This is a genomic window from Streptomyces sp. NPDC031497 (assembly GCF_055580905.1).
The window spans coordinates 1-114,136 of record NZ_JBVIKO010000011.1 but is presented as its reverse complement, the minus strand read 5'-3'; the positions used below and the strand labels follow the sequence as shown (position 1 = coordinate 114,136).

Here is a 114,136-nt window from a genome sequence, read left to right as displayed (position 1 = left end):
TATGGCTCGGCAGGGCTGAGGCCAAGTAGCTGAGCATCTCCCGCACCTGAATCTGGTCGCCCGGCCCACGGAGGCGTCGTTTGCGGCGGCGTGAGGACCTGTTCGGCGACGCCATGGCCTCGCGCAGGAAGGTTTCCGGAACCACGGCGGCTTGTGTCGTCGCCGAGGCGCAGGCTGTACACGCATCGGCAAGTCGCCAGAGTCGTCCGCCCCGCTCGCGGGCGAGAAGCAGGCGGATAGGGCCCGCGCAGCCGCGGTGACGGGGATGCCAGCCGCAGCCTCGCTCGTGGCACTGGCAGGTGCGCATGTACGGCGGCAGGGCGTCACGCCGGGCATGTCCGGCCAGATGTTCGAGCGCCGCGGACCGTGCGGATGCGGCAGCGATCAGCACGCCTCGGTGGTCGCACTGCCGGCACACAAGCTGCGGCCCTCCAGGACCGGGCCGCAGCTCCACAGTCCAGGCATGCCGAGTTGTCGGGCGTGTTGTGCAAGGCCTCATAGGGCGCGCTCCTCCCAATCCCGTCCCGCGCCGTTTGTCAGCTCAAGAGAGTGACGGCCGCACACGGTAGTGCAGACCTCTGCCCTCTCGCCCGCGCTGCCACCTGGGGAAATAGGGCAGAGGTCTGCACTGACAGGGCAGGGGTCTGCCCCGTCGGATGGTCGGGTGACGATCTTTCCGCCCGATCCGGACTTCGAGGCACTCCGCCAGGAGCTCGCGCGCCTGAGGGCGGCCAAGGCGTGGAGCTACGACGAGCTCGCCGCCCGTAGCGGCCTCGCCAGACGGACCCTCATCGAGATCGAGCAGGGCCGCACGATCGGAACTCTGAAAACCTGGCACGCCCTCGCACACGCACTGAGCACCCCGCTCGACGAGCTCTTCGCCACCTTGTGCAGGGGACACGAACCCCCTGCAAAGACTGACGGATGACGGCCTCCGGGACGGCAACGCCAACCACCCCAACCGGTGACTCGGCGCGAACGCGTGATCGCACATCCGAAAGCCAGTCTCACTGGATGCGGCAGTCTGGGGGACACCTGCGGCAGTGACGCCGATGGAACGGCGTGTTGGCTGGCAGGTTCGCCCGCATGCGCTCCACACCCCCTTCTCCACGTCGTTGGGACGGCATCCTCGCCCGCGACCGCGCAAGGCGTTCCCTCCGCGTAAGCAGCGACAGCTCCAGCCGCCTGTTGCGATGCGGCCAGTGTGACCGCTGCCGGGATTGCGGCAACCGAATCGAGTGGTACCACCGCACCAACGAGCGGCCCATTCCTCTGCATCCTCACGAGCTGCCGGCCAAGACCGTGCCCGCCGCCTGGCACTGGCACGTCAGCTCGGGTGTCGCCCATCCTGCGGGCGACGGCAGCGGCTGGTGCCGCCTGCCGCACGCCATGCTGTGTCCTGCCCGCGACAACCTTCCGCCCGTACCCGAATTGACCGGACTGCGCCGTGCGCTGGCGGTCAACACCCGCCGCCTGATCGACAGCGGCGGATTCGTTCTCCCTTCCGCCGTGCCGAACACCGAAGTCTCACAGATGACTGCCTGTCGGCCGCCTCGTCCTGTTGTGCAGCTCCTGTACGTCCGTTACCTCGCCAACCGACCGGTGGACGCGATCCAGTGTGTCGCCCAGACCCGACGCCGCCACCGCTGCGGAAGTCCACTGCTCACATCTGGGTCCAGGCCAGGGGTCTGGACTCTCGTGCCCACCACCTCAGCGCACGGCCAACTTCCTTTGCCTGGAGCGGTCATGGCCGTCTACGCGCTCACTGGCCTGCCTTATGCCGAGCAACTGCGCTGGAGGGCTCAACGCTGCCCTGAGCACGCCGCCGCTCCCACAGCTGCCGACTTGGCGGTTGCCGAGTGGGAGCCCTTCGACCCCCTCATCCACCACGAGCACATCCACACGAGGCTCCCGACACTCAGCCGAGGTCAAGGGTCGGCCGGACGGATCCGGAGGGGGCCACAGCCGTGACCGCGCACCATGCGATTGAGATCACCCTGGCCAGGCCGGCTACCAACGGTGAGCTGCGTCGTGCGCGTCGTGTCGTGGCTCTGGCCAGCAACAACGACCACACCCAGCTGCTGACTCTGCAGCGTGCCAAGAATCCTGGGCGCGCGCTGCGAGTACTCCGGCATCGACTCGATGCTGTGTTGCCCATCGCGGTCCTGACCACCCACTACCCGGACCGACAGGGCTGTGTCCTGGTGAACTTCGCTCTCAGCCGCACCGCCCGCACTGCCATCCGCCAGGCTGCGGCAACCCATGGTCAACGGCCCCAGGACTTCCTACGCCAGAGCGTGACCGACGCCGTTGCCCGCCACCAAGAAGAGCGCGCCCGTCATCTGACAACCCAGCTGGAAGGGCTACTGGCTCAGCACACCCCGGAAGAACTGCTGTTCTGCGCAGCGAGCACTCTTCTCAGCCACCAGAACCGCCTGTCAAGCGGTAAGTCCTCCACCACTTCTCCCTAAGGAACCTTTGTGCCCACCCCGACCGACGAACAGGTCCAAGCCACCGACACCTTCCGAACAGGACACCACCTCGTCTTGCAGGCGGGAGCCGGTACTGGCAAGACGACCACCCTCGCGATGCTCGCCGCCAGCACCAAACGACGCGGACGCTACATCGCGTTCAACAAGGACATCGCCCGCGATGCTGCCACGAGCTTCCCCCGGACGGTGATGTGCAAGACGGCCCATGCGACCGCGTACGCAGCACTCGGTCACCGTTATGCCGACCGACTGAACGGCCCCCGACAGCCCGCCTGGAGGACCGGCCAAGCCCTCGGCATCAACCAGCCCATCCGCATCGGCGATGACGAGATCAGCCACAAGACGCTCTCCCACACAGTGCTACGCACCGTGACCCGCTTCTGCTACTCAGCCGACCGCGTTCTGGCCCGCCACCACGTGCCGCATCTTCGCCGCCTAGCATCGCCCGCCGAGCACGCCCAACTCGCAGACGTGACCCTGCCATTCGCAACCAAGGCCTGGGCCGACCTGCAAAACCCCGCCCATGGTGCGGTCCGATTCGAACACGACCACTACCTGAAGATGTGGGCTCTGACCGAACCAAAGATCGAAGCGGACTTCCTCTTCCTCGACGAAGCCCAGGACACCAACCCCGTCCTGGAACAAGTCTTCAACGCCCAGCGCGACCACGCCCAGCTCGTCATGGTCGGCGACTCTGCCCAGGCCATCTACGGCTGGCGCGGTGCGCGCGACGTGATGACCGACTTCGACGCCACCGCCCTCACTTTGACCCGCTCCTTCCGCTTCGGCCCCCTCCTCGCCGAGCAGGCCAACCGCTGGCTCGAACTTGCCGAGGCACCCATCCGCCTGACCGGAAGCGAGAACATTCCCACCGAGGTCGGGGACATCGCCAACCCGGACGCAGTGTTGTGCCGCACCAACATCGGTGCCATGGCCGAAGTCATGCGCCTCCTCTCCGAGGGCCGCCGCGTCGCCCTGGCCCGCGGCGGACACACCCTCGCCGCACTGGCGCTGGCGGCTCGCGACCTCAAAGAAGGCCGCCGCACCAGCCACCCGGAACTCGTTCTCTTCGCCTCTTGGGGCGACGTGCAGGACTACGCGACGTATGACCCGGCCGGCGGCGACCTCCAGCCCTTCGTCGACCTCGTCGACACGCATGGCCCCGACGCCATCCTCGCCGCGGTCGACGAACTCACCGACGAGGACCATGCCGACGTAACCGTGTCCACCGCTCACAAGGCCAAGGGCCGCGAATGGCTCACCGTCCGCATCGGTGAGGACTTTCCCCCTCCCAAAGACACCGACCAACTCGACGCCAAGGGCCACCCAATCCCGGAACCCGTCAACGACACCGACGCCCGCCTCGCGTATGTCGCGGTCACGCGGGCACGCCAGCAGCTCGACCTGGGTGGGCTGTCGTGGATCGACACTCTTCCTGTCGCACGCTCCGGCCAGGTTCCCGTGGCACAGTGAGCCTTTTCAGCGGTGCCGCTCCAGGGTGAGGACGGTCGTGGCGATTGACGTCATGCGGTTCGGGCTGCCCCGGGCATGACGGAAGATTCGCCAGCACTTCAGGCGGGCGATGCCTCGTTCGACGGGTACGCGAGCGGCGGCAAGGGTCGGTTGACCGTCTGCTCGGTTGGGGTGAGTTCGCCGTGGGGCGTCCGGCGCTTGGGGGTGGTGACCCACTCGCCCGCGCCGAACTCTGTCCGGGTGGCGAGGACTCTACGGCCCCAAGGCCCTCTTTCGAGTTCGCGCTTTGTGCCCTGAATTCGCCGTTTCTTGGTTTCCCCAGGATGCGGGTTGTGCACTCGCGAGGTATGCTGTAATTCGCTCCGTAGACGGGGGTGAGTGTCGTGGCTGTACCTCTCATAACACTCTACCGCGGGCAGAAAGAATGGACATCGGGCATGGCCATCACTGCGCCCTCGTTGCGCAGCGATTTCGGAGGGAATCCGCGGATCCGGACTAAGGATTATTTGGAGTTCCTGTACGGCCTCATAGGTGCGACAGAGGCAGGCGACCCTGCGGCCCGCGGTTATCTGGAGAATGAACTACTCCAGATACAGATCTTCAAGTATAGGAATCCATTCGTGTCGTGTAGTCGTGCGAAGTGGGTCGCCGAGGGGTTCGCGAAAAAAGGGGACACTCGCGGCTTCATTCTAACCATCCTCGGTGAATATGATGCCGGTGTTGACATCTCCGCGATCAGGCAAAAATTTCGACTTGCCGGTGATGCCGTTGACCATCTGGACGAATTCGGAATCCCGATGTACTTGAGGCTACCTTTTGAAGTGAAGAGAGTTCAGGAAGTTTATAGCGATGAGGCTGCGAAGGATGTTTTCCCGTGAAGGTTCAAACTGTTGATCAGCCTGATGAATTTTTTTACTTCGTCTGGGCCCTAGAGAACCTGTACAGCACGCAAGGATTGGTGCGATTCCTGGATTTCGCGTCTTACTCGCTAGAGGACCATGTAGATCACGCAAGACTGATGATTGGAAAGGCTCTGGAAGCTGAGACTGTGCCCGCACCTCGTTTGGCTGAGAAGGTGGGCGAACCGGTCGACAGCGCCCCGTGGTGGCTACCTCAAGTCGACAGCGGCGTGCTGCCGTTCGCCCACATGCGCTACGTCGACCTCGTAAATGCCACTCCAGAATCTATTTTGAGTCACTCCGATGAGCAATATGCAGCCGACGAATTGAACTACACCCCTCAGCTGGACTATGCGGCATTCCGATTGATGCTGACTAGCTTCTTGGGTGCATTGAGTGGTGAAAAGAATTCAATCCCCTGTCTAGGTGTCCTCTTGTTGCGGGGGCCTATCAACAGGCAACTCTGTATAGCGCATTTCATGCCCTTGGTTACGCAAGGAAGGATAGGTTCGAAAGATCGAGTCATTCATTCTGCCTCCGATATTACACATTGGGCACGTGAAACGCTGGAGTTTCATGAACCGGTAGGGTCTAGATTTCCCTTCTCTGAGATTATCGGGCGCTACTTGGAGTTGTCCCGAATGGGCGACTAGTGGCGGATTTAGGTAGGCTCTTGTGAATGAACGTCAAGCTTTGGATCACATAGAGGAGGGGCTGGAGAATCATATAGGGAACTTCAAGTCCTCGAAAAAATTCTTTCGCCGTATCTCAATGATTGAGGCGCTATCGGCTGCAGCGCTAGGGTCATTGACTACGTTGTTCGTTGCTCTCAGTCAACTCTACAACCCGACCTGGCTGAAGGTACTTTCACTTATATTGGCTGCACTTACTACGATCGCGGCAGCATTGGCTGGATGGTTTTCCGGCCTTCAGTCATGGTTGAGTAAGCAGAAGGCTTTGAATGAACTCTATTCTCTGCGGCAGCGCATAGCCTTCGATAAGGTTGCTGAAACGGTCACCGCTGAAAAGATTGAGGAATATAGAGGCGACCTTCAGGGGGTGCTGGATGAAGCTAACCGAGAATGGAAGAAGATTCGCGAGAAGTAGCTAGATATTTCGTTCCTACGCAAGTACGAGCCTCTCGCGCAGATCGCTGCCGGGTTCGGCATCTCGGTCGGCACCTCGCACGCCTACACCACAGCGGTCATCAATCTCCTCACTGCCCGCGCCCTCGGCCTGCTGTGCGCCCTGCGTGAGGCAGACCCCGAGCTCGTCCTCCTCGACGGCACCCTGGCCGAGTGCGACCGCCTCGGCGACAGCCGCGCCCTACTATTCGGCCAAGCGCCGTCGGCACGGGGTGAGGTCTTTCAGCGTTGCCACTCCAGGGTGAGGACTGCTGCTGCGATTGACGTCATTCGATTCGGGCTGCACCGCGCTCTGCGGAAGATCCCGCTAGGTCTTCAGTCGGGCGACTCCACTCTCGACCGAGGCCCGCGCCCTAGACAGCGCCCGCTTGACGGTCTGCTGAGTGAGAGACAGCTCGCCTCCCGCAGGCCGGTGTGGTCACCCCACGCCCGTCACCGATGCAAGCGCGATCGACCAGGATCGGGACCCCTGGCGTTCGCAGATCTGGATGATCCTGGGCGCGGGCGACAATCCGAGTCATGGCAGCGCCCCTGTAGGGCCGGCGACAGCCACAGCGCCGCGCGGCGCGGGTCGGTGACCGCCTGCACGTTCACGCTGGGGAGCTCCGTGGTCTGCAGCCTGGGACGATTGGGGGCATCGCATCGATGCCCCCAATCGTCCCAGCGCTCACCTGATTTCCACCGAATCGCTCACAGTCTCGTCAGCGGTCGTTAAGGTCGTCGGTACTCGCGCGGTCGATGTTGCGTTGCGCGCTGTCCGCGAGTGCTTTGTAGAAGAGATCGACGGCAGATCCGCGCGGCAGGCCGGCGCGGATGCGCTGGGCACGTTCGCTGATGTCGAGGTCTTCCGGGTATGGCTGGCCAGGAGTTCCGAACCGGAAGCCGGAGAGGACTGCGGAGTGCAGGCTTCCCCCGGTACGACGAAACAAGTCTTCCGACAGTCGGGACGCTGTCTTCAACAACACCGTCACGAAGTCCACCTCGTCCCACACGATGTTCTTGGGCATTTTGCCCAGGAGCGGGGCGGCGGCATACGCGAGATCGCTGTCCCCTTCCTGGTAAGGCTCAAGGAGGAGGCTGAGGACCAATTCGTCTGCAGGGCCGGCGATGGTCCAGAAAAGTTCCGGCGCGTGGAGTTCACGGCGCCATGCGTTCTCGCGGGGCTGTGCCAGCCAGTTTCGCACCGATCGCATCAGGTCAAGCCGTGCAGGACTGTCAGACAACGGGAGCGGGACACTCCACTGGTAAGGCAGGGGATCGAAGAGCTTTCTGGAGGGGTCCTCCTCCCAGCGCTCGATCCGGGCGATCAGGAGCCCGACTGCGGCTTGCGAGTCGGCCTTGGCGAGGTGAGCCACGAACTGCTGCACCGTGTGATCACTCAGCGTCGGAAGAGCGGTCAACTGGGCCAGGAAAAACCTGCTTTGGGGGTCCGTAAGCTGTTCCCAGGACAAGAGGCCGTCCATCGTGAATGCCCACCAGAGGCGGTAGGGTACCGCCCCCGTCTCGCCGAACGGCACAGAGGTGAGCAGTTCCAGAGCCGTGTCCTTCGAGGTGCGCAGCATGGAAACGGCCATGCCGAGGACTCCAGCGCGCACTGCGGGGTCGGTGTGGTTGCTCAGAGCGCGGGCGAGTGCCAGTGCACCGGCCTCCTGCACCGAGGGGTCCGGGATGTACTTTTGGAGAGCCTGGGCGACGGCCCAGACCTCCACGGCCCCACGGTCGGCAACGAGGCGCCGACACGTGTCCAATGCGCGGGGCACGTTCTGTTCGAACGATGCGTGCAGCACTGAGGGCAGCATGACACGGACAGCTTCATTCTCCGCGCGGGCCAGCCGGTCGAGAAGAGCGGGGATGAGGTCAGAGAATCCCTTAAGAGTGTCTTCGAGTACTGCGGGAACTCCCTCTGAGTGACGGGCCAGGACTTTTTGGCCTGCTTCCACCAGCGATACGAGTAGCTCGGCCACTTGGTCGGTGGGCTGCTTCCTCAACTCGTCGGCGGTCTCGTGGCGTAGTGCCGCCCAGTGGTTTTGGACGTTCTCCAGCCATTCGGTGTCTTCGGAGCGGGGGACCAAGGATTCGTCGTAGGTCCCTGTGTGGAGGAGGAGCGCCAGATGGTGTTCCGTGTTGTCCGGCAATGCGTCGAGCACTGTCTGCGCCGTTTCACGCATCTGAGCGGTGCCGTGCTTTGCGGCCCAGCTCAGCGAGCGCCGGGTCGCGAGCGACACCAGAGGACGTGGCTGCGTCGCGGCAACCCGGGTGGCCAGTTCACGGAGGAACTCGATGGCGTGCGGCTCGAATTCTTCGCTTTGGTGGCGAAGGACTTCTTCGAGGGATGCGGCGGCCACGGCTGCCCGCTCTTCATGCCCGGACGTGTATTGGCCGAGTAGGATCTCAGCCGCGCGTTGCCTGATCGGCGCCACTATCTCCGCTGGGACCGGGTAACGGCTCAGGGTGAGGGTCCAGCCTTCCATCATTCGGCCCTCCGCCGTGTTGGAAAACAGCGGATCGAGCAGTGCGAGGGGCATGCGGTTCGCGGGATTCGGCGTGGCTTCTTCCGTCCAGTCCGACAACGCGTCGAGCAGGATCTCCTGATACGCCAGCGGCTTGCCCGGGGCGTACGAAGCCAGGTCGAGGAGAACACGGAGTGGTGCGTCGGGATTCTGGTTGAGCGGCCGTTCGTCGTCCCGGCCCATGGACCACAGGAGGTCGTACACGCTGCGCAGCTGGTCAAGATCGACGGCCACTGCCTCCAGGACACGCGGTGCTTCGCAGAGGACATCGGCCTGGCTGTACTTACCGGGCATCCACTCGATGCCGCTCGGCCGGTCGTCCTCGGCCGTCGGGTTGTCCAGGGCCCACCGGGTCAAGGCGAGTACGCGCTGGGGCTGGAAGGGAGCGATCTTCAACAGGAGACGCAGAAGTGCCCTACGGGTGTAAGCGCCACCTCGTTTGAACTCGTCTTCGACGACCACCCACAGGGGGTCGAGCAGACCCGCATGACGGGAGCCCCGGCCGTTCCACTGCCAGTCGACGCGGCCGGCGTTGAGAAGAGCATTCGCCAGCGCGTCACCGTCGGCATGCTCGCGGACCTCCCTCAGGTATGGCGTGGGGGAGCCGTCGTGCGGATTGACAGCCGCTTCGGCAAGAAGGACGTCGCCGAGCAGGTCGGGGGAAATGCGTACGGAGGCGCCGCGCCGTACCACGATGCCTGTGCCTTCCAGGCCCATGAGACGAGGGCTGATCCGGGAGAACGGCATCTGCAGGATGCCGGACAGCGCGTTCTGAAATTGAGGGACGTCTGTGGCAACGGGTTGCAGGGCTGCTACGGCGTGCAGCAGTGCCCGATCGTCATCGGGCTGCTGGGACTGAGACAAGGCGGACTGGACGAACACGTCGAGAAGCAGCCGGTGCACGTCGGTACTGCTCTGCAAGGCACTGATGTCCAAGCTTCCTCGCCGTACGGCGGTTGCGGCATTCACGAGGAGCAACGGCGAGTCGGCGGCCACATGTGCCACCACACGGGCGGCATGTTCCTGCCTTTCTCCGAGGATCTCGGAGGCCAGCAGGAGGGCCTCTTCGCTCCGCAGGACGGACAGTTCCCACCTCGGAATCTCGCTCTCGTCCAACCTGGCGGCCCGAAGTGCCTGCTGGACCACATGCCGGCCGTACGGCCGGGTTGCAATCACCAGGCGGGCGTGGGGGCGTGCACGAAGCACTCCGGTCACTACCATGGCGAGATCGTCCGACCGCTCATGCGCGTCCTCGATCAGTACGAGCAGCCGATCGCTCGTCGGCAGATGCTCGAACTCGTCCGGAGTGAACGGACCGGGCTGCAGTACGCGGATGGTCTTTCCGTGGCCGACACCGTGTTCACGGGCGAGCTGGCACAGCAGACGGCTCTTTCCCTGTCCCGCGACACCGGTCAGGACGCCGATCCGTGGCCCCTCGCTGCCAGCAGCGAACGCGGTCATGGCCTCCAGCATGGAGTTCCGGCCCACGAGCCGGAACTCATGGGAGTAGACGGGACTGGGCAGAGAGACCGGGAACGCCTCTTCCGCGGTTTGCCAGACGCTGGGACTTCGTACCCCCAAAAACTCCTCCCGCATATCCGGGAAGAAGCGGTCAATCAGCGTGAGTGCCTGATCACGAGGAAGCTTGCTGACCTCTCGGGACAGGACGCGCGAGTCCCAGATCGTCCACTCGGCCAGCTCGTCGCAGGCTGTCACCACCGCGGCGGTCGCGCGTGTGGACAGGAAGAGGACACAGCGGTCGACGCGGGCTCGGGCACGGTCGAGTTCCGCCACTGCCTTCGCGAACGAAGCAGGCTGGAACTTCTCGTACTTCTTGCACTGGATGCCGATGCGTTCCCCATCGGCCGTGACCACGCGGATGTCAATGCCGTGCTGCTTGTCTCCGGGGACCCCGTATCGCAGGACCTCCTGGGCGTCCGGGTACAGCCACGAGGCCAACGCGTCGCAGAAAGCCTCGAACTGGTAGGCGTCGAGGCGGTTGAAGGGCAATTCCTCCAGAAGGGGGCGGCGTGGAGGTGTGGTGGCAACGTCGATGCCCAGCGTCACGCGCAGACGCTGGAGTCGTTCACCTCTTGGTGAGGTCTCTCCGCGTTCCCAGCGGCTCACCGTCTGCTGCCTCATGTCGAGTCGACGGGCCAGTTCTGCCTGGTCCCACCCTCGTGCCTCGCGTGCGGCTCGGATCTCGGCAGCCGGAATGTCACTCATGAAGGAATCATACGCACCTGTCGCATGTACCTGCGTTAAATTCCTCTGCTACCGTGGTGCAGTGCCCACTGGATCAGCTACGAGGAGAGGAGTCGGACGTAAACATCACCTTCGCCTCCATGGAGATCGCGGCGTTGCCGACGGTCGACACCATGCTCCTCGTCAGCGCGGACAGCGACCTGTGCCCAGTTGTTGGCATTCAAGCCCGAACGGCATGAGTGCCTCGATATCGAAGGCGACTCAGAGCACGATCCTCCGGGGAAGTGGAGCGGGAGCGATGGCATCAGTAGAACAGCAAGTGAAGAGCGCCGACAGGGTAATCTGCGAAAACATCGCCAACTTGGCCGGTGATCGAGGTTTCCTCTCGCAGAACGTGCTGGGACAGCTCCGGAATCTCGTCGAGGGGCTAATAGTCTGGGCACACCTCAACGACGGCTCGACCGAGTTCCATTACAACCAAGTTGGGCCGGCTCTGGATGCTGTTAAGGCGCTCGCCAAGTTCAGATTCCTGAGCAGATTCCATGGCCTGCTCCAGGCTAGCGTCTCGCACTACACGCTGGATCGCGATCCATCCGAGCGATTGATGCTGAAGTACTACGAGTACCTACTTCGCACCCGCGACCTGGCACAGCAACAGCTCGGGGTCACGATCCTGAACAACATCGAACGCTTCCCGATCGACCTGGACCCCTCGTTGCGTGAATACTACGAGAAGATTGCGAAGCGTATCGAGCAAGTAAGAGCGACTCCGTCCTCCAGCCCGCGTCGCGAGCGGTACTACATTCATAGCTCGCGACCGTTCTTTATCCGCGGCCGCATCTACTATGAAGTGACGTTCTATCGCGCCCACAACCGGACGAGCAAGTTCGATCGCATCATTGGCTTTACCGACATCGACGTCACCGACAAATATGCGGCCAACCTGGATCTGGTGAACGACACGATCGAAGTGCTTGGCCAGAGGATGCCGATCATGTTGATCCGCTCGTGGGAAGTGTCGATCCGGCCGTGTGAGTTCGATAACTTCGCACGCTTCTTCGCTATCTCGCCCGACCGAGTCAGCACGTCACTCTCCGAGTACCGCAACCTGATGAGTTACCTCACGACAGAGCGATCAAGTCTGCTTGATCTAATAGACATGCCCGACGTGACTTACGGCCAGGTTCGCTCCTGGGTGCTCGACGGCGCGCAACGTAGTCCGCTGATTTTCCCTGTGCTTGACCGCGCGCGTGCACTCATCCGCGAGGACCGATCAGGCGCTCGTCTAATGCGGTACCTAATGCTTCGAATGAACAATCGTGTGATCAAGGAGCAGTTTGATGCCGACGAGTGTGCTGGACTTTCCGGCTTGCGCGTTTCCTGGAGTTCTAAGCCCTTCGATACGATGCCGTTCTGCACGTCGCCACGCGGACACACCCCGCGCTTTGCGGATCTCGCCGAGAGCCTGGACGCTAGGAGCCGACCTCACGAGCTACTGGCAAGGCGAGTCAGGAACAATGTAGAGCAGCACGGCGTGATCTATACGTCGGCATCCGACCTGGAGGACCTCGGTGATGTCGACAAGCTGATCGCGCGCCACAACCAGTTGCTGCCAACCAATCCCCGACACGCGCCGCGGAAGCTGGCGCATGAAAACGGGCATGTGTTCATCGTCGGGTATGAGGACGACACTGTCGCGATAATCAATAAGCTCCAGACAATTGCTGTCAGCGGCGTCCCCAACCACAGCAGGGACGTGCAGGCTTGGATAAATGCGAACCCAGGGGCCATCGATGACCCGCTGAAAGCTCAGTCTCTGACGGAGCTGTTTGAGCACTCGAAGGTCGCCCTCGTATACGGTGCGGCTGGCACGGGAAAGTCGACGATGGTAAATCACATCGCGAACTACTTCTCGAGCAAACGGAAGCTGTTCCTGGCGCACACCAACCCGGCCGTTGATAACCTGAAGCGGCGAGTGCAGGCTCCGAACACTGAGTTCAGTACGATCAGTAAGCACGTGTACGGCAGCACGTCGTTTGGCGTAACGTACGACGTCCTTGTAATTGACGAGTGCAGCACTGTGGGCAACGCAAGCCTACTCAAAGTGCTCGAGAAGACATCCTTCGACCTACTCGTACTCGTTGGCGACGTGTACCAGATTGAGTCCATCGACTTCGGCAACTGGTTCAGCATCATCCGTTCGTACATTCCGGGCAAGTCTGTCTTCGAACTCACAGAGCCCTTCAGGACGACCGATCAGGCGCTTCTCGCACTGTGGGACAGGGTGCGGAACCTGGACGACCGCATCGAAGAGTCGCTCTCCAAGAATGGCTACTCGACAGTGCTGGGAAACTCGCTTTTCCAGCATCGGAGCGACGATGAGATCGTGCTCTGCCTAAATTATGACGGCCTTTATGGCATCAACAACGTTAACCGATTCCTGCAGGCGAGCAATCCGAATCCAGCTGTAACCTGGAGCGAGTCTACATACAAGGTCGGCGATCCCGTGCTCTTCAACGAATCTGATCGATTCCGTCCGGTCATCTTCAATAATCTGAAGGGAAAAATCGTCAAAATCGATCGCATGCGTGGCCGCATCACATTCGACGTGAATCTCGAACGGGATGTTACTGAGGCCGACGTTTTCGGCACAGATCTACGTTGGGTAGAAGGATCGACCGTCCAGTTTGACGTCTTTGAGCGCGGCAACAGCGATGATGATGACGATACGCTCACCACCATGGTGCCGTTCCAGATCGCGTACGCCGTATCGATCCACAAGGCGCAGGGTCTTGAGTACAAATCGGTGAAGGTGGTCATCACGGATGCTAACGAGGAAAACATCTCCCACAGCATCTTCTACACCGCGATTACACGCGCTCGGGAACGTCTCGAAGTGTTCTGGACTCCGGAAACGCAGCAACGAATCCTGAGCCGTCTCGCAGTGCGTGAGAACACGAAAGACGAGATTCTGATGAAGGTCCGCCGAGGCGTGATCCCTGTTGCGAAGCGACCGAAGCTTCAGAAGGCGCGTCAGCGGCCGTAGATGCTGGATCTGAAAGTGTGGTTCGTGAGCGGATGCTGTTTCTGGCCGAGGCTGGGGCCCGTCTCGTTGACCAGCGACCGGCCGAACGCACACTGCGGATGGCGGCCGTAGGGTGCTGCCATGGCTTACACGTCACTTCACCGTTCACTCGGAGCCCAACCCGGTCGCGTGACCGCCGGGATGCTCGACCAGGCCGCTTCGATCGGCCTCGGTGAAGCCGAGGATCTCGATTGGAAGCGGGACGCCGACGAGGTGAAGGACAACCGCGAGCACGCCAAGGACTTCGCAGCCCTGGCCAACGCCAACGGCGGCCTCATCATCACCGGGGTCGCGGAGGACGGCAACGGCGGCGCGGCCACGGTCGACGGAATCGACGACGCTCGCGCGCAGGCCCTGGCCGACCGGTTCCGCGGGATCGCCAACTCCATGGTGCGGCCCTTCGTCCCTGCCTTCAATGTCTACACCGTGCCGTTGTCCTCGGTCGTGGGCCGCTCGGCGGTCGTCGTCCAGGTACCCCGCAGCCCGGAAGCCCCGCACCTGGTGCCCTGGGACAAGGACAGCTGGCGCTACCCGAAGCGGGTCGGCACCGACACGGTCTGGTTGGGCGAGTCCGAGATGGAGACGGCGTACCGGCGGCGGTTCGCCGCCCGGCAGGACGCCGAGGTGCACCTGACGGGGCTTGCCGAGTGCCTCGATCACCATCTAGTGGGCGCAGCCCGGCGCGTGTGGCTCGTCGTGACGGCCGTCTGTTCGGTACCGGCTCTGTACGACACCACGCCGGCCGTGCACACCGGGGCCATCGACCCGGTTATGGCCGAGATCTACCACACCCTGCCCACGAGTGGGGGTGACAGCCTTTTGCGGTCCCGGCTGACGCAGCTCATCCCGCGCGTCGGTCTGCGGCGCGTGGTCTTCAGCGCGACACGCCCCTACACCGGAAAGTGTGACCGCACCTACATCGAGCTGCACCATGATGCCTCCTTCGCTGGCGCGCTCTCGGTCACTTCGCCACTCCAGCACGGGCCAACCCTGCTGCCTCGGCTTGACTTCGAACAAGCGATACGTGACCTGGTGACCGCGGCCGCCATCCACGCCCACCGGCGGGGAGGCGACGGCATGCTGCAGCTCCGTGCTGCCACCGTCACCGAAGGCGGCGAGCTGGCGCTGGCCAACCGGGGCGGCCAGTACGACAGACAGGTCGACGACAGCCTCGTCGTATGCCCGGAGCCCGTGGTCACCGAGGCGTCGCTCCAGGATCTCGCCGCCTCACCGGTCAGCCGCGGTACGGCCGCGAATCGTCTGCTGCAGGACCTCACGCACCAGTTCGCCGTCGACGACCTGCTCAACCGCTGACGAGTGACGGATAGATCGTCGCCTTCGGAGGGCAGCGTGACCTGCCTTCTTCGGGACGCCGATGACTTTCTCGGCTGCGTCGCCGAAAGACGGACGGTCGCCTCTCAACCGTTGCTTCGCGCTCCGACCCGCCCAAGCCCGGAGAGCGAGGAGTGGAGATCCCCCGTGCAACTGCGCGCGCCTGAACGCCTGTACTCGCTGTTCGACGAATCGACTGCGCGGTGGGTTGAAAAGCTCACCCGCCGCGCGTCTGCTGTGCTAACTAGGCCACCAGCCGTAGCCACTCATCCGCTCGGGGCCAGACCCGTGGGTTCATGGCGCCACGGAGGTTGAGCCGGTCTGCGGACCTTCCCTCGATGGCGTTGAGCGCGTCGCCCGGGGTGTGATCTTCGAGGTGGAGTACCCGCACGTGGGCGAAGACGGCCCGCTTGTCAGGATTCCGCTGATGTTCACCCAGGCGGGCGCTGAGGTCGTCGTCGCGACTGGCCTGTCCGAGCCACCTGATGTGATTCTCGGTATCGGTGACCAGGTAGATACCTGTCACGACCCCCAGGTCGGTGAAGACCTCGTAGTCGTGGAAGGGGACCGGCGTCGCATAGGCAGCCACCAGAAAGCGGCCAGCTGCCAGGGGGAGCGTCCCCAGGGCCCGGCGCGTGAGCACGGGGCCCACCGGAAGAACCGTCCGCTGGGTCACCGACCGGCCTCCGCGTCGAAGAACACCGCGCACTCTGAGACGAAGTCCGCGGGGTCGCCCCCGCCGTGCTGGAGGACCTGCAGAACTGTTCCTACCCCCCGAAGGTCCTTCCGGGCGGCGGCCAGGGCGTCGCCCAGGACCTTGGTGACGGTGTCGCTGAGGTTGTCCGGCAGTGCGACAGCGTTGGCGTCGGTCGCGGCGTCGTCGAGTTCCTTGGCCGTGCTGAAGACGTCCGCGAAGGCCTTCACGAGTCCGTACGTGACCGCCGCCTCGAAGGTGTCACGCGCTACGAGGAGCTTCTGCTGGGGCGTGGGCTCCGGCTGGCCCGGGTCATCCGAGGGGCCCGGACGCGGCGCGCGACGGCGAGCGGGCTTCTTCGGGAAGGCCTCGTCGAACCAGGCACGTGACGCGCGAGTGCCGTCCAGAGGCCGGCCCTCCACATCGACCTGCCGGGGCTCGCTTCGGGTGTTTGCCGCATGGGCGAGTTCCCGCATGAGACCGATGGTGCGCGTCGGCTGGACCTTCAGGGCGTCCCGCACGCTGTTCATCGTCCGGCGGATGCGCCGAGTTTCGGCCTCGTCGTCGACCTCGTGGGTCTGCGCTCCGACGGAGCCGCGGTCGGCCTCGACGATCTTGTGTTCGGCGAGCCAGTGCATGCCGCGCGTGATGATGAAGGTCTCCAGAGCCTTCTCGTCTCCGCGGCCGGCATCGGCGAGGAGGTCAGCCCAGGTCGCGTCGGGCGCGAAGGTCGTGCCGTCCTTGATGCTGCTGGGGCGGAGCAGCCCGTCGAGTACACGGGGGTTCCACCGGTGGCTGTAACCGTCGCTGACCACTGCCGAGATCATGCGCATGCGGTTGTCCACATGCCGGCGCCCAGTCTGGCTGGGGGCAGGTTCTCCCAGGACCCTCCGGATGAGCCTGCGCCGCTCCGGCGAGGTCGGGAAGACGATGTCGTAGAGCGTTCGGTCCCGGCGGTCCCGAGTAGCGACGAGATCTTCGCCGGCCTCCGGCACCGGATCCGGGGCCTCACCCGCGAGCCACGCCCTTTCCGGCTCCTGCAGTTCGCCGTAGTTCACGGCCTCTCGGAGGATTGCCCGGAGGTCAGAGGCCGCCTTCTCGGACAGCTTGTAATCCAGGGGTGGGCGCCGGTGATCGACCCGGTTGGGGTCGAACACCGAGTTGTGGAATCCTTCGAGGTTCGTGGCCCCCACGATGATCTGGATCGGGACGGTGGCTACGTTCTGGGCGCGCATGGCGATGGTGTGACCGGGGTGGTCCGGGTCGTCGAACGCGTCCTTCAGGATGGTCGCGAGGATCGGGATCCAGTAGGTGGGATCCGCGGACCGGGGGTCGTCCGTCCGCGAGATGCCCATGTGCGCGTAGGGGCGCAGTCCGAAGACGATGTCCCGGACCGAGAGCCCGAACAGCGCCAGGCGGGCCCTGGACCGGTTGGCACCCTTGATGGCCGTCAGGTCGGGGACGGCTCGAATGCGGCTGCCGGTGTCCGTCTGTTCGCTGATCTGCCGCACGAACGGGGCGTGCAGCGTGACTTCCTTCTGCCCGTAGATCTCGATGTCTTCGACGAGGCGATAGCCCCGGTCACCGTCGGCCGTGTTGAGGGACGTGTCCATCAGGTCCAGCAGACGCGCCTGCCGGTTGAGATCCACGGGATCGGCGGTGGTGAGGAACGCGGCCGGCCTTCCGGCCGTACGGCCGGTCGTCAGGGCTGGCAGAACGTAGTCCGGCCGTGCGTCCGGACGGAGAGGAGAGTGGAAGTCGCCGCGGATGCGTTCGTTGTACTCGCCCGGGCTGCCAGCGAACCCGTGGGCTCGGACACTGAGGATCGTGAGCCCACTGTCCTCCTGCAGCGTCTGCGGCTTCAGACGGTAAACGCCGTCCTGACGTTGCAGGTACTGCTTGGGCTGAGGTACGTACGCGGTGATGGCGTCGATCAGGGACCGGGGCAGGCTCGTGGCGGCCTCAAGCGCGTCAGCGAAGCGGTCGGTCCACTCCTTCTTGTCGGCGCCCGGGTAGGGATTGTCCCTCCCGGTGGACGAAGGGGTGATGTCCTCGTCGTCGAAGTCAGCCGAGGGCGGGGCGGTGCTAATCACGAAGACCTCCGAAATGGCGATGTCAACACCCTGGTTGACACGGTCCGGCTGCCCAGCCGGTTCGCCCGGGCAGAACAGGCCCGGACTCCGCAAGATCTCGGAGACCTTCAGTTCCCGCTCGTCGCTCCGCGTCTGCGGCATGCGCGTCGGTTCCCGTCCGCGTTTTCGCCCTTCGCCGCCCCGCCCCTCGGCCGCGCTGCGGCTTTGGAGACGGTATGCGGGCTCTCCCGGCCTGAGGCCATTGGGAGTCGGGGCTGAACCCGGCATTGAGCCTGAATGTATCCATTCATGGTAGCGGTCCGAAGCGGCGTGCCGGAAGGTCTGCGGACGAGCCTTACCGGAACAGGGGCGTCACCGCCTTTACCACCAGCGCGAGCGCTGTGTCCTGGTGGCCAGCACCGCACCGTAGACAATCGCGGTGTGCTCGATGCCCTTCATCGCGGCGCACATGACGCGGCTGGTACGCGAGGGCGATCGTCGCGAGAGGTGACGCGTCGCCGTGTAGAGGGTTGAAGCCGATCAGCGACACAGGGCGATGCAACCGACGCATCGCAATACGCCGATACTGCTCTCCCGCCTGTGGTCCTCAGAAAACCCGACACTACAAAACCCGACACCTCACTTGACCAATGAACTGGTCAGCAGGACCTGCTGTCCCGGCTGCAGCCCCGCGACGTCCAGGACGTCATCGCCGACATCAGCCTCTTCCGTCCGGGCCCGGTCGCCGGCGGCATGCCCGAGCGGTACATCGCCGCCCGGCACGGGGGCGCACCCGCGTACGCGCACCCGGACCTGGAACCGGTGCTCGCCGACACCTACGGCGTGACCATCTGGCACGAGCAGATCATCGAGACGCTCTCGGTGCTGACCGGCTGCGACCGGGCCTTCGCGGAGATCACCCGGCGGGCGCTCGGCGACAAGGAGCAACTGCCCAGGATCAGGGACTGGTTCCACGAGCGGACCCGCGCGCGCGGCTACGGCGCGGCCGTCCGGGACGAGGTCTGGAAGACCGTCGAGGCCTTCGGGGCGTACGGCTTCTGCCGCGCCCACGCGGTCGCCTTCGCCGTACCCGCCCTCCAGAGCGCCTGGCTCAAGGCGCACCACCCGGCGTTCCTGCTGGCCGGCCTGCTCGAACACGACCCCGGTATGTGGCCCAAGCGGGTCCTCGTCTCCGACGCCCGTCGGCGTGGGGTGCCGGTTCTGTCCGTCGACATCAACCACTCCAAGGCGAAGCACACCGTGGAGATGACCGAGAAGGAGGAGTGGGGCGTACGACTCGCTCTCTCCGCGGTGCACGGCATCAGCGAGGACGAGTGCGCCCGGATCGAGGCGGGACAGCCGTACGGATCACTGTCGGACTTCTGGCAGCGGGCACACCCCAGCAGACCCGTCGCCGAACGCCTCGCCGAGATCGGCGCCCTGAACGGTCTCCACGACGGCCGCCTCACACGCCGTGATCTGCTGCTCCAGATCGCCGAACTCCACCGCCAGTCCCGCACTCGGTCCGCGCACGAGGGACAACTGCCCATCGACGCGGGCGCGGTGGGCGGAGCCGAGCCGAGCGGGCTGCCGGAGATGACCGGACGCGAGGCCCTGAGCGCCGAGCTGAGCACCCTCGGCATCGACATCTCCAGGCACCTGATGGAGCACCACCACCGGCTGCTGCGCGAGATCGGCGCGACCGACGCGGCGCATCTGGCCGCCATGCGAGCAGGTCAGCAGGTGCTGGTCGCGGGTGTGCGGGCCTCGACCCAGACCCCGCCGATCGCGAGCGGCAAGCGGATCATCTTCGTCACCCTGGAGGACGGTTCCGGCCTGGTCGACCTGGCGTTCTTCGAGGACTCCCACCCGGCCTGCGCGCACACCGTCTTCCACAGCGGGCTGCTCCTCGTCCGTGGCACGGTCCAGGTGCGCGGCACCCGTCGTACCGTCGTCGGCACCATGGCCTGGGACCTGGACGAGATCGCGGCCGCCCGCCGCGACAACGGCCCCGAGGCCGCGCTCGCCCTTCTGGGCAAGACCCGTCCGCACCCGACCCCCGCCCAGCCGCACCGCACCCTGGCCGACGGCACCGCGGGCGCCCGCCTGCACCCGTACGCCGACCTCCAGCCGGCCGGCACTCGCTCGGCCGACCTGAAGAAGTTCGGCCACCGAAGCCCCGGGAGCGCGGGATGAGCGGGATGAGTACCCGTCAGCGGCACATCGCCCACCTCCACCTGCACACCTCGCTGACCGAGGATCAGTACGCCGATATAATCGAACTGATGTCTGGTATCACGCCTCATGTCCAGGCCCTGCCGCCCAACGCCGTGCAACTGGACCTGACGTCGGCGCTCAGATACTTCGATCTGTCTCCCTATGACGTCGTCCAGTTGGCGAAGCTCCGGTTGAAGGCTCTGTACGGCATCGACTGCAGCGCGGGGCTCGCGGGCAACCGGATGCTCGCGGCCATGGCGGCCGACGCCTCCGCACCGGGAGACACCACCTGGGTCCCCACCGGCCATGTGACCGACTGGCTGTATCCGCGGCCGGTCACCGTGCTGCCCGGCGTCGGCCGCGCCATGGCGGAAACGCTCACCCGGTACGGCCTGCACACCATCGGCCAGATCACCGACCTGCCCCCAGCGACCCTGCAACGACTCCTCGGTGCGGGGCCCGCCCGGCTGCTGGCCGAACGCGCCCGCGGCCACGACCCTCGCCCGGTCGCCCCCGCGGAACCGGCAGAACACCTGATCGCCGACCTTGTGCTGGAGCGGGACTGCCTCGACCCGGCCCAACACCACCGCGCCGTGCTGGAACTTGCCGACCAGATCGGCCAACGTCTGCGCGGGGAACAGCAGTCCGCGGGCCGGCTCACCCTCACGGTGCGGTACGCCGACCGCACCTCCACCACCCGTACGCGCGCGCTGCCGGAACCCACCGACCACTCGCCCGCTCTCGCCGCCACCGCCCTGGGCCTGTTGACCTCCCTCGGACTGCAACGCGCCCGCGTCCGCGCCTTCGCGCTCCGCGCCGAGGCCCTACTGCCGGCCGCCGACGCCTACCGCCAGCTCTCCCTCGACCCCGCCGCCGACCGTGCCCGCGCCGCCGAAGCCGCCGCGGACCGTGCCCGTCGACGTTTCGGGCCGGGGGCTGTACGGCCGGCAGCTCTGGCGAACTGACCGCTGGTGCCGGGAACCCCCCTGATTCCCGGCACAAGCGGACGCTGTCGATCCCGTGCCAGTGAGGTGCTCGGGGAGCGGGTATCGGCCCGGAAAAGGCATTCGGCGTGCTCTTCTCCACAAGATGTCCGCACGCACCGAAGGCACCCCGGTCGGCGACGAAAGATGCCCGGACCGCCGGAGTGCGCCACGCATACGGGTCCGCACCAGAGCTCCTCCCGCCCCGGAGGGGGACGATATGCGGGCCTTCCTGACAAAACAGCCTATATTTCAGGGCTCGTCGGTGATTGATCGCATAGCCGAGGCGAGGACGGCGTCGAGTACGGCTTGGGCGTGGTCGCCGGAGGGGAGGGCCCGTGCGAGGGTGACCGCGCCCACGATCGAGGCGAGCAGGGTCCAGGCCTGCTGCTCCCGTTCCTCCTGTGTGCCGTGCATGGCGGGGGCCAGGAGGGCGATCACCTCGACCATCCGGCGCCGGTAGGCCTCGCGGACCGGGTCGCCCGCTCGTGCCACGTCGGTACTCAGCGACGGCATCACACAGCCGTGTCCGGGGTCCTCGCGGTGCAGGTCGCTGAGGTAGAGGCGGAGTATCTCGCCGAGCATGCGTCGTCGCTCGGCCGGCTCCTGGTCGGCGAGGCCGGCGAATTCGATGCCGAGTTGCGCGGCCACCACCTCTTCGAGGACCGCTTCCTTGTTGGCGAAATTGGAGTAGAGGGCTCCTGAGGTGACCTGGGCCGAGGCGGCAAGTGCGTCCACGCCGACGGCGTGGAAACCGCTCTCCTTGAGTGTGCGGCCCGCTTCGCGCACGATCGCGGCTTTGGCCTGGGCTTTGTGCTCCTTGGAGTACCTCACCCTGGTCCCCTCCTTCGGCGTCTCCGGCTCTCTCCGACAACTTAGGGTAGCGCTCGTTATATAACGAGCGTTACGCTATGAGGGTCAGGCGCCGTCACCGGCACGAAGCGACAGAAAGAGCACAGTCATGCCTGTAACCAGCAAGGACGCCGTCACCAAGACCGTGGACGTGGGCGGGACCCCCTTCGCCTACCGCGAGCTGGGTCCGACCACGGGCGTTCCGGTGGTGTTCCTGCACCACTTCACCGCGGTCCTGGACGACTGGGACCCCGCGGTGGTCGACGGGATCGCGGTCGAGCGGCGCGTCATCCTGGTCGACCTGCGCGGCGTCGGCGGCTCCGGCGGCACCACCCCCGACAGCATCGAGGCCATGGCCGACGATGCGGTGGCCTTCATCGAAGCGCTCGGGCTGGGCACGGTCGACCTGCTGGGCTTCTCCCTCGGCGGAGCGGTCGCCCAGGTCATCGTCCAGCAGCGACCCGACCTGGTCCGCCGCGTGGTCCTGGCCGGCACCACACCCGCCGGCGACCAAGGCCCCGCAGGCACAGGGGCCGTTCTGCAGGCCGCCGTGGACAAGGCGAGCGCCCAGGGAAAGCACCCCAAGCACTTCCTGTTCTTCTCACCGACCGCCGCCAGCCAGGCAGCCGCAGACGGCTTCCTCGCCCGCCTGGACGAACGCTCAGCAGACCGCGACGCACCGGTGTCCAACGAGACGATCGGCGCCCAGCTGACCGCCCTGGCCAAGTGGGAAGAGGGCAGCTCGCCCGCAGCCCTGGCCGCCGTGAACAAGCCCGTCCTGGTCGTCAACGGCGACGACGACACGATGCTGCCCACCATCAGCTCGTTCCGACTTGCCCAGATCCTGCCCGACGTCCAACTGAGCATCTACCCCGATTCGGGACACGGCGCCATCTTCCAGCACCACGAACTGTTCGTCGGGCAAACCCTGGGCTTCCTCCGTAACTGACACCCACCCCTTTATCGCCGCACGATCACCCGGAGAGAAACCGCCCCGACATCCTTCGATTCCGAACCTGTCCGCGTCCCGTCGGACGGGGGGCTGGCACTCCGCGGTGTTTCGCTGTCCGGCCCGGTCAGAGGCATCGTCGGCGGTAGTGGCAGTGCCGGGCGACGGCCTGGCGCCCGCGCCGCCACTGCGGCCCGCTCAGGGTGTGGATGCGAAGCGGTGGGCCGGGCCGGTGCGTGGGGCGAGTCGCCAGGAGCCGGCGGACTTCCGCCACGGGGTCGACCCCCGGCCCGTCCCCGGCGTCGCACCGCTGTCGACAGCCGGGGACGTTGTCGCCGAGCCCCGACGAACACCGTGCTCCGTCACATACCGATGCGCAGGACGATGCGTCCCTTCCCATGCCGTGTCGCGGCCAAGCCGGTGCGCGTCGGCGGCCGCCTCCAGGGGAAGCACCACTCCGACGTGTGGGAGAAGACGGCCGGCGGCAGCGAGTTCGGTCACCGCGTGCAGGTCTGCGGACACCGGACGCGCGAACACCGGGCGGGTACCGGGACCCGCGATGTCGACCGTCGACGCATAACGCGTGGCGTCGTGCCCGGCCGCGGCTGCACGTTCGAGTGTGCCGCGGCCGATGGTGTCGAAGACCGCGTCGACGCCGTCCGGGACCAGTGCCCGGACCCACTCGGTGACCTGGTCGTCGTCGCCGACCGGCGTCGCGCCGAGGCCGCGCAGGTAATCGTCGCGCCGGGTTGCGTCGGCGCCCAGCACGGTTGCGCCACGGGCCACCGCGATCTGGACTGCCATCGAGCCCACGCCGCCGGCGGCGCCGTACACCAGAAAGGCGCTTGCCGAACCTCAGCCGCCTGCGAAGAAGTCGAGGTAGGCCTGGGCCAGGACCGTCGGGTTCTCCAGCGCGATGTTGTGACCGGAGGCGGGGATGACGACGCCGCGGACGTCGCGGGCCACTTGCGCGAGCTGCCTGGATACCTCGTCCCCGAGATAGGCCTCTGCGCCGACGGCCAGGACCGGGCAGCCGATCGGGTCGGCGTAATGCGGGCGGTTCTGTTCGGCGTCGGTCTGGCGGGCGCGGTACATCTCCAGGATGGCCCTGGTGCCGCCCGGCTGCTCGGCCGAGTGCACGATGTCGTCGATGTCCTCCTCGGTCAGCGCGCTGGGGTCCCACATCTGGCGTCTGGCGTAGTACGTCCAGAAGGGCCGTTCCCGTCCGGCCAGCAGCAGTTCGGGCAGGTGCGGCAGGCTGAAGAAGCTGAAGTGCCATCCGGTGCGGCCGTCGTCGGCGGCGAGTGAGGGGTCTTGCTCGCCGCCCGGCAGTCCAGGGCCGGCCGGCAATCCCGGCAGAAGCGTTTCCTGGAAGACCAGTTGCCGCACCCGGGGCCGGTGGAAGGCGGCGACGGCGTAGGCGATGGCCGCGCCCCAGTCCTCGCCGGCGACGCGGAACCGGTCGAAGCCCAGGTAGGTGGCGAGTTCGGCGACGTCGCCGGCCATCGTGGCGGTGTCGTAGCCGGTCAGGGGGCGCTGGGAGCCGCCGAAGCCCCGGTTGTCGACCGCGATGACGGTGTAGTGCGGGGTCAGCAGCGGCACGACGTGGCGCCAGTACGACATGGTCTTCGGTACGCCGTGCAGCAGGAACACCGGCTCGCCGGCGCCGCCGATCGCGTAGTGGATCTCCACCCCGTTGACCTTGGGCTTGCCGTGTGTGAGCCGGACTCCGGCGTGGTCGGTGAGGTTCATCTCGGCGAACTCCTTCTTCGCTTCGGCCGTGCAGGCGCCGACCGAGTGGCGGACCTTCCGGGGCGGCATCTCTGTTCTGCCGTTGGCCCGGCGTCCACGGTCGGCATGGCAGTTTCGCCCGGTACAACCGCGCCTCCGTTGCCGCCGATGTCGCCTGCGTCGCACCTGTCTCAGATGGAGTCCATCTGACGATCAGATGGTCGCGGCGTGAGCGCACCGGCAGCCGCGCCACTTCCGAGTCGACAGGGCTGCGTTGGCCAGAGGCGCCGGGTCAGCTGCCCGCGGGGTGGATACGCAGCAGCTGATCGGCGAACCGCCGTGCTGCCGGGCTGGTCTCGCCCGCCGAGGGCAGCATCAGGTAGATGTGCCTTTCCAGACGCACGCCCTCGACCGCGATGAGCCGCAGAACGCTGTCCGGTGCGGTCAGCACCGGGTACCGCAGGCCGACGGGAGCGAAGCCGATACCGACGCCTGCGCTGACCAGCTCGAGGAACAGTTCCCAGTCGCCGACCTCACAGACGACGCGGCGCTGTATTCCTTCGCCGGCGAACGCGGCGTCACTCAACAGGCGGGCCGTCCACCCGGGGGGTACCTCGACGAACCGCTCGTCGGCGAGTTGTCCGATGTCGACCTCGGCCCGCTCCGCCAGGCGGTGATCAGAACGGCAGACGAGGTGCAGCGGCTCTCGCGCCAGGCGAGTCATCCGGATGCCCGGGACCTGGCTGACCGCGGGTCCGATCACGCAATCCAGTTCTCCCGTCTCGAGCATCGAGATCATCGTCAGCGCGGGCGCGTACCGCAGGCGCAGGTCGATGCCGGGATGATCGCGAGTGAACTCGCCGAGGTAGGAAGCGAACGGCACCAGATGCTGAGCGGAGAGCGAGACGCCGAGACGCAGTGTGCCGATGAGCACGTCGCGGGTGTGGTGTACGGCCTCTTCCGCCTGCGCGGCGCTGGCCACGGTCCGGCGAGCCGGGCCCACCAAGGCCTCGCCGGCCGCGGTGAGCCGGACGGGCCTGGTTCCGCGGATGTAGAGGGGCGTACAGAGTTCGCGTTCGAGGGCCTGGAGCGAGTTCGACAGGCCTGACTGCACGATGAGTTCGCGCTTGGCGGCGCGAGTGACGCTGCGTTCCTCGACCAACGCCAGGAAGTGACGTAGCTGTCTGAGTTCCATCGGCCACCACCTCTGGGCCTGAATTGCAGCACATCTGGACAGTTCCATCTGCCAGGCAGATGCAGTGTATCTCTGCGCGCTGCCGCCGGACCGCCATCGAAGTTCCGACGGGCGTGGTTGACGCCGACGAACCGGTAAGGAACACCGTCAGGACAGGGGATTCGCCCATGGCAGACCACTCGACGAACGACGCCACGCCTCGGCACGCTGCGGGCGGCCCGCAGCGGGCCGCGTTTGTCATCTCGCTGATCTGCGCCGCCCAGTTCGTGCTGCAACTGGACTTCAGCATCGTGAACGTGGCGCTGCCGTCGATCCAGCGGGAGCTGGGCATGCCCGCGGCGGAGTTGCAGTGGATCGTCACCGGGTACGCGCTGGGGTTCGGGTCGCTGCTGCTGGCGGGCGGCCGCCTGGCGGACCTGCTCGGCCGGCGGCAGGTGCTGGCCGTCGGCCTGGTCCTGTTCGGGATCGCGTCGCTGGCCTGCGGGCTCGCGCAGTGGCCGATCATGCTGATCACCGCCCGGATCGTGCAGGGCGTGGCCGGGGCGATGGTCTCCCCGGCCGCGCTGTCGCTGCTGACGACGACCAACGCGGAAGGGGCCGCGCGCAACCGGGCGCTGGCGATCTGGCAGGCCACCACCGCGGCGGGCGCGACCGCCGGGATCGTGGCCGGCGGGCTGCTCACCCAGTACTTCGGCTGGCGGGCGGTGTTCCTGATCAACCCGCCGGTCATCGCCCTCATGCTCGCGCTGGTCCCGCGGCTGCCGGCCGGGAAGCGGTCCGGCAGCGGCGGGAGCGTCGACGTGCGCGGGGCGCTGCTGGTGACCACCGGCATCGCGGCGCTGATCTTCGGGCTCAGCAGCGGGCAGCAGCACGGCTTCACCGCGCCCGCCACCCTCGTCGCTCTCGCCCTGGCAGTGCTTCTGGCCACGGGCTTCGTGTTCGCCGAAAAGCGGTCGGCGGCCCCGATGCTGCCCCTGCCGATCCTGGCGGAGCCGGTCCGGCGGGCCGCGATCGCGGCCATGCTGCTGATCGGCGCCATCCTGGCCGGCTACGTCTACTTCGCGTCGCTCTACCTTCAGAAGGTGCTGGGGTTCAGCCCGGTGGAGACCGGCCTGGGGCTGGTCCCGTCGACCGCCACCGTCGTGCTCGTCTCCACCCTCGGCACCCGCCGGCTGCTGGCCCGGTTCCGTATCAAGGCCGTCCTGCTTGCCGGGCTGGTCTGCATGGGCGCCGGGCAGCTGTGGCTTGCCCAGATCACCGCCGGGGCCGGCTACCCCGCGGCGGTGCTGCCCGGCCTGGTGCTGACGGCGGCCGGGGTCGGGCTCGCCCTGCCGACCGCGTCGATCGCGATCACCAGCGGAGTCCGGGCCGGTGACCAGGGACTGGCCGGGGCTCTGTTCACCACCAGCCAGCAGACCGGCGCCGCGGTCGGGCTCGCGATCCTCGCCACCGCCGCCGCGGCCACCTCCGGCCACAGCGGCTCTCTGGTGGACGGCTACCGCCTGTCGTTCCTCATCGCGACCGGTCTCGCGGTCCTCGCCGCGATCATCGTCGCGCTCCAGCTCAACTCGAAATCCCACCGCGTTGAACCCGAACACCAGCAGGCGGGCACCGACGGACCAATCGGCCGGCGTCGGGTCCGCCATAGGTAGTCCGATCGATCTTGCGCACCCCAGGTACCGCACATGGGTCCGTACTCTGGTGACTGACTTGGCGGCCCAGGCAGGTGTATCCGATCCAGAGAAAGTCGGACGCGAAATACACCTTCTTCATGACGCTGCGAACGTGGCCTTCCATGCGGACCGGGATCCATCCGCCGCCTTCATGGCCCGAGCTGCGACCATGGCCGTGCTGGACCACGGGAAGCAGTCGGCCGACAACTGAAACCGAGGCAGTCGACGACCACATGCTGGTGGAGAGTCATGGCCTGTTTTCCCTTTCGTTTCCGGCTGCTTGTGGGTGCGCCTCAGGCAGAGGCCGGTCACACTCGCCGAACTCTCGAACGGCCCTTGCGGGAAGGGCCGTTCGGTTCGACTCGCTCGCCGCACCGGCTAGCGGTGGTGCATGGTCTCCAGTGCGGCCGCCAGGACGTGGGGATCGTGGTGGCCCTTGTAGACGGCCGGCGGTTCCTTGTCGAGGTGGAGCAGTTGGGACACCGCCGTCCACGCCGTGCGTACGGAGTACTCGACCGTGAAGACGACGTCGTCCGGTACCTCGGCGAACTGGCCGATGAAAGCGAGGTTGACCGAGCCCGGGTTCCGCCGGTCGGGCTGGTGGCTCCCTCCCCGACCGGATCGCACAGCCGTCCGGCGGGGTGAACCGACGGAGGTCCAGGAGAGCGTCCCCGTCATGCCCTCGGAGGCGCATCTCTGGCGGTACGGCGGAGCCTCACGCAGCGTGGTGACGAGAGACGGCTGGTCGACGGCGTCCGGTCCACAGGAGAGGTGGGACACATGGGCAGCGAAGTCGCCGCACCGAAGGTAGTGGTCGGTGTCGACGGATCCTCGTCCTCGTACGGGGCCCTGCGGTGGGCAGTGCGCTACGCCGGTCTCGTCGGCGGCACCGTGGAGGCGGTCGCCGTGTGGGAGCTGCCGGGTCTGTCAGGCTGGTCGGGGCCCGCGGTGGACATGGACATCGACGAGGAGGAGGCCCGGGAGCGGATGCGGCGGGAGCTGACCGCCGTGCTCGGCGCGGACGGAGCCGGGGCCTTGACGACACACCTGGTGCACGGCAACCCGACCGACGTGCTGTTGCGGGCCGCTGAGGGAGCTGAGGCCCTGGTCGTCGGCAGCCGGGGCAGAGGCGGGTTCGCGCGTGCGCTGCTCGGGTCGGTCAGCATGCACGTCTCGCAGCACGCGAGCTGTCCGGTGGTGATCGTGCGTTCCGAGGGGCCTTGAGCGCAGACCGGCGAGTGCTGAACCGTGCACGCGGTTCTCGGCGGCACAGCCGGCACTGGCGACCAGGCTGGTGAGAGGGCTTGCCGGCCCGGCTCACCTCGTCGGACGGCCCGCCGACTCCGGTTGCTCCAGGTGCGAGGCGAGTACCGCGGCCTGGACCCGGCGCTGGACGCCCAGCTTGGCGAGCAGGCGGGAGATGTGGTTCTTGACGGTCTTCTCGGAGAGGTAGAGCTTCTTGCCGATCTCGCGGTTGGTGAGGCCGTCGCCGATGAGCGCGAGGATGTCCCGTTCGCGGGGGGACAGGCTCGCCAGCTCGGGGGGCACGGAGGGGGTCTCCGCGGGGTCGGCGCGCAGCGAGCGCATGAGACGGGCCGTGGTCGCGGGGTCCAGCATCGACTGACCGGAGGCGACCGTGCGTACCGCCGAGACCAGGTCCGAGCCCTTGATCTGCTTCAGGACGTAGCCGGACGCTCCCGCCATGATCGCGTCCAGCAGGGCGTCCTCGTCGTCGAACGACGTCAGCATGAGGCAGGCCAGCTCCGGCATCTGGTCGCGCAGCTCCCGGCAGACCGTGATCCCGTCACCGTCGGGCAGCCGGACGTCGAGGACGGCGACGTGCGGGCGCAGGGCGGGACCGCGAGCGAGGGCGTGCTGGACGGTGCCGGCGTCACCGACGACCGAGATGTCGGGCTCCGCGTCGAGCAGATCAGTCAGGCCACGCCGGACGACCTCGTGGTCGTCGAGCAGGAACACACGGATCGGGTCCTGTTCCGTGAAGGTGCGCGGCTCGGCCATATGACGTCCCCTTGTTCCCCTGATGAAGGGCGGACTGCGATCTGCCCACGAGGATCATTGTCCGCCGGGGCAGGTTGTACTAGGGCCGACCGGCCCCACTTGCCTCCCTCGGACGGTCGGCCGTCAGCTCGAATTCCACGTCCCCCCCGGTCGAGCGGAGCCGCGACTGGGGGAGGTCGGGCTCGCCGTCCCGGAACTCCTCCTTGTGCAGAAGATCCGCCTCGGAGACCACGCCGACGACGTGGCCCTCGCCCTCGACGACCGGTAGGGCGCTGACCTGCCAGTCCCGCATCAGCTGCACCAGTTCCTTGGAAGAAGCCTGCCGCCCGTCGCTGACGACGGTCTGCGTCATGACGTCGCTCACGGTGTGCGGCGTGCCATGCATGGCCACTCCCTCGTGTCAGACGCTCGAGCCTGCGCCGTACGGGGCGTACAGGTCCAGCAGCCGGGTCCGTGCCGCGCGCAGGCGGTGGGCGAGTACCTGGCCCACCCACTGACCGACGGCGTTGCCCAGCGCGGGGTCGTCCTGGCACGTGGACCGGACGGCCGTGGCGTCGAACTCGTAGGCCCGTACCGGTGTGGTGGCCTCGCACCCCATGTGCCACACATGGGGTGCGAACAGCCAGGACCAGCCGATCAGTTCGTTGGGCCCGAGGTTCTCGATGACGGCCGCCCGACGGCCGGGCACGTGCATATCGAGTTCGACCCGGCCGGAGCGGATGATCCAGAACCGGTCGGCGCGGCCGCCTTCCTCGAAGAGCCGGGTCCCCTGCGGGATGGAGACCTCGCGGGCGAAGCGCATCAGCCGTTCCCGGTGATCGGTGGGAAGCCCGCGCAGCATGGTGGTGGTCGGAGCGGTGTTCATGGCGTACCTCCCGGGTGCCGGGTACCGACAACTGCCTCCAGCGTGCGGTGGAAGCCCCGGACCTGCCATGGGCCGATCGGGCCCGGCCTTCCGGGACCTTCAGTACGTCCCCGAGACCGTACGGCCGCTCCCCGCACCCCGCACCCCGCTGTGACGCAGAACAATCAGTCCCGCACCGGCTACTCGTCCGCAGCGCCACGGTGCCGGCTTCCTGCCCACCGACGTCTGGGTGTCGATGGGCGAGCCCGCCGACACCTGGCGGGAGCGCATCGAGCTGCTCCTGCCCTACCAGGTCGACGACAAGACGCTGGCCGCCACCGGCAATCCGGACGTGACGTTCATGCACTGCCTGCCGGCCCTGCATGACCGCAGCACACCTGGGCCGGGACCTCTGCGACGCCCACGGCCTGGACGGCCTGGAGGTCACCGACGAGGTCTTCTCGTCCCCGGCGTCGATCGTCTTCGACCAGGCGGAGAACCGGCTGCACACCATCAAGGCCGTGCTCGTCGCCACCCTGGAGGACTGAACCATGCGCATCGTCGTCGCCCTCGGCGGCAACGCCCTGCTGCGCCGGGGCGACCGTCCCGACGCGGCCGTCCAGCAGGAGAACGTCGACCGGGTCGTCACCGCCCTCGCCGCGCTCGCCCACGACCACGACCTGGTCATCACCCACGGCAACGGCCCGCACACCGTCCTCGACACCTCCGGCTTCCTCGGGGCCCGCGCCACCGACGAACTCCTCGCGGACACCGACCTGGTCCTGCTGGACATCAAGTCCTTCGACGTACCCACCTACCGCGCTCTCACCGGCGGCGAACTGGCCCCACTCTCAGCTTCGCCACCCGCCTCGACCGCCTCGGCGTCTCGATGTGGATCCGCTACGTCCTGGTCCCCGGCCGGACCGACACTCCAGAGCCCATCGACGGCCCGGCCCGCTTCGTCGGCGAGCTCCCGGCGGTACAGCGGGTCGACGTCCTGCCCTTCCACAAGCTGGGCGCGGCGAAGTACACGGCACTCGGGATCTCCTTCGCGTCGGCGGACACGCCCGGTCCGTCACGAGTCGAATTGACCTTGGAGCGCACGGGCCGGCGACAGTTCGTCCTGCGGAACACCGGAACGGCCGTGGCCGACGCCGTGACCCTCACGCAGGCCGGAGAGGAGCAGGGCCGAAATCTGCCGGACGGAGTGGTCCTGCACCCTGGTGAAGGCCATCCCTTCTTCATCGTGAGCTCGGCAGGACTGGACATGCCCACGCGCGTCTACGTCCAGTGGGACGGCGGCCAGGCTCCCGTGCCCTTGGGGTCCCTTCCTGGTGAGGTCGGGAAAGTCCGTCAAGCCTTCTCGGGGTGCGCCGCCAGCCACTGCCGGTATGCCGAGACCGCGGTCGGAAGGGTCGGGAAGATGCGGTCCAGGCCGACGGCGTCGGTGAGGCCGTAGGCGTTCAGGCTGTCCAGGAGGTCCTGTTTCACCCGGGCCAGGGCGAACACGACGCCGCGGGTGGTGAGTTCGCGGCGGAGTTCGTCGACCGCGTCGAGGGCGGTGATGTCGACCTCCACGTTGGCCTCGGTGTTGAGCACGAACCAGCGAACGGGTTCGGGCTGTTCGTCGACGGCCGCCAGGGCGCGGCGGTGAAAGTTCTCGGCGTTGGCGAAGAACAGGGGCGAGTCGTAGCGGTAGACCAGGAGACCGGGGATCGTGCGGGCGGAGGGGTGGTCGTCGATGTCGTGCATGCCGGCCACGCCGGGCACCAGGCCCTCGATCGCGTCGTGCGGGCGCGCCACACGCGTGAGCAGTTCGGCCACCGACAGGCCGACAGCGACCAGCACTCCGTAGAGGATGTCCAGGGCGAGGACTCCGGCCAGGCATCCGAGCGCGAGCAGCAGTTCGCGGCGGCGGAAGGAGGCCAGGCGGCGGAAGCCGGCGAGGTCGATCATGCGGATCGCCGCGTAGACGACCAGCGCGCCGAGCACCGCGGCGGGCGTCCGGGTGAGAAGGGGGCTGAGGAACAGCAGTACGGCCAGCACCAGGGCACCGGCGAACAGCGAGTAGGCCTGGCTGCGGGCGCCCGCCGAGGTGGCCAGGGCGGTGCGGCTGGCGCTGCTGCTCACCGGGAAGCCGTGCAGGGCGCTCGCGCCGAGGTTGGCGGTACCCAGGGCCAGGAACTCCTGGTTCGCGTCCAGTCCGGGGCCTTCGTCCGGGCCCCGGCCGACGAAGGCGCGGGCGGTGAGGATGAAGTCCGTGTACGCCACCAGCAGGACGCCGAGCGCCGGCAGGACCAGGTGCGGGATCTCGGTGAGGTCCGGCATGGCGAGGTCGGGCAGCCCTGACGGCACCGTGCCGATGACCTTGATGCCGTAACGGTCGTCAAGGTCGAATGCCACCACGGCCGCCGTGCCCAGAACCACTGCCAGGAGCGGGCCGGGAAGCATCCGGACGTATCGCGTCATGACGAGCAGGAAGGCCAGCGTCACGGCCGAGAAGACGAGGGTGGCCGGATCGATCTCCCCCACGTGTGTCAGGAACGACCAGAGTTGGGGGAAGAACTCGGCTCCCGTGGTGCTCACCCCGGTGAGTTTGGGCAGCTGGTCCACCATCATGATCAGGGCCACGCCGGCCAGGTAGCCGATCAGCACCGGGCGGGAGAGAAGGTCCGCGAGGAAGCCGAGGCGTACCGCCCGCGCGATCAGGCAGAGCAGGCCGACCGTGGCGGCCAGGCCGGCCGCCAGTACGGCGTACCGGCCGGGGTCGCCGGCGGCGAGCGGGGCGACCACGGTGGCCGTCATCAGGGCGGTCGTCGACTCCGGGCCGACCGACAGCAGCCGTGAGGAACCGAACAGGGCGTACAGGGCCAGGGCGGGCAGGATCGCCCAGAGGCCGGCGACCGGAGGCAGCCCTGCGACTCCCGCGTACGCCATGACCTGCGGCACCAGATACGCGGCGACGGTCACACCGGCCAGCAGGTCACCCCGCAGCCAGGCACGCCGGTAGCCGAGCAGCGAGGCGAGTCCGGGCGCCAGCCGGTGCCACCCCGGACGTTCGCCTCTGCCGTCGGTCATACGCCGCCTTTCGCCTGGTGATCCCAGCATCCACCGGACCGCACCGGGCCGCGGCACAAACGCCGTGCACATGCCGAACAGGCCCTGCGGAAAGGGCCGTTCAGCCCAACGGGTGCGGACCTTCGGCATCCGGCGCGGGCGTTCACGCACCACGAGAGTAAAGGGCGTCAGACAGCGAACGGATCGTCCCCCCAGCTCCCTGAAGGGATCACCCCCATGGCCGTGCACGAGCACTCTCACCGTGGCTCCGGCTTCCACCTGCCGTCCTTCCCCCGGCCTCGGACCGCCACCGCCTCCCGCTCCGCGGTGGCGGCGGTGACCGACACGCACACCGCGCGGGCCTACGTCTTCGGGTCCCTGCGGCTGCTCACCGGGTTCGTCTTCCTGTGGGCGTTCCTCGACAAGACCTTCGGCCTCGGTTACGCCACCCCGTCCGGCAGGGGCTGGATCGACGGCGGCTCGCCGACCAAGGGCTTCCTCAGCTCCGTCGCCGCCGGCCCGCTGGAGTCCACCTTCCACTCCTGGGCCGGTGACACCTGGACCGACTGGCTGTTCATGCTCGGCCTCCTCGGCGTCGGCGTGGCCCTGACCGCGGGCGTCGCGCTGCGCCTGGCCGCCGTCGCGGGCACCGCGATGATGGCGCTGATGTGGACGGCCGAGTGGCCGCCCGCCAAGCACCTCTCGGACGGCTCCGTCAGCATGTCCAGCAACCCGTTCGCCGACTACCACCTCGTCTACGCCGTGGTCCTGATCGCCTTGGCCGTCGCGGCCGCCGGCGACACCCTCGGCCTGGGCCGGCTGTGGGCCCGGCTGCCCTTCGTCCGCACCAACGGGTGGCTGCGCTGAAGGCCCGCCGGATGGCGGGACCGCCATCGGTCCCGCCACCCGGAGCCGGGCAGGGGGTCGAACGGGCCCGGTGCGGGACTTGTGGCCCCTGCCCCCGGAACGTCCCGACGACGACTCTGGAACCGGATTCACCGAAGGAACCCGGTGGGATCCCTCACGCCAGGAGGTGCAGATCATGACCCGCACTGTCACCGTAGGACTCGACGGCTCGGCCGAGAGCCGGGCGGCTGCCGAATGGGCAGCCCGCGAGGCGGAACTGCGCGGTCTGCCGCTGAAGCTCGTCCACGTCTGGGAACCGGTACCCGACCCCGTGGCACAGGCCCCGCTGCTCGGCCCCGAGACTCTCCAGCTCTGGACCGAGCGAAGCGAGATGGGGGTACCCCCGGCCGAAGGCTGGGGGAGCATTCCGCGGGAGTCCGCGGAGGGCCTGCGGCTGCGCCACCCGGGCATCAAGGTGATCAGCGAGCAGGTGTCCGGCAACCCTCGCGAAGTCCTCGCCGAGGCGTCGAAGACCGCCTCCCTGCTCGTCCTCGGGTCCCGGGCCCTCGGCGGTGTCGGCGGTTTCCTGGTCGGCTCCGTCGGCCTGAGCGTCGTGGCCCACACCGAGAGCCCCGTGGTGCTGGTGCGGGCCGGGGAGCAGGCCGCCGACGAGCACGAGGCCGACCCGTCGGGCATCCCGTCCGCCGCGACACCCTTCCGGCCCGTCGTCCTCGGCCTCGACATCGACCACCCGGACGAGACACTGATCGAGTTCGCCTTCGACGCCGCCCTACGCCGCGCCACCTCGCTGCGGGTCGTGCACGCCTGGTTCCCGCCCCCGTACTACGCGTACGGGATGCCCGTGAACCCGCCCCTGCACGAAGCACTGGCCCTGGAGCGGTCCCAGGCCCTCGCCGAGGTGCTCAGCCTCTGGCGGCTGAAGTACCCGGATGTCGCGACCACCGAGGAGTCCCGCTACGGCAGTGCCGCCGAGCAGCTCGTCGAGGCGTCGCGAGAGGCCTCGCTGGTCGTCGTCGGCCGGCGGATCCGCCGTGCTGCCCTGGGCGCGCACATCGGCCATGTCACCCACGCCGCCCTGCACCACTCCACCGCCCCCGTCGCCGTCGTAGCCCACGGCTGACCCACCCTGAGGAGAGAGCAGATCATGAAGGCAGCGGTCGTACGAGCCTTCGGCGTGCTCCGTGGCAGCCACGACAACCAGGTTCGTTCCGGGGCCGGTGGCCGGATCGTGCTCGGCGTCGGCGGCAAGGAGGCGGTGCGTTTCGCCGTCCGGGAGGCCGGGCTGCGAGGCGCCGAGGTCGACGCCGTACGGGCCTGGCGGGCTCCGGCACACGAGAGCACCGACCACCCGTTGCTGTCCGGGGAACCCGCCCGACTGCACGAGCAACAGGCCGTGGACACGCTGGCGGAGGCGCTGCGCGACGTACCGGAGCAGGTTCGCGTGCACCGGCAGACCGTCGAGGGCCCCGCCCGCCAGGTACTGCCGGCCGCCTCCCGGACGGCCGACCTGCTGGTGGTGGGGGCCCGGCGCACCACCGGGCACCTCGGGCTCCAGCTCGGCCGGGTGGCCCACGGCGTCCTGCTCCACGCCGCGTGCCCGGTCGCCGTCGTACCCGAGCGGACGTGACCGCGATGACCGGCTGCTCAGAGGCTCGCCGCGTGGTCGGGGACGTAGGTCTGCAGATCCCGCGGCGGGCGCTCGTAGCCGGTCGACGGCGGCCGCTTCGGGAGCTTCAGCACCGGCGGCGGCACGTCGTGGTACGGGACGGTCGACAGCAGGTGGGCGATCATATTCAGCCGCGCCCGGCGCTTGTCGTCGCTCTCCACGACGTACCAGGGCGCCTCGGGGACGTCGGTGTGCACCAGCATCTCGTCCTTGGCCCGGGAGTAGGCCTCCCAGTGGGTGATCGACTCCAGGTCCATCGGCGACAGCTTCCAGCGCCGCAGCGGGTCCTCAAGGCGCTTGCGGAACCGCTCCTGCTGCTCGGTGTCGCTCACCGAGAACCAGTACTTGCGCAGCAGGATCCCCGACTCGACCAGCATCCGCTCGAAGATCGGGCAGTGCCGCAGGAAGAGCTGATACTCCTCCTTCGTACAGAAACCCATCACATGCTCGACGCCGGCCCGGTTGTACCAGGACCGGTCGAACAGCACCATCTCCCCGGCGGCCGGCAGGTGCTCGACGTACCGCTGGAAGTACCACTGCGTGCGCTCGCGCTCGGTGGGCTTGGGGAGCGCCGCGATCCGGGCGATGCGCGGGTTGAGGTTCTCCGTCACCCGTTTGATCGTGCCGCCTTTGCCGGCCGCGTCCCGCCCCTCGAAGATCACTACAAGACGTGCACCCGTGGCCCGCACCCACTCCTGCAGCTTCGCCAACTCGGCCTGCAGACGTCGCAGTTCCGCTTCGTACACCTTGCGCGGCAGCTCCGCCGCCTTCTTGCCGGCCATGCCGCCTCCACCGCCCGATGACTGACTCACGGAGCCATCTCATGTCCAAGGTCGAACACCAGGACGCCACCGTACTTTCCGACGACGAACTGCGCACCCTGGACGCCCACTGGCGTGCCGCCAACTACCTCGCGGCGGGGCAGATCTACCTGATGTCCAACCCGCTGCTCACCGAACCGCTGCGGCCCGAGCACATCAAGCCCCGGCTGCTCGGCCACTGGGGCACCTCCCCGGGCCTGAACCTCGTGTACACCCACCTCAACCGGGTGATCAAGGCCCGTGGACTCGACGCGCTGTGCGTGTGGGGGCCGGGGCACGGGGGTCCGTCCGTGCTGGCCAACTCCTGGCTGGAGGGCAGCTACAGCGAGACCTACCCGGACGTGTCGCGCGACGGGGCGGGGATGGGCCGGCTCTTCAAACAGTTCTCCTTCCCCGGTGGTGTGCCGAGTCATGTGGCCCCGGAGACGCCCGGCTCGATCCACGAGGGCGGCGAGCTCGGCTACTCCCTCGCGCACGCCTACGGCGCCGCCTTCGACAACCCGGATCTGCTGGTCGCCTGCGTGATCGGCGACGGCGAGGCGGAGACCGGGCCGCTGGCCGCCTCCTGGCACTCCGACAAGTTCCTCGACCCGGTCCACGACGGCGCCGTCCTGCCGATCCTGCACCTCAACGGCTACAAGATCGCCAACCCGACCGTGCTGGCCCGCCTCCCCGAGTCCGAACTCGACGCCCTGCTGCGCGGCTACGGCCACGACCCGATCCATGTCACGGGAGACGACCCGCGCGAGGTCCACCGCGCCATGGCCGCTGCGATGGACGACGCCTTGGACCGCATCGCCGTCATGCAGCGCTCGGCACGCGAGGACGGTGTCACCGAGCGGGTGCACTGGCCGATGATCGTGCTGCGCACGCCCAAGGGGTGGACCGGCCCGGCCGAGGTGGACGGCGTGCCCGTCGAGGGCACCTGGCGGGCCCACCAGGTCCCGCTCGCCGGGGTCCGGGAAAACCCCGAGCACCTGCGGCAGCTGGAGACGTGGCTGCGGTCGTACCGGCCCGAGGAACTCTTCGGCCCCGACGGGCGGCCGGCGGCCGACGTACTCGCCTGCGTCCCCGACGGTGCCCGGAGGCTGGGCTCGTCGCCGTACGCCAACGGCGGCCTGCTCGTCCGCGACCTGCCCCTGGCCGACCTCGACGAGTTCGCCGTCCCCGTGGACAAGCCGGGCACCACCCTGCACGAGCCCACCCGGGTCCTCGGCGACCTCCTCGCCCGGGTCATGAAGGACACCCGGCTGCGCCGGGACTTCCGCATCGTCGGCCCCGACGAGACCGCTTCCAACCGGCTCCAGGCCGTCTTCGACGTCAGCGGCAAGGCCTGGCAGGCCGAGCGGCTTCCGGTCGACGAACACCTCGAACACCACGGCCGGGTGATGGAGATCCTCTCCGAACACCTCTGCCAGGGCTGGCTGGAGGGCTATCTGCTGACCGGCCGGCACGGACTGTTCTCCTGCTACGAGGCGTTCGTGCACATCGTCGACTCGATGGTCAACCAGCACATCAAGTGGCTGAAGACGTCCCGGGAGCTGGCCTGGCGCGCGCCCATCGCCTCGCTCAACTACCTGCTCACGTCCCATGTCTGGCGCCAGGACCACAACGGCTTCTCGCACCAGGACCCCGGCTTCGTCGACCACGTCCTGAACAAGAGCCCCGAGGTCGTGCGCGTCTACCTTCCGCCGGACGCCAACACCCTCCTCTCCGTCGCCGACCACGCCCTGCGCAGCCGCGACTACGTGAATGTGATCGTGGCGGGCAAGCAGCCCTGCTTCGACTGGCTGTCCATGGACCAGGCCCGGGTGCACTGCGCGCGCGGCGCCGGTATCTGGGAGTGGGCCGGCACCGAGAACGGCTCCCGCGAGCCCGACGTCGTCCTCGCCTGTGCCGGCGACGTGCCCACCCAGGAGGTCCTCGCCGCCGCACAGCTGCTGCACCGGCACCTGCCGCAGCTGGCGGTGCGGGTGGTGAACGTCGTCGACATGACCCGGCTGCTGCCCAAGGAGGAACACCCGCACGGGATGACCGACTTCGAGTACGACGGCCTGTTCACCACCGACAAGCCGGTGATCTTCGCCTACCACGGCTACCCCTGGCTGATCCACCGCCTCGCCTACCGCCGCACCGGCCACGCCAACCTGCATGTCCGCGGCTACAAGGAGTCCGGTACCACGACCACGCCGTTCGACATGGTCGTCCGCAACGACCTCGACCGCTACCGCCTGGTCATGGACGTCATCGACCGCGTCCCCGGCCTCGCCGTGCGCGCCGCCGCCGTACGCCAGCAGATGGCCGACGTACGAACCCGCCACCAGGCCTGGATCCGCGAGCACGGCACCGACCTGCCCGAGGTCGCCGACTGGACCTGGGCGGGCTGAACACCCACACACATGGAACGCAAGACCGAGACCGAGATCGCCGTCTCCATGACCCGCCAGACGGACGGAGTGGTCGACGTGGTCGACCACCTGACCTACCGCCAGGACCACGACCGCATCCGCGAGGAGCAGGCACTGCACGGCGCGGCCGACAACCGGCTGCGCGGACTCTGAAAGGGGACCGTCCCATGACCGGCACTGTGTTAGTCACCTACGGCACCAAGAACGGCTCGACGGCCCACATCGCCGAATCGATCGCCAACACCCTGCGCGAGAACGGGCTGACCGTCGAGACCATGCGGGCCACGTCCGTGCCCTTCGTGGACCGGTACGACGCGGTCGTGGTCGGCGGCGGACTGTACGCCGGCCGCTGGCACAAGGACGCCCGGACGTTCATCCGCCGCCACCGCCAGGACCTCGCCGAACGACCCGTGTGGTTCTTCAGCAGCGGCCCGCTCGACACCTCCGCCTCCGAGCGGGACATCCCACCCGTGCGTGGGGTGCGCCGCTCGATGCAGTCCCTGCACGCACGGGGCCACGCCACCTTCGGCGGCTGCCTCGACGGCGACGCGGACGGCTGGCCGGCCCGCAGGATCCTGCGCTCGGGGAACGGCGGCGACTTCCGGGACTTCAAGGCCGTGGAGGCGTGGGCGTCCGGGATCGCCGGAGAGCTGAAAGGCTGACAGGGACTCGCCGCGCCTCGGCCTCGACCGAAGCCGCAGACCACGAGTCCATTCCGAACGGGCCTCACCACCCGATCAGGGACCACCTTGGGGCCGCCCGGGACCAACTCCAATGCTGACGGGGGCCGTTCAGCCCATGGCGGGAGAGGGTCAGGCGACCGCGAGGGAGGTTGGTCCCCATAAGTCCTTGCTGCCGAGGGCCTCGCTGAGGCCGGGATACAACTCGAAGGCGCCACTGAGGCCCGTGCAGTGCAGCAGCCGCAGGAAGCCGCCGCCGGGCACGACCAGCCGGAGTCTGCCGATGCGGGACCGGACCCGGTTGTGGGCCCGGCACAGCAGGCTGAGGCCGGTGCAGTCGATGAAGGAGACGGGGCTCAGGTCGAGCACCAGATCGGGCTCCGCGTCGGCCGTCAGGGCGTCCAGGGCCGCGGAAAGGGCCGGAACCGCGAGGAGATCGATTTCGCCGTGCAGGGTGACGATGGTGGTGCCTCCGTCGGTACGCGCCGTGTGGTACGCCACGGACCTGGTGTGGTTGTCGTCCATGGATACACACAAGTGCAGTCGGCGAGCCGTACGGAAGGGCCGTTCGGCCCTCTTGAACCATGGCGGCAGGGTCCGAACGGCACCTGTTCCGGTGCTCCCGCGCGCAGGGCCGTCCGGCGGGGGACGGAGTCCGAACGGCCCAAGCGGACCGGTTCCGGGCAGGACAGGCTGGATCTGCGGGCAATACCGGCAATACCCGGGCGCCCGGCCGGCACCCGCCGCCGACGCTCGCCGACCCCGTGCCCCGCACCGGACCAAGGACGGTGAGTGTTCCCATGAAGGCCTTCGTCTTCCACGGCCCCGGGCAGTCCGCCTGGAAAGAGGTCCCCGATCCCGCGATCAAGGAGCCCACCGACGCCGTCGTGCGCGTGGACGCCGTCACGATCTGCGGGACGGACCTGCACATCCTCAACGGCGACGTCCCCGAGGTGCGGCCCGGCACGATCCTGGGTCACGAGGCCGTCGGCGAGATCGTCGAGGTCGGTGGTGACGTACGGACGGTCCGGCCGGGAGACCGTGTCCTGGTCTCCTGCATCAGCTCCTGCGGGCGCTGCCCCTACTGCCGGGAAGGGATGTACGGCCAGTGCCGGGGCGGCGGAGGCTGGATCCTCGGCCATCTGATCGACGGCACCCAGGCCGAGTACGTGCGCGTCCCCTTCGCCGACCTGTCCGTCCACGCCCTGCCCGCCACCGTCGACAGCAAGGACGCCGTCCTCCTCGCGGACATCTTCCCGACCGCCTACGAGGTGGGCGTCCTCAACGGCCGGGTGCGCCCCGGCGACACCGTCGCCGTCGTCGGCGCCGGCCCCATCGGCCTCGCGGCGATCACCACCGCACGGCTGTTCGCGCCCGAGCGGATCGTCGCCGTGGACCTGGCTCCGGCCCGTCTGGACGCGGCCAGGAGGTTCGGCGCGGACGCCGTCGCCGACGCCCGCGAAGCCCCGGAGCAGCTGATCGCCGACCTCACCGACGGGCTCGGCGCGGACGTCGTCATGGAGGCCGTCGGCGTACCGGAGACCTTCGAACTGTGCACCCGCATGGTCCGGCCCGGCGGACACGTCGCCAACATCGGCGTGCACGGCAAGCCTGCCACCCTGCACCTCGAAGACCTGTGGATCAAGAACGTGACCATCACCACGGGCCTGGTCGACACCCACTCCACCCCCACCCTGCTGCGGATGGCCGCCGCCGGTCGGCTGCCCACCGCACAGCTGGTCACCCACACCTTCCCGCTGGACCACATGGCCGAGGCGTACGACGTCTTCGCCCGGGCCGCCGACACCGGCGCGCTCAAGGCCGTGCTCGGCGGGGAGCAGCACGAGGTCGCCGTCCACGGGACCTGACCCACGAGAGGACGTGACCGCTCATGACCGAACAGGCACGGTCGAACACGGCAGAAGGACCGTCTGGCGGCCCGCCGCGGACCGCATCGACGACGCCTTCAGCCAGGGCTGGAGCGTGCTGGTGCGCGGACCGGCACGCCGCGTGAGCGACACGGAGGAGGTGCGCCGACTCTCCGCGTCGGTCCACAGCACCCCGTGGGCGGGCGGCGACCGTGATCTGTGGGTGCGTATCGAACCGAGCTCCGTGACCGGGCGGCGCATCACGGTCTGACCCGGGCCGCGCCGTGCGACGGAGCAGCCACACACCAACGTGGGACGAAGCGAGAGACGAGACGGCCGATGTATGCCAACGACGGATTCTGTGAACTCGACCGGCGGGAGTGCCTGAGACTGCTCGCCCGGGTGCCGGTCGGCCGGATCGTCCACACCCGGGACGCGCTGCCCGCGGTGCTGCCCGTCAACTTCGCCCTGGACGGTGACGGAGGGGTGTTGCTGCGGACGTCCGCGGCCTCGGAACTTGTCCGCGCCATCGACGGTTCGGTGGTCGCGTTCGAGGCCGACGAAGTCGACGCCACCAGCCACTCCGGCTGGAGCGTCGTCGTGACCGGCACCGCAGCCTTGGTGAGCGACCCGGGCGAGCACGAACGGCTGGTCCGCCACGGCCCGCGTTCCTGGGTTCCGTCCCCCCAGGAGGTCTTCGTGCGCATTGAGCCGGAGCTGGTGACCGGACGTCGGCTGACCGGGGGACGAACGATGTACGGCCTGGACCCTGTCTCCTGAATCCCCGTCTGAATCCCGTCGTCGACGGCACCGGGGGCCGATGGGCCCACCGTGCGCCGCCGAGCAGGCCGGCCATCTCGCGGCCGCCCTCCGCGAGGTCGTACACGTAATGGACCATGACGCGGTCTCCTCCGTCGCACCGCGGTGTCGGTGCGGTCCCAGCGTCGCACGGCGGGGCATCACGGAGGCGGGTGCCGCGCGTCCGTTCGGCAGAGCCGATCGGCCCTGCTGGGGACGCTGACGACTTCACCCGATCCAGGTGTCCACCCCGGTCGCCGCCCATTACGGTGGCACTGACCGGACCTGCCGGTTTACGAGTCGACGGGATCGGGAGGAGCACGTTGGAGAGCCCCGAGCCAGCCCGCATACGGCTGCCGCAGCTCAGACTGGACGAGCTGCTCGAAGAGCTGCAGGCGCGGCTCGACGCCGCGCGCGGCACCCGCGACCGGGTGCACCGCCTCCTGGAGGCGGTCCTCTCGGTCGGCCGGGAGCTGGACCTGGAGCAGGCCCTGCACAGCATCGTGGAGGCGGCGGCCGTGCTGGTCGACGCCGAGTACGCCGCGCTGGGCGTGATCGGGCCGGACGGCAGGCGGCTGTCGGCGTTCCACACGGTCGGGGTGAGCGAGGAGCAGATCGCCGCGATCGGGCCGTACCCGGAGGGACACGGCATCCTGGGAGAGCTGATCCGTCACCCGGAGCCACTGCGCCTGGCGAAGATCTCAGAACACCCGGCTTCGTACGGCTTCCCGCCGAACCACCCGCCCATGAACACCTTCCTGGGCGTCCCGATCCGGGTCCGCGACCAGGTCTTCGGCAACCTGTACCTGACCGAGAAGCGGGGCGGAGGGCAGTTCGACGAGGACGACGTGTCGGTCACGTCGACATTGGCCGTGGCGGCCGGCGTAGCGATCGACAACGCCCGGCTGTACGAGGAGTCACGGCTGCGCGAGCGCTGGCTGCGGGCGAGCACGGAGATCACCCACAGCCTGATGTCCAGCAGTGAGATCGCCGAAGCCCTCGGGCTGATCGCCGAGCAGGCCAGGGAGATCACCGGCTCGGCACTGGCGGCCGTCGCGACGCCGATGCCGGACACCGACTCGCTCACCGTGGAGATCGCCGTCGGCATGGACGCGGACGAGCACCGGGGGCTGGTGCTGCCTCTCGACCAGACCCTGATGGGACTGGCGTTCTCCCGAGGTGCTGCGGTTACCAGCGCGGATGTCGTCCACGACGAACGGGTCTCGCCCGAGCCGCCGCGCTTTCGAGGGCTCGGGCCCGCCGTGGCCATCCCCATCGGCAGGGGCGAAGCCGGTGTGCGCGGTGTGGTGCTGCTGGCGCGCGAGGCGGGCCGACCGCAGTACACCGGCAAGGAGACCGAGTCGCTCCAGGTCTTCGCGGCCCAGGCCGCCATCGCGATGGAGCTGGCGGAGCGGCGGCGGGACGCCGAGGAGATCGCGGTGCTGCAGGACCGCGACCGGATCGCGCGTGATCTGCACGATCTGGCGATCCAGCGGCTGTTCGCCACCGGGATGACCCTGCAGAGTGCCGGGCGCTTCATCGAGCACACCGAGGCGTCCGAGCGGGTACTGCGGGCCGTGGACGACCTGGACGAAACCATCAAGATCATCAGGTCGACCATCTTCGGGCTGCGGGCCCGCGAGGGCACCTCCGGCACCGGGCTCCGGGGCCGTGCCGTGCGGGTGGCCGGCGAGGTGGCCCCGATGCTCGGATTCGCGCCGAGCGTGCGCATGGAAGGGCTGATCGACACCGACGTGCCCAAGGAGACCGCCGATCACGCCGTCGCCGTTCTCTCCGAGGCCCTGACCAACGTCGCCCGGCACGCCCGCGCCGACCGCGCCGAGGTCGTTCTGACGACCGACGGACGCGAACTGGTGCTGACGGTCACGGACAACGGCGTCGGTATCCCGTCCGAAGGCCGCCGTAGCGGTCTGCGCAACATGGCGGAACGGGCGGAGGAACTCGGCGGCCTGCTGGAGTGGGACTGCCCGGACGGAGGCGGTACGACGCTGGTGTGGCGGGTGCCGGTGGCGAAGCCGTAGCGGCCGCGCGGGCCTGACTCCCCTTCCCAGCAGGGGACGGCCGGGAACGAGAAGGGGACCGTTGGGCCCATGCCCTCCGCGGACGGGTGACGGAGTCTGAGGATGTAGGACTACGACAGCCGAACCCTGGAGGTCGCCATGACGGGCACCCCACATGTCGTGAGCGACGTGATGACCCACACCGTCCTCGCCCTGCGCCCCGGCGCGGCCTTCAAGGACATCGTGAAGGCCCTGCAGCAGTGGCAGGTGAGCGCGGCTCCGGTCCTGGACGGCGACGGGCGCGTCGCCGGCGTCGTCTCGGAGGCCGACCTGCTGCGCAAGGAGGAGGCCCACGGCGATTCCCGGGGCCGCCGGCTTGAGCCCGCCCGCACCAAGGCCGCGGCCCTCACCGCGGAGGAGCTGATGACCGCTCCGGCCATCACCGTACGCCTCGAAGCCACGCTGCCCGAGGCCGCGCGCACCATGGCCCGGCACGGGGTCAAGCGGCTTCCGGTGGTCGACGCGGACGGCCTGCTGCAGGGCGTGGTGAGCCGCGCCGACCTGCTCAAGGTGTTCCTGCGGGACGACGAGGAGATCGCCGAGGAGATCCGGCGCGAGATCGTCCCGCATCTTTTCGCCGACTCCGCCGAACCGGTTGGCGTGCAGGTCAACGGCGGTGTCGTGACGCTCACCGGCCGGGTCACCAACACCGCGCTGGTGCCGGTGACTGTCGGATGGGTGCGGAGCGTCGACGGAGTGGTCGCCGTGGAGTGCGCGCTGGCCGGTCCCCGCCACCGCCCGGACCTCGACCCCGATCTTCCCGACGTCGAGCACTTCTCACCGGACCGGGGCCGTGTGCACCGGACCCCGGAAGGAAGCGCCGGAGCGTGAGGGAAGAAGTCGCGTGCGCTCAAGGCTGTGTCACTGGCGCACGAGAAGGCGCCGCTGGTGTCCATCGGGGGTTTCTGCCGGTGAGGGCCAGTGCGCGGTCGAGCAGGGGTGCGTCTGCGTCTTGGGGTACTTCGTCGCCCAGGAGGCCGAGGCTGCGCATGCGGGGTGCCTCGCGTGCGTATGTCGTGAACGTGGTTTGGGCCAAGGCCGTGGGTACGGCGAGTGGTTGTCCGGTGGCCACGGCCGTGTCCCAGGCGTGGACGGTGAATTCGGCGATGAGGATCCCGCCGAGCGTAGTCGCGGGCATGGGCGGTCCGCCGAGGCTCGCCTCTCCCTCCCACGCCGCCGGCTCGGACCAGGCTCTGGCCGCCGGTCCGGCCTGGCCGGCCACGAGCAGCGCCCACTCGGACGTCGGCCGCCCGGCCAGGAGCGGTACCGGGTTCGCGGTCAGCAGGGCCGGGTCCGATGCGGTGCGGGTGCCCGCGTCTCTCGTGAGCAGGAGCATCATGGCGATGTGATGGACGAGGTCTTTCACCGTCCACGCCGAACACGGCGTCGGGCCGCCGTACTGGTCGACCGGTGCTGCGCGGACAGCGTCCACGGCCAGCTCGATGCTCTGCGCCAACTGCTCCATTTTCGTCGCCGGCAGCATGCGGCGTCCCTCCTTCGAAGTCGACTGCGGCGAACGCGTTCACCGCGGTTCGCCCCTCGTCCGTAATCCGCAGGGCGTCGTCCTAGTCGATGAAGACGCTCCAGGCGGTGGCGTTGAGGTTGTCGGAGAGGAAGATGTCGGTTCCTCCCAGGCGCTTTTCCCAGGACGGCATGAGTTCGGCCGCGCGGGCGGTGACCGCGTCCATCCAGACCTTGATCTCCGCCTGCTTGTTGTCGGCCGGCACCTTGGCGGCGGCCGAGGCTTCCTTCATGTCGACCGTGCGCAGTGCTTCGGAAGCGGCGGCGCGCAGGTCCCGGATGTACTCCCGGTTCGCCGCCACGTCCTCGGGGGTACCGGGCAGGGCCATGTGGCCGGTGACGATGGTCTCGTAGTCGTACTCCAGCAGCTGGTCCATGGCGTCGAAGTAGGCGGGCACGTGCGCGGAGAAGTACAGGCGGAAGAACGGGGCGCTCTTCGGGGTGAAGCTGTCCATCGCTCCCATGAGCTTGAGTTCCGGCAGGTGGATGAACAGGTTGCCGGCCTGGTGCCAGTCTCCCGTGTAGTCGAGGACGAACCGCACTCCGTCGATGTCCATCTCCTTGCGCCGGCCGCTGAAGGTCTCGGTGGGCAGGGGACGCCGGTCGTCGTTCTTGACCTCTTTGATGAACTCGCCGGTGATCTCATGGGAGATGATCTTCAGGCCGTCCCGCTTCAGCAGGTGAGCCGCTCCGATGTGGTCGGCGTGCGCGTGGCTGTAGATCAGGTGGGTGACCGGCTTGGGGGTGACCGACTCGATGGCCTCCAGCAGTTTGTCCCCCAGGAACGGGGAGGCGTCCACGAGGACGACACCGTTCTTCGTCTCCACGAACATCGTGTTGATCATCCCCTGGGTGACGAAGTGGGCACCGCCGCCCAGGTCCTGGACGACATACCCGGACTCCGGGATGTCCGGGCCCAGGGCGAAGTCGGGTACGGGCGCGAACTCGGTCATGGTGATCTCCTTCGGGTGACCCGCCCCGGGGCCGGGGCGGGGGGTGTCCTGTGATGGGGTTCCGAGGGGCCGCGTGAGGGCCGGCTCGGGCCTGGCCTGCGACAGCGCGGTCTTTCGAGGCGACAGCGGGCCGGTGCAGGACAGCCGCTCCTTTCTCCAGCCCGGTGCGGGGAGGTCCTCCGGCTTCCTCGCGGGAGAAGCCTCTGGCTTCCTCGCGGGAGAAGGTCGTCGCGTTTCAGCCAGCATGGCCCGCTTTGCGTGCGTGTGGACGCTCCAAGGGCGGCCTGCTGAACCTAGGTCTGGCCGGTCCACCTTCGCCGGTCCGTCACGCCGCCGTGGGGAGCACACTGGCCGCATGAACGACAACGGCGAACTGGGGGACTTCCTGCGCTCGCGGCGGGCCCGTCTGCGCCCCGAGGACGCGGGGGCGGCTTTCGGCGGCGGCGCGCGCCGGGTGCCCGGACTGCGCCGCGAGGAAGTCGCACATCTGGCCGGGGTGAGCACGGACTACTACGCCCGCCTCGAACAGGGCCGGCACCCCCACGTCTCCGAGACGGTACTGGAGGCGGTCGCCCGCGCCCTGCGCCTGGACGACACCGAACGCGGCTACCTCTTCGAACTCGCCCGGCCCAGGACACCCGGACGCCACCGGAGCAGTCCCGCCCGCGCACCACGCGTGCGGCAGCCGATCCACCAGTTGCTGGACGTCCTGAACGACGTCTCACCGGCCGTCGTCATCAACCACCGCAGTGACGTCCTGGGCGCCAACCACCTGGCCAGACAGCTGATCACGGACTTCGACGCACTGCCGCACCGCGACCGCAACCTCGCCCGATTCGTCCTGCTCCACCCCGCCGCCCGTGACCTGTACCAGGACTGGGACCGGGTCGCGGAGACCTTCGTCGCCAGTCTGCGCCTGGCCTCCGGACGCCATCCCGACGACCGCCTGCTGAACGAACTCGTCGGGGAGCTGTCCATCAAGGTTCCCGAGTTCTCCACCTGGTGGGCCGCCCACCGCGTGGACCAGTGCGCCCACGGCACCCAACGCCTTGTCCACCCCGTGGTCGGCGAACTCACCCTCTCCTACGAAACGCTGGCTCTGCCGGCCGACCCTGACCAGAGCATCGTGCTCTACACCACCGAACCCGGCTCCGCCTCCGCGGAGACACTCCGCCTGCTCGCCAGCTGGACCACACCGGCGAACACACCCGAGGCCGCCCCCTCCCAGGCACCGTACGGCCGATGAGGAACAGGCGGCCGATCAGTGACGAGGACTTGAGACCATGACGTCCACGCTCATCCAGACTCGCTTCGGAGAAGGGTCGACGGCCGCCGAGGTCATCGAGGACGTCGGCCTCTCAGGCAGGCACGCGGTCGTCACCGGCGCCGCGTCGGGTCTCGCGCCGAGACCGCCCGGGCCCTCGCGAGCGCCGGCGCCTCGGCCGCCTTCGCGGTCCGCGGCACGGACGCCGGCGAGCACACCGCGACCGGCATCCGCAAGGCGGCCGGGAACGGCGCCGTCCGTGTCGGCCCGCTCGATCTCGCCGGCAGGGCGTTGACCGCCGCCTTCACGAGCGCCTGGTCCGGGTCCCTGCCTCAGCGACCGTTCCGCCCCTTGTCTCTCGGCCGGCCAGACCCACTCCCCCACCTGTCCGGATGAGAGAAACACAGCCGGCTGATGACCAGGAATCGAGGTCATGAAAGCCGTCGAGCGCATCCGACGACACTCCGCGAGGACCACGCCCGGGTCCGTCATCGACGAGGCCGAATCCCAGGCCCTCGACCGAGCCGCGGCAGCGGCGGCTCGACCGGCCCGGTGAGCGGCATGGCACCCCTCCGGGCCAGGGGAGGTCCGCGCACACAGATCGGCAGCACGAACAACGCATTCATCCTGTGAGGGAACAGACGATGCACTCCGCACCTCGCACCGCACCGCGGCAGTCCCTGGGCCGCTTCGGAATCTTCAGCCACGAACTGCGCTCCGAAGACCCGGCGCTTCAAGAGCAACGGCGACGCGCGGCGGCCGAGCTGGAAGAACTCGGCTTCGGCGTGATCTGGCTCGGTGGCAACAGCAGCGTGCACCACGCCGCCGCGCTCGCCGGGTCCACCGAACGCATCGCCCTGGCCACCGGCATCCTCAACATCTGGCACGAGGACGCCGCCACGGTGGCCGAGCAGCGAGCCGAACTGGAGAAAGCCCACCCCGGCCGGTTCCTCCTGGGCCTGGGCGCAAGCCACGCCCAGCTGGCCCAGAACTACCAGCGGCCCTACTCCACGATGGTCGGCTACCTCGACGCCCTCGACAACGCCGCCACCCCCGTACCGGCCGACCGCCGGATCCTGGCGGCGCTCGGACCGAAGATGCTGCGTCTCGCCCGCGACCGGGCCGCCGGCGCCCACCCCGCGATGGTCACCCCCGCGTACATCGAGCAGGCCCGGGAGGTCCTGGGCGACGGACCGCTCCTGGCCCCCGTGGTCACCGTGGTCCTGGAAAGCGACCCCGTCCGGGCACGTGCCGTCGCACGCGACTTCCTCGCGCTGTACCTCCGGCTGCCCAACTACACCACGAACTTCGAACGCCTCGGCTTCACCGCTGACGACTTCACCGGCGGCGGCAGCGACCGCTTGGTCGACGCCCTGGTGACCTGGGGAACCGACGACGCGATCAGCGACCGCCTGACCGAGTTCCACATCGCCGGCGCCGACCACCTGGCCCTGCAGCTCATCACCGCCGAGGGAGGCGAGACGCCGCCGCTCCCCCAGTGGCGCCGCCTCGCCGGCATCAGCGCGAAGAGTGCGCAGCCGCACAGGTGACGACGCCCGAGGCACTCATGACAGCGCTCACCCGCCTCGCCCGCGGCGCGCGAGTCGTCATCAGCGGCGCGATCTCCCAGTACGACAACGCCGGTGCGGTCGTGGGACCGAGCAACTACCTGACCCTGCTGTACCGGAGCGCCTCCATGGCGGGCGTCGCCGTTCCCGGCCACGCTCAGGCGCCTGTTCACCGGCGAGAACACCGGCAAGCTCGTCCTCGAACTCGAGCACCGGGCGTGAGCCCACCCCTCTGTCTTCCGGCGCACCTGCACCAGGTCTGCCGGGACCGCCTCCCTCGCCTGTTCCGGTGAGGGCAGAACAACCGACCACTGACTAGGACTTGAGGTCATGACAACCACCCAGCGCATCCACACCCCCTTCGGAGATGAGTCGACGGCCGCCGAGGTCATCGAGGGCATCGACCTTTCCGGCAAGCACGCGGTCGTCACCGGCGCCGCCTCGGGTCTCGGCGCCGAGACCGCCCGCGCCCTCGCGGGCGCCGGTGCCTCGGTCACCCTCGCGGTCCGCAACACGGACGCCGGCGAGCGCACCGCGACCGACATCCGCAAGGCCACCGGAAACGACGCCGTCCATGTCGGCCGGCTCGACCTCGCCGACCGGGCGTCGATCGCCGCCTTCACGAACGCCTGGACCGGGCCCCTGCACATCCTCGTCAACAACGCCGGCGTGATGGCACTGCCCACGCTCGAACGCACACCTGACGGCTGGGAGCTGCAGTTCGCGTCCAACCATCTCGGCCACTTCGCGCTCGCGCTCGGCCTGCACGACGCGCTCGCGGCCGCCGGCAACGCGCGGATCGTGTCGCTGAGTTCCCGCGGCCACCACGCCTCGCCCGTGGCGTTCGACGACATCAATTTCGACAACCGCGCCTACGACCCGTGGCTCGCCTACGGGCAGTCCAAGACCGCCAACGTTCTCTTCGCGGTCGAGGCGAGCAACCGCTGGGCCACCGACGGGATCACCGCCAACGCCGTCCACCCCGGCGTGATCATGTCGACGAACCTGTCGCGCTACATGGATCCGGACCAGGCCGCACAGCTGCGCGCCGCCGAGGCGGCCGGAGAGTTCGGCTCGATCCAGGGCGCACCGTTCCGGTTCAAGACCATCGCCCAAGGCGCCGCGACCAGCGTGCTCGTCGCGACCTCCCCGCAGCTGGAGGGCATCGGCGGCCGCTACTTCGAGGACAACAACGAAGCGGAGAAGCTGTCGGCCGAGGCCGTGGGATCCGCCCCCGGCGGCGTAGCCCCGTACGCGCTCGACCCGGACGCCGCCAAGCGCCTGTGGGAGCTGTCGCTCGCCGCAACAGGCGCATGAGCAGAATCCGCGGACGGCTGCCGCAGGTCACGCGGAAGTGGAAATCATGGACGACCTTGGGGGAGTCAACTTGAGGGTGCCTCGGAGGAGCTGCGCCCTCGTAGGCCCGTCGGAGCACTCCAGCTGGCGAGCATGCTGAGCGTCGCCGCGGAGGCCGAAGCAGGTTCCGCGGTGTAGAGGCAGATACTCAGGTCGGGGTCGGCGGGCAGGGCCAGAATCTCGTAGGAGAGGGTGAGTTCGCCGACCACGGGGTGGACAAGGCGCCGGGTGCCGTGGGCGCACTGGTCCACGCGGTGGCCGGCCCACCAGGTGGAGAACTCGGGGACCTTTGTGGACAGTTCCTCGACGAATTCGTTCAGCAGGCGGTCGTCGGGGTGGTGTCCGGCAGCCAGACGAAGACTGGCGACGAACGCCTCCGCGACCCGGTCCCAGTCCTGATAGAGGTCACGGGCGGCGGGCTGGAGCAGGACGAATCGGGCGAAGTTGCGGTCGCGGTACGGCAGTGCGTCGAAGTCCGTGATCAGCGCCTTGGCGAGATGGTTGACTGCCAGGACGTCGCTGCGGTGGTTGAGGACCAGGGCCGGCGAGACATCGTTGAGTACGTCCAGCATCTGATGGATCGCCGGACGCACGCGCGGCAGCGGGGCCGTACGGCGCCGTTCCGGGCCGGGGGACTTGGGTCGGGCGAGTTCGAAGAGGTAGCCGCGTTCGGTGTCGTCCAGGCGCAGCGCGCGGGCGACCGCCTCCAGCACCGTCTCCGAGACGTGGGGGTTGCGACCCTGTTCGAGACGGGCGTAGTAGTCCGTGCTCACCCCGGCCAGGTGCGCGACCTCTTCACGGCGCAGTCCCGGGACCCGGCGCGCGCCGCCGCCGAAAGCCGCCCCCGCGTCCTCGGGGCGCAGACGGGCCCGGCGCGAGCGCAGGAAGTCACCGAGCTCGTCGCTTTGATCCATGCATCCAGTGATACCACTACAGCGGCATGACGGGCCGGTGAGTGGACCAGCCGGACCTAGGTTCAGCAGGGCGCGCGCGAGGCGTCCGCACGCGTGCCCCGGGCGGGAGGCTGGACGGGAACCGGGAGGCAACGCCGCCTCCACAGGTAGTCCTCGCCGGCAACGGGCCCTTTCCGGGAAAGGGCCGCGCACGGCCGAGCGGAGCACCCGGTTACCCCTCGTTCCTCACACGAAGCAGATGAATCATGCCCTTTGTGATCTACGTCCTTGGGCTGGGCATCTTCGCCCAGGGGACCTCGGAATTCATGCTCTCCGGCGTGATGCCCTCCATCGCCCAGGACCTCGACATCCCGCTCGCCTCCGCCGGAATGCTGGTGTCCGCCTTCGCCATCGGCATGCTCGTCGGGGCACCGCTGATGAGCCTGGTCACCCTGAGGATGCCGCGCCGTGCCGCGCTGGCCGGCTTCCAGCTCGTCTTCATCGCCGCCCACGTCGGCGCCGCCCTCGTCCCGCACTTCGGATTCCTGCTGGTCATGCGGGTGCTGTCGGCCATGGCGTATGCCGGATTCTGGGCGATGGCCTCGGTCGCGGCCATCTCGCTGGTGGACGCCGACAAGCAGGGCCGGGCCATGGGAGTGGTCGTCTCGGGACTGAGCGTGGCCACGATCATCGGTGTCCCTGGCGGCACCCTGCTCGCACAGCACGCCGGCTGGGAGGCCGCCTTCTGGGCCGTGGCCGCGATGACCGCTCTGTCCACGATCGCCCTGCTCATCGCCCTGCCCGGCGGCCGGGACACGACAGCGGCACAGCCGCGTCTGGCCACGGAACTGCGCTCGCTGGCGCAGCCACGGCTCTGGGTCGCCTACGCGACCACCGCGCTGACCGTGGCCGCCCAATTCGCGATCTTCTCCTACCTCGGAGCCCTGCTGGAGGACGTCACCGGCCTCAGCACCGGCCTGGTACCCCTCGTGCTCGGGCTCTACGGCGTCGGCGCGTTCATCGGCCTGACCATCGGAGGACGCGTAGCCGACCGCGCCCCCTTCACACTCCTGCTGGTGGGCATGGCCGCCTTCGTCGCCGCCGCGGCAGCACTCGCGTTGACCGCGCATGTCGCCTGGGTCACCATCGCGCTGGTGGTGCTCCTGGGCGCCGCCAACTTCGGAGTCACGCCCGCGGTCAACGCCAGGGTCTTCTCCATTCTCGGAGAGACCAGGACGCTCGGCGGCGCCGTGAACATCGCCGCCTTCAACGTCGGCATCGCCGTCGCCCCCCTGGCGTCCGGCTTCGTGATCAACACGGGACTGGGGCTGGCGGGTACGGCATGGATCGGCGCGGCCTTCGGGGTCGCCCACATGGGCAGCGTTCTGGTGGACCGCCACCTCACCCGACGCCACGAAGCGGGACCCGAGGAGCCCGCCACCGTCTCCGAGCTGGAGCACGCTGCCGCCGTCTCCTGACGACGGCAGACGACGGCAGACGACGGCAGACGACGGCAGACGACGGCAGACGACGGCAGACGACGGCAACCGAAACCGATCGCCCCGTCGCGGGCATCGGCATGTGCCGGATTCACCCGGGCCTGGGATGCGTGCGGCGAGCCGACGACCTGCTGCCCGTCACCAGGGCCTGCCGCCGGCCCTCGCCGGATCCTGGCGCCGCACGTGCCCGCGCGGCCCAAGTCGCCGCGGCCGAGCCCGCCGACGCTTCGGACCGGAGGCCGTACGGCCGGCCGCTCCGGCGAACTGACCGCGGCGTCCATGCGGGAGGCAGCTGCCGCCAGGCCGCGGCTCCTGCCAGGAAGGTGTGCCACAGGTCACCACGGCGGAACCGACGGGCGGGGAACAGTCCTGGGCTGCGGGCCGTTCACCTGTACGTGGCCGCGGAGGGGACAGTGTCCCCGGGCCTCACCTACAGCCCATGGGGACGATCGTCCGGCTGAAGCCCCATGGAGCACCTCGCCGAGAGGCGACCGCCCTCCGCACGCCACCACCTACCGCCCCGGCTGGTCTCCCCCGTCCAGCCGGGGCTTTCCTGCGTCCGACGGCCGGTGGGAACCCGTCGAGGACATCCAGCCCTCCGGCGGACCCTCGCATCGCCGCTGCCGGCCTCCCGGCCGTACCGTGCCGACCGCCTCCGATGCCGCCCCGTACTCCCTACTCCTTCGAGGGCGGCCGGCTGGGTGGCGCGGACCGGCGGGGCACGGCCTACGGCCAGTGCCGACCGCGGGCCGGGGGCGGGAGGGACTGCTCGGCCCAGACGGTCTTGCCGTCGGGCGTATGGCGGACGCCCCAGTTCTGTGCGAGCTGGGCGACGATGAACAGGCCGCGCCCCCCTTCGTCGACGGTCTTCGCATGGCGCAGCCGTGGCGCGAGGGAGTTGCTGTCGTGGACTTCGCAGGTGAGGGTGCGGTCCTTGATGAGCTGCAACTGGGCGGGCGGGGCGCCGTAGCGGACGGCGTTGGTGACCAGCTCGCTGACGATCATTTCGGTGGTGTAGGCGGTTTCCTCGTCGACGCTCCACCGGACGAGCTGGTGGCGGACGTGGGTGCGTGCCTTGGCGACGGCCTTGGGATGGTGGCCGAGATGCCAGGTGGCGACCTGGCCGGCGGGGAACGGGTGGGTGCGGGCGAGGAGGAGGATGACGTCGCTGTGGCGGGTGTCGTTCCGCAGCCGGTAGAGCACGTCGTCGCACAGATCCTGCAGGGGCCGCGCGGGATGGGCCAGCACCCGTCGCAGGGTGTCCGGGGACGGTGAGGTGTGCAGCAGGCCCGCGGTGTAGAAGGCGATGACGCTGCCGTCGGCGACGGAGACCGTGGCGGCGGCGAAGGGCGGGCCCCCTGCGCTGCCCAGGGGAGGTCCGCTCGGCAGGTCCAGGATCTCGGTGGTCCCGTCAGGATGGGCGATGACGGGTGGGGGATGCCCGGCCAGGGCGACGGTGCAGGTCTGGGCGAACGGGTCGTGGACCGCGTACGCACAGCTCCCCGTCAGGGGCATGGGATCGCCGAGCGGCAGCGCCACGCGTTCCTCGGCGAGGTTGAGGGCGGTGTCGTTGAGGCGGGCGAGGAGCTCGTCGGGCTCCAGGTCGAGAGCGGCCAGGGAGTGGACGGCGGTCCGCATCTGTCCCATCGTGATGGCCGCGTGGATGCCTTGACCGAAGACTTCCCCGACCAACAGCGCGGTGCGGGCACCGGACAGGGCGAAGGTGTCGAACCCCCCGCCTCCGCCCACCTGGGAAGGCACGTGCAGGTACGCGGTCTCGACGGTGCTCCGCGGCGCGGGGTGGGGTGGCAGCAGGTGACGCTGGACCGTCAGGGCGATGGTGTGTTCGCGGGTGTAGCGGCGGGCGTTGTCGACGCACAGCGCGGTGTGAGCGGCCACTTCGAGGGCGAGGGTGACATCACCCTTGTCGTAGACGTCCGCCTGGTCGGTGCGGTACAGGCTCAGCAGTCCCAGCACGGTTCCACGCACGGTCAGGGGGGCCGTGATGAGGAAGCGGGCGCCGGAGACGCGGATCGCTTCGGCGCGTGGTGGGTCGGCCGCCAGCCAGGGCGTGTCGGGGGTCAGGGCGACGAGGCGGGGCTTGAGGTCGGTCAGCGTCTGGGCGTAGGGCGTGGGGAACGGCAGCGGGCGTACGTCGCCCACCCGATGCGCCTGGATCTGCTCCTCACCGCCGCTGTGGCGGAAGGCGGCACGGCGCAGCGGCACCTCCGGTCCCAGCGGGCTCAGGGGAGGTTCCTCGCCCCGTATCACGGCGTCCACCACTTCCACCACGGCGATGTCGGCGAGGTCCGGCACCACCGCCCGCACCAGTTCCTCGCAGGTGGCGACCACGTCGAGGGTCCGTCCCACGTGCTCGCGCACGAAGCCGAGGACCCGCATCCGGATGCCCACCCTTTCGCACTGGGTGACATCGACCATCTCCGCGAGCACGCCCCAGACCCTCCCCTGTGCGTCCTGCAGACGGGACGCGGAGACGGAGAACAGGTACTCCGGCCCCGGTTCCTCCTTCGGACGCACCCCCACGAGCCGCCCCCGCACCGGCGCGCCGGTCTCCAGTACGCCGCGCAGCATCCCCTCCACCTCACCGGGTGCGGACAGGTCGTACACGTCGGAGATGTGCCGACCCATGATCTGTTCCTGGGACGCTCCGTGCAGAGCCGGTCTGGTGACGTTGAGCCGTAGGACGCGCAGCTCCGTGTCCAGGATCAGCAGGCCGGTGGGCGACTGGTGGAACAGGGCTTCCAGCACGGCGGCACCTTTGCCCGGCGAGACAGCTTCGTTGTGCGGCACGGCAACGCACCTCCCTAGTCCAGCCTGCACCGAGCCCCGATACACCGCTTCCCCGCCCGCCGGCCTCTTCGCCCCACCGCAGTGTCGTGAGCACGGCAGGGTCGCCCAGAATCGCTCATATGCTCGACTGATGCCGCCCGGCGCACGGCATGGAGATGCCCCGCCCCCCGGACGGGGGCGGGGCATCTCGGGGATTCGGCGCGGGTCAGCCGATCTGGGTACCGGTGGCCGACAGTGCCTCCGTCACCGGCTGGAAGAACGTCTCCCCGCCGGAGGTGCAGTCGCCGCTGCCGCCCGAGGTCAGGCCGATCGCGTTGCTGCCCGAGAAGAGCGAGCCGCCGCTGTCGCCCGGCTCGGCGCACACGTCGGTCTGGATGAGCCCGCTCACCGTGCCCTCCGAGTAGTTCACGGTGGCGTTGAGCCCGGTGACCGTGCCGTCGTGGACCTGGGTGGTGGAGCCGCTGCGGGTCACCTTCATGCCCACGGTCGCCTCGGCCGCGCCCGCGATCTTCTGGGTGGAGCCGTCGTAGAGGTCGACCTCGCTCGGGTGGTCCACCTCGGAGGTGTACTTGACCAGCCCGAAGTCGTTGCCCGGGAAGCTGGACTGGGCGTTCTGGCCGATCACGTTGCCGGAGGAGTCCGACCAGCTGGAGATGGCGTCGGTGCAGTGCCCGGCGGTCAGGAAGTACGGCTCGCCGCCCTTGACCACGTTGAAGCCGAGCGAGCAGCGCCCGCCCGACCCGCTGATCGCGTCACCACCGGCGATGAAGGGCTTGAACTCCCCCTTCGAGTGCCGCAGTTCGGCCTTCCCGCCGAGCCCGTCGACGACCTTGGTGAGCTTGCTCAGCGCGGTCCCGGCGACCGTCCTGTCGGCGGTGACGACGACCTTGTTGGTGACCGGGTCGGTCGCCCACGAGGTGCCGGGGATGGTGGCGTCCTCCTTCAACGTGGTCCGCGCGCCGTCGAGTTCGGCGAGGGAGTTGGCGACGAGTCTCGCCTTGGCCCCGGCGGCCTCGACGGCCTGCGCGGCGGTGTCGTCGAGCACGTTGACGACGAGGCTCTTCGCCCTGGCGTCGTAGTAGGTGCCGGCCGCGTCGGTGCCGAGGTCGGCGGCGAGCGTCGAGGCGAGCTTTCCGGCCGCCGGCGCGGAGAGGATCCGCGGTACGGCGGCCTTGTCGGGCTCGCTGGCGTTCGCACTCTGGAAGGTCACTCCGGCGGCGACGAGCGCGGCTGTCCCCGCGCCCGCGAGGGCCACCCGGCGCCTGGGTATGCGTCGGTGCTTCAACTCATGTCCTCCTGTGGGGGGTCGGCCCGCGAGGTAGTGGGGACCTCGGGGGCCGGAAGGCCGGTTGACGGGCGCCTACTATTCCGACACCCACAGGGAGCACACAAGGTCGACTTCAGGACGCGCGTGCGCGGATGTTGTGCGCCCCCTGCGCCCGGGCGTTCACAGTCACCCCAGGAGGATTCGCACTGCAAACACTACGGGCGAGTAACCTTAGGCGGAGAGTAACTCTTACCCCTGGCCGGAATTCGCCTCTCCAGGCTCTCCAGGCTCGCTCTTGGCCCTGTTCACCGCGGACCCGTCGGCCCCGGGCGGCAGTTGCTGCTGAGCCCGCTCCAGGAACCGCAGCAGTTCCACCGGGAACGGCAGCACCAGGGTCGAGTTCTTCTCGGCGGCGACCGCCACCACCGTCTGCAGCAGCCGCAGCTGGAGCGCGGCGGGCTGCTCTGACATCTCCTTCGCCGCCTCCGCGAGCTTCTTGGAGGCCTGCAGTTCGGCGTCGGCGTTGATGACCCGGGCCCGGCGCTCCCGGTCGGCCTCGGCCTGCCGGGCCATGGACCGCTTCATGGTCTCGGGCAGCGAGACGTCCTTGATCTCGACGCGGTCGATGGTGACACCCCACTCCACGGCCGGGCTGTCGATCATCAGCTCAAGGCCCTGGTTGAGCTTTTCACGGTTCGACAGCAGGTCGTCCAGCTCGCTCTTGCCGATGATGGACCGCAGCGAGGTCTGTGCCATCTGCGAGACCGCGAACCGGTAGTCCTCGACCCGGACCACCGCCTCGGCCGGTCCGGTCACCTGGAAGTAGACGACGGCGTCGACGCGGACGGTCACGTTGTCCCGGGTGATGCCCTCCTGTGCGGGCACGGGCATCGTGACGATCTGCATGTTGACCTTCTGGAGCCGGTCCACGAACGGGACGATCATGGTGAACCCGGGCTCGCGCACCTCCGGTCGCAGCCGGCCCAGGCGGAACACCACGCCTCGCTCGTACTGTCTGACGACCCGTGCCGCGGCCAGTGCGTACACCGCTCCGACGGACACGAGAGCGGCTCCGGCCGCCACCAGCGCCTCGACCATGCCGGCCCCCAGGGGGTGACTCCAATGGTCCTTCGACGGTAACTCCGACACCCCGTCAAAAGGGAGCCCCCGCACGCCGGTTGCGTACGGGGGTCCACTGGGAGAACGGATCCGGGAGGATCGTCAGCCGACGCTCACGCCGTAGTAGCTCAGCGCCTCGGTGACCGGCTGGAAGAAGGTCGTGCCGCCGGAGGTGCAGTCGCCGCTGCCGCCGGAGGTCAGACCGTAGGCGACCGAACCGCCGTAGAGCGGGCCGCCGCTGTCGCCGCCCTCGGCGCAGACCGTGGTCTGGATCATGCCGTAGACGATGTCACCGCTGCCGTAGTTGACGGTGGCGTTGAGCGCGGTGACCCGGCCGCTGTGGGTGCCGGTGGTCGAACCGCGGCGGTACACCGTCGTCCCGACGGCCGGGGTGGCCGCGCTGGAGATGGTCTGGCTGCCGACCGCGCTCGGGTGCGCGATCGAGGTGTTGGTGTAGCGGACCAGCGCGAAGTCGTTCGTCGGGAAGCTGTAGCCGACGTTGGTGCCCAGGACCGTGGTGTGGCCGGAGTTGCTGTACCAGGTCGAGGCCACCTCACCGCAGTGCCCGGCGGTCAGGAAGTAGTACGTGCTGCCGCTGTGCACGTTGAAGCCGAGGGAGCAGCGGTAGGCGCCGCCGTAGATGGCGTCACCGCCGGTGATCAGCTTCTTGAAGGTGCCGGGGGTGCGCTTGATGGTGATCGCGCCGGCGTCGGCGCCCGCCTGCCGCTTGATCTTGGCGATCTCGGCGGTGGAGACCGTGGAGTCGGCGGTGACGACGACACGGTGGGTCTTGCTGTCGACGGCCCAGGCGGTGCCGGGGACGTCCGCCTTCAGAACGGAGCTGTTCACGGCCTTCAGTTCGCTGGCGCTGAAGGTGTGGACGGGACTCGCGCTCGCGGTGGGGACGGCGAACGCTGCCGCGGCCAGGAAACCGGTGCCCACGGCGATCAGCCGGGTCCGTCTCGAGATACCGCTGCGGGGGGTCGTGCGCTTGATCCTCACTTTTCGTTCCCTCCCAGGGGAATCAGGGGGCCCGCGTGGGGTCGGGGCCCGTGAGGCGCAGCCAGGGACGACGTCCGGGTTCCGGACACGTAATGCCCCTGACAAGCGCTGAGGGGGAGTATTCGGGCGAACGACCGGTACCCGCAAGAGTGCCTTTCGGCCGTGCGACTGTGTTCGAACCATGCCGACTTTGTGTGATCTCGTCGCGGTCCGGGCGAGTTGACTCCTGGTCACAAATCCCGCGAAACCCTCAGGCCACTGTGCGCTCCCCCGCCTCGACCGCGAGGCCCAGCCTGTTCCCCGGCGGCGGGAAGGGGCAGATGAAGTGGTCCGCGAAGGCGCAGGGCGGCAGCCGCGCCCGGTGGAAGTCGACGGTGGTGGAGCCGTCGGCACCCGGGACGGCCGAATAAAGGAACCTGAAACGGTAGCTGCCGGCCCCGCTGGTGGCGTCGGCGAACACCGCCCACAGCCGGCCGTCGGCCTGCTCGGCGACCTGGAGCGTCAGGGCCTGGTCCGCCAGGGTGAAGGCGAGTTCCCCGTTGAGCACGAGCGCGCGTTCCACTCCGTCCGCGGTGTCGAGGCGGACGGTGCGCCGGTCGTCGTCGTACGGCGTGCAGCGGCCCGCACCGACCAGCGCGGGTAGGGGCCGACACGGTCCCCACGCGGTGTTCGTGCCGGCGCTTCCAGTCGTCGGACGCGTCCACGGTCATACGATCAGCCCTTCCCCGGCTCTCGGCATGGTCCACCGCATGTCTCTCCTGTGCACTCGACCCGAGACACGGCAGCCGGGCGCCCCGGGTTGTCTCAGGGCGCCGCGAACTGGCCGGCGGGCCTGGCCAGGCCCAGGTGCTCGCGCAGGGTGCTGCCCGGGTAGAAGGTGCGGAAGAGCCCGCGGTGCTGGAGCAGCGCCACGGTGCCGTTGACCAGCCGCTCCAGATCGCGGCGCGGTTCGGCGGGGATCAGGTGGAAGCCGTCGGTGGCGCCCTCGCCGTGCCAGCCGGCGATCAGCTCCGCGAGGTCCACCGGACCGCCCCGGTACAGCGGCCCCTGCACGGTCTGCCGGGGCCCGCCGCCCCCGTGCCCCGGCTCGGCCGCGCGCTCCCCGTCCCCCAGATCCACCACCAGACTCACCAGCACCCGCAGCGCGTCCGGCTCCCGCCCGAACTCGCCTGCCCGGTCCCGCAGTTCCTCGCGTACGGCGGCGGCCTGCGCGGAGTTCGCGGCCCGCACCAGGACGACATCGGCGTACCGGGCGGCGGTCCGCAGGGCGGCCCCCTCGGTGCCGTCGGCCACCTGGACCGGATACCCGGGCGAGGGCGCCGGCACGTCGCTCCACCAGCCCGCCCGGCCCCGGCTGACCTGGTCGAGGCGGTCGAGGGCGGTCACCGGGGCGGTCACCATCGGCACCAGCCCGATCCGCCGGGTGGCCGGGGCCACCTGCGACAGGACGGCGACCGGGTCGGTCTCCGCCCACCCGAACCGCCCGTCGAGCGTGACGAAGTCCAGGCCCCCGCTCTCGGCGAGCCGCGCCAACTCGACGTAAGGCTCCGTGTCGAACACGCCGACCTGATCCACGGCGGCGGCCAGATGCAGCCCCCGGCCGTACGAGCCGGTCATGAGAAACCACCCTCTCCCCTAGACACCCGGGCACCGGCTCGTCGAGCGACCGGTCCATCGATTCACAGCGCCTTCGGCACCAGGGCCCGGGGCCGCTCCTCCCGCGGAGCGGCCGGCACCTCCCGCTCGGGCAGCTCGTGGCGCCTGTCCCCGGAGCGGCCGAGGACGACGGTGACCTCGTCGGCCCGCGCCTGGAGGTCGATGTCCCCGGGCGCCCCGGGCTAGGCAGCGGCCCGGCCCGTCAGGTCGCGCAGGAAGGCCAGCGCCGCCCGTGCCGTGGCGTCGTTCTGCCGGAACGCGGGCCCTCCGGTGCGCGGCCGGGTGAACGCGCCGGGCGTACGGCCGTCGGTGAACGGTCCGAGCGCGAACCGCCGGGGATGCGGCCGTCCGTCCCCGTCGAGGATCCGCCCGTCGGCGGGGTCCACCCGGAGCAGCCCGTCGGGCGTCTCGGCCGCCCCGTCGGTCTGCAGCTCGCGCAGCAGCGCGTCCCGGGCCCGCCCGACCGTCGGTTCGGGCAGCCGCGCCTCGACCAGCGCCCGCGCCTCGACGGAGAACCCGGGCACGGTGTCCGAGGACGCCCGGAACACCCCGTCCCGCGCCGTCACCGTCATCCCGGCGCCGACGAACCTGACCACCCCCGCCCGGGACAGCGCGAGCAGTTGCCGCAGCCGGGGCCCGGGCGGCCCGGAGGCCAGGTAGCTGAAGAACCCGTGCCACCAGGACCCGATGTCCCCGAGCCGCACCAACTGCCCGTAGACGGAGAGCAGCCCGAGGAAGACCGCCAGGTCGGGGCTGTGCACCGGGTCATGACGGCGGCTCAGGTCGCTCTCGACATAGGCCCGCAGCCCGTCCTGGAACTCCTCGTGCGACCCGTACCGCACCCCGTCCAGCGGGCGGTCCAGCGCCGCGAGGTCGAGCCGGTCGGCCGGGTCCGGTACGGCGGCCGCCACCAGCGCCCGCAGTTCGGCGTCGCCCTCGGCGGCCGCGTACTTCTCCTCGAAGTCCGGCCAGGCGACGGCCGTCCGCTCGGGGTGGACGGTGAACAGCCGGTGGTAGTGGGCGAAGCCCAGCTCCTTCTCCACCAGCGGCCACACGTCCCGCCGGAAGTCGAACCCGCCCGGCCGGGCGCGCAGTTCGTCGACCTCGCCGGGGCCGAAGAAGCGCGGCAGCGGCGGACGTTCACCGGTCCAGTCGTAGCCGATCTTCGAGTGGTACGGCACTCCGCGCCGCGACCCGACGTACAGCACCGGCTCCTGTCCGGACGGCACATAGGTGTCACCGTCGTACCGTCCGCCCCGGCCCTCGGTAAGGAGCACCATCAGGTCGACGAAGGCGAGCCCGAACCCCCGTACCAGCACCGGCTCGCCGGGCCGCAGGGCGGACAGGTCGCTGTCGGCGGTGAAGTCCGGCGGCAGGTGGACCAGGCCGTGCGTGTCGGCGTACGCGGCCAGGGCGGTCTGCTCGGGGTCGAGGTCGGCGTCCAGGTGGCCGAGGGCGAGGACGACGAGGTCGGCGAGGAGCGGGCGCGGGCGGCCCTCCAGCCAGACCTGCTGGCGCCCCTCGCGCGGCCCGCTCACCCGCAGGGCACGGCGGGAGTGGTGGTGCACCGTGACACCCTCGGGCAGGTCGGCCACGGCGCGGTCGTAGACGTGCCGCAGATACCGGCCCTGGATCTGCCGGTCGGCGAAGGTACGGCCGTCCAGGCCCGCCCACTCATGCAGGGTCGGCCCCTCCCGCACCGGGCCGGTCATCCGCACCGTCTCGTCGGTGAACATGGTGACGTCCTCGGCGTGCGAGTTCATCCACAGCAGCGGCGACTGGGCGGCCCGCCAGATACGGCCGGCGCCCGGCGGATGCGGGTCGACCAGATGGATGTCGAGGCCGGGACCGGCGTACAGCTCGGGGGCGTTGGCGGCGATGCGTTCGAGCAGCCCGGTCCCCCGCGGACCGGCCCCCACGATCACCAGCTGGGGCCTCATCGGGCCGTCTCCGTGCCGCGCGGCACAGAGCCCGGGGTGAAGCAGCCGACGACGGCGGCCGCGCACGGCCCGTACCGGCGCTGCGGGACGGCTCTCAGGACGTCCGCGCGCTCGGGTATGCCGGGGGTGGGGGCTTGGGCGAGGGTTTCGGGTGACATGCGAAGGCTCCGTGGCGGATCAATCGAACACGGTGGACGCGCACACGATGGTGCGGCGGGTGCCTTCACACGGAACGTCGCTGGGCGGCGCTCTTACGGCCGAGCCCCTCAGCAGGGCCGTCCGTCGACTCTACGGGGCCGTTTCCCCTCTCTGTCAAGGTTGTCCAGAGTGTGGGCAGGGCGTCTCAAGTCAGTTGACGGAAAACCGGAGACCTGTTCCACTTGGCCCATGCATCCGCAGCAGTGGCTGGTCACCCGCTCCCACATCGACTTCGGTCGCGTGTGGTCCTGTTCCTGTTGAGCTGACCCACTGCGCGCCCCGCCCCCGGCGGGGGCTCTTCGCGTTCTCCCTCGCGCTCCTCGCTTCGCCTTCACACGCGCACCCCTCCCCTCGCGCCACCCCTCGCGCTCCACACGCCTGCTGATCCCAGGAGACCGCTCGACGATACGCACGCCCACCTATGCCTGTTTTATGGATTTTGCACCCTTTACTGTGATCACCTCGCCCGCGTTCCGAACGGCTGTGAACACACTCATCACCGACGGTATGTACGGCCGCATTCCGAAAAAACGAGGGACGACCGCGTCGACGGTCGACCTCGCGCGGATCTCCCCGCCGGAGCCGACGAACTGACAGTAGGTCAGGGCCCGTACGACGCTGAGCTGCGCTGTCATATCGGCCGACTGTCAGTTCGTCGGCCGTCGCCGGTTCACCCGGACGCACCGCCCATCACCCATACGCCCGGAACAATCATATTTCACTCACAGTCAGCAGCCGTGCGTGCAACGGCCCTTGGCACAACTGGGCTCTCGACGTATTCGCTCTGCACCAGTACCGTCACAAACCCCCCGCGCGGCGTCTATCCACTTGGCGCGCCATCCGCATCATGGACGACCATAGGGATGCGGAAGCATGAAAGACCGCTGTGAGAGGAGGCGTCCATGGGATCGGTACGCAAGGCGAGTGCCTGGCTTGGCCTCGTCGACGACAACGATGACGAGCGCTACTACGACGACGACTACTCCGAAGGGACCGAGCAGCCCGGGGATGCCTGGGTCACCGACCCCCGGGTCAAGGTGGCCTCGGACACCGCCGAGGAGAAGGGCCGCAGGATCGGCACGGTCACCCCGGACAGCTTCCGGGACGCCCGCGCGATCGGCGAGCTGTTCCGCGAGGGCGTGCCGGTCATCGTGAACCTCACGGCCATGGAGGCCGGCGACGCCAAGCGGGTCGTCGACTTCGCGGCCGGGCTGATCTTCGGCCTCCGGGGCTCCATCGACCGGGTGTCCAACCGGGTCTTCCTGCTCTCCCCCGCCAACACGGAGATCGTCAACGGTGAACCGGCCTCGCGCCGGGAGGACGGTTTCTTCAACCAGAGCTGAGGCAGGGCCGCTCGCCGGCCCTGCCCCCGCGCAGGGATCACCGGAAGGCGTCGAGCCCGGTGAGCGCCTTGCCCAGCACGAGCTGGTGCATCTCGACGGTGCCCTCGTAGGTGAGCACCGACTCCAGGTTGGTCGCGTGCCGCATCACGGGATACTCCAGCGAAATCCCGTTCGCCCCGAGGATCGTCCGTGCCGTACGGCAGATCTCGATCGCCTCTCGCACGTTGTTGAGCTTGCCGAAGCTGACCTGCTCGGGACGCAGGCGGCCGGCATCCATTCGCCGCCCCAGGTGATGGGCGAGCAGGATCCCCTTGTGCAGTTCGACCGCCATGTCGGCGAGTTTGGCCTGGGTGAGCTGGAAGCCGCCGATGGGCCTGCCGAACTGCTCCCGCGACTTCGCGTAGTCGACGGCCGTCTCGAAGCAGGTGCGTGCCGCGCCCATGGCGCCCCAGACGATGCCGTAGCGGGCGTGCGACAGACAGCTGAGCGGCCCCTTGAGGCCGGTGACCTCCGGCATTACGGCGTCGGCCGGGAGCCGTACGTCGTCCAGGACCAGTTCGCTGGTGACACTCGCCCGCAGCGACCACTTGTGCTTGATCTCCGGCGCCGAGAACCCGGGCGTGTCGGTGGGCACCACGAACCCCCGGATCCCGTTCTCGCTCTGCGCCCATACGACGGCCACGCCGGCGACCGAGCCGTTGGTGATCCACATCTTGCGCCCGTTGAGCACCCAGTCGCCGCCGGCGTCGCGCTTGGCGTGCGTGCGCATGGCGGCGGGGTCGGAGCCGTGGTCGGGCTCGGTGAGGCCGAAGCACCCGATGACGTCACCGGCGGCCATGGCCGGCAGCCAGCGCTGCTTCTGCGCCTCGCTGCCGAACCGGTGGATCGCGTACATGGCCAGCGACCCCTGCACGGACACGAGTGAGCGGATGCCCGAGTCGGCGGCCTCCAGCTCCAGACAGGCGAGCCCGTACTGCACGGCGGACGCGCCGGCGCAGCCGTACCCGGTGAGCGACATCCCGAGAGCCCCGATGCCGCCCAGCTCCTTGGCGAGCTCCCTGATGCCCGGCAGCTCCCCGCTCTCGTACCAGTCGGCGACGAACGGCAGCACCCGGTCCGCCGCCCAGCTCCGCACGGTCTCACGGACGGCGAGATCCTCCGGCTCCAGAAGATCGTCGATGCCGAGCGGATCACCGGCATCGAACGGAGGCAACTTCCCGGACGCGGACATGAGAACCCTCCCAAAACTAGCGCTGCTAGTTACAACAGGCTACGCGCACTCTCCCGGTTCTCCCACCCGCACGGGCGGTGCGTGGGAGATCGTCGGGTTACGCGGAGACGCGGGACATCTGGGGCTCCCTGGGGGCCGGGACCTCCACTGTCGGCTCCTCGCACTGCATCGCCCGCGGCAGCCTGAGCGCCATCACGGCGCCCAGCAGCAGCAGTCCCGCGCTCACCAGCAGCGTCACATGCAGACCGTGCACGAAGGAGTCCCGCGCCGCGTGGCGCAACGCCGCGCCCGTCGGCCCGCCGAGCCGCCCGGCGACCTCGTAGGCCTCGCCCAGTGAATGTCCCGCCGCGGCGGACGCCGACTCCGGCACCCCGGGTACCCGGGACAGCCCCGGCGCGTACGCGGCGTTCATCACGCTGCCGAGGAGCGCGATCCCGATGCCCGCCCCCAGCTGGTACGAGGTCTCGCCGATCGCCGCCGCCCCACCGGCCTGCGCCGCCGGCGCCTCGCTCAGCATCGACTCGTACGCCCCGAAGAGCGTGGTCTCCAGACCGAAGCCGAGCAGCACGAAGCCGAACAGCAGCAGACCCGCGTCGTCCACCCCGCCCATCGCCGTCAGCGTCAGCACCGCCACCGCGGTCAGGCAGAAGCCGAAGCACACCATCCGGCGCGGCCCGAAGCGCCGTAGCAGCCGCGCCCCGGCCAGCCCGGCCGCCATCGCGGCGAGCGTCAGCGGCAGCAGTCGCAGCCCCGTCTGCAACGGCGAGAGGCCCAGCACCAGTTGCAGATACTGCGCGGCGATCAGTTCGAGACCCACCAGCGCGAGCATCGCGAGGACAATGCAGCCCACCGCCGTACTGAACGCCGGCCGGGCGAACATCTTCAGGTCCACCAGCGGGAACGTACGCCGCCGTTGCCGTCGTACGAACAGGAACAGCAGCAGCGCGCCGAGCACCAGCGGGGCCATGGTGAGCGCGTCGGCGGCCGGTTCGCCGCTGCCCAGCCGTTTCACGGCGAACACCACGCCGAACAGCCCGGCCGCCGCCATCAGGGCGCCCACGACGTCCCAGGGGCCGTTGCGGTCGCCGCGGGACTCGGGGAGGAGAAGGCGCCCCACCGGAAGACTGACCAGCATCAGCGGGATGTTGACCAGGAAGACCGAGCCCCACCAGAAGTGTTCGAGCAGGAAGCCGCCCAACAGCGGCCCGACGGCCGCGCCGACCGCCGCCACCGCGCTCCATATGCCGATGGCGAGGGCCCGTTCACGGCGGTCGGGGAAGACCTGCCGGAGGATCGACAGCGTCGCCGGCATGATCATCGCACCGCCGACACCGAGCAGCGCCCGGGCCCCGATCAGCGCCTCGGCACTCGGTGCGACGGCCGCCGCCGCGGAGGCGACTCCGAACAGGGCGTACCCGAGGAGCAGGACGCGCCGCCGGCCCACACGGTCGCCGAGCGTGCCGAAGAGGATCAGCAGCGAGGCGCAGACCAGCGGGTAGACGTCGACGATCCAGAGCAGTTCCATGGCGCCGGGCTTGAGGTCCTCGGTGACGGCCGGCACCGCGACATGCAGCACGGTCGCGTCGAGGGCGACCAGCAGCAGGCTGACGCAGAGGACGACGAGGACGACCCAGCGGTTGGCACCGGCACCGGCCCCGGTCGCCCGACGGCGCGGCCGTACGGCTGCCGTGGTCGTCCCGGACATGTACGTACCTCCCAGATGATCCCTCGCGCGGGGCGGATCGGCGGGGCGGGGACTCCCCGTCGTACGGCCGGAGAGGAGCGGGGTCTCCGGCCCGCGCATACGAACGCGAGTGACACGTCAGCGTACGCGAGTTCGTTCCGAGGGCACGTGGCGGACCTCTCACACTCTCCACAGAACTCGTGTGGCGTACGCCACTGACCCCGCTGTGCACCACGCCCGGACGAGCCCCTCGGTTCCGCGTCCCGTCGATAATCGAGCCCGTGACCGATCTTGAAACGCCCATGGCGGCACCGCGCGCCCCAGTCCTGCGCCGGGCGGCGCCGGCCCTGCTCGGGTACGCCGCCGTGCGCGCCCTCGGCCTGCTCGCGCTGGCCGTGTGGAGCGGGGCGCGTGGCAAGAGCGCGTACACCTTGTTGACGGCGCGCTGGGACTCGCTGTGGTACACGCGGGTCGCCGAACTCGGGTACGGCTACGAGGTGCGGCTGCCGAACGGCGACGTCCACTCCAACCTGGCCTTCTTCCCGCTGCTGCCCTGGCTGGAGCGCCTGCTGCACGCGCTCACGCCCCTGTCGTACGCCGGCGCGGGCTTCACGGTCGGTCTGCTCGCCTCGCTCGCCGCGGCCTGGGGGATCTTCGCGGTCGCCGACCGCGTGTACGGCCCGCGGGTCGGCTCTTGCGCGGTGCTGCTGTGGGCCGTGCTGCCAGTCGGGATCGTGCAGTCGATGGCGTACAGCGAGTCGCTGTTCACGGCACTGGCCGCCTGGTCGCTGTATGCCGTACTGACCGGCCGCTGGGTGACCGCGGGCGTGCTGGCCTCGCTGGCGGGGCTGACCCGGCCGGTGGGGCTCGCCGTGGTGGCGGCGGTGTGGACGGCGGGTGTGGTCTCGTTCGTGCGGGATCGGAGCGGGGGTGTGCGAGACCGTAGCGAGAAGCGCGCGCACGGCGCGCGCGATGACGGGCGCGCCCCGGAGCCGTCCAGCGCCGCCCGCGCCCGGCGCGTCCCGCGAACGACCGGCGCGCCTCACGCAACACGCGCCCCTCACACGACACGCACCCCCCGCACCACAGCCGCCGCACCTCCGTCCGGCGCGCCTGCCTGGCGCCGCGCCCTCGGCATGCTCCTCGCCCCCGTCGGCGCCGCCGCCTATGTCCTGTGGGTCGGCCACCGCACCGGGAAGGGCCCGCTCGGCTATCTGGACGTCCAGGCGGGCTGGCGTAACGGCTTCGACGGCGGCTATGCGTTCGCACGCTTCGTCGCCGACAAGTTCACGTCATTTCCGTCCGCTCTGGCCGGAGCAGGTTTGATCATCGGTGTCTGCCTGGTGCTGTGGCTCTACGTGGTCGGCGTCCGGCAGGGGCAACCGCTTCCCCTGCTGGTCTACACGGGTGTCGTCCTAGCGCTCGCGCTGTGCGCGTCGAGCTACTTCGGCTCCAAGCCGCGCCTGCTGATGCCGGCGTTCCCGGTGCTGCTGCCACTCGCCCGAGTCCTCGCCCAGGCGCGCACCAGCAGATCCGTGCTGGTCACGGTCGGTGTGGCGGTAGCCTCGGCGGCGTATGGCGCGTTCTGGCTGAACGGCTCCGGGCCACCATGATCACCATCGTCGCGAGGGTGAGCAGCCGGAGGATTCCACACCACGCTTTGGTTAACGAATTCATAAGTGCCATAAAACGGCCGCCCGGCATGATCAAAGGAATTGAAGGGCGGGCACACCGCGGATTACGGAATCCTTAGAATTCGGAGGCCTCCTGAGAGGTTTCCCACATCACATCGTCATCACAAAGCCGCAGTTTCGACCGGGAACAGAGCTCACTCGCTGTAACGTCGATTGGGTGCGTACCGAACGAAAGCTCACCCGTCTGGACCGGGTGTTCGCCAGGCTGGACCGTGAGCCGGAACGACCGGCCCACATTGATGTGCCGAAGATGAGCCGGCACCGGGTCGTGTTGTTCACCGCGACCCTGGCCTTCTACCTGGCGATCGTGTGGGCCGTCGTGATCACGTCCTGGCTGGTCCGGCTCGACTGGCAGGTCATGTTCTTCCGGCCGTACCAGCAGTGGTCGGGAATCCACTGGTTCGTCGACTACTACGTGGTCCTCGGCCAGCGCGGCCCGACCGCCGTGATGGTCGCGGCCTGGCTGGGCTGGCGCTCGTGGCGGCAGCACACCCTGCGCCCGATGCTGACGCTCGGCGCCTCCCTGCTGCTGCTCAACATCACGGTCGGCGCCGCCAAGCTCGGCATGGGGCGCCTCGGACCGCACTACGCGACCGTGATCGGCTCGAACGAGATGGGCCTGGGCGGCGATATATTCCCCAGTGGCCACACCGCCAACGCGGTGGTGACCTGGGGAATTCTGGCGTATCTGGCCTCCACCCCGAGAGCCCGCCGGTGGCTGTCCGCGGCCTCCGCGGTCACCTCGCTCGGCGTCGGCATGTCCACCGTCTACCTCGGTACGCACTGGCTGAGCGACGTGTTGCTGGGCTGGGCCGCGGGGCTGCTGATCCTGCTGGCGCTGCCGTGGTGCGAGCCGTTCATCGCCCGTGCCGAGACCTGGCTCTTCGATCTGCGCGACCGCTGGCGTGCCCGCCGCGGCGGTACCGTCCCCGTGCCCGCGCCCGTCCCGGTCGCGCCGGTGGCGCTCAAACCGCGTACGGCGCCCGCCGAGGACGCGCCGGCACCGGAGCGCGAGCCGGTCTCCTCGGCCCGCTCGCCCCGGGCCCCGATCCATCTGGCGCCCGGCCCGCACACGGCCCGCTCGGAGCGCACCCCGGTGACCCCGGTGGGCAGCCGCCGCCCCCAGCACCCCGAGCGCCAGCCGCGCGGCGGCGCCGCCCAGCCGGCCCGCCCGCTGACGGGCGGCTGACGGCCGTAAGGACGCGACAGCGCGGCAGCCCGGTACGCACAGCCGGTACGCACGCCGAAGGCCCCGGTTCCCCACTCTGGGAACCGGGGCCTTCGCCTTCGTGCCGTCAGCCCTTCCAGGCGCGCGCCACGACGCCGTCCCGTACCTCGAAGTTGAGCCGTCCCGCCCGGTACTCCATGGTGATGATCGCGCCCGGCGGCAGCGAGCGCACCGTCGGCCACCCCCGCTGCCGGGCGAGTTGTTCCGCGTCGCCCGCGTCGAGGCCTACGTACCCCTGCGGGCTGTCCTGGGGCTCCTTCGGCGGAGCCGGATTCGGTGCCATGCGGCCACGCTAGGCCGCTTCCGGCGGGGACGGAAGTCGAGATCGGCCGGCGAAGTCCACTGTCCGTCTCCGGTCACGCTTCTGTCACAGAATCACGACACGCGTTTCGGTCGAACTCTGTCACACGTATGGGCGGTTCAGTACGCCTTCTTGGCGCATTCCCATGCAATTCCCTGATGCCGGTAGGGTCTTCCGAAAAGCCAGCCGGATAGAAGCGGAAGTAAGGATCAGGGCGCTCGGGGGAGCCCATTCCATTCCGTATCCGCGGGCCGCCGCGGAAGCTGACACCGCATAAGAGTTTCACCGCTTCGGCACAGAACCCGCGTACGACGCCGGGCCGGGCCCGGTTCCGGCAGCGTGAAGCGGCGCGAACTCGAAGCCCGGCGCCGTCGCCTGAATCAGCCTCACCACGCACCGGGCCCCGCCCGGTCGGGACCGGGCGGGGCGTGGCGGTGCGGGGCAGGGGCGCGCGTCAGAGCGCGAGGCGCTGCCCGGGCACGATGAGGTTCGGGTCGCCGCCGATGACGGCCTCGTTGGCGGCGTACAGGCGCTGCCAGGTGATGCCGTGGCGCTCGGCGATCCCACTCAGGGTGTCGCCCTCACGGACGGTGTAGTCGCCCCGGGCGGAACTACGGCCGGTGTGGGCCGTCGGACGCTGCGCCTTCTTGTGCGCGGGGGCCGACTTGGTGGTGGTCGACCCGGCGGCCGACCCCCCGGTCGACCTGGTGGCCGACTCGGTGCTGCTCTTCGTGGTCGCCGAGGCGCCCTCGGGCGCCGAACCGGTCGCTCCGGCCCGTGCCGAGCAGACCGGCCACGCGCCCCAGCCCTGGGCCTGCTGAACCTTGGTGGCGACGGCTATCTGCGCTTCCCTGGAGGCCTGGTCGGCCGTCGACGCGTAGGCGGTGCCGCCGTACGCGCGCCAGGTGGAGGCGGAGAACTGGAGTCCGCCGTAGTAGCCGTTGCCGGTGTTGATGTGCCAGTTGCCGCCGCTCTCGCACTGGGCGATGCGGTCCCACACTCCGTTGTCCGCCGCCTCGGCGTTGCCGGTCGCGGCCAGCAGGCCCAGCGGGGCCAGCAGCACCGCTCCGGCCAGGGCCGCCGTCGTACGGCCCTTGCGGGAGCCGTTCTTGGCGACGGTCTCACGGGTGGTATCGGCACACTCGGACATGTATTTCCCTCTCCACATACCCGGGCTCCCCCAAGCGTGACGCGGTCCCCGCGCGATGGACGCGGTTCGTCGCGCTCGCCCCGTCCGCGGCGGCCGGTACTGCGATGGTGCTCTGCCTGGTGCCGGCCGGCGGACGTACCCGAGCGGTGCTCGTTGCACACGGCGGAGGAATCTAGAGATCGGGAACGCCCGAAATCAACCAACTCCCCGTCAGGCCAGGCCAGTTCGGCGTTACCGTGGGTAGCGGAGATTTTCAGCCACCCACTACATTCCCTGATTTCATGATTTGTCTACCATGTGATCGATGGATCTGTGATTCACTTCACGGCGTCAAATTCCTTTGGCTTGCGAAGAGTTGACGGTGAGTGCCGGATTCCGCACGTCGGGTGACCCTGTGCAGTGGATGGGTGGATCCCGATCCCCCCGGGGCGTGACCACCACCACAGATCACCCGTTGTCTTCTTCATGAGCCCGCAACCCCCTGGGGCTCATGGACCGGGATCCACCCGGGCCTTCACGCACCGCATCCCGAGGGAGCCACCGTGCCGCGCATGCTCGACGTCAGCGACGAGGTACGCGCCGAGATCGGCGACGAAGAAGCCGACCGGCTGCTCGCCGGAGACAACGCCCCCGGCAGTTACGACTGCACGTCCTGCCGCACCCCGGGCGACTCCGAACAGGAGCGCACCAGCACCGTCCTGTTCATCGGGGACGAGACCGCCGTCCTCGCCTTCGCCCACGCCGGCTGCCTGCCCTCGCAGGTCGTCCAGGTCACCGAGGAGCAGCTGCAGGGCGCGGTCCGTTCCATCAGCGGTGACAGCGCGCCCGGCGGCGGCCCGCAGAGGTCCATGCCCGAGCAGGCGGTGCTCGGGGTCACCAGCGGACTCGTACTGATCGCCGGGGAGCTGCACCCGGCGCTCGTCGTCGAGCCGACCTCGCCGATCGTGCGGCCGGGCACGGACGGGGTGGGCGACGACTTCCTGCCGCTCCTCATCGAGCAGGGCTTCATGCCGGTGACGGAACTGACCGCGGTGCCGCCGGTGCTGCACGGGTGGTCGGTGCTGCTGGCGGTGGGCCAGCTGCACGCGGTGCTCCAGCCGGGGGGCAACGGCGGGCAGCCGGTGGCCTGGTGGCAGGCGCACCAGCCGTTGCAGGTGACCGACGGGTGGCGGGCGGCGGCCAACAAGCACCAGCAGGTGCTGATGTTCGCGGCGCCGGTGGGGTCGATCGGGCGGCAGCCCCGGGAGGATCTGCTGCGCGACGCGCTGGACAAGGCCGCGGCGAACGGGAAGCTGGTGGCGGCGGCGCTTCCACTCGCGGGCGTCTGAGGTTCGCCCAAGGGGGTGGGAGCTGCGGTCCGGACCGCGAGCGGCAGCGGAGTGGTTTCTCGCGCCCACGCGGCGGTAGCCGCATATCCCATGCAGCCCCACGCCCCTAAAAGCACGTCAGCGAGCCGCATCCCCGAGAGAACCCGGTCGTTTGGACATACGTGCACGCATACGACTTTCCGCCCCGCCGGCCGTCCTTCTCCACTGTTCCGTCCGCTCGTGCGGGGCAGGAGAGCCTAGGCACGCTCTCGGCCACGCCTATCTACGACTCGCTCTACGCGGAGTGGGTCAAGGCCTTCCGCACGCTGCCGGGTGACCGCAGCGGTGAGGAGGGGCTGGGGTTCGTCGCCTTCGGCACGGCCCCGTTCAGTACCGGCACGTACGGTCTGGGGATGTACGGGGGGAACTCGTACAGCGCGTACAGCGCGGGCGCCTACAGCGCCCGGCACGGCGGTGAACAGCCGCAGCCGCCGCAGTGGCAGCGGATCGGGACGCTCGGGCGCTCCCATGACACCGGGATGCTCTCCGTACCGGCGGCGCTTCCACCGGGACCGCGCCGGGGTCAGTGACGGGTAACGCGAGGGGCGGCCACCGATGACGGTGGCCGCCCCTCGGGCGTACGGCTACTTCTTCTTGCCGCGCTTCTCGCGCACCCGCACGGAGATGTGGATCGGCGTGCCCTCGAAGCCGAACTCCTCGCGCAGCCGGCGTTCGATGAAGCGCCGGTAGCCCGCCTCGATGAAGCCGGAGGCGAAGAGGACGAACCGCGGGGGCTTGGTGCCGGCCTGGGTGCCGAACAGGATGCGGGGCTGCTTGCCGCCCCGGACCGGGTGCGGGTGGGCCGAGACCAGTTCGCCGAGGAAGGCGTTGAGGCGGCCGGTGGGGACGCGGGTCTCCCAGCCGGCGAGGGCGGTCTCGATGGCGGGGACCAGCTTCTCCATGTGGCGGCCGGTCTGCGCCGAGACGTTCACCCGGGGCGCCCAGGCGATCTGGCCGAGCTCGGTCTCGATCTCGCGTTCCAGGTAGTAGCGGCGCTCCTCGTCGAGGGTGTCCCACTTGTTGAAGGCGACGACGATGGCGCGGCCCGCCTCGACGGCCATGGTGACGATCCGCTGGTCCTGGACCGAGATGTTGTCGGAGGCGTCGATCAGGATGACCGCCACCTCGGCCTTCTCGACGGCGGCCGCGGTGCGCAGCGAGGCGTAGTAGTCGGCGCCCTGCTGGAGGTGGACCCGCTTGCGGATACCGGCGGTGTCGACGAACTTCCAGGTGATCCCGCCGAGTTCGATCAGCTCGTCGACCGGGTCGCGGGTGGTGCCGGCGAGTTCGTTGACGACGACCCGCTCCTCGCCCGCCACCTTGTTGAGAAGGGAGGACTTGCCGACGTTCGGGCGGCCGATGAGCGCGATCCGGCGCGGGCCGCCGACCGCCGTGCCGAAGGTCTGCTCGGGCGCCTCCGGCAGCGCCTCCAGGACGGCGTCGAGCATGTCCCCGGTGCCGCGGCCGTGCAGGGCGGAGACCGGGTGCGGCTCGCCGAGGCCGAGCGACCAGAGGTAGGCCGCGTCGGCCTCGCCGCTGGGGCCGTCGACCTTGTTGGCGGCCAGCACGACTGGCTTGCCGGCCTTGCGCAGCAGTCGTACGACCGCCTCGTCGGTGTCGGTCGCGCCGACCTTGGCGTCGACGACGAAGACGACCGCGTCGGCCGCCTCGATCGCGTACTCGGCCTGGGCGGCCACGGAGGCGTCGATGCCGAGGACGTCCTGCTCCCAGCCGCCGGTGTCGACGACCTTGAAGCGGCGGCCCGCCCACTCCGCCTCGTAGGTGACGCGGTCGCGGGTGACGCCGGGCTTGTCCTCGACGACGGCCTCACGGCGGCCGATGATGCGGTTCACGAGCGTCGACTTGCCGACATTCGGGCGGCCGACGACGGCCAGCACGGGCAGCGGGCCGTGGCCCGCCGCCTCGATGGCACCCTCGACGTCCTCGATGTCGAAGCCCTCTTCGGCGGCGAGCTCCATGAACTCCGCGTACTCGGCGTCGCCGAGTGCCCCGTGGTCGTACTCGTGCTCAGCCGAGTCGCCGGGCTGGATGTGGTCGTTCATGAAGTCCGTACCTCGTCGTTCATCGTGGTGATCGGTGGATAGGCCCCTTATCGGGCTGATCCACTACTTAGTGTCGCCTAGCGTCCGGTCAGACGCCTGGCGTTTTCCAGGTGGCTGGTGAGCTGCTTCTGGATGTGCCCGGTGGCCTGGTCCAGGGCGGTGCGGGTGCGCCGGCCGCTGCCGTCGCCCGCCTCGAAGGGGTCGCCGAAGACGACGTCGACGCGGGCGCGCAGCGGGGGCAGCCCCTTGACCAACCGTCCGCGCCGATCCGAGCTTCCCAGGACGGCCACCGGCACGATCGGCGCCCCGGAGCGCACCGCGAAGTAGGCGAGCCCCGCGCGCAGCGAGGCGAAGTCGCCCTCGCCCCGGCTGCCCTCCGGGAATATGCCGAGCACTCCCCCGGCCGCCAGCACGCCGAGCGCGCGGGTGACCGCCGTGCGGTCGGTGGACTGCCGGTCCACCTTCAGCTGGCCGATCCGGGTCAGGAACGGGTCCAGCGGCCCGATGAACGCCTCCTTCTTGATCAGAAAGTGCGTCGGCCGGGGCGACACGCCCATGACCATCGGGCCGTCGATGTTGTGGGAGTGGTTCACGGCGAGGATCGCCGGGCCGTGCGCCGGCATCCGCCAGGCACCGAGCACGCGCGGCTTCCACAGCCCGTACATGAGGCCGACACCGATGCGCCGCCCCACCTCGGCGCCCCGCTGCGACGGAATCGACGGGTCCGACGGTCTCGACGGGTTCGGCGGGTTCGACGGGTTCGACGGGTTCGACGGGTTCGACGGAAGGCTCACTTCCCCGCCCGCTTCTCCTCGACGAGGGTGACGACGCACTCGATGACCTGGGCCAGCGTCAGCGTGGTGGTGTCCACCTCGACCGCGTCGTCCGCCTTGGCGAGCGGCGAGGTCTTGCGGGTCGAGTCGGCCGCGTCCCGCTTGATCAGGGCCTCGCGGGTGGCGTTGACGTCGGCGCCCTTGAGTTCACCGCTGCGCCGGGCCGCCCGGGCCTCGGCGGAGGCGGTGAGGAAGACCTTCAGGTCGGCGTCGGGCAGCACGGTCGTGCCGATGTCCCGGCCTTCGACGACTATCCCGGTGCCGGTGCCGTGGGCCAGCGACCGCTGCAGCTCGCTGATCCGCGTGCGCACCTCCGGGACGGCGCTGACCGCGCTGACCTTGGAGGTGACCTCCTCGGTGCGGATCGGGCCCGCGACGTCCACGCCGTCGACAGTGATCGTCGGATGGGCCGGGTCGGTCCCGGAGACGATCTCCGGCTTGCCGGCGACCGCGGCGATGGCGGTCGGGTCGGTGAGGTCGATGCCGTTGTTCACCATCCACCAGGTGATCGCCCGGTACTGGGCGCCGGTGTCCAGGTAGCTCAGGCCGAGCTGGGCGGCCACGGCCTTGGACGTGCTCGACTTGCCGGTGCCCGAGGGGCCGTCGATCGCGACAATCACGGGCTTTACGGCGCCGTTTTCCACGGGGGGACACCTTCCGGGTGCAGGGTGGTGGGTGGTGTGCGGGGCGCCGTCGCGCCCCGCACAAGGTTACCGGCCCCCGCGACCGCCGGATTCAGCCTATTGCCGCAGCGCCCAGCCCCGGTCCCGCAGCGCCGTGGTGAGCACCGGCACCGCCTTGGGCTCCACCCAGATCTGGACGTGACCGGCCTGCTGTCCGGTCGCGTGCTCGATGCGCACGTCCTCGATGTTGACCCCGGCCGCGCCGGCGTCCGCGAAGATCCGGGCCAGCTGGCCGGGCTGGTCGTCGATGAGCACCGCCACGACCTCGTAGGCGCGGGGGCCGGCGCCGTGCTTGCCGGGCACCCGGACCTGCCCCGCGTTGCCGCGCCGCAGCAGGTCCTCGATGCCGGCCCCGCCCTCGTGCCGCTTGGCGTCGTCCGAGGACTGCAGGGCCCGCAGCGCGCGCACGGTCTCGTCGAGGTCGGCGGAGACGTCCGCGAGCAGGTCGGCGACCGGACCGGGGTTCGCGGAGAGGATGTCGATCCACATCCGGGGGTCCGAGGCGGCGATCCGGGTCACGTCCCGGATGCCCTGCCCGCACAGTCGTACGGCCGCCTCCTCGGCGTGCTCCAGACGGGCCGCGACCATGCTGGAGACCAGGTGGGGCATGTGGGAGACCAGGGCGACCGCGCGGTCGTGGGCGTCGGCGTCCATGACGACCGGGACGGCACGGCAGTGCGAGACCAGTTCCAGGGCGAGGTTCAGCACCTCGGTGTCGGTGTCCCGGGTCGGGGTGAGCACCCAGGGGCGGCCCTCGAAGAGGTCGGCGGTGGCGGCCAGCGGCCCGGACTTCTCCCGGCCGGACATGGGGTGGGTCCCGATGTACGACGACAGGTCCAGGCCCCGTGCCTCCAGCTCGCGGCGCGGGCCGCCCTTGACGCTGGCCACGTCGATGTAGCCGCGGGCCAGGCCCCTGCTCATCGCGTCGGCGAGGACGGCGGCCACATGGGCGGGCGGGGCGGCGACGATCGCCAGGTCGACGGGACCGTCGGGGGTCTCGTCGGTGCCGGCGCCGAGCGCGGCCGCCGTGCGGGCCTGCTCCGGGTCGTGGTCGGCGAGGTGCACCACCACTCCCCGCTGCGAGAGGGCGAGCGCGGCGGACGTGCCGATCAGGCCGGTGCCGATGACGAGTGCGGTCCTCACTGGGCGATGTCCTTGCGCAGGGCGGCCGCGGCGCCGAGGTAGACATGGCTGATCTCGGCGCGGGACCGGTCGGACTCGATGTGCGCCAGTATCCGTACGACCCGGGGCATGGCGCCCTCGATGTCCAGTTCCTGGGCGCAGATCAGGGGCACGTCGACGATGCCGAGCTTGCGCGCGGCGGCCGCCGGGAAGTCGCTGTGCAGGTCGGGAGTGGCCGTGAACCAGATGCTGATCAGGTCGTCGGGGGTCAGTCCGTTCCGTTCCAGGACGGCGGAGAGCAGCGCTCCGACCTGCTCGTCCATGTGACCGGCCTCGTCCCGCTCCAGCTGGACGGCCCCCCGGACCGCTCGTACCGCCACGGCGCTGCTCCTGTTCTGACGTCGGCGTCTTGGTCCGTCCAGCCTAGTCAGGCCGTCGCCGGGCCCGTGCGCGGTGCCCGCCCGCTGAGACGGCGGCTCATCCGGGCTGCTGCCGGACCAGGTCCTCGATCGGGGCCTGCGGCACCTCGCCCTCGGGGGTGAGCCGGTCGACGACCTCGGGCAGTTCCCGGGCGATCCGGTCCGCGGCCTTCCGCGGGCTCACGCCTGCCTGCTCGGCGACCTGCTGGAGGGTGTCGTCGGGCAGGGCCTGCTGGATCTGGTCGGCGGTGACGGGCCGGCTGGTGCCGGTGCCGACCCAGGAGTCCTTCTGCGCGGTGAGACCGGACCTGGCCAGGCTGTCGAGGAGGCCGTCCAGCGAAACTCCGCCCTGGCCGTGGCTGAGGGAGCCGATCAGCGCGCTCAGGAGCCCGGCGTCCTTGCCGTCGCCGCCCAGGAGGCTGGCGAGCATGCTTTCCAGATCGTTGCCTGCCATGACCATGCCTTTCGGGGCCTTTCGGGGCCTTTCGAGCCTTCGAGAAGACGTCGGCGGACGCCGGCGGACCCCTGGTCAATGTCGTCCGGATCACTGCGTCCCGCTACTCGGGGGAGGCCCGTCCCGCTCGGGGGAGGCGCACCCGCGACGAGACGCCCCGCGCGCCGGACCGTCCGGACGCGTTGGGCTATCAGACGTACGGAAAGCTCCTTTTGTGGCACTCCATACCGACTTGCTTCTTCTTCGGTGCTTTCAGTGCCAAGATGCTGCTGCTCCGCCCGGAGCGACTCCCTGGCGTCCGCCTTCTGGTTCTTCCGCACGTTCGGAGTGACGACATGACCGACGGTTCCACCCGCCGCACAATGCTCACGACGGGCGCGTCGGCGCTCGCCGTGTGCTGCGTGGGATGCGGCAACAGCAACGGCAACAACTCCTCCAGCTCGTCCGAGTCACCCGCCGCCTCCGCGTCGGCCTCCGAGTCGGCCTCGGCGTCCGCGTCGGCTTCCGCCGAGGCGTCCTCCTCCGGGTCGGCGAGCGCGGCCGGGAAGGCGCTGGCGCAGACCAGCCAGATCCCGGAGGGCGGCGGCATGATCTTCAAGGAGCAGAAGATCGTGGTGACGCAGCCGAAGACGGGCGAGTACAAGGCCTTCTCGGCGATCTGCACCCACCAGGGCTGCACGGTGTCCCAGGTGGTGGACGGCACCATCAACTGCCCCTGCCACGGCAGCAAGTTCCACATCGCCGACGGCTCGGTCGCGCACGGGCCGGCAACCAGGCCGCTGCCGGCCGAGTCGATCACGGTGACCGGAAATTCGATCACCCTGGGCTGACCGGGCACGTACGCTCCCCGGCATGCAGCCCGAGGACCTGGTACGCGACCACACGATCTACGCCTGTGTCATGGGGTCGAGGGCCTTCGGTCTGGCCACGGAGGACAGCGACATCGACCGCCGGGGCGTGTTCCTCGCCCCCACGCCCCTGTTCTGGCGCTTCGAGAAGCCGCCGGCGCATGTGGAGGGCCCGGGCGAGGAGCGGTTCTCCTGGGAGCTGGAGCGGTTCTGCGAGCTGGCGCTGCGGGCCAACCCGAACATCCTGGAGTGCCTGCACTCGCCCCTGGTCGAGCACCTCGACGACATCGGCCGCGAACTGCGTGGCCTGCGCGGCGCCTTCCTCTCCCGGCAGGCGTACGGCACCTTCACCCGCTATGCCCTGGGCCAGCGCCGCAAGCTCGACGCCGACGTCCGGGTGCACGGCGCCCCGCGCTGGAAGCACGCGATGCATCTCCTGCGGCTCCTGGCGAGCGCCCGCGATCTGCTGCGCACCGGCGAGCTGACGATCGACGTCGGCGAGGCGCGCGAGTCGCTCCTGGCGGTGAAGCGCGGCGAGGTCTCCTGGCCGGAGGTCGAGACCCGCATGACCCGCCTGGCCGAGGAGACCGAGCGGGCCCTGCACGGCAGCCCACTCCCGCCGGAACCCGACCACGCACGCGTGGCCGACTTCCTCTTCCGGGTCCGCCGCGCCTCAGCCCTGCAGCCGTACCCGGGCCGGGAAGTCGTGCAGAGCGTCGTGGGCCCTGGGCGCGCCGGGCAACGCTGACGCGTTCTGCGCCTGGTGGAGCGGCTCGTGCAGCCACTCCACGTCGGCCGCCACGCGCGCGTGCTCGACATCGGCGCCGCCGATCCAGGCCGTCGGTCATGTGGTCAGGCGTCCCAGAGCGCGCCCAGGGTCTGCAGGTCGCCCCGGTACTCGATCCGGTCGGCCCACTCCGTCGGCCAGGCGTCGACGCCCAGCCAGGCGCCCGCGAAGGCGCCGGTCAGGCAGGCGATCGAGTCCGAGTCGCCGGAGGAGCAGGCGGCCCGGCGCAGGGCCGTCACCGGCTCGTCCGGGAAGAGCAGGAAGCACAGCAGACCGGTGGCCAGGGCCTCCTCGGCGATCCAGCCGGCGCCGGTGGCCAGGCACGGGTCGGCCTCCGGGGAGGCGGTCCGCACGGCCTCCGCAAGGCGGTCGAGTATCGCCAGGCACTCGTCCCAGCCGCGCGCGATGAACGCCTCGGGGGTCGCGTCCTGGCTCCGGGTCCACAGGTCGCCGAGCCAGGTCTGGTGGTAGTGGGTGCGGTTGTCGACGGCGTACGACCTCAACTGTCCGACCAGGGCGGCCGGTTCGGTCCCCGTCGCCAGCAGCCGTACGGCACGCGCGGTGAGGTCGGAGGCGGCCAGGGCGGTGGGGTGGCCGTGGGTGAGGGCGGACTGCAACTGGGCGGCGCCGGCCCGCTGTTCGTCGCTCAGCGCGGGCGCGAGCCCGACCGGCGCGACCCGCATGTTGGCCCCGCACCCCTTGGAGCCGATCTGGCTGGCGTCCTGCCAGAGCCGCCCCTCCTCCTTCAGCAGCTCGCAGGCCCGCAGACAGGTGTTGCCGGGCGCCCGGTTGTTCTCGGGCGACTGGTACCAGTTGACGAACTCCTCGCGCAGCGGCCGCTCCAGCCGCGTGGGCGCGAGCACCCCACGGTCCATGGCGGTGCGCAGCCCGTGCCCGACCGCGAGCGTCATCTGCGTGTCGTCGGAGACGACGGCCGGCCTCGGCAGCTCCATCTCCCGCCACGGCCCGCACTTGGCGAGGATCGAGGGCACGTCGTTGAACTCGGTCGGGAAGCCGAGCGCGTCCCCGAGGGCGAGACCGATCAGGGAGCCGCTGGCGGCACGCTTGTACGCGAGGTTCGAGGTCATGCGGGGCGTCCTTCCCGGGACGGGCGGAGCAGGGGTGGGTGGAGCGTGGCGGCGGTGCCCGCGCGGTAGAGCGCGGCGGGCTTGCCGCGGCCGCCGGTCAGCCGGGCGGCACCCGGCACCGGTTCGACGAACCCGGGTGTGGCGAGCACCTTGCGGCGGAAGTTGGGGCGGTCCAGTTCGACGCCCCACACGGTCTCGTAGACGTTCTGCAGCTCGCCGAGCGTGAACTCGGGCGGACAGAAGGCGGTGGCCAGGCAGCTGTACTCCAGCTTCGCGCCGACGCGTTCATGGCCGTCGGCCAGGATCCGCTCGTGGTCGAAGGCGAGCGGCCGCGCCGGGTCGTACGGCAGCCAGCGCGCCTGGGCCGCGTCGCCGCCGCCGCGCGGTTCGGGCGCGTCGGGCAGCAGCGCGGTGAAGGCGACGGAGACGACCCGCATCCGCGGGTCGCGGTCCGGCTCGCTGTAGGTGCGCAGCTGCTCCAGGTGCAGCCCCGACACGTCCGACAGTCCGGTCTCCTCGGCGAGTTCCCGCCGGGCCGCCGTCTCGGCCGACTCCCGGGGCAGCACGAAGCCGCCCGGCAGCGCCCACTGTCCGGCGTACGGCTCCTGCCCGCGCTCGACGAGCAGCACGTGCAGGGCACCCGCGCGGAGGGTGAGGACGGCGAGGTCGACGGTGACGGCGAAGGGTTCGTAGGCGTGCTTGTCGTAGCCCCGCATGAGCCCGTCCACCCCCTGCATGTCGTTGCTCGGTTCCTGTTGACCCGAACCGACTAATAGTCGTTACGACTATAAAGACTCGCAGGTCACCGCGCAAGTCCTCAGCGGCCGCTGGAGCCCCCCTCCCGGATACGACGGCGGCCGGTTCCGGGTCACCCGGAACCGGCCGTCAGAAAGCCGCGCAAGCCCCTCCACGGGGTTTACAGGTCTTGCACGGGGGGCCTAGAGGTCGACTTCCTTCATGAGCATCCCGACCTCGGTGTTGGACAGCCGGCGCAGCCAGCCCGACTTCTGGTCGCCGAGGGTGATCGGCCCGAAGGAGACCCGCACCAGCTTGTCGACCGGGAAGCCGGCCTCGGCCAGCATGCGCCGCACGATGTGCTTGCGGCCCTCGTGCAGGGTGACCTCGACGAGGTAGTTCTTGCCGGTCTGCTCGACGACCCGGAAGTGGTCCGCGCGCGCGTACCCGTCCTCCAGCTGGATGCCGTCCTTGAGCTGCTTGCCCAGGTCGCGCGGGATCGGGCCCACGATGTGCGCGAGGTAGGTCTTCTTCACGCCGTACTTGGGGTGGGTCAGCCGGTGCGCCAGTTCACCGTGGTTGGTGAGCAGGATGACGCCCTCGGTCTCGGTGTCCAGGCGCCCCACGTGGAAGAGCCGGGTCTCCCGGTTGGTGACGTAGTCGCCGAGGCACTGCCGCCCGTCGGGGTCCTCCATGGTGGACACCACACCGGCCGGCTTGTTCAGCGAGAAGAACTGGTACGACTGCGTGGCGACGGTCAGCCCGTCGACGCGGACCTCGTCCTTCTCCGGGTCGACCCGCTTGCCCTGCTCCAGGACGATCTCGCCGTTGACCTCGACCCTGGCCTGCTCGATCAGCTCCTCGCAGGCGCGCCGCGAGCCGTAGCCCGCGCGGGCGAGGACCTTCTGCAGCCGCTCGCCCTCCTCCTCGGCGCCCGGGAAGGTCTTGGGGACCTTCACGTCCGGCTTGCCGGCGTACCGCTCCCGGTTGCGCTCCTCGGCCCGGGCGTCGTACTCACGGGAACTCGCCGGGGCCGTACGGCCCCGGCCGGTGCCCTGCCCCTGCCGGGGGCCGCCCTTGGCGCCGCCACGCGCCGAGGCGCCGCGGCCCGACTTCGGACCGTCCTGGGTCGCGCCGGGGCCCACGTCGTAACGCCGCTCCTCCGGACGCGGCTTCTTCGGCCGGCCGGCGCCCTGCTTGTCGTCGCGGGCGTTCCCGGCACCGCGGTAGTTACCGCGGCCACCGCTGCTCCCGCCGCGGCCGCCGCTGTTGCCACCACGGCTCCCGCCGTTGTTTCCGCTGCTGTTCCTGCCGCTGCTGCTTCGCATCAAATTTCCGTCTAGTCGTCTGCGTCGTCTGCACCCGGCGCATCGGGTGCGTCCGGATCGAACGACGGTACGCCCTCCTGGGTCTCGGCCTCGATCGCCTCCGCCTCCGGGAGGAAGGGCGCGAGTTCCGGAAGCTCGTCCAGGCCGCGCAGGCCCATCCGCTCCAGGAAGTAGTTCGTCGTCCTGTACAGGATCGCACCTGTTTCGGGTTCCGCGCCCGCCTCCTCGACCAGACCGCGCTGGAGCAGGGTGCGCATCACACCGTCGCAGTTGACTCCTCGTACGGCCGAGACGCGGCTGCGGCTCACCGGCTGGCGGTACGCGACAACCGCGAGGGTCTCCAGCGCGGCCTGGGTGAGCCGGGCGGTCTGGCCCTCCAGGACCAGCCGCTCGACGGCGGGCGCGTACTCGCCCCGCGTGTAGAAGCGCCAGCCGCCCGCGACGAAGCGCAGCTCGAAGCCCCTTCCCTGGGCGGTGTACTCCTCGGCCAGCGCCCGCAGCGCCTTCGTGATCGTCTGCTTCGGCCGCTCCAGGATCTTGGCCAGGTGCTCAGCGGTGGCGGGCTCGTCCACGACCATGAGGACGGCCTCCAGGGCCGGCTTGAGGTCGAGTCCGGCGACCGGGCGCAGTCCGGCCGGCAGCTGTGTGGTGTCCTCGGTCACGCCTTGTCCTCCTTGTCCGGCTTGTCGGGCTTGGACGCCTCTGGCGGCTCCGGCGGCCGGTCGAACTCGTCGGTCACCACCGGCTGGGCCTCGCCGTCCCCGCCGGTCCACCGCACGATCAGATCGCCGAGCGCGGTCTCCTGGTCCAGGGCGACAGCTTTCTCGCGGTACAGCTCCAGGAGGGCCAGGAAGCGGGCGACGACGGTGAGGGTGTCGTCGGTGTCCTCGATGAGCGCCTGGAAGCTGGCCTCGCCCAGCTCCCGCAGCCGCGCCACCACGATCCCGGCCTGCTCCTGCACGCTGACCAGCGGGGCGTGGATGTGGTCGATGTACACCTGGGGCTTGGGCTTGGGCTGCATCGCCTTGACCGCGAGCCTGGCGAAGCCTTCCGGGCCGATGCTGATGACGACCTCGGGCAGCAGCTCGGCCAGATGCGGCTCCAGGCCGACGGTACGGGGCCAGCGGCGGGCCTCTTCGTCCAGGCGCCGGTTGAAGATGTCGGCGATCTGCTTGTACGCGCGGTACTGGAGCAGCCTCGCGAACAGGAGGTCCCGGGCTTCGAGGAGCGCGAGGTCGGCCTCGTCCTCGACCTCGGCGGCGGGCAGCAGCCGGGCGGCCTTCAGGTCGAGCAGGGTGGCGGCGACGACGAGGAACTCGGTCGTCTGGTCCAGGTCCCAGTCCGGTCCCATGGCCCGGATGTGCGCCATGAACTCGTCGGTGACCTTGGAGAGCGCGACCTCGGTGACATCCAGTTTGTGCTTGGAGATCAGCTGGAGGAGGAGGTCGAAGGGACCCTCGAAGTTGGCGAGCCGGACCTTGAAGACACCGTCGGGGACGGGTTCCGGCGCCGGGGGCCCGGCAGGAGCCTCGACGGGAGCGGCTTCCGGCTCGGGCTCGGGTTCCGGCGTCGGTTCCGGCTCCGGCTCCGGCTCCGGTACGACCGTGTCCGGCTCGGGCTCCCGCCCCACGGGAGCGGCCGGAGCCGCCGTGCCCGGACCCTGCCCCAGCACACGCCGACGGCCCCCGGAGGGGCCGGAAACGGGAGCGTCGGTCGAGGTCATGGCCCCCGCAGGCTACCCCTACCGGCCGCGCAGCCGTCGTACGAGGATGCTCGCGTCTCCTCGGGACTCCAGGTCGGCCAGCACCACGGCGACCGCCTCGCGGACGATCCGGCCCCGGTCGACGGCCAGCCCGTGTTCGCCGCGGAGCACGAGACGCGCGTGCTCCAGGTCCATCAGCTCCTCGGCGGAGACATAGACGGTGATCTTCTCGTCGTGCCGTTCGCGGCCGCTGGGCCGCCGGGAGGGCGCCCGGCCGCCGCGCTTGCGGGGCTGGGCCTGCTCGGCGGCGGCGCCAGAACCTTCCTGCGCCGCCTGCCGCCGCCCGGACCGGTCCGCCGACGGCGTGACCGTGACCGAGGACCCGCCCGGCGCCGAGGCGTGGTTGCGGGACTCCCCGGCATCGGCCGGCTCGGCCCCCGTCGCCACGTGTTCCGCGCCCTCGCCGTCGCCGCCCTGCACGGGCACCGAGTGCGGCGCGTCGTCGGCGGCCTCGGCCGCCGTGTCGTCGCTCTCCGCGGGACTCGCGGGAGCCGGCACCCGGGCCTCGCCGTTGGCCGGGCGCCTGGGAGTGGACGGCTGCAGCGCCATCCCCCCGGTCGTACGGAACAGTTCGTCGGCCCCCGGCAGACTCACTCGGCGTGACACCGGGCGAGCACCTCCCTGGCGAGCTGGCGGTAGGCGGCGGCACCGACGGAGTTGGAGGCGTACGTGGTGATCGGCTCACCGGCGACCGTGGTCTCCGGGAAGCGGACCGTGCGGCCGATCACCGTGTGGTAGACGTGGTCGTCGAACGCCTCGACGACACGCGCGAGCACCTCACGGCTGTGCACGGTGCGGGAGTCGTACATGGTGGCGAGGATGCCGTCGAGCTCCAGCTCCGGGTTGAGCCGCTCCTGGACCTTCTCGATGGTCTCGGTCAGCAGGGCGACACCACGCAGGGCGAAGAACTCGCACTCCAGCGGCACGATCACCTTGTGAGCGGCCGTCAGCGCGTTGACCGTGAGCAGGCCGAGCGAGGGCTGGCAGTCGATCACGATGTAGTCGTAGTCGGGCAGCAGCGGCTTCAGGGCGCGCTGCAGCGTCGACTCGCGGGCGACCTCGGAGACCAGCTGGACCTCGGCGGCCGACAGGTCGATGTTGGAGGGCAGCAGGTCCATGTTGGGGACCGCTGTCTTCAGGAGGACCTCGTCGGCCGCCATGCCCCGCTCCATGAGCAGGTTGTAGACGGTGAGGTCGAGCTCCATCGGGTTGACGCCCAGACCGACCGACAGCGCGCCCTGCGGGTCGAAGTCCACGAGCAGCACCCGCCGGCCGTACTCCGCGAGCGCGGCACCCAGGTTGATGGTCGACGTCGTCTTGCCCACGCCGCCCTTCTGGTTGCACATCGCGATGATCGTCGCGGGTCCGTGACTGGTCAGCGGGCCCGGGATCGGGAAGTACGGCAGCGGGCGACCGGTCGGGCCGATGCGCTCGCGGCGCTGGCGGGCCGCGTCGGGCGCGAGCGTGGCCGCGTACTCCGGATCGGGCTCGTATTCGGCATCGGGGTCGTAGAAGTGCCCGTCGGGCAGTTCGTCGTAGTCGGCGAACCGGCTGTGGGGCGCGCCACTTCCGTCGCCGGCCATGGCGTTCACGTGATGGCCATCCATGCTCTGGTGTGCTGTCCGCGTGGTCAGCGAACTCTGATGGGCTGCGAAGGTGCGCACCGCGACGGAGCCGACAGCCTCGAACCCCGCGGGACCCTGGTCCCTCACCGGCATTCCTGGTTGACCACCCCCGGGAGAAAATGTCGACTCATTCACAAGTCGTCTTACCTCCTTGGTGACCAGGGAACTTCTAGACAGGTCAGCGTGGCACCATGCCGACAGTCGGCGACTCTATGGCGTGTCGGGCGTTCGCAGCAACACAATCCGCCGGACCCGGCAGGATGTGTCGGCAATGAAACATCCCGCTGTCAAGGGCGTACGGCCGTCGCACAGCAGGTTTCACCGGTGTGCGAATCGGTCGAAGGGTTACGTTCGAGGCGAGTTGACCGAGCGTCGCAAAGTGACCATACACACATCCGGCCGGACCTTGTCGGGCAAGGTCCGGCCGGATGAGCGCGATTGACGCGGCTTGTTGACGTATCGCCTTTACGAAAAGGTGACTTAGTCACCGCCTCGGCGGAGCGGCTCAGTCCAGCAGCGTGTCGAGCTCGACGTGCTCCAGGCCGAGTGCCTCGGCGACCTCGCGGTAAACGACCTTGCCGTCATGGGTGTTGAGACCCTTGGCGAGCGCGGCGTCGCGGCGCAGCGCCTCGACCCAGCCGTTGTTCGCCAGCGACACGATGTAGGGCAGCGTGGCGTTGGTGAGCGCGTAGGTGGAGGTGTTGGGCACCGCGCCGGGCATGTTGGCGACGCAGTAGAAGACCGACTCGTGGACCCTGAAGGTCGGCTCGGCGTGCGTGGTGGGGCGGGAGTCCTCGAAGCAGCCGCCCTGGTCGATCGCGATGTCGACAAGAACACTCCCCGGCTTCATGCGGGAGACCAGCTCGTTGGTCACCAGCTTGGGGGCCTTGGCGCCCGGGATGAGCACCGCGCCGATCACCAGGTCGGCCTCCAGGCAGGCCTTCTCCAGCTCGAAGGCGTTGGAGACGACCGTCTGGATCTTGGTGCCGAAGACCTTGTCGGCCTCCTTGAGCTTGTTGATGTCCTTGTCGAGCAGGGTGACGTGGAAGCCCATGCCGATGGCGATCTGGGCGGCGTTCCAGCCGGAGACGCCACCGCCGATGACGACGGCCTTGGCGGCCAGCACACCGGGAACACCGCCGGGCAGCACACCGCGGCCGCCGTTGGCGCGCATCAGGTGGTAGGCGCCGACCTGCGGGGCGAGCCGGCCCGCGACCTCGGACATCGGGGCGAGCAGCGGCAGGGCGCGGTTCGGCAGCTCGACGGTCTCGTAGGCGATGGCGGTGGTGCCGGACTCCAGGAGGGCGTCGGTGCACTCCTTGGACGCGGCCAGGTGCAGGTAGGTGAAGAGGGTCTGGTCCTTGCGGAGGCGGTGGTACTCCTCCGCGATCGGCTCCTTGACCTTCAGCAGCAGGTCGGCGGTGGCCCACACCTCGTCGGCGGTGTCCAGGATCCGCGCACCGGCGGCGATGTACTCGTCGTCCGGGATCGACGAGCCGACACCGGCACCGCGCTCGATGACGACCTGGTGGCCGTGGCGCACCAGCTCGTGCACACCGGCGGGGGTGATGGCCACCCGGAACTCGTTGTTCTTGACCTCGCGGGGGATGCCGACCTTCACGTCGATCACGGTCCTTGGCTCAGAGGGTGTGGGGGCACAGCAGCACATACCCGGCATGCGGGAACACACCAGGAGACACCGCAGGAGAACCGGCGGCAGAGCCAGTTTAATGAAGGCGTTCCGGCTGTCTAGCCTTTCATTGCGTCAATCTTCGCCGGACTCGCTACGGATTTCGCAGGTGTTATCCCTCTGTTCCGGGCTGGAGTCCTGGTCGAGAGGCTCCTCACCCAGCATGCGCTCGGCGGCGGAGCGGTGCAGGCTCGCTGCGGTGGAGTCGCCGAGGCGCTCCAGCGTGTCGGCGAGCCGCAGCTGGAGCGCGGCCTGGAGCCGGGTGTCCTCGGCCCGCCGCGCCCACTCGACCGCCTCCTGGCAGGTGCGCAGTGACTCGGCGGGCCGGCCGGCGTACTCCTGGACCCGGGCCAGCTCGCTCAACGCCCGCGCCTGGGCGGCCACATCGCCGTTCTTGCGGTGTCCGGACACGGCCGCCCGCCAGCCGCGCAGCGCCTCGCCGTAACGGCCCGCGTAGGTGTGCGCGCCGGCGATGCGGCCGTAGAGCCGGGCGGCCTCGGCGCGCTCGTCGCGGGCGAGGCGCTGGGCGAGGGCGCGGCCGAACCAGTCGGCGGCCCGGTCGTAGTCCCCCAGCTCCTGGTAGGCACCACCTACGGATTCCATTGCGCGGCCGGTCGCGTACGGGTCATTTGCTCTGCGTCCGGCGTCCAAAGCGGACCGATAGCGCACCAGTGCGTCCGTCGTACGTCCGGTCTGCGCGTCCAGGTCGGCCAGGTTCAGCAGCGCCGCGGCCTGCTCGCGGGGCAGGTGGCGGCGCTCGGCGACATCCAGGACGAGCCGGTGGATCCCGTACAGGTCGGGGGCGGCCGCCTGGGTGCCGAGGTGTGCCGCCATGGCCTTGACCAGCTGGGACATCAGCCGGCGGGCCAGGGTGTCCAGCTCGCCGTCGGCGACCGCGGCGCGGGCCGCGGCGAGCAGGGCCGGGCGCCGGTCCCGCAGCCAGTCCGCCGCGGCCCGGGGGGTGGGGAAGCGCAGCTCGCGGGGCAGGGCCTGGAGTTTCTCGCGGGCCTGCGGATTGTCGGTCTCGGTGATCGCCCGGCAGGACTGCAGCAGCCGTACCGTGCGCTCCAGCATCCGGGCCCGGGCCAGCTGGAGTTCCCCGGCGCGTTCCTGGGTCTCGGCCAGCCCCCGGAGCAGGGGGTGCAGACAGCCGGGAACCTCGTACTGGGGCAGCTGGGTGGCCACGGGACGCAGCAGGTTGAGGCGGCCCAGCTCGTCCAGGGCGGTGCGGGCGGTGTCGACCGAGCAGCCGGCCAGGGAGGAGGCGGTGTGCGGGTCGGCCAGGCCGGCCGGGGCCAGTGAGAGAAGTCGCAGTATCCGGGCGGTCTGGGCGGGCAGGTCGTCGTGGACGAACCGGAAGACCCGGGCGAGGGCGGTGCCGTCCTCGGGGTCGGCGTGCAGCCGCTTGGCGAGGTCGGAGACGGCCACCTTGGGGTGTGCCCCCAGCCAGCCGCCGGCCAGTGCGATCGCGGCGGGCTGCCCCTGGCACACCTCGACCAGCGCCTCGGCGGACCGCGGGTCGACGGTGATGCGGACCGAGCCGGTGTACCGGGCGAGGAACTCCACGGCCGACTTGGTGTCCAGGCCGCCCAGGGTGCACGGGCGGACGTCGGAGATCCCGGTGAGCGGGCCGCCGGAGACGGCGACGGCCAGGCAGTCCGGGGTGTCCGGGAGCAGCGCGTCGACGTGTTCGGCGCCGGGCGCGTCGTCGAGGAGGAGCAGCATCCGGCGCCCGGCGAGGGCGGTGCGCAGGGCGTGGGTGAGGTCGTCCTCGGCGGCTCCGGCCGGGGTGGGCAGCCGCAGGGCGGTGAGGAGTTCGCGGGCGGTGCGCTCGATGGGGACGGGGGTGCCGTCGGGCTCGGCGAGGCGGGCGCGCAGCACCCCGTCGGGGTAGTCGGCGGCGACCTGTCGGACGAGTTCCCCGGCGAGGGCGGTGCGGCCGGAGCCGGGTCTGCCCGCGATGAGCAGGACCCGGGCGCGAGGGGCCTTGCGGCCGGCGATGGTGTCCAGGCCCGCGCGCTCGATGTCGGCGCGCAGTTCCTTCAACTCCCTTGTGCGGCCCAGGAATTCGTCGTCCGTGGCCGCGGGCGCCGACACTCGTGCGCCGCCTGTGTCCACCGCCTGATCCGTCACGGGCCACACTCCCGTCCCACCGCACACGCATGCCCGCCGGGACTCCGGTTCGGGCGTTTCGGCTCAATCGCGTCGAGCCTAGTTCACGTGCACGGACGTTCCGGGTGGAGCGCGGCGGGCGCATCGCCCGATCGGATCAGGCGATGGTCACACCGGATCGCTTGATGGGAGGGGTCAGGACGCGAAGGGACGGGCCGGCCAGGGCGCGTCGGCCGGGCGCAGCATGTCGAGGCCGTCGCCGGCGCGGGCGGCGACCAGCGAGAGGACACCGGTCACCAGGCAGTTGTTGTGCACATCACCCGCGAGCGCCAGGCGCACCAGCTCGCCGACCGGCACCCGCGCGTACTCCAGGTCGGTCTCCTCGTGCTCCGGCGCGAAGCGCTCCCCCTCGGCCTCGGACAGGTCCCGGGCGAGGAAGATCCGTACCGCCTCGTCGCACCCGCCGGGGGTGGTGTACAGGTCGGTCAGCACCCGCCAGTCCTCGGCCTTGACGTGCGCCTCCTCGTAGAGCTCGCGCTGGGCGGCGTGCAGCGGGTTCTCGCCGGGGATGTCGAGCAGGCCGGCCGGGATCTCCCAGAGCTTCTGCCGGACCGGGTGCCGGTACTGGCGGATGAGCAGCACCCGGTCCGCCTCGTCGAGGGCCAGGATGGCGACCGAGCCGGGGTGCACCTGGTAGTCGCGGCGGACCACCGAGCCGTCGGGCATGACCACCTCGTCCGTGCGGACGGAGGTCTTGTTGCCCACGAAGGGGGTCTCCGTCGCCCGGATCTCCCACTCCTCGGGGGTGTCCTTGATCGTCATGCCCTGCCCTTCCACACACGCTTCCGAAAGACCGGCGAAGAAGACCGGCCGGATGAAACCGGGGTGCCCACCCTTTGAAGGTATGCACCCCGGCCACCGTACAACCGGTGTGTCACTTCGAATTCGGCTGCTCGACCTCGGCCTGCTGACGGGCGACCGCGGCCTTCACCAGGCCCGCGAACAGCGGGTGCGGGCGGGTCGGGCGGGAGCGCAGCTCCGGGTGGGCCTGGGTGGCGACCAGGTAGGGGTGGACGTCGCGCGGGTACTCGACGTACTCGACCAGCTTGCCGTCCGGGGAGGTGCCCGAGAACTGGATGCCGGCCTTCTTCTCCAGCTCCGCGCGGTAGGCGTTGTTCACCTCGTAGCGGTGCCGGTGCCGCTCCTCGACGTACTCCTTGCCGTCGTACACCTCGCGCACGATGGAGCCCTCGGCCAGCTTGGCCGGGTACATGCCCAGGCGCATGGTGCCGCCCATGTCGCCCTCGCCGGCGACGATGTCCAGCTGCTCGGCCATGGTGGAGATGACCGGGTGGCCGGTGGCGGAGTCGAACTCGGTGGAGTTGGCGTCCGGGATGTCGGCCAGGTTGCGCGCGGCCTCGATCACGATGCACTGCAGACCCAGGCAGAGGCCGAGCAGCGGGATCTTGTTCTCGCGGGCGTAGCGGATGGCGCCGACCTTGCCGAGCACACCGCGGTCGCCGAAGCCGCCCGGAATGCAGATGCCGTCGACGTCGGCGAGCTGCGCTGCGGCGCCCGCCGGGGTCCTGCAGTCGTCCGACGTCACCCACTTGATCTTCACGCGGGCCTTGTTGGCGAAGCCGCCGGCGCGCAGCGCCTCGGTGACCGAGAGGTAGGCGTCGGGCAGGTCGATGTACTTGCCGACCAGGGCGAGAGTGATCTCGTGGTCGGGGTTGTGGACGCGGTCGAGCAGGTCGTCCCAGGTCCGCCAGTCCACATCGCGGAACGGCAGGTCCAGCTTGCGGACGACGTAGGCGTCCAGGCCCTCGCCGTGCACGGTCTTCGGGATGTCGTAGATCGAGCGGGCGTCGGGGCAGGCGACGACCGCGGCCTCGTCGACGTCGCACATCAGCGAGATCTTGCGCTTGATGGCGGTGGGGACCTCGCGGTCGCAGCGCAGCACGATCGCGTCCGGCTGGATACCGATGTTGCGCAGGGCGGCCACCGAGTGCTGGGTGGGCTTGGTCTTCAGCTCGCCGGACGGGCCGATGTACGGCAGGAGCGAGATGTGCACCACGAAGACGTTGTCCCGGCCGACCTCGTGGCGGACCTGGCGGACGGTCTCCAGGAACGGCAGCGACTCGATGTCGCCGACCGTGCCGCCGACCTCGGTGATGACGACGTCCACCTCGTCGGTGGCCATCCGGCGGATGCGGTGCTTGATCTCGTTGGTGATGTGCGGGATGACCTGGACGGTGTCGCCCAGGTACTCGCCGCGCCGTTCCTTGGCAATCACCGTCGAATAGACCTGACCTGTGGTGACGTTGGCGGAGCCGTCCAGGTCGCGGTCGAGGAAACGCTCGTAGTGGCCGATGTCCAGGTCGGTCTCGGCACCGTCGTTGGTGACGAACACCTCACCGTGCTGGAAGGGGTTCATCGTGCCCGGGTCGACGTTCAGGTACGGGTCGAGCTTCTGCATCACCACACGCAGGCCGCGGGCCTTGAGCAGCATGCCCAGGCTGGAGGCGGTGAGGCCCTTGCCGAGCGAGGAGGCGACACCCCCGGTGACGAAGATGTGCTTGGTCGTCGTGGTTTTCGGCGGCATGGCCAAGAGGGTGCTCCCGTGGTCGCGGTCTGTCATGCGGTACGGCCGCCCTCCGGAGGTTTCCGGGGGTGCCGTCGCGGCGGTTCGGGGGTTTCGTGCCCACCGGTCCACGGGCTACCAGGGTATCAGCGCCGCGGAGAGATGGCTTCCGACCACGCTCCGTACACACATCGGCACAGACGTGGGGCCTGGCTTACCGTGTTTTCACTCAGGGCTCACCCATTCGGACCACACGGGTTGCCCGGAGCGGCACGCAGATCATCTACGTGCGTCGTATCCTGCTCGGACACTCGCTGCCGAGCCGGCCGGAAAACACGGCACACCCCCGCCCGTCATCCCCGGAACAACGAGAGCTTGGCAGTTCGTTGAGCTATGACTGTCGTTTTGCCTCAGGGCGCGGCGGGCTGCTTTGCTTCACCGCTTAACGACGCACAACAACAACCCCCCTTGACCGCACTAGCGACAGCCCCCTTTTGCCTGGGGGGTGACGTGGCCGTTCGACTGGAGTTGCACGTGGCCGGGCGCATCGAAGACTACGCACTCATCGGAGACATGCAGACCGCTGCCCTGGTCTGCCGGGACGGCACGGTGGACTGGCTGTGCCTGCCCCGCTTCGACTCGCATGCCATCTTCGCCGGTCTGCTCGGCACCGAGGAACACGGCTTCTGGCGGCTCGGCCCGGCCCACGCGGCCGACTCCGAGCCGCCGACCGCCGCCCGCCGCACCTACCGCGGCGACTCGCTGATCCTGGAGTCGGAGTGGGACACCCCGCGCGGCACGGTCCGGGTCACCGACTTCATGCCCCCGCGTGACGGCGCGCCCCAGCTGATCCGCATCGTCGAGGGCGTCACCGGCCGGGTGCCGATGCGCTCGGTGCTGCGGATGCGGTTCTCCTACGGCCGGGTGGTCCCGTGGGTGCACAAGCACGACGGCCGTACGGTCGCCGTCGCCGGCCCCGACTCCGTGTGGTTCGACACCTCCGCGGAGACCTACGGCAAGGCGCTCACCACCTACGCGGACTTCACCGTCGCCCCCGGCGACCGGATCGCGTTCACCATCTCCTGGCAGCCCTCGCACAAGGAGCCGCCGGCGCTGCCGGAGCCCGAGCAGTCGCTGGAGGCGACCGAGGAGTTCTGGCGGGACTGGGTCGAGCACTGTACGTACCACGGCCCGTACCGCGAGGCGGTGATCCGCTCCCTGATCACGCTGAAGGCCCTGACCTACGCCCCGACGGGCGGCATCGTCGCCGCGCCCACCACCTCCCTGCCCGAGGACATCGGCGGCGTCCGCAACTGGGACTACCGCTACACCTGGCTGCGTGACGCGGCCATCACCCTCTCCTCGCTGCTGCGGACCGGCTACCGCGAGGAGGCCCGCGCCTGGCGCGAGTGGCTGCTCCGCTCGGTCGCCGGCGACCCGGAGAACCTGCAGATCATGTACGGCATCGCGGGCGAGCGCGAGCTGGGCGAGGCCGAGCTGGACTGGCTGCCCGGTTACGAGAACTCGACCCCGGTCCGGGTCGGCAACGGCGCCGCGCACCAGCTCCAGCTGGACGTGTACGGCGAGGTCATCGAGGCCCTGCACCTGGCGCACATGACGGGCCTGGCCCGCAACGACTACGCCTCCCTCCTCCAGCTCAAGCTCATCCGCTACCTGGAGGACCACTGGGACGAGCCGGACGAGGGCATCTGGGAGGTGCGCGGGCCGCGCCGGCACTTCGTGCACTCCAAGGTGATGGCCTGGGTCGCCGTGGACCGCACCATCAAGCTGATCGAGTCCGGGGACGCGGACGGGCCGCTGGAGCGCTGGAAGGAACTGCGCGACGACATCCACCGGGACGTCTGCGAGCGGGGCTACGACAAGGAGCGGAACACGTTCACGCAGTCGTACGGCTCGCAGGAGCTGGACGCGTCGCTGCTGCTGATCCCCCAGATGGGTTTCCTGCCGCCGGACGACAAGCGGGTCATCGGCACCATCGAGGCGATCCAGCGCGAGCTGTCCACCTCGGACGGCTTCATCCTGCGCTACCCGACCTCGGGCGGCGACGAGGGCGTCGACGGCCTTCCCGGTGACGAGGGGGCGTTCCTGGCCTGTTCGTTCTGGATGGCGGACGACCTCGCGATGATCGGCCGCGTCGACGAGGCCCGCAAGCTGTTCGAGAAGCTTCTCGCGCTGCGGAACGACCTCGGACTGCTCGCGGAGGAGTGGGATCCGCGGCTGAAGCGGCAGGTGGGGAACTTCCCGCAGGCGTTCAGCCATGTGCCGTTGATCGACACGGCGCTTCGCCTCACGGCGTCGGGGGCCTACGGGGGCTAGGTGCGGGTGGTCGGGTGTCCGCGCGTCCGCTGTGGCCGGTCGCGCCCACGCGGCGGCAGCCGCATGTCCGACACTTCCCCGCGCCCCTGACGGGGCGCCCACGCTTAGGCTGGTGGAGAGCGACTCCCCATTTTCGGAAGGGGGCGGCCATGGCTCCCCCGTCGAAGGCGCACACGGCGCTTGCCGCGCTGCGTGAGGACCTGGTCGGTGCGGTGTTCGCGCCGGGGGACGTCGGGTACGACGACGCCCGTACCGTCTTCAACTCCATGATCGACCGGCGGCCTGCCGTCATCGCCCAGTGCGCCGACGACGCGGACGTGGTGCGCGCGGTGCGCTTCGGCCGGGAGCTCGACCTGGCGATCGCGGTGCGCGGCGGCGGCCACAGCGTGGCGGGCTCGGCGAGCGGCGACGGCGCGCTCGTGGTGGACCTGCGCCGGATGCACACGGTGACCGTCGACCCGGCGGCGGAGGCGGTACGGGTGCAGGGCGGCGCCACGATGAGCGACCTGGACCGGGCGACCGAGCCGTACGGCCTCGCCACCACCGGCGGCCGGGCCCCCACCACCGGAGTGGGCGGCTTCGTGCTGGGCGGCGGCACGGGCTGGCTGGACCGCGCCTTCGGCCTGGCCGTCGACAACCTGCTCGGCGTCGAGCTGGTCACCGCCGACGGCGAGCGCGTGCGCGCGAGCGCCGACGAGAACCCGGAGCTCTTCTGGGCCCTGCACGGCGGCGGCGGGAACTTCGGCGTCGCCACCGCCCTCACCCTCGAACTGCACGAGGTGCCGGCCTTCTCGATCGCGCTGCTGCTCTATGCGCCGCAGTCCGGCCCGGACGCGGTACGCACCTTCCGCGAGGTGATCCGCACCGGCCCCGACGAGGCCGCCGGCGTGGTGCAGTACCTCACCGGCCCGCCGCTGCCGTTCGTACCGGAGCACCTGGTGGGCAAGCTGGTGTGCGTCGCCCTGGTGACCTACGCCGGCGGCGAGGAGGGCCTGCGGAAGGTCGCCGAGCCGTTGCTGGCGCTTCCGCACGAGGCGGAAGTGGTCGGCCCGATGCCGTACACCGAGGTCCAGTGCATGCTCGACTTCCCGTCCGGGCTGCGGAACTACTGGTCGGCCGAGTATCTGGCCGAGCTGCCCGACGAGGCGGTGGACGCCTACTGCGCCTGCGCGGACGGCATGCCGGTGCCGACCGGCACCCAGCACGTGCTGTTCCCGCAGGGCGGCGCGATCGCGGCCGGGCCCGCCGAGTACCCGGTGCCGTACCGGAGCGCGTCCTGGGCCGTGCACCCGTTCGGCATGTGGGCGGACCCCGCCGCCGACGAACGGGCGATGGCCTGGGTGCGGGGCGTCCGGACCGCCGTCCGGCCCTGGTCCACCGGCGCCGTCTATCTCAACTTCATCGGCGACGAGGGCCCCGACCGGGTACGGGCCGGCCTGGGCACGGCGAACTCGCTGCGGCTCGGCAAGGTGAAGCGGACCTGGGACCCCGACAACGTCTTCCGCTTCAACCACAACATCGAACCGCTCTAGCGGAAGGTGCCCAGAAGGCGTTCGCCCAGGTAGCGTCCGCTCCATGGACAGCGGTACGGACAGCGGATTCGACACCCGGGGCGGGATCACCGTGCAGCGGGCGCTGGAGCTGCCCGGGCTGCGCAGCGGGCTCCCGGAGATCCTGGCGGGCGCCGACCGGCTGGGCCGGACCGTGCGCTGGGTGCACGCCGGCGAGGTGCCGAACATCGCCTCGTTGCTGAAGGGCGGCGAGCTGCTGCTCACCACCGGCTACGGGCTGGGCACCCGGCCGGGCGACCAGCGGGCGTTCGTGCGCACGCTCGCCGAGCGGGGCATCGCCGCCCTGGTGGTGGAGCTGGGCCCGCGTTTCTCCCGGCTGCCCGCCACCCTCGTCGACACCGCCCGGGCGACCGGGCTGCCGCTGGTGGTGCTGCACCGCGAGGTGCCCTTCGTGACGGTGACGGAGGAGATCCACACCGAGATCGTCAACCACCACTACACGCTCCTCCAGCGCGCCGAGGAGGTGCACCGGCGCTGCACCGAGGCCCTGCTGGGCGGTGGCGGGGTCCCCCAGGTCCTCGCGATCCTCGCCGACTTCTGCGGCAACCCGGTCTTCCTGGAGACCACCGACGGCCAGCTGCTGTACGCCGCCGGGTCGGGGCCCGAGGGAGCGGATCCGCTCCAGGTGTGGGAGGGGCTGCGCGGCCCGCACAAGCACGCGTCGCCGCCGACCGGGGCGGTCCTGGTGGACGTGCCGGGCGGCGGGCCGGGGACCGGCTCGGTGCGCGCCCGGCTGGTGCTGCTCCCGGTACGCGGGCCGCTCACCCCGGTGCACCGCATCGCCGCCGAGCGGGCCGCCGGCATCCTGGCCGTCGTCCTGATGCAGGCCCGCCAGGAGGAGGAGCTGGCGGCCCGCGGCCGCGGCGACTTCCTGACCGACCTCGCCGAGGGCCGCATCACCGCGGCGGACGCCCCGGCCCAGGCGCGCGTCCTCGGCTTCAAGCCCGGCAGCAGCCCGCTGCTGCCGGTGGTCATGCGGGTCGGCGACTCGCTGTCCCCGGGCGGGGGCTGGGCGGTGCTGGCGCGGGCGGTCGGCGAGGAGCTGGCGGCCGTGGGCGTGCCCGTGCTCCTCGGCGTACGGCCGGTGGAGGGCCGCGTCCCGCTCCTGCTGGGCCTGCGCTCGGAGACGGAGCGGACGACGGTCGCGGACCGGGTCGCGGCGGCGCTGCGGGCGGGCGTGGAGCGCGCCGGGATGCAGCGCCCCGGGGCCGCTCCCCCGGTCGTGGTGGTCGGGGTGGCCGGCGGCTGGGCGGCCGCCTCGGCGGGCCTGCGGCACGCGGCCGAGACGGCGACGGCGGCCCAGGGCCTCTCCGACCGCCCCTGGTACGACGCCCGCCGCCTCGACATCGACCTTCTCCTGTGGCGGCTGCGCGACCACCCCGACCTGGCGGCCTTCGTGGACCGGGCGATCGGCCCGCTCCAGAACCACGACAACCGCTCCAGGCCGCCGCTGCTGCCCACCCTGGAGACCTACCTGGCGCACGCCGGCCGCAAGGCGGAGACGGCCCGCGAACTCCACCTCAACCGGCAGACCCTCTACAACCGCCTCGCCCGCATCGGCGAGTTGCTGGGCACCGACCTCGACGACCCCCAGGTGGTACTGGCGTTGAGCCTCGCCCTGCGGGCCCGCCGGCACGTCCCCTAGGGCTACAGCGGCCGGGGCTGGGTCAACTCGTCGTACACGCTGAGCACTTGGGTCACCGTCTCGTCCTCCGTCGGCCAGCTCGCCGCCTGCCGGGCGCCCTTCTCCCGCAGTTCCTCGCAGCGTTCGGGGTCGCCGAGCAGTCGTAGCACGGTGCCGGCGAGGGCGGTCGCGTCGCCGTACGGGACGAGTTCGGCCGCGTCGCCCACCAGGTCGGGGATACCGCCGACGGCGGTCGCGACGAGGGGCACGCGCGCGTGCAGCGCCTCCTGGGCGAGCACCGAACGCGACTCCCAACTGCTGGGCAACAGTGCCAGATCGGCGGCCGCGAGGAGTTCGGTGACGTCCTCGCGGCGGCCGATGAGCCGGGCGGGCAGCTCCTCGTCCTCGATCCGCCGCTGCAACACCGTACGCAGCGGCCCCTCCCCCGCGATGACGAGCAGCGGTACCGGATCGAGCCGGCACCAGGCCCGCGCCGCGTCCAGCAGCACGTCGTAACCGCGGTGCTGGTCGAGGGAGCCGACGGCGATCAGCAACGGCCGCCCCATGGCACCGAGTTCGGCCCGCACCTTGGGCCGCAGCCGGTCCGCGTCCTCCTGCTCCACGGGCCGCCGCAGACCGGGCAGCGTCACGGCGGCGAGCCGCGCGTCCCGGGCGCCGGTACGGCGGGCCCGGTCCACCAGGTCGGAGGTGGTGCCCAGCACCACGGCGGCCGTCCGCACCACCCGGCGCTCCAGCATCCGCAGCAGATGCGCCCGGGCGCCTTCGGCCTCGGCCCGGTTGTGCCAGGTGACGACGAGCGGGGTACGGCGGCCGCTGAGCGCCAGCACGGCGCGGAAGGAGGCGTGCAGACCGTGCGCGTGCACCAGGTCGGCGTCGGTACAGGCGGCGCGCAACGCGGCCACCGACCCCGGGTCACTGCTGCGCGGTACGTGGACGTGGTCGGCGCCGACGCCCGAGAAGTCGTAGGCGCGGTCGGCCTCGACGGGGGCGCACACCGTGACCCGCACGCCCCGTGCGACAAGACCGGCGGCGAGCGAACGCACGTGCGCACTGCTGCCGGCGTTGCCACCGCCCAGCACCTGCACGGTGCGCAGCGGCGACTGACCGTGCGATGCGTTGCTGCTCACGGGGCTCACGCAGCCGGGCTCCTGTGTTCGGCGTCGGACGGTCACGAGGGTACGTGGAGAAGGTATCGGGCCGAGGGGGTCACCGGGCGTGCCTCCGCCGGGCACCGCGTCCCCGCAAGGATGCCAGGACGTACGGGTGTTCCGGGAACCCGGGGAGCCGGACGGGGTGGCAGGCCGGGGCAATGCGCGGGAGCACGCCACCCGTACGGGTGAAGGAGGTCCCGCACCGGCCGAACCTGCCGGGACCCGCGTGCCAAGGTCAGAGCGTGTTCCGGCGACGGGCCACGCGGGCCTCGTCGTTCGTCCGGCTTCACCCGGCCGGCGTACCCGCGACACCCCGGTCCCGGACCGCCGTCCGGCCCGGCCGGCCGTCGGCGACGAGGGCGCCACCTGGGCCGGGGTGGCCACCGGGTGCACCGGGACCTGCGCCGGCGGCAGGCGGCGCCCGATGCCGGTCAGGGTCCTGCCGGGGCCCACCTCGACGAGACGCACCGGGCCGCCGGGCCGCGTGGCCAGGGTGGCCAGGGTCGCCATGGAGTCCGACCAGCGCACCGGCAGCACCAGTTGGCCGACCATCCGCGCACGCCAGACGGCAGGAGCGTCGCCCTGGTGGGCCAGGCCGTCGACGTTGGCGATCACCGGGCACCGTCCGGGACGGACCGGGGTGCGGGCGACGGCGGTGGCGAGGCGGGACCGGGCGGCCGCCATCAGCGGGGTGGGGAAAGCCCCGCCGACCGGGATGCGGATCGTTCGCGCGCCGGTTGCCGTGGCCCGCTCCGTGAGGTCCGTGACGCCTGCGGGGCTGCCGGAGACCACGACCTGGTCGGGCCCGTTGACGTTGGCCACCCAGACCTCGGCACGCGCGGCCGTGCGCAGCCGGCCCGCCAGGAGTTCCGCCGTCCGCGCCACTCCGGGTCCGACCAGCACCGTCATCGTGCCGTCCTCCGGCCGCGGACCAGCAGCACGAACCGCTCCCCGCGGCACCGCCCGGTCCCGCCGCCCCCGCACAGGCGGCGCGGGCGGCCATGGACTCGCTGAACGCCCTGGACGCCCCCCTGGACACGCTGGCCCGGCTCTTCGCTCCACCGGCCACGCAGCAGCCACCACGCCGGCCCCTTCTCCCGGCGCCGGCCAGGCAGCCCCGCTAGGGCCTGTCCGCCCGAGCCGTGGCCAACAACTCCTCCGCGTGGGCCCGCGCCGTCTCCGAGTCCTCCTGGCCGGCGAGCATCCGGGACAGCTCCCGGACCCGCTCCTCGCCCTCCAGGACCTTCACGCCCGACCGTGTGACCGAGCCGTCGTTGGTCTTCTCGACCAGCAACTGCCGGTCGGCGAAGGCGGCGACCTGCGGGAGGTGCGTGACCACGACCACCTGCGCCGACTTGGCGAGCTTCGCCAGCCGGCGCCCGATCTCGACCGCCGCCTTGCCGCCGACGCCCGCGTCGACCTCGTCGAAGAGGTAGGTCGGGACCGGGTCGGTGCCCGCGAAGACGACCTCCACCGCGAGCATCACGCGGGACAGCTCACCGCCGGAGGCGCCCTTGGCGATCGGGCGGGGCGGGGCGCCGGGGTGCGGGGCGAGGAGCAGTTCGACCTCGTCGGCGCCCGAGGGGCCGTACGCGACCGTACGTCCGCCGACCTCCACGCCCTCCGGGTCCTCGGTCTGCCGGATGTCGAAGGACACGCGCGCGTGCGGCATCGCGAGGGAGCCCAGCTCGGCGGTGACGGCGGCCGCGAAGCGCGCGGCAGCCTCGGTACGCGCGTCGGTCAACGCCTGCGCGAGGCCGCTCAGTTCCGCACGAAGGGCATCGCGTTCGGCGGTCAGCTCGTCGATCCGCTCGTCGTCGCCGTCGAGTTCGGTCAGCCGTGCGGCGCCCCGCTCGGCCCACGCCAGCACCGCGCCGATGCCGTCGCCGTACTCGCCGTACTTGCGGGTGAGCGCGGTGAGCGCGGCGCGCCGCTCCTCCACGGCCGCGAGCCGCAGCGGATCGGCGTCGAGGTCGTCGGCGTACCCGGCGAGTTCGCCCGCCACATCGCCGAGCAGGATCCCGACCTCGCCGATCCGGTCGGCGAGCGCGGCCAGCGCCGGGTCGTGCGACCGTACGGCCTCCAGGGCGCGGTGGGCGCCCGCGACGAGGGTGGCCGCGTCGATGCCCTCGGGGTCCTCGGGGTTGCCCGCGAGCGCGGCGTGCGCGGCGGTCGCGGCCGACGACAGCGCCTCGGCGTGTCCGAGCCGCTCTGCCTCCTCGGCGAGTTCGACGTCCTCGTCGGCCCGCGGCTCCACGGCGGCGATCTCGTCGAGCCCGTAGCGCAGCATGTCGGCTTCCTGGGCCCGCTCCCGCGCCCGGGTGACGATCTCGTCCAGCTCCACCGCCACGGCCCGCAGCCGCCGGTAGGCCTCGCCGTACTTGGCGAGCGGCACGGCGACGCCGTCGCCCGCGTACCGGTCCAGGGCCTGCCGCTGCCGGGACAGCTTCAGCAGGCCCTGCTGGTCGGTCTGTCCGTGCACGGCCACCAGGTCGTCGGCGAGCTCGGCGAGCAGTCCCACGGGCACGCTCCGGCCGCCCAGGTGCGCCCGGGAGCGGCCCTCGGCGGAAACGGTACGGCTGATCAGCAGCGCCCCGTCGTCCAGCTCGGCGCCGGCCTCCTCGGCCCGTACGACCGCGGAGGTGCCCGGGGGCACGGTGAGCCGCCCCTCGACGACCGCCTTCTCGGAGCCGATCCGCACGAGCGCGGGATCGGCCCGCCCACCGAGCAGCAGCCCCAGGCTGGTGACCACCATGGTCTTGCCCGCACCGGTCTCACCGGTGACGGCGGTGAACCCCGGCGACAACTCGACGACAGCGTCGTCGATGACTCCGAGGGACCGTATCCGCATTTCTTCCAGCACGGAGAAGACCTTACGAGGTCGGGCCGACGAAGTGCGAGGCCCCCTGTCACCCGGGCGAGTGGAGGTGCGCCCCAAAGGGGCGCGGGGAACTGCGCGAGCAACCACGAACCACCCGCGGCCGCCGGAGTTCCCCGGCCACCCGCCGCGAACCGCTACTGCGGCGCCCCCCGCCACCCGGAGACCGGCAGTGCGAACTTCGCCACCAGCCGGTCCGTGAACGACGCGTGATGCAGCCGGGCCAGCCGCACCGGCACGGCCCCTCGCCGGACCTCGACCCGCGCCCCCGGCGGCAGCTCGACGGTCCGCCGCCCGTCGCACCACAACACGCCCGGCTGGATGTGCGGCAGCACCTCCACCGCCAGCACCGAGTCCGGCGACGTGACCAACGGCTTCGCGAACAGCGCGTGCGCGGAGATCGGCACCATCAGCAGCGCCTCCACCTCCGGCCACACCACCGGCCCGCCGGCCGAGAACGCGTACGCCGTGGAACCGGTCGGCGTCGACAGCACGATCCCGTCGCAGCCGAACCCCGTCACCGGCCGCCCGTCGATCTCCAGCACCACTTCGAGGAGCTTCTCGGCGCCCGCCTTCTGCACGGCCGCCTCGTTCAGCGCCCAGTCGGTGTGCACGATGTCCCCGTTGCGGTGCACGACGACGTCGACGGTCATCCGTTCCTCGACCTCGTACGCCTTGCTCACCACCCGGTCCACGACCTTGTCGAGGTCGTCCCGCTCGGCCTCCGCGAGGAACCCGACGCTGCCGAGGTTGACGCCGAGCATCGGCACCCCGGAGGCCCGTGCGAACTCGGCGCCGCGCAGCAGCGTCCCGTCACCGCCGAGGACGATCAGCAGCTCGCAGCCGTCGAGGCTGTGCGGCGAGGCCTCCTCGACGAGCTCGACCTCCTCGGGGAGCGGCAGGTCGCGGGCCTCGAAATCCAGGACCCGTACGCCGACTCCGGCTGCCAGCAGCCCCTTGACCACGAGTTCGGCGCTGCGGATCGCCGCAGGCCGCCCGGTGTGGGCCAGCAGGAAAACAGTACGAGCTCGGTTCTGTGTCAACGCGGCCCCTCCGCCACTGCACGGTCAACGTCGGCCGGGTCCAGTCGGGGTGCCCCGGCCCGCAGCCACAGAAAGTATTCGACATTGCCGGACGGCCCGGGCAGCGGACTGGCGGTGACACCGTTCGTTCCGAGTCCCAGCTCCCACGCCTTCTCGGCGACCCCCCGCACGGCCTCCGCCCGCAGCTGCGGACTCCGTACGACTCCCCCGCTGCCCAGCCGTTCCTTGCCCACCTCGAACTGCGGCTTGACCATCATCACCAGGTCGGCGTCCGGCTTCACACACCGCGTCAGGGCCGGCAGCACCAGCCCGAGCGGGATGAAGGACAGATCACCCACGACAAGATCCACAGGCTCCCCATCGATCGCTTCAAGCGTCAACTCGCGTACGTTCGTACGGTCCTTGACGGTGACGCGTTCATCGCTCTGCAGAGACCACGCGAGTTGTCCGTATCCGACGTCGACGGCGACGACCCGCGCGGCGCCCGCGCGCAGCAGCACGTCGGTGAAGCCTCCGGTGGACGCGCCGGCGTCCAGCGCCCGCCGTCCCTCGACCACGAGCCCCTGCGGCACGAACACCGCCAACGCCCCCGCCAGCTTGTGGCCGCCCCGGGACACGTACTCGGGATCGCCGTCGTCGGACTGCACCACGATGGCCGCGGCGGTCTCCACCTGGGTGGCCGGCTTGGTCGCCAGGGCCTTGCCGACGGTGACCCGCCCGGCGGCGATCAGCTGGCTGGCGTGCTCGCGCGAGCGCGCCAGCTTCCGGCGGACCAGCTCCGCGTCCAGACGGCGGCGTGCGACTCCTGCCACGTTCGGTTCAGCTCCTGCTCTGGTGGTACGACGGTGCGGGCGCCCGGTCGCCGTACGGCCGTGCGGGCGCCGGGGGGCCCGGAGGTCCCGGGCGGGCGTCGAGCGCGGTGAGCGCGTCGCGCAGCCCCCGGTGTACATCCTCGTACACCTCCAGATGCCCGTCCGTGGCAAGGTGGTCGGCGTCGCCCAGCCGGTCGAGTTGGGCGTCGACCTCGGCGTTGCCGGTGGGGGTGCGGGGGACGTTCAGCGGGGCAGGGGCGGCGGGGTCGTACTCGGGCTCGGCCGGGACCGCTTCCGCCGTCTCCGCCACCCGGCCCTCGGGCACAGAGTCGGTCATGCCCCGACGCTACCTCGAACCGCTGGGGTACCGTCGGTCGCGATGGCCACGATCGAGGAGTGCCGCGCCGCACTCGACAAGCTCTCCCACACCATGGGCGGCGCCGAGGGCGACGTCCGTGCGGCCGCCGCCATGGACCGCACGGTCAGCTGCCACATCACCGACCTGGACGTCACCTTCGCCGGCTGGCTCACCGGCGGCCGGATCGAGGTGGAGGAGACGTTCCCCGGGCCGCCGCGGGAGAAGGCGCAGATCGGGCTGGCCATGGCCGGCGACGACCTGGTGGCCCTGGTCGACGGCGAGCTGAACTTCGCCGGGGCCTGGGGCTCGGGCCGGGTGAAGCTGGACGCGAACCTGCTGGACCTGTTCCGGCTCAGGAAGCTTCTGTGACCGTGACCCGCGCACGTGCCTTCCGGGCCGCCGGCACCACCAGCGGGGTCCCCGTCTCCGGGTCTTCGATGATCTGACAGCGCAGCCCGAAGACCTCCTCGACCAGCTCCGCGGTGACGATCTCGTTCGGGGCGCCCTCGGCGATCACCTCGCCGCCGCGCAGGGCGATGAGATGGGTGGCGTAGCGGGCCGCGTGGTTGAGGTCGTGCAGCACGGCGACCAGCGTCCGGCCCTGCTCCTCGTGCAGCTCGGCGCAGAGGTCGAGGACGTCGATCTGGTGCTGGATGTCCAGGTAGGTGGTCGGCTCGTCGAGGAGCAGCAGCGGGGTCTGCTGGGCGAGCGCCATGGCGATCCACACGCGCTGCCGCTGACCGCCGGACAACTCGTCGACGTACCGGTCGGCGAGTTCGGCGACACCCGTCTGGGCCATCGACTCCTGGACGACCCGCTCGTCCTCGGCGGACCACTGGCGCAGCAGGCCCTGGTGCGGGTAGCGGCCGCGGCCGACCAGGTCGCCGACGGTGATGCCGTCGGGCGCGATGGACGACTGGGGCAGCAGGCCGAGGGTGCGGGCGACCTTCTTCGCCGGCATCGACTGGATGACCTGCCCGTCGAGCAGTACCCGGCCCTGGCTGGGCCTGAGCATCCGGGACAGCGCGCGCAGGAGCGTCGACTTGCCGCAGGCGTTGGGGCCGACGATCACGGTGAAGGAGTTGTCGGGGATCTCCACCGACAGCTGTTCGGCGATGACACGCTGGTCGTAGGCGAGGGTGACGTTCTCGGCGGACAGGCGGTTCACTGTGCTCCTCTTGCTGTCTGTCTGGGGGGTCGCGCTCATATCCGGCCCGCCTCGCGTGCTCATATCCGGCCCGCCCTGCGTTCGGTGACGAGGAGCCACAGCAGGTAGAGGCCGCCCAGGACACCGGTGACCACGCCCACGGGCAGCTGGTCGGCGCCGAAGGCGCGCTGGGAGGCCCAGTCGGCGGTGACCAGCAGGGCGGCGCCCATGCAGAGCGAGGGCAGCAGGTTGGGGCCGGGCGAGCGGGTGAGACGGCGGGCGAGCTGCGGGGCGGTGAGCGCCACGAAGCTGACCGGGCCGGCGGCGGCGGTGGCGGCCGCGGTCAGCAGGACGGCCGACACCATCAGCAGCAGCCGTACCCGCTCCACGCGCACCCCGAGGGCGTTGGACACGTCGTCGCCCATCTCCATCATCCTGAGGCCGCGCGCGTTGCCGAGCGCCAGCGGGACGAGGACCGCGCACAGCGCGAGCAGCGGCCAGACCTGGCTCCAGTCACGGCCGTTGAGGGAGCCGGTCATCCAGACGACCGCGCGCGTCGCGTCGACGAAGTCGGCCTTGGTGAGCAGATAGCCGTTGACCGCGGTGACGACCGCGGAGACGCCGATACCGACCAGGACCAGCCGGTAGCCGTGCACGCCCTGCTTCCAGGCGAGCAGATAGATGGCGAGGCCAGTCAGCAGACCGCCGATCAGCGCGCCGACCGTGACCTGGGCGGCGTCCCCGGACATCAGCACGATGACGACCAGGGCGCCGGACGTCGAGCCCTGGGAGAGACCGAGGACGTCCGGGCTGCCGAGCGGGTTGCGGGAGATGGACTGGAACAGCGCGCCGCCGAGCCCGAGCGAGGCGCCGACCAGCAGACCGACCAGAACGCGCGGCAGCCGCAGCTCGTTGACGATGAAGTCCTGGCCCGCGGTGCCGTTGCCGGCGAGCGTCTTCACCACGTCACCGAAGGAGATCGGGAAGTCGCCGGTGCCGATCAGCACGACACTCGCGGCACCCGCGGCCAGCAGCAGCGCGGTCACAACGACCAGCGCGCGCAGGTCCGTCCGCAGGGAGAGCCCGCCGGGGGTGCGCAGGGTACGCGTACTCTTCAGCGCGGTCGTCCTCGCAGCGGTGACCTTTACGGCGGTGCTTCCCGCGGCGGTGGTCTTCGCGGCAGTGTTCCTCACAGCTGGGCCGTCCTCCGCCGTCGTACGAGAAGAATGAAGACCGGCCCGCCGATGATCGCGGTGACGATGCCGACCTGGAGCTCCGAGGGGCGGGCGACGATCCGGCCGACGACATCGGCGCCGAGCAGCAGCACGGGCGACAGGATCGTCGCGTACGGCAGGATCCAGCGCAGGTCGGGGCCGGTGAAGGAACGCACGACGTGCGGGACCATCAGGCCGACGAAGGCGATCGGGCCGCAGGCCGCGGTGGCCGCGCCGCACAGCACGACGGCGGCGAGCATGGCGAGGGCCCGGGTGCGCCCCAGGTTCGCGCCGAGAGCACGGGCGGTGTCGTCGCCCATCGCCACCGCGTTCAGCGGCCGGGCGAGGCCCAGGGCGAGCAGGGTGCCGACCGCGAGGAACGGCAGCACCTGCGCGATCGTCGAGTCGCTCGCGGAGGCCAGCGAACCGACCGTCCAGAAACGCCACTTGTTGAGCGCCGCGCCGTCCGTGATCATCACGGCCTGGAGATAGCCGTAGAGCGCGGCGCTGATCGCCGTGCCGGCCAGCGCCAGCCTGACCGGGGTGGCGCCCCGGCTGCCGCCCAGGAACCACACCAGCGCGCCCACCGCGGCCGCCCCGAAGAAGGCGAACCACACATAGCCGTTGAGGGTGGTGACGCCGAAGTAGGTGATGGCGGTGACGACCGCGGCCGACGCGCCCGCGTTGATGCCGAGCAGTCCGGGGTCCGCGAGCGGGTTGCGGGTGAGCGCCTGGAGCACCGCCCCGGACAGGCCGAGGGCGGCGCCGGCCAGCAGACCGAGGACGGTCCGGGACAGCCGCTCGTCGACGACCACGTCGCCGTAGGTCCCCGTGTCGTGGAACAGGCCGTGCCAGACCTGGTCCAGCGGCAGCTCTTTCGCTCCGATCGCGATGCTCGCCAGGGCGACGAGCAGCAGGATCGCGACGGAGACGAGGAGCCCAAGGGTCCGTATCGCCCGGCGGGTCGGGGGCGCGGGGGCGGTCTCCGCGCGCTGTTCGGGAGGACTGTCGACCAACACCCGGTTAGGTTAGCCTACCCTCCCCTTCGCTCACGATGCCCGGTCCCGGTGAGCAGCGCGGCCTCAGAGCCCCAGCCGCGCCAGCGCCTTGCCTCCGTCCAACTCGCAGGAGCCGTCCCCGGCCGCCGTCCAGGCCGCCGCGCACAGCGCCCGCAGCCCGTCGAGGGCCTCGCCGTCCCCCGCCAGCTCCAGTCGGTCCGCCCCTGCCGTGGCCGTCCAGCCACCGCACCGGAAGCCGTCGCCCGCCGCCGTGACCTCCGGCTGGCCGGTGAGCAGCCCCCGCAGATCGGCGTCGACGTAGGTCGGCCGGTGCTGCGGCGGCGCGGCGAGCAGCTGGCGCCCGTCGGTGACGCCGGTCAGGACGAGCAGCGAGTCGACCCCGCCGTTGAACGCGCCCTCGATGTCGGTGTCCAGCCGGTCCCCGACCACCAACGGCCGCTTCGCACCCGTCCGCAGGACCGTCTCCCGGTGCATCGGCGGCAGCGGCTTGCCGGCCACCTGCGGCTCGGCACCCGTCGCGATCCGGACGACTTCCACCGCCGCGCCGTTGCCCGGTGCGATCCCGCGACCGCTGGGAATCGTCAGATCGGTGTTGGACGCGAACCACGGCACCCCGCGCGCGACGGCGTACGACGCCTCGGCGAACCGCCCCCACGCCAGGTCAGGGCCGCCGTACCCCTGCGCGACGGCCGCCGGGTCGTCGTCGGCGGAGTCCACCGGCTCCAGCCCGCGCTCCCGCAGGGCGACCCGCAGCCCCTCGCCGCCGATCACCAGCACCCGCGCGCCCTCCGGCACCTGCTCACTGATCAGCCGCGCGACCGCCTGCGCCGAGGTGATGACATCATCGGCCCCGGTCGGGATCCCCAGCTCGGTGAGATGCCCGGCGACCGCATCCGGCGTGCGCAGCGCGTTGTTGGTGACGTACGCCAAATGCATCCCGCCCGCGCGCGCCGCCGCCAGCGACTCCACTGCGTGCTCGATCGCGCTGCCGCCCGCGTACACCACGCCGTCCAGATCGAGCAGCGCCGTGTCATACGCCGTGCTCAGAGCCTGTCCGCTGCCCTCGGGACCTGTCCTGACACCCTGGCTCATTCCCCATCGCTCCTCGTCACTCTTCGTTGTCCCGCCTTTCCCCACCGATCATCCCGCACGCCACTGACACACGTACGATGCCGGGATGAACACTGCAGGTCACTCGGAAGCAACGGAGCGCCGAGGCCTGGAACTCAACCCGTTCCGAGGCCTTCGCTACGACCCCGACCGGGTCGGCAGCCTCGCCGCCGTCACTTCCCCGCCGTACGACGTCGTCGTACGCCCTGACGGCGTACACCACCTCCAGTCCGCCGACCCGCACAACATCGTCCGACTGATCCTGCCCCAGGCAGGTACCCCCAGCGCCGGTACCGAACAGGCGGCCGACACGCTGAAGCGCTGGCAGGCCGAGGGCATCCTCACCACGGACCCCGAACCCGGCCTGTACGTCTACGAGCAGCACGACGGCAACGGCATGCTCCAGCGCGGGGTCATCGGCGCCCTGCGGGTCTCGGAACCGTCGGAGGGCGTGGTGCTGCCGCACGAGGAGGTCATGCCCCCGGTGGTCGCCGACCGCGCGGCCCTGATGCGCGCGACCTCCGCGAACCTCGAACCCCTGCTCCTGACCTACCGGGGCAACGGCGCGGCCGCCGAGGTCGTCGAAGCGGCGGCCGACCGCCCCCCGCTTCTCGCCACCACCACGGAGGACGGTTTCCACCACCGGCTCTGGTCGGTCACCGACCCCGCCGAGGTGGCACGTGTCCAGTCCGACCTGTCCCACCACCAGGCCCTGATCGCCGACGGCCACCACCGCTGGGCCACTTACCTGCGTCTACGCGCGGAGCACGCCTCCCCCAGCCCCTGGGACTACGGCCTGGTCCTCCTGGTCGACACCGCGCGCTACCCGCTGCGTGTCCGCGCCATCCACCGCCTGCTGCACGGCCTGCCGGTGGCGGACGCACTGGCGGCCGTGCAGGACCATTTCCGGGTACGCCGGCTCGACGTCCCCCTGCCGGAGGCCCAGGAGGCGCTCGCGGACGCGGCCTGCGCCGGCAACGCGTTCCTGCTGGCCGGCGACGGAACCTTCCACCTCGTCGACCGCCCGGACCCGGATCTCCTGGCCCGTACGATCCCCGCCGACCGCCCGGCCGCCTGGCGCACGCTCGACGCGACCGTCCTGCACGCCACGCTCCTCGACCACGTCTGGCGCATCCCCGAGGACTCCAACGCGCACATCGCGTACATCCACGACGCGGCGGCGACGGTCGCCAAGGCCGAACGCGCCGGCAGTACGGCCGTTCTCCTGCACCCGGTCCACGAGGAGATCGTCCGCGACCTGGCCCGCCAGGGCGTGACGATGCCCCGCAAGTCGACGTCGTTCGGCCCGAAGCCGGCCTCGGGGCTGGTGCTGCGGGCGCTCGACATCTGAGAACGACTAACGACTAAGGACGGCTGAGAACGACGGAGAACGACTGAGAACGACTGAGAGCGGCGACGAGAACGAGAAAGGGCAGGCCCCGGTCGGAGCCTGCCCTCTGTCGAACGCCGTGATCAGTCCTTGTCGGCCTCGGACTCTGCCTCGGTCGCGGGCTTGGCCTCGGTCACGGGCTTGGCCTCGGTCACGGGCTTGGCCTCGGTCACGGGCTTGGCCTCGGCCTCGGAGTCCGCCTCGGCCGCGGTCGAGGCTTCGCCGAGAATCTCCTCGGACTCGTCCGCGTCGTCGTCCGCATCGTCGTTCACGTCGTCGTCCGCGTCCTCGGCCGATTCCTCGGCCGTGTCCTCGTCCTCGTCGTTCAGGGCGTCGACGAACTCGACCCCGTCCAGCTCGGCCAGTCGGTCGGAGGCGTCCGTGCTGCCGTCCCGGTCGGCCTCGACGGCCTTGGCGAACCATTCCCGCGCCTCACCCACACGCTCGGCCGCGAGCAGGGCGTCGGCGTAGGCGTAGCGCAGCCGCGCGGTCCACGGCTGCACGGAGTTGGACGCCAGCTCGGGGCTCTGCAGCGTCACGATCGCCGCGTCCAGCTGCCCCATGTCACGCCGGGCACCGGCGGCGACGAGCCGCATCTCGACCTGGCCGGCCTTGTCGAGCTTGTGCACCTCGGGGGCGCCGGCCATGTCCAGCGCCTTCTCCGGCCGCCCGAGCCCCCGCTCGCAGTCGGCCATCACCGGCCACAGGTCCACGCCGCCGGTCATCCGCTTCGCGGCCCGGAACTCGGCGAGCGCCTCGCTGTACTTCTGGTTCGCGTACGCGGCGAACCCGGCGGCCTCACGCACGGCGGCGACACGGGACGCCAGTCGCAGGGCCACCTTGGAGTAGCCGTACGCGCCCTCGGGGTCCTCGTCGATCAGCCGCGCGACCATCACCAGGTTCTTGGCGACGTCCTCCGCGAGCGTCTTGGGCAGGCTCTGCAGCTCCTGGCGTACGTCCTTGTCGATCTCGTCGCCGGTGACGTCCTCCGGGATGGGCAGCCGCTTGATCGGCTCCCGGTCCCGGTCACGCTCACGCTCGTCACGGCGTCCGTAACCGCCACCACGCCGGTCGTCGCCACGCCGGTCGTCCCTGCGGTCGTCACGCCGGTCGTCCCGGCCGCGGTAGCCACCGCCGCCGCCCCGGTTGTCGTCCCGACGGAAGCCGCCTCGGTCGTCCCGGCGGTCGTCGCGGCGATCGTCTCGCCGAGGGCCATATCCTCGATCGTCGCTGCGGGGGCCTCGGAAGCCACCACGGCTGTCATCGCGCCGATCGTCCCTGCGGTCGTCACGCCGGTCGTCCCGACGGTCGTCCCGGCCGCGGTAGCCACCGCCGCCGCCCCGGTTGTCGTCCCGACGGAAGTCGCTCCGTCCGCCGCGGTCGTCGCGGTCATCACGACGGAAGGCGGGACGGTCACCACGGTCGTCGCGGCGGAAGCCACCCCGGTCACCACGGTCGTCCCGCTGGAACGCCGGGCGGGAGCCACGATTGTCATCACGCCGACCGTAGCCACCACCACGGTTGTCATCACGCCGGTTGTCATCACGGCGATTGTCGTCACGCCGGTCGTCCCGGCCGCGGTAGCCACCGCCGCCGCCCCGGTTGTCGTCCCGACGGCCGCCGTAACCACCGCCGGCACCACGATTGTCGTCGCGCCGGTCGTCCCGGCCCCGGTAGCCACCGCCACCGCCACCGCCACCGCGGTTGTCGTCCCGACGGAAGGCGGGACGGTCGCCACGGTCACTGCGACCGCCACGGTCGTCGCGGTCATCACGACGGAACGCCGGACGGTCACCACGGTCGTCGCGGCGGTCGTCCCGGCCGCGGTAACCGCCACCACCGCGGTTGTCGTCCCGACGGCCACCATAACCACCGCCGGCACCACGACTGTCATCGCGCCGGTCGTCCCGCTGGAACGCCGGGCGGGAGCCACGATTGTCATCGCGCCGACCGTAGCCACCACCACGGTTGTCATCACGCCGGTTGTCGTCACGGCGGTTGTCATCGCGACGGCCGTAACCGCCACGGTCATCGCCGCGACGCTCGTCACCACGACGGTCGTCCCGACGGCCGTATCCGCCACCGCGGTTGTCGTCGCGGCGACCGTAGCCGCCGCTGCTGCCGCCACGATTGTCGTCGCGACGGCCGTAACCGCCGCGGTCTCCGCGGTCGTTGCTGCGGTCGTTGCGGTCTCCGCGGTATCCACCACGGTCACCACGGTCACCACTGTCCCGTGGCCGCTGGTCGCGCTCCGGTCGCTCGTCGGGAGAGTTGGTGGACATGGTGACTCCTGTCTTCGGTACCGCAAGCATTGTAAAAACAAAAGGACCCCTGGTCCCAGCTGAACGCTGGTGACCAGGGGTCCTCAAAGATTGTTCGGCGGTGTCCTACTCTCCCACAGGGTCCCCCCTGCAGTACCATCGGCGCTGTAAGGCTTAGCTTCCGGGTTCGAAATGTAACCGGGCGTTTCCCTCACGCTATGACCACCGAAACCCTAATGGTTTCGAGCGAACAAGCACACTTTTTAATTGTGTGTTCAGCTCTAGCCGGCAACAGTCGTTGCCTCAGAACTAACACAGTGGACGCGAGCAACTGAGGACAAGCCCTCGGCCTATTAGTACCGGTCACCTCCACACCTCACGGTGCTTCCAGATCCGGCCTATCAAC

General features: G+C 70.1%; 96 protein-coding genes, 1 rRNA gene and 11 pseudogenes (1 of these 108 cut by a window edge). 46 read left to right on the top strand and 62 right to left on the bottom strand.

What is annotated here, in order from left to right; all coding sequences use genetic code 11:
- A protein-coding gene (locus ACZ5K7_RS23770) for a hypothetical protein (protein WP_468915864.1) crosses the window boundary here: on the bottom strand, positions 1-391 show its 5' portion. 572 nt of this gene lie to the left of the window's left edge; 391 of the gene's 963 nt are visible here — the first part of the coding sequence; it begins with the start codon at positions 389-391; the stop codon falls past the left edge of the window.
- A 273-nt stretch (positions 392-664) separates the two neighbouring features.
- Here ACZ5K7_RS23770 and ACZ5K7_RS23765 point away from each other — a divergent pair, with 273 nt between their 5' ends.
- The 4 genes from ACZ5K7_RS23765 (at position 665) to ACZ5K7_RS23750 (ending at position 3,965) form a co-directional block, all read left to right on the top strand.
- Entirely contained in the window at positions 665-928 is a 264-nt protein-coding gene (locus ACZ5K7_RS23765; RefSeq protein WP_266379502.1) for a helix-turn-helix transcriptional regulator, read from the top strand.
- 158 nt (positions 929-1,086) lie between these two features.
- Positions 1,087-1,971 (top strand): DUF6083 domain-containing protein, encoded by an 885-nt coding sequence (locus ACZ5K7_RS23760; RefSeq protein ID WP_468915861.1) that lies wholly within the window; start codon positions 1,087-1,089, stop codon positions 1,969-1,971.
- Positions 1,968-2,471 carry a hypothetical protein gene (locus ACZ5K7_RS23755; protein ID WP_468915858.1) on the top strand — a complete coding sequence of 168 codons (504 nt, stop codon included), beginning with the start codon at positions 1,968-1,970 and terminating at the stop codon, positions 2,469-2,471. The genes ACZ5K7_RS23760 and ACZ5K7_RS23755 overlap by 4 nt, the downstream gene beginning before the upstream one ends.
- 9 nt (positions 2,472-2,480) lie before the next feature.
- Positions 2,481-3,965, top strand: coding sequence for a UvrD-helicase domain-containing protein (locus tag ACZ5K7_RS23750; protein ID WP_468915856.1), 1,485 nt, complete (start codon positions 2,481-2,483; stop codon positions 3,963-3,965).
- 6 nt (positions 3,966-3,971) lie between these two features.
- Here the strand turns inward: ACZ5K7_RS23750 and ACZ5K7_RS23745 are convergent.
- Positions 3,972-4,195, bottom strand: a pseudogene (locus tag ACZ5K7_RS23745) (transposase family protein); the annotation flags it as partial.
- 153 nt (positions 4,196-4,348) lie between these two features.
- Here ACZ5K7_RS23745 and ACZ5K7_RS23740 point away from each other — a divergent pair.
- The 4 genes and pseudogenes from ACZ5K7_RS23740 to ACZ5K7_RS23725 all read left to right on the top strand — a co-directional run.
- Complete coding sequence (locus ACZ5K7_RS23740) at positions 4,349-4,843, top strand: hypothetical protein (RefSeq protein ID WP_468915854.1); 495 nt, start codon at positions 4,349-4,351, stop codon at positions 4,841-4,843.
- Positions 4,840-5,517, top strand: coding sequence for a hypothetical protein (locus tag ACZ5K7_RS23735; protein ID WP_468915851.1), 678 nt, complete (start codon positions 4,840-4,842; stop codon positions 5,515-5,517). The genes ACZ5K7_RS23740 and ACZ5K7_RS23735 overlap by 4 nt, the downstream gene beginning before the upstream one ends.
- Before the next feature lie 22 nt (positions 5,518-5,539).
- On the top strand, positions 5,540-5,971 hold the full coding sequence (locus ACZ5K7_RS23730) for an SLATT domain-containing protein (RefSeq protein ID WP_468915848.1): 432 nt from the start codon (positions 5,540-5,542) through the stop codon (positions 5,969-5,971).
- A 12-nt stretch (positions 5,972-5,983) separates the two neighbouring features.
- A pseudogene (locus ACZ5K7_RS23725) lies at positions 5,984-6,248 on the top strand (transposase family protein); the annotation flags it as partial.
- On the opposite strand, the pseudogene ACZ5K7_RS23720 reads toward ACZ5K7_RS23725, so the two are convergent.
- Positions 6,232-6,603, bottom strand: a pseudogene (locus tag ACZ5K7_RS23720) (transposase family protein); the annotation flags it as partial. The pseudogenes ACZ5K7_RS23725 and ACZ5K7_RS23720 sit on opposite strands and share 17 nt — an antisense overlap.
- A gap of 107 nt (positions 6,604-6,710) precedes the next feature.
- Positions 6,711-10,745 carry a helix-turn-helix domain-containing protein gene (locus ACZ5K7_RS23715; RefSeq protein ID WP_468915845.1) on the bottom strand — a complete coding sequence of 1,345 codons (4,035 nt, stop codon included), beginning with the start codon at positions 10,743-10,745 and terminating at the stop codon, positions 6,711-6,713.
- Positions 10,746-10,798: 53 nt separating this feature from the next.
- Between ACZ5K7_RS23715 and ACZ5K7_RS23710 the strand changes: the two genes are divergently transcribed.
- The 3 genes from ACZ5K7_RS23710 to ACZ5K7_RS23700 all read left to right on the top strand — a co-directional run bounded on the left by ACZ5K7_RS23710 (position 10,799) and on the right by ACZ5K7_RS23700 (position 15,123).
- Positions 10,799-10,963: a PIN domain-containing protein gene (locus tag ACZ5K7_RS23710; protein WP_468915842.1), complete on the top strand. Its 165-nt coding sequence runs from the start codon at positions 10,799-10,801 to the stop codon at positions 10,961-10,963.
- A 59-nt stretch (positions 10,964-11,022) separates the two neighbouring features.
- Positions 11,023-13,770 carry an ATP-dependent DNA helicase gene (locus ACZ5K7_RS23705; protein WP_468915839.1) on the top strand — a complete coding sequence of 916 codons (2,748 nt, stop codon included), beginning with the start codon at positions 11,023-11,025 and terminating at the stop codon, positions 13,768-13,770.
- Between the two features lie 168 nt (positions 13,771-13,938).
- The gene (locus ACZ5K7_RS23700) at positions 13,939-15,123 is read left to right on the top strand and encodes an AlbA family DNA-binding domain-containing protein (protein ID WP_468915837.1); all 1,185 of its coding nucleotides are present in this window, start codon (positions 13,939-13,941) and stop codon (positions 15,121-15,123) included.
- Positions 15,124-15,385: 262 nt separating this feature from the next.
- On the opposite strand, the gene ACZ5K7_RS23695 is transcribed toward ACZ5K7_RS23700, so the two are convergent.
- Both ACZ5K7_RS23695 and ACZ5K7_RS23690 read right to left on the bottom strand, forming a co-directional pair.
- Entirely contained in the window at positions 15,386-15,817 is a 432-nt protein-coding gene (locus tag ACZ5K7_RS23695; RefSeq protein ID WP_468915834.1) for a hypothetical protein, read from the bottom strand.
- Positions 15,814-17,928: a hypothetical protein gene (locus ACZ5K7_RS23690; protein ID WP_468915832.1), complete on the bottom strand. Its 2,115-nt coding sequence runs from the start codon at positions 17,926-17,928 to the stop codon at positions 15,814-15,816. The genes ACZ5K7_RS23695 and ACZ5K7_RS23690 overlap by 4 nt, the downstream gene beginning before the upstream one ends.
- A 636-nt stretch (positions 17,929-18,564) precedes the next feature.
- On the opposite strand from ACZ5K7_RS23690, the pseudogene ACZ5K7_RS23685 reads away from it, so the two are divergent.
- A pseudogene (locus ACZ5K7_RS23685) lies at positions 18,565-20,103 on the top strand (helix-hairpin-helix domain-containing protein); the annotation flags it as partial.
- 5 nt (positions 20,104-20,108) lie between these two features.
- The gene (locus tag ACZ5K7_RS23680; protein ID WP_468915829.1) at positions 20,109-21,089 is read left to right on the top strand and encodes a DNA polymerase Y family protein; all 981 of its coding nucleotides are present in this window, start codon (positions 20,109-20,111) and stop codon (positions 21,087-21,089) included.
- Positions 21,090-21,359: 270 nt separating this feature from the next.
- On the opposite strand, the gene ACZ5K7_RS23675 is transcribed toward ACZ5K7_RS23680, so the two are convergent.
- Positions 21,360-21,941, bottom strand: coding sequence for a TetR/AcrR family transcriptional regulator (locus ACZ5K7_RS23675; RefSeq protein WP_351699639.1), 582 nt, complete (start codon positions 21,939-21,941; stop codon positions 21,360-21,362).
- Between the two features lie 127 nt (positions 21,942-22,068).
- Between ACZ5K7_RS23675 and ACZ5K7_RS23670 the strand changes: the two genes are divergently transcribed.
- Positions 22,069-22,908: an alpha/beta fold hydrolase gene (locus ACZ5K7_RS23670; protein ID WP_468915826.1), complete on the top strand. Its 840-nt coding sequence runs from the start codon at positions 22,069-22,071 to the stop codon at positions 22,906-22,908.
- A 198-nt stretch (positions 22,909-23,106) separates the two neighbouring features.
- Here ACZ5K7_RS23670 and ACZ5K7_RS23665 read toward each other — a convergent pair whose 3' ends face one another.
- From ACZ5K7_RS23665 to ACZ5K7_RS23655, 3 genes are all read right to left on the bottom strand, one after another.
- Positions 23,107-23,712, bottom strand: coding sequence for a zinc-binding dehydrogenase (locus ACZ5K7_RS23665; protein WP_468915824.1), 606 nt, complete (start codon positions 23,710-23,712; stop codon positions 23,107-23,109).
- 51 nt (positions 23,713-23,763) lie between these two features.
- Complete coding sequence (locus ACZ5K7_RS23660; RefSeq protein WP_468915821.1) at positions 23,764-24,729, bottom strand: alpha/beta fold hydrolase; 966 nt, start codon at positions 24,727-24,729, stop codon at positions 23,764-23,766.
- Positions 24,730-24,931: 202 nt separating this feature from the next.
- Positions 24,932-25,882, bottom strand: coding sequence for a LysR family transcriptional regulator (locus tag ACZ5K7_RS23655; protein ID WP_468915819.1), 951 nt, complete (start codon positions 25,880-25,882; stop codon positions 24,932-24,934).
- Positions 25,883-26,001: 119 nt separating this feature from the next.
- Between ACZ5K7_RS23655 and ACZ5K7_RS23650 the strand changes: the two genes are divergently transcribed.
- Entirely contained in the window at positions 26,002-27,486 is a 1,485-nt protein-coding gene (locus tag ACZ5K7_RS23650; RefSeq protein WP_468915816.1) for an MFS transporter, read from the top strand.
- Between the two features lie 399 nt (positions 27,487-27,885).
- Here the strand turns inward: ACZ5K7_RS23650 and ACZ5K7_RS23645 are convergent, their stop codons facing one another.
- Complete coding sequence (locus tag ACZ5K7_RS23645) at positions 27,886-28,185, bottom strand: oleate hydratase (protein WP_468916107.1); 300 nt, start codon at positions 28,183-28,185, stop codon at positions 27,886-27,888.
- Positions 28,186-28,287: 102 nt separating this feature from the next.
- Here ACZ5K7_RS23645 and ACZ5K7_RS23640 point away from each other — a divergent pair, with 102 nt between their 5' ends.
- On the top strand, positions 28,288-28,731 hold the full coding sequence (locus ACZ5K7_RS23640; RefSeq protein WP_351699625.1) for a universal stress protein: 444 nt from the start codon (positions 28,288-28,290) through the stop codon (positions 28,729-28,731).
- A gap of 93 nt (positions 28,732-28,824) precedes the next feature.
- On the opposite strand, the gene ACZ5K7_RS23635 is transcribed toward ACZ5K7_RS23640, so the two are convergent.
- The 3 genes and pseudogenes from ACZ5K7_RS23635 to ACZ5K7_RS23625 form a co-directional block, all read right to left on the bottom strand.
- On the bottom strand, positions 28,825-29,526 hold the full coding sequence (locus ACZ5K7_RS23635) for a response regulator (protein ID WP_468915812.1): 702 nt from the start codon (positions 29,524-29,526) through the stop codon (positions 28,825-28,827).
- A 175-nt stretch (positions 29,527-29,701) separates the two neighbouring features.
- Positions 29,702-29,911 (bottom strand): annotated as a pseudogene (locus ACZ5K7_RS23630) (CBS domain-containing protein); the annotation flags it as partial.
- Between the two features lie 15 nt (positions 29,912-29,926).
- The gene (locus ACZ5K7_RS23625) at positions 29,927-30,391 is read right to left on the bottom strand and encodes a Crp/Fnr family transcriptional regulator (protein WP_351699621.1); all 465 of its coding nucleotides are present in this window, start codon (positions 30,389-30,391) and stop codon (positions 29,927-29,929) included.
- A gap of 199 nt (positions 30,392-30,590) precedes the next feature.
- Between ACZ5K7_RS23625 and ACZ5K7_RS23620 the strand changes: the two are divergent.
- From ACZ5K7_RS23620 to ACZ5K7_RS23610, 3 pseudogenes are all read left to right on the top strand, one after another.
- A pseudogene (locus tag ACZ5K7_RS23620) lies at positions 30,591-30,918 on the top strand (ornithine carbamoyltransferase); the annotation flags it as partial.
- A 3-nt stretch (positions 30,919-30,921) separates the two neighbouring features.
- Positions 30,922-31,077: pseudogene (locus ACZ5K7_RS23615) on the top strand (amino acid kinase family protein); the annotation flags it as partial.
- Positions 31,072-31,451 (top strand): annotated as a pseudogene (locus tag ACZ5K7_RS23610) (pyruvate formate-lyase-activating protein); the annotation flags it as partial. The pseudogenes ACZ5K7_RS23615 and ACZ5K7_RS23610, both read left to right, overlap by 6 nt.
- 272 nt (positions 31,452-31,723) lie before the next feature.
- On the opposite strand, the gene ACZ5K7_RS23605 reads toward ACZ5K7_RS23610, so the two are convergent.
- Positions 31,724-33,448: a SulP family inorganic anion transporter gene (locus tag ACZ5K7_RS23605; RefSeq protein ID WP_468915809.1), complete on the bottom strand. Its 1,725-nt coding sequence runs from the start codon at positions 33,446-33,448 to the stop codon at positions 31,724-31,726.
- 216 nt (positions 33,449-33,664) lie between these two features.
- Between ACZ5K7_RS23605 and ACZ5K7_RS23600 the strand changes: the two genes are divergently transcribed.
- From ACZ5K7_RS23600 to ACZ5K7_RS23590, 3 genes are all read left to right on the top strand, one after another.
- The gene (locus ACZ5K7_RS23600; RefSeq protein ID WP_468915806.1) at positions 33,665-34,294 is read left to right on the top strand and encodes a hypothetical protein; all 630 of its coding nucleotides are present in this window, start codon (positions 33,665-33,667) and stop codon (positions 34,292-34,294) included.
- A gap of 175 nt (positions 34,295-34,469) precedes the next feature.
- On the top strand, positions 34,470-35,414 hold the full coding sequence (locus ACZ5K7_RS23595; RefSeq protein ID WP_468915803.1) for a universal stress protein: 945 nt from the start codon (positions 34,470-34,472) through the stop codon (positions 35,412-35,414).
- 24 nt (positions 35,415-35,438) lie between these two features.
- Positions 35,439-35,921, top strand: coding sequence for a universal stress protein (locus ACZ5K7_RS23590; RefSeq protein ID WP_450972280.1), 483 nt, complete (start codon positions 35,439-35,441; stop codon positions 35,919-35,921).
- A gap of 17 nt (positions 35,922-35,938) precedes the next feature.
- Here ACZ5K7_RS23590 and ppk2 read toward each other — a convergent pair whose 3' ends face one another.
- Positions 35,939-36,742 (bottom strand): polyphosphate kinase 2, encoded by an 804-nt coding sequence (gene ppk2, locus ACZ5K7_RS23585; protein WP_351699605.1) that lies wholly within the window; start codon positions 36,740-36,742, stop codon positions 35,939-35,941.
- Positions 36,743-36,783: 41 nt separating this feature from the next.
- Between ppk2 and ACZ5K7_RS23580 the strand changes: the two genes are divergently transcribed.
- The 3 genes from ACZ5K7_RS23580 to ACZ5K7_RS23570 are packed head-to-tail and all read left to right on the top strand — an operon-like array spanning position 36,784 to position 39,851.
- Positions 36,784-39,168, top strand: coding sequence for a phosphoketolase family protein (locus ACZ5K7_RS23580; RefSeq protein WP_468915800.1), 2,385 nt, complete (start codon positions 36,784-36,786; stop codon positions 39,166-39,168).
- A 12-nt stretch (positions 39,169-39,180) separates the two neighbouring features.
- Positions 39,181-39,342 carry a hypothetical protein gene (locus ACZ5K7_RS23575; RefSeq protein WP_351699601.1) on the top strand — a complete coding sequence of 54 codons (162 nt, stop codon included), beginning with the start codon at positions 39,181-39,183 and terminating at the stop codon, positions 39,340-39,342.
- Positions 39,343-39,356: 14 nt separating this feature from the next.
- The gene (locus tag ACZ5K7_RS23570) at positions 39,357-39,851 is read left to right on the top strand and encodes a flavodoxin domain-containing protein (protein ID WP_351699599.1); all 495 of its coding nucleotides are present in this window, start codon (positions 39,357-39,359) and stop codon (positions 39,849-39,851) included.
- 150 nt (positions 39,852-40,001) lie between these two features.
- On the opposite strand, the gene ACZ5K7_RS23565 is transcribed toward ACZ5K7_RS23570, so the two are convergent.
- The gene (locus ACZ5K7_RS23565) at positions 40,002-40,394 is read right to left on the bottom strand and encodes an STAS domain-containing protein (RefSeq protein ID WP_450972282.1); all 393 of its coding nucleotides are present in this window, start codon (positions 40,392-40,394) and stop codon (positions 40,002-40,004) included.
- Between the two features lie 275 nt (positions 40,395-40,669).
- On the opposite strand from ACZ5K7_RS23565, the gene ACZ5K7_RS23560 reads away from it, so the two are divergent.
- From ACZ5K7_RS23560 to ACZ5K7_RS23540, 5 genes and pseudogenes are all read left to right on the top strand, one after another.
- Positions 40,670-41,737 carry a zinc-dependent alcohol dehydrogenase family protein gene (locus tag ACZ5K7_RS23560; protein WP_468915795.1) on the top strand — a complete coding sequence of 356 codons (1,068 nt, stop codon included), beginning with the start codon at positions 40,670-40,672 and terminating at the stop codon, positions 41,735-41,737.
- Positions 41,738-41,816: 79 nt separating this feature from the next.
- A pseudogene (locus ACZ5K7_RS23555) lies at positions 41,817-42,008 on the top strand (pyridoxamine 5'-phosphate oxidase family protein); the annotation flags it as partial.
- Positions 42,009-42,076: 68 nt separating this feature from the next.
- Positions 42,077-42,517: a pyridoxamine 5'-phosphate oxidase family protein gene (locus tag ACZ5K7_RS23550; RefSeq protein ID WP_351699593.1), complete on the top strand. Its 441-nt coding sequence runs from the start codon at positions 42,077-42,079 to the stop codon at positions 42,515-42,517.
- Positions 42,518-42,858: 341 nt separating this feature from the next.
- The gene (locus ACZ5K7_RS23545; RefSeq protein ID WP_468915792.1) at positions 42,859-44,577 is read left to right on the top strand and encodes a sensor histidine kinase; all 1,719 of its coding nucleotides are present in this window, start codon (positions 42,859-42,861) and stop codon (positions 44,575-44,577) included.
- A gap of 138 nt (positions 44,578-44,715) precedes the next feature.
- The gene (locus ACZ5K7_RS23540; RefSeq protein WP_468915790.1) at positions 44,716-45,447 is read left to right on the top strand and encodes a CBS domain-containing protein; all 732 of its coding nucleotides are present in this window, start codon (positions 44,716-44,718) and stop codon (positions 45,445-45,447) included.
- A 19-nt stretch (positions 45,448-45,466) separates the two neighbouring features.
- On the opposite strand, the gene ACZ5K7_RS23535 is transcribed toward ACZ5K7_RS23540, so the two are convergent.
- On the bottom strand, positions 45,467-46,099 hold the full coding sequence (locus ACZ5K7_RS23535; RefSeq protein WP_468915787.1) for a TIGR03086 family metal-binding protein: 633 nt from the start codon (positions 46,097-46,099) through the stop codon (positions 45,467-45,469).
- An 82-nt stretch (positions 46,100-46,181) separates the two neighbouring features.
- Positions 46,182-47,090 carry an MBL fold metallo-hydrolase gene (locus tag ACZ5K7_RS23530; RefSeq protein WP_468915784.1) on the bottom strand — a complete coding sequence of 303 codons (909 nt, stop codon included), beginning with the start codon at positions 47,088-47,090 and terminating at the stop codon, positions 46,182-46,184.
- A gap of 355 nt (positions 47,091-47,445) precedes the next feature.
- Between ACZ5K7_RS23530 and ACZ5K7_RS23525 the strand changes: the two genes are divergently transcribed.
- The 3 genes from ACZ5K7_RS23525 (at position 47,446) to ACZ5K7_RS23515 (ending at position 51,239) form a co-directional block, all read left to right on the top strand.
- Complete coding sequence (locus tag ACZ5K7_RS23525) at positions 47,446-48,336, top strand: helix-turn-helix transcriptional regulator (protein WP_468915781.1); 891 nt, start codon at positions 47,446-47,448, stop codon at positions 48,334-48,336.
- A 662-nt stretch (positions 48,337-48,998) separates the two neighbouring features.
- A complete protein-coding gene (locus ACZ5K7_RS23520; protein WP_468915778.1) occupies positions 48,999-49,904 on the top strand; it encodes an LLM class F420-dependent oxidoreductase in 906 nt (301 codons plus the stop codon).
- A gap of 348 nt (positions 49,905-50,252) precedes the next feature.
- Complete coding sequence (locus ACZ5K7_RS23515) at positions 50,253-51,239, top strand: SDR family NAD(P)-dependent oxidoreductase (protein WP_468915775.1); 987 nt, start codon at positions 50,253-50,255, stop codon at positions 51,237-51,239.
- A gap of 65 nt (positions 51,240-51,304) precedes the next feature.
- Here the strand turns inward: ACZ5K7_RS23515 and ACZ5K7_RS23510 are convergent, their stop codons facing one another.
- On the bottom strand, positions 51,305-52,192 hold the full coding sequence (locus tag ACZ5K7_RS23510) for a helix-turn-helix transcriptional regulator (RefSeq protein ID WP_468915772.1): 888 nt from the start codon (positions 52,190-52,192) through the stop codon (positions 51,305-51,307).
- A 245-nt stretch (positions 52,193-52,437) separates the two neighbouring features.
- Here ACZ5K7_RS23510 and ACZ5K7_RS23505 point away from each other — a divergent pair, with 245 nt between their 5' ends.
- On the top strand, positions 52,438-53,649 hold the full coding sequence (locus ACZ5K7_RS23505) for a Cmx/CmrA family chloramphenicol efflux MFS transporter (protein ID WP_468915769.1): 1,212 nt from the start codon (positions 52,438-52,440) through the stop codon (positions 53,647-53,649).
- 747 nt (positions 53,650-54,396) lie between these two features.
- Here ACZ5K7_RS23505 and ACZ5K7_RS23500 read toward each other — a convergent pair.
- The 8 genes and pseudogenes from ACZ5K7_RS23500 to ACZ5K7_RS23465 form a co-directional block, all read right to left on the bottom strand.
- The gene (locus ACZ5K7_RS23500) at positions 54,397-56,439 is read right to left on the bottom strand and encodes a SpoIIE family protein phosphatase (RefSeq protein ID WP_450972285.1); all 2,043 of its coding nucleotides are present in this window, start codon (positions 56,437-56,439) and stop codon (positions 54,397-54,399) included.
- A 247-nt stretch (positions 56,440-56,686) separates the two neighbouring features.
- Positions 56,687-57,766, bottom strand: a complete 1,080-nt coding sequence (locus tag ACZ5K7_RS23495) for a S1 family peptidase (RefSeq protein ID WP_468915764.1) — start codon at positions 57,764-57,766, stop codon at positions 56,687-56,689.
- Positions 57,767-57,997: 231 nt separating this feature from the next.
- Positions 57,998-58,846: a slipin family protein gene (locus ACZ5K7_RS23490; protein WP_351699564.1), complete on the bottom strand. Its 849-nt coding sequence runs from the start codon at positions 58,844-58,846 to the stop codon at positions 57,998-58,000.
- A gap of 123 nt (positions 58,847-58,969) precedes the next feature.
- Entirely contained in the window at positions 58,970-59,869 is a 900-nt protein-coding gene (locus tag ACZ5K7_RS23485) for a S1 family peptidase (RefSeq protein ID WP_351699562.1), read from the bottom strand.
- A 250-nt stretch (positions 59,870-60,119) separates the two neighbouring features.
- Positions 60,120-60,514: pseudogene (locus tag ACZ5K7_RS23480) on the bottom strand (DUF1684 domain-containing protein); the annotation flags it as partial.
- 159 nt (positions 60,515-60,673) lie between these two features.
- Positions 60,674-61,486 (bottom strand): LLM class flavin-dependent oxidoreductase, encoded by an 813-nt coding sequence (locus tag ACZ5K7_RS23475; RefSeq protein WP_468915759.1) that lies wholly within the window; start codon positions 61,484-61,486, stop codon positions 60,674-60,676.
- A gap of 221 nt (positions 61,487-61,707) precedes the next feature.
- Positions 61,708-63,465 carry an FAD/NAD(P)-binding protein gene (locus ACZ5K7_RS23470; protein WP_468915756.1) on the bottom strand — a complete coding sequence of 586 codons (1,758 nt, stop codon included), beginning with the start codon at positions 63,463-63,465 and terminating at the stop codon, positions 61,708-61,710.
- A complete protein-coding gene (locus ACZ5K7_RS23465) occupies positions 63,462-63,623 on the bottom strand; it encodes a hypothetical protein (protein WP_468915754.1) in 162 nt (53 codons plus the stop codon). The genes ACZ5K7_RS23470 and ACZ5K7_RS23465 overlap by 4 nt, the downstream gene beginning before the upstream one ends.
- Before the next feature lie 942 nt (positions 63,624-64,565).
- Here ACZ5K7_RS23465 and ACZ5K7_RS23460 point away from each other — a divergent pair.
- Positions 64,566-65,006, top strand: coding sequence for a cell division protein SepF (locus tag ACZ5K7_RS23460; protein WP_351699550.1), 441 nt, complete (start codon positions 64,566-64,568; stop codon positions 65,004-65,006).
- 37 nt (positions 65,007-65,043) lie between these two features.
- On the opposite strand, the gene ACZ5K7_RS23455 is transcribed toward ACZ5K7_RS23460, so the two are convergent.
- Both ACZ5K7_RS23455 and ACZ5K7_RS23450 read right to left on the bottom strand, forming a co-directional pair.
- Positions 65,044-66,237 (bottom strand): acyl-CoA dehydrogenase family protein, encoded by a 1,194-nt coding sequence (locus tag ACZ5K7_RS23455; RefSeq protein ID WP_468915751.1) that lies wholly within the window; start codon positions 66,235-66,237, stop codon positions 65,044-65,046.
- 97 nt (positions 66,238-66,334) lie between these two features.
- Positions 66,335-67,942: an MFS transporter gene (locus ACZ5K7_RS23450; RefSeq protein ID WP_468915748.1), complete on the bottom strand. Its 1,608-nt coding sequence runs from the start codon at positions 67,940-67,942 to the stop codon at positions 66,335-66,337.
- 260 nt (positions 67,943-68,202) lie between these two features.
- Between ACZ5K7_RS23450 and ACZ5K7_RS23445 the strand changes: the two genes are divergently transcribed.
- Positions 68,203-69,534, top strand: coding sequence for a mannosyltransferase family protein (locus ACZ5K7_RS23445; RefSeq protein WP_468915745.1), 1,332 nt, complete (start codon positions 68,203-68,205; stop codon positions 69,532-69,534).
- A gap of 238 nt (positions 69,535-69,772) precedes the next feature.
- Positions 69,773-70,804, top strand: a complete 1,032-nt coding sequence (locus ACZ5K7_RS23440) for a phosphatase PAP2 family protein (RefSeq protein ID WP_351699540.1) — start codon at positions 69,773-69,775, stop codon at positions 70,802-70,804.
- Between the two features lie 106 nt (positions 70,805-70,910).
- On the opposite strand, the gene ACZ5K7_RS23435 is transcribed toward ACZ5K7_RS23440, so the two are convergent.
- Together ACZ5K7_RS23435 and ACZ5K7_RS23430 are read right to left on the bottom strand one after the other, a co-directional pair.
- A complete protein-coding gene (locus ACZ5K7_RS23435) occupies positions 70,911-71,126 on the bottom strand; it encodes an I78 family peptidase inhibitor (protein WP_351699538.1) in 216 nt (71 codons plus the stop codon).
- Between the two features lie 472 nt (positions 71,127-71,598).
- Complete coding sequence (locus ACZ5K7_RS23430) at positions 71,599-72,294, bottom strand: transglycosylase family protein (protein ID WP_351699536.1); 696 nt, start codon at positions 72,292-72,294, stop codon at positions 71,599-71,601.
- 542 nt (positions 72,295-72,836) lie between these two features.
- Between ACZ5K7_RS23430 and ACZ5K7_RS23425 the strand changes: the two genes are divergently transcribed.
- Together ACZ5K7_RS23425 and ACZ5K7_RS23420 are read left to right on the top strand one after the other, a co-directional pair.
- Positions 72,837-73,622, top strand: a complete 786-nt coding sequence (locus tag ACZ5K7_RS23425) for a hypothetical protein (RefSeq protein ID WP_351699534.1) — start codon at positions 72,837-72,839, stop codon at positions 73,620-73,622.
- A 161-nt stretch (positions 73,623-73,783) separates the two neighbouring features.
- On the top strand, positions 73,784-74,191 hold the full coding sequence (locus tag ACZ5K7_RS23420) for a hypothetical protein (protein ID WP_351699532.1): 408 nt from the start codon (positions 73,784-73,786) through the stop codon (positions 74,189-74,191).
- A gap of 54 nt (positions 74,192-74,245) precedes the next feature.
- On the opposite strand, the gene der is transcribed toward ACZ5K7_RS23420, so the two are convergent.
- The 6 genes from der to ACZ5K7_RS23390 all read right to left on the bottom strand — a co-directional run bounded on the left by der (position 74,246) and on the right by ACZ5K7_RS23390 (position 79,235).
- Positions 74,246-75,724 carry a ribosome biogenesis GTPase Der gene (gene der / locus ACZ5K7_RS23415; RefSeq protein WP_351699530.1) on the bottom strand — a complete coding sequence of 493 codons (1,479 nt, stop codon included), beginning with the start codon at positions 75,722-75,724 and terminating at the stop codon, positions 74,246-74,248.
- Between the two features lie 77 nt (positions 75,725-75,801).
- A complete protein-coding gene (locus ACZ5K7_RS23410; RefSeq protein WP_351700669.1) occupies positions 75,802-76,389 on the bottom strand; it encodes a lysophospholipid acyltransferase family protein in 588 nt (195 codons plus the stop codon).
- Between the two features lie 125 nt (positions 76,390-76,514).
- Positions 76,515-77,201, bottom strand: coding sequence for a (d)CMP kinase (cmk, locus tag ACZ5K7_RS23405; RefSeq protein WP_351699528.1), 687 nt, complete (start codon positions 77,199-77,201; stop codon positions 76,515-76,517).
- A 96-nt stretch (positions 77,202-77,297) separates the two neighbouring features.
- Entirely contained in the window at positions 77,298-78,383 is a 1,086-nt protein-coding gene (locus tag ACZ5K7_RS23400; protein ID WP_351699526.1) for a prephenate dehydrogenase, read from the bottom strand.
- On the bottom strand, positions 78,380-78,742 hold the full coding sequence (aroH, locus tag ACZ5K7_RS23395; protein WP_351699524.1) for a chorismate mutase: 363 nt from the start codon (positions 78,740-78,742) through the stop codon (positions 78,380-78,382). Before aroH ends, ACZ5K7_RS23400 begins: the two co-directional genes overlap by 4 nt.
- Before the next feature lie 97 nt (positions 78,743-78,839).
- Positions 78,840-79,235, bottom strand: coding sequence for a YidB family protein (locus tag ACZ5K7_RS23390; RefSeq protein ID WP_450972287.1), 396 nt, complete (start codon positions 79,233-79,235; stop codon positions 78,840-78,842).
- 182 nt (positions 79,236-79,417) lie between these two features.
- Between ACZ5K7_RS23390 and ACZ5K7_RS23385 the strand changes: the two genes are divergently transcribed.
- Both ACZ5K7_RS23385 and ACZ5K7_RS23380 read left to right on the top strand, forming a co-directional pair.
- Entirely contained in the window at positions 79,418-80,065 is a 648-nt protein-coding gene (locus tag ACZ5K7_RS23385; RefSeq protein ID WP_468915735.1) for a Rieske (2Fe-2S) protein, read from the top strand.
- Positions 80,066-80,087: 22 nt separating this feature from the next.
- Positions 80,088-80,831, top strand: coding sequence for a nucleotidyltransferase domain-containing protein (locus tag ACZ5K7_RS23380; protein ID WP_468915732.1), 744 nt, complete (start codon positions 80,088-80,090; stop codon positions 80,829-80,831).
- A 104-nt stretch (positions 80,832-80,935) separates the two neighbouring features.
- Here the strand turns inward: ACZ5K7_RS23380 and ACZ5K7_RS23375 are convergent, their stop codons facing one another.
- The 11 genes from ACZ5K7_RS23375 to ACZ5K7_RS23325 all read right to left on the bottom strand — a co-directional run bounded on the left by ACZ5K7_RS23375 (position 80,936) and on the right by ACZ5K7_RS23325 (position 93,815).
- Positions 80,936-81,958, bottom strand: a complete 1,023-nt coding sequence (locus tag ACZ5K7_RS23375) for an ADP-ribosylglycohydrolase family protein (RefSeq protein WP_351699518.1) — start codon at positions 81,956-81,958, stop codon at positions 80,936-80,938.
- Positions 81,955-82,695 carry an NUDIX hydrolase gene (locus ACZ5K7_RS23370; RefSeq protein ID WP_468915728.1) on the bottom strand — a complete coding sequence of 247 codons (741 nt, stop codon included), beginning with the start codon at positions 82,693-82,695 and terminating at the stop codon, positions 81,955-81,957. The genes ACZ5K7_RS23375 and ACZ5K7_RS23370 overlap by 4 nt, the downstream gene beginning before the upstream one ends.
- 201 nt (positions 82,696-82,896) lie before the next feature.
- A complete protein-coding gene (locus tag ACZ5K7_RS23365) occupies positions 82,897-84,021 on the bottom strand; it encodes a pseudouridine synthase (RefSeq protein WP_351699514.1) in 1,125 nt (374 codons plus the stop codon).
- Positions 84,022-84,032: 11 nt separating this feature from the next.
- Positions 84,033-84,683 carry an SMC-Scp complex subunit ScpB gene (scpB, locus tag ACZ5K7_RS23360; RefSeq protein ID WP_351699512.1) on the bottom strand — a complete coding sequence of 217 codons (651 nt, stop codon included), beginning with the start codon at positions 84,681-84,683 and terminating at the stop codon, positions 84,033-84,035.
- On the bottom strand, positions 84,680-85,744 hold the full coding sequence (locus ACZ5K7_RS23355; RefSeq protein WP_468915725.1) for a segregation and condensation protein A: 1,065 nt from the start codon (positions 85,742-85,744) through the stop codon (positions 84,680-84,682). Before ACZ5K7_RS23355 ends, scpB begins: the two co-directional genes overlap by 4 nt.
- An 18-nt stretch (positions 85,745-85,762) precedes the next feature.
- Positions 85,763-86,389 (bottom strand): hypothetical protein, encoded by a 627-nt coding sequence (locus ACZ5K7_RS23350; protein WP_351699508.1) that lies wholly within the window; start codon positions 86,387-86,389, stop codon positions 85,763-85,765.
- Positions 86,374-87,501 carry a ParA family protein gene (locus ACZ5K7_RS23345; RefSeq protein WP_351699504.1) on the bottom strand — a complete coding sequence of 376 codons (1,128 nt, stop codon included), beginning with the start codon at positions 87,499-87,501 and terminating at the stop codon, positions 86,374-86,376. The genes ACZ5K7_RS23350 and ACZ5K7_RS23345 overlap by 16 nt, the downstream gene beginning before the upstream one ends.
- 412 nt (positions 87,502-87,913) lie before the next feature.
- Complete coding sequence (gene ald / locus ACZ5K7_RS23340) at positions 87,914-89,038, bottom strand: alanine dehydrogenase (RefSeq protein WP_351699502.1); 1,125 nt, start codon at positions 89,036-89,038, stop codon at positions 87,914-87,916.
- Between the two features lie 135 nt (positions 89,039-89,173).
- Positions 89,174-91,231, bottom strand: a complete 2,058-nt coding sequence (locus ACZ5K7_RS23335) for a tetratricopeptide repeat protein (RefSeq protein ID WP_468915720.1) — start codon at positions 91,229-91,231, stop codon at positions 89,174-89,176.
- Positions 91,232-91,405: 174 nt separating this feature from the next.
- Complete coding sequence (locus tag ACZ5K7_RS23330) at positions 91,406-92,032, bottom strand: NUDIX hydrolase (RefSeq protein ID WP_351699498.1); 627 nt, start codon at positions 92,030-92,032, stop codon at positions 91,406-91,408.
- Between the two features lie 112 nt (positions 92,033-92,144).
- Complete coding sequence (locus ACZ5K7_RS23325) at positions 92,145-93,815, bottom strand: CTP synthase (RefSeq protein ID WP_468915718.1); 1,671 nt, start codon at positions 93,813-93,815, stop codon at positions 92,145-92,147.
- 513 nt (positions 93,816-94,328) lie between these two features.
- Between ACZ5K7_RS23325 and ACZ5K7_RS23320 the strand changes: the two genes are divergently transcribed.
- From ACZ5K7_RS23320 to ACZ5K7_RS23310, 3 genes are all read left to right on the top strand, one after another.
- Entirely contained in the window at positions 94,329-96,131 is a 1,803-nt protein-coding gene (locus ACZ5K7_RS23320) for a glycoside hydrolase family 15 protein (RefSeq protein WP_351700663.1), read from the top strand.
- A gap of 149 nt (positions 96,132-96,280) precedes the next feature.
- Positions 96,281-97,663 (top strand): FAD-binding oxidoreductase, encoded by a 1,383-nt coding sequence (locus ACZ5K7_RS23315; RefSeq protein WP_468915716.1) that lies wholly within the window; start codon positions 96,281-96,283, stop codon positions 97,661-97,663.
- A 43-nt stretch (positions 97,664-97,706) separates the two neighbouring features.
- Positions 97,707-99,347 (top strand): PucR family transcriptional regulator, encoded by a 1,641-nt coding sequence (locus ACZ5K7_RS23310; protein ID WP_351699492.1) that lies wholly within the window; start codon positions 97,707-97,709, stop codon positions 99,345-99,347.
- A gap of 2 nt (positions 99,348-99,349) precedes the next feature.
- Here ACZ5K7_RS23310 and ACZ5K7_RS23305 read toward each other — a convergent pair whose 3' ends face one another.
- The 6 genes and pseudogenes from ACZ5K7_RS23305 to ACZ5K7_RS23280 all read right to left on the bottom strand — a co-directional run bounded on the left by ACZ5K7_RS23305 (position 99,350) and on the right by ACZ5K7_RS23280 (position 105,568).
- Complete coding sequence (locus ACZ5K7_RS23305) at positions 99,350-100,483, bottom strand: glycosyltransferase family 4 protein (protein ID WP_468916102.1); 1,134 nt, start codon at positions 100,481-100,483, stop codon at positions 99,350-99,352.
- Between the two features lie 525 nt (positions 100,484-101,008).
- A pseudogene (locus ACZ5K7_RS23300) lies at positions 101,009-101,407 on the bottom strand (ACP S-malonyltransferase); the annotation flags it as partial.
- Positions 101,408-101,618: 211 nt separating this feature from the next.
- Positions 101,619-103,349, bottom strand: coding sequence for a DNA repair protein RecN (gene recN, locus ACZ5K7_RS23295; protein ID WP_351700660.1), 1,731 nt, complete (start codon positions 103,347-103,349; stop codon positions 101,619-101,621).
- Between the two features lie 164 nt (positions 103,350-103,513).
- The gene (locus ACZ5K7_RS23290) at positions 103,514-104,419 is read right to left on the bottom strand and encodes an NAD kinase (RefSeq protein WP_351699486.1); all 906 of its coding nucleotides are present in this window, start codon (positions 104,417-104,419) and stop codon (positions 103,514-103,516) included.
- Positions 104,416-105,231 (bottom strand): TlyA family RNA methyltransferase, encoded by an 816-nt coding sequence (locus tag ACZ5K7_RS23285; RefSeq protein WP_468915715.1) that lies wholly within the window; start codon positions 105,229-105,231, stop codon positions 104,416-104,418. Before ACZ5K7_RS23285 ends, ACZ5K7_RS23290 begins: the two co-directional genes overlap by 4 nt.
- Before the next feature lie 7 nt (positions 105,232-105,238).
- Positions 105,239-105,568: a hypothetical protein gene (locus ACZ5K7_RS23280; protein WP_351699482.1), complete on the bottom strand. Its 330-nt coding sequence runs from the start codon at positions 105,566-105,568 to the stop codon at positions 105,239-105,241.
- Between the two features lie 42 nt (positions 105,569-105,610).
- Here ACZ5K7_RS23280 and ACZ5K7_RS23275 point away from each other — a divergent pair, with 42 nt between their 5' ends.
- Positions 105,611-105,958 (top strand): sterol-binding protein, encoded by a 348-nt coding sequence (locus ACZ5K7_RS23275; protein ID WP_468915714.1) that lies wholly within the window; start codon positions 105,611-105,613, stop codon positions 105,956-105,958.
- Here the strand turns inward: ACZ5K7_RS23275 and ACZ5K7_RS23270 are convergent.
- From ACZ5K7_RS23270 to ACZ5K7_RS23255, 4 genes are all read right to left on the bottom strand, one after another.
- Complete coding sequence (locus ACZ5K7_RS23270) at positions 105,942-106,796, bottom strand: ABC transporter ATP-binding protein (protein ID WP_468915713.1); 855 nt, start codon at positions 106,794-106,796, stop codon at positions 105,942-105,944. The two genes, ACZ5K7_RS23275 and ACZ5K7_RS23270, sit on opposite strands and share 17 nt — an antisense overlap.
- Positions 106,797-106,816: 20 nt before the next feature.
- Positions 106,817-107,854: a FecCD family ABC transporter permease gene (locus ACZ5K7_RS23265; protein ID WP_468916099.1), complete on the bottom strand. Its 1,038-nt coding sequence runs from the start codon at positions 107,852-107,854 to the stop codon at positions 106,817-106,819.
- 71 nt (positions 107,855-107,925) lie between these two features.
- Positions 107,926-108,969: a FecCD family ABC transporter permease gene (locus tag ACZ5K7_RS23260; protein ID WP_468915712.1), complete on the bottom strand. Its 1,044-nt coding sequence runs from the start codon at positions 108,967-108,969 to the stop codon at positions 107,926-107,928.
- Positions 108,970-109,032: 63 nt separating this feature from the next.
- The gene (locus ACZ5K7_RS23255) at positions 109,033-110,061 is read right to left on the bottom strand and encodes an HAD-IIA family hydrolase (RefSeq protein ID WP_468915710.1); all 1,029 of its coding nucleotides are present in this window, start codon (positions 110,059-110,061) and stop codon (positions 109,033-109,035) included.
- Between the two features lie 85 nt (positions 110,062-110,146).
- Between ACZ5K7_RS23255 and ACZ5K7_RS23250 the strand changes: the two genes are divergently transcribed.
- Positions 110,147-111,430 (top strand): DUF1015 family protein, encoded by a 1,284-nt coding sequence (locus ACZ5K7_RS23250; protein WP_468915708.1) that lies wholly within the window; start codon positions 110,147-110,149, stop codon positions 111,428-111,430.
- 122 nt (positions 111,431-111,552) lie between these two features.
- On the opposite strand, the gene ACZ5K7_RS23245 is transcribed toward ACZ5K7_RS23250, so the two are convergent.
- The 3 genes from ACZ5K7_RS23245 to rrf all read right to left on the bottom strand — a co-directional run bounded on the left by ACZ5K7_RS23245 (position 111,553) and on the right by rrf (position 113,960).
- Positions 111,553-112,470 carry a tetratricopeptide repeat protein gene (locus ACZ5K7_RS23245; RefSeq protein WP_468916096.1) on the bottom strand — a complete coding sequence of 306 codons (918 nt, stop codon included), beginning with the start codon at positions 112,468-112,470 and terminating at the stop codon, positions 111,553-111,555.
- Positions 112,362-113,687, bottom strand: coding sequence for a hypothetical protein (locus tag ACZ5K7_RS23240; RefSeq protein WP_468916118.1), 1,326 nt, complete (start codon positions 113,685-113,687; stop codon positions 112,362-112,364). The genes ACZ5K7_RS23245 and ACZ5K7_RS23240 overlap by 109 nt, the downstream gene beginning before the upstream one ends.
- A 156-nt stretch (positions 113,688-113,843) precedes the next feature.
- Positions 113,844-113,960: ribosomal RNA gene (rrf, locus tag ACZ5K7_RS23235) — 5S ribosomal RNA — on the bottom strand.
- Positions 113,961-114,136 lie beyond the last annotated feature (176 nt).

Bases quoted from the DNA above. Each gene is read 5' to 3' on its own strand.
- ACZ5K7_RS23390 (WP_450972287.1), bottom strand. From the start codon at position 79,235: ATGGCAGGCAACGATCTGGAAAGCATGCTCGCCAGCCTCCTGGGCGGC.
- ppk2 (WP_351699605.1), bottom strand. From the start codon at position 36,742: ATGGCCGGCAAGAAGGCGGCGGAGCTGCCGCGCAAGGTGTACGAAGCG.
- ACZ5K7_RS23430 (WP_351699536.1), bottom strand. From the start codon at position 72,294: ATGTCCGAGTGTGCCGATACCACCCGTGAGACCGTCGCCAAGAACGGC.
- ACZ5K7_RS23635 (WP_468915812.1), bottom strand. From the start codon at position 29,526: ATGGCCGAGCCGCGCACCTTCACGGAACAGGACCCGATCCGTGTGTTC.
- ACZ5K7_RS23465 (WP_468915754.1), bottom strand. From the start codon at position 63,623: ATGTCACCCGAAACCCTCGCCCAAGCCCCCACCCCCGGCATACCCGAG.
- ACZ5K7_RS23355 (WP_468915725.1), bottom strand. From the start codon at position 85,744: ATGACCTCGACCGACGCTCCCGTTTCCGGCCCCTCCGGGGGCCGTCGG.
- ACZ5K7_RS23365 (WP_351699514.1), bottom strand. From the start codon at position 84,021: ATGCGAAGCAGCAGCGGCAGGAACAGCAGCGGAAACAACGGCGGGAGC.
- ACZ5K7_RS23680 (WP_468915829.1), top strand. From the start codon at position 20,109: ATGAGTACCCGTCAGCGGCACATCGCCCACCTCCACCTGCACACCTCG.
- ACZ5K7_RS23515 (WP_468915775.1), top strand. From the start codon at position 50,253: ATGACAACCACCCAGCGCATCCACACCCCCTTCGGAGATGAGTCGACG.
- ACZ5K7_RS23670 (WP_468915826.1), top strand. From the start codon at position 22,069: ATGCCTGTAACCAGCAAGGACGCCGTCACCAAGACCGTGGACGTGGGC.
- ACZ5K7_RS23270 (WP_468915713.1), bottom strand. From the start codon at position 106,796: ATGAGCGCGACCCCCCAGACAGACAGCAAGAGGAGCACAGTGAACCGC.
- ACZ5K7_RS23250 (WP_468915708.1), top strand. From the start codon at position 110,147: ATGAACACTGCAGGTCACTCGGAAGCAACGGAGCGCCGAGGCCTGGAA.
- ACZ5K7_RS23310 (WP_351699492.1), top strand. From the start codon at position 97,707: ATGGACAGCGGTACGGACAGCGGATTCGACACCCGGGGCGGGATCACC.
- ACZ5K7_RS23470 (WP_468915756.1), bottom strand. From the start codon at position 63,465: ATGAGGCCCCAGCTGGTGATCGTGGGGGCCGGTCCGCGGGGGACCGGG.
- ACZ5K7_RS23455 (WP_468915751.1), bottom strand. From the start codon at position 66,237: ATGTCCGCGTCCGGGAAGTTGCCTCCGTTCGATGCCGGTGATCCGCTC.
- ACZ5K7_RS23565 (WP_450972282.1), bottom strand. From the start codon at position 40,394: ATGGACGACAACCACACCAGGTCCGTGGCGTACCACACGGCGCGTACC.
- ACZ5K7_RS23760 (WP_468915861.1), top strand. From the start codon at position 1,087: ATGCGCTCCACACCCCCTTCTCCACGTCGTTGGGACGGCATCCTCGCC.
- ACZ5K7_RS23590 (WP_450972280.1), top strand. From the start codon at position 35,439: ATGAAGGCAGCGGTCGTACGAGCCTTCGGCGTGCTCCGTGGCAGCCAC.
- ACZ5K7_RS23255 (WP_468915710.1), bottom strand. From the start codon at position 110,061: ATGAGCCAGGGTGTCAGGACAGGTCCCGAGGGCAGCGGACAGGCTCTG.
- ACZ5K7_RS23625 (WP_351699621.1), bottom strand. From the start codon at position 30,391: ATGAACACCGCTCCGACCACCACCATGCTGCGCGGGCTTCCCACCGAT.
- ACZ5K7_RS23380 (WP_468915732.1), top strand. From the start codon at position 80,088: ATGCAGCCCGAGGACCTGGTACGCGACCACACGATCTACGCCTGTGTC.
- ACZ5K7_RS23275 (WP_468915714.1), top strand. From the start codon at position 105,611: ATGGCCACGATCGAGGAGTGCCGCGCCGCACTCGACAAGCTCTCCCAC.
- ACZ5K7_RS23575 (WP_351699601.1), top strand. From the start codon at position 39,181: ATGGAACGCAAGACCGAGACCGAGATCGCCGTCTCCATGACCCGCCAG.
- ACZ5K7_RS23280 (WP_351699482.1), bottom strand. From the start codon at position 105,568: ATGACCGACTCTGTGCCCGAGGGCCGGGTGGCGGAGACGGCGGAAGCG.
- ACZ5K7_RS23645 (WP_468916107.1), bottom strand. From the start codon at position 28,185: ATGACGGGGACGCTCTCCTGGACCTCCGTCGGTTCACCCCGCCGGACG.
- ACZ5K7_RS23460 (WP_351699550.1), top strand. From the start codon at position 64,566: ATGGGATCGGTACGCAAGGCGAGTGCCTGGCTTGGCCTCGTCGACGAC.
- ACZ5K7_RS23665 (WP_468915824.1), bottom strand. From the start codon at position 23,712: ATGGCAGTCCAGATCGCGGTGGCCCGTGGCGCAACCGTGCTGGGCGCC.
- ACZ5K7_RS23510 (WP_468915772.1), bottom strand. From the start codon at position 52,192: ATGGATCAAAGCGACGAGCTCGGTGACTTCCTGCGCTCGCGCCGGGCC.
- ACZ5K7_RS23570 (WP_351699599.1), top strand. From the start codon at position 39,357: ATGACCGGCACTGTGTTAGTCACCTACGGCACCAAGAACGGCTCGACG.
- ACZ5K7_RS23315 (WP_468915716.1), top strand. From the start codon at position 96,281: ATGGCTCCCCCGTCGAAGGCGCACACGGCGCTTGCCGCGCTGCGTGAG.
- ACZ5K7_RS23525 (WP_468915781.1), top strand. From the start codon at position 47,446: ATGAACGACAACGGCGAACTGGGGGACTTCCTGCGCTCGCGGCGGGCC.
- ACZ5K7_RS23560 (WP_468915795.1), top strand. From the start codon at position 40,670: ATGAAGGCCTTCGTCTTCCACGGCCCCGGGCAGTCCGCCTGGAAAGAG.
- recN (WP_351700660.1), bottom strand. From the start codon at position 103,349: ATGCGGATACGGTCCCTCGGAGTCATCGACGACGCTGTCGTCGAGTTG.
- ACZ5K7_RS23410 (WP_351700669.1), bottom strand. From the start codon at position 76,389: ATGTACGGGCTGTGGAAGCCGCGCGTGCTCGGTGCCTGGCGGATGCCG.
- ACZ5K7_RS23550 (WP_351699593.1), top strand. From the start codon at position 42,077: ATGTATGCCAACGACGGATTCTGTGAACTCGACCGGCGGGAGTGCCTG.
- ACZ5K7_RS23715 (WP_468915845.1), bottom strand. From the start codon at position 10,745: ATGAGTGACATTCCGGCTGCCGAGATCCGAGCCGCACGCGAGGCACGA.
- ACZ5K7_RS23330 (WP_351699498.1), bottom strand. From the start codon at position 92,032: ATGACGATCAAGGACACCCCCGAGGAGTGGGAGATCCGGGCGACGGAG.
- ACZ5K7_RS23450 (WP_468915748.1), bottom strand. From the start codon at position 67,942: ATGTCCGGGACGACCACGGCAGCCGTACGGCCGCGCCGTCGGGCGACC.
- ACZ5K7_RS23655 (WP_468915819.1), bottom strand. From the start codon at position 25,882: ATGGAACTGTCCAGATGTGCTGCAATTCAGGCCCAGAGGTGGTGGCCG.
- ACZ5K7_RS23600 (WP_468915806.1), top strand. From the start codon at position 33,665: ATGGCCGTGCACGAGCACTCTCACCGTGGCTCCGGCTTCCACCTGCCG.
- ACZ5K7_RS23490 (WP_351699564.1), bottom strand. From the start codon at position 58,846: ATGGTCGAGGCGCTGGTGGCGGCCGGAGCCGCTCTCGTGTCCGTCGGA.
- ACZ5K7_RS23375 (WP_351699518.1), bottom strand. From the start codon at position 81,958: ATGACCTCGAACCTCGCGTACAAGCGTGCCGCCAGCGGCTCCCTGATC.
- ACZ5K7_RS23325 (WP_468915718.1), bottom strand. From the start codon at position 93,815: ATGCCGCCGAAAACCACGACGACCAAGCACATCTTCGTCACCGGGGGT.
- ACZ5K7_RS23540 (WP_468915790.1), top strand. From the start codon at position 44,716: ATGACGGGCACCCCACATGTCGTGAGCGACGTGATGACCCACACCGTC.
- ACZ5K7_RS23595 (WP_468915803.1), top strand. From the start codon at position 34,470: ATGACCCGCACTGTCACCGTAGGACTCGACGGCTCGGCCGAGAGCCGG.
- ACZ5K7_RS23605 (WP_468915809.1), bottom strand. From the start codon at position 33,448: ATGACCGACGGCAGAGGCGAACGTCCGGGGTGGCACCGGCTGGCGCCC.
- ACZ5K7_RS23345 (WP_351699504.1), bottom strand. From the start codon at position 87,501: ATGCCGGTGAGGGACCAGGGTCCCGCGGGGTTCGAGGCTGTCGGCTCC.
- der (WP_351699530.1), bottom strand. From the start codon at position 75,724: ATGAACGACCACATCCAGCCCGGCGACTCGGCTGAGCACGAGTACGAC.
- ACZ5K7_RS23530 (WP_468915784.1), bottom strand. From the start codon at position 47,090: ATGACCGAGTTCGCGCCCGTACCCGACTTCGCCCTGGGCCCGGACATC.
- ACZ5K7_RS23640 (WP_351699625.1), top strand. From the start codon at position 28,288: ATGGGCAGCGAAGTCGCCGCACCGAAGGTAGTGGTCGGTGTCGACGGA.
- ACZ5K7_RS23705 (WP_468915839.1), top strand. From the start codon at position 11,023: ATGGCATCAGTAGAACAGCAAGTGAAGAGCGCCGACAGGGTAATCTGC.
- ACZ5K7_RS23370 (WP_468915728.1), bottom strand. From the start codon at position 82,695: ATGCAGGGGGTGGACGGGCTCATGCGGGGCTACGACAAGCACGCCTAC.
- ACZ5K7_RS23580 (WP_468915800.1), top strand. From the start codon at position 36,784: ATGTCCAAGGTCGAACACCAGGACGCCACCGTACTTTCCGACGACGAA.
- ACZ5K7_RS23520 (WP_468915778.1), top strand. From the start codon at position 48,999: ATGCACTCCGCACCTCGCACCGCACCGCGGCAGTCCCTGGGCCGCTTC.
- ACZ5K7_RS23505 (WP_468915769.1), top strand. From the start codon at position 52,438: ATGCCCTTTGTGATCTACGTCCTTGGGCTGGGCATCTTCGCCCAGGGG.
- ACZ5K7_RS23650 (WP_468915816.1), top strand. From the start codon at position 26,002: ATGGCAGACCACTCGACGAACGACGCCACGCCTCGGCACGCTGCGGGC.
- ACZ5K7_RS23435 (WP_351699538.1), bottom strand. From the start codon at position 71,126: ATGGCACCGAATCCGGCTCCGCCGAAGGAGCCCCAGGACAGCCCGCAG.
- ACZ5K7_RS23475 (WP_468915759.1), bottom strand. From the start codon at position 61,486: ATGACCGGCTCGTACGGCCGGGGGCTGCATCTGGCCGCCGCCGTGGAT.
- ACZ5K7_RS23535 (WP_468915787.1), bottom strand. From the start codon at position 46,099: ATGCTGCCGGCGACGAAAATGGAGCAGTTGGCGCAGAGCATCGAGCTG.
- ACZ5K7_RS23660 (WP_468915821.1), bottom strand. From the start codon at position 24,729: ATGCCGCCCCGGAAGGTCCGCCACTCGGTCGGCGCCTGCACGGCCGAA.